106 protein-coding genes and 1 pseudogene (2 of these 107 cut by a window edge) are annotated in these 115343 nt (G+C 44.5%); 42 read left to right on the top strand and 65 right to left on the bottom strand.

The window, feature by feature from the left end; all coding sequences use genetic code 11:
• The 9 genes from PMG71_RS01820 to lspA form a co-directional block, all read left to right on the top strand.
• Positions 1-4080, top strand: the 3' portion of a protein-coding gene (locus PMG71_RS01820; protein WP_283751930.1) for a non-ribosomal peptide synthetase. 3018 nt of this gene lie to the left of the window's left edge; 4080 of the gene's 7098 nt are visible here — the last part of the coding sequence; its start codon lies beyond the left edge, outside the window; it ends in the stop codon at positions 4078-4080.
• 88 nt (positions 4081-4168) lie between these two features.
• Entirely contained in the window at positions 4169-4468 is a 300-nt protein-coding gene (locus PMG71_RS01815; RefSeq protein WP_283751929.1) for a hypothetical protein, read from the top strand.
• Positions 4465-4599, top strand: coding sequence for a PIN domain-containing protein (locus tag PMG71_RS01810; protein WP_283751928.1), 135 nt, complete (start codon positions 4465-4467; stop codon positions 4597-4599). Before PMG71_RS01815 ends, PMG71_RS01810 begins: the two co-directional genes overlap by 4 nt.
• A gap of 83 nt (positions 4600-4682) precedes the next feature.
• Positions 4683-4982: a hypothetical protein gene (locus PMG71_RS01805; RefSeq protein WP_283751927.1), complete on the top strand. Its 300-nt coding sequence runs from the start codon at positions 4683-4685 to the stop codon at positions 4980-4982.
• The gene (locus PMG71_RS01800) at positions 4976-5395 is read left to right on the top strand and encodes a PIN domain-containing protein (RefSeq protein ID WP_283751926.1); all 420 of its coding nucleotides are present in this window, start codon (positions 4976-4978) and stop codon (positions 5393-5395) included. Before PMG71_RS01805 ends, PMG71_RS01800 begins: the two co-directional genes overlap by 7 nt.
• 81 nt (positions 5396-5476) lie before the next feature.
• On the top strand, positions 5477-5986 hold the full coding sequence (locus PMG71_RS01795; RefSeq protein ID WP_283751925.1) for a hypothetical protein: 510 nt from the start codon (positions 5477-5479) through the stop codon (positions 5984-5986).
• 63 nt (positions 5987-6049) lie between these two features.
• Positions 6050-7150 carry a biotin synthase BioB gene (bioB, locus tag PMG71_RS01790; RefSeq protein ID WP_283751924.1) on the top strand — a complete coding sequence of 367 codons (1101 nt, stop codon included), beginning with the start codon at positions 6050-6052 and terminating at the stop codon, positions 7148-7150.
• A gap of 11 nt (positions 7151-7161) precedes the next feature.
• The gene (locus PMG71_RS01785; RefSeq protein ID WP_283751923.1) at positions 7162-7746 is read left to right on the top strand and encodes a biotin transporter BioY; all 585 of its coding nucleotides are present in this window, start codon (positions 7162-7164) and stop codon (positions 7744-7746) included.
• Between the two features lie 29 nt (positions 7747-7775).
• Positions 7776-8252: a signal peptidase II gene (gene lspA, locus PMG71_RS01780; protein WP_283751922.1), complete on the top strand. Its 477-nt coding sequence runs from the start codon at positions 7776-7778 to the stop codon at positions 8250-8252.
• A 20-nt stretch (positions 8253-8272) separates the two neighbouring features.
• Here lspA and PMG71_RS01775 read toward each other — a convergent pair whose 3' ends face one another.
• Together PMG71_RS01775 and PMG71_RS01770 are read right to left on the bottom strand one after the other, a co-directional pair.
• Positions 8273-9355 (bottom strand): Gfo/Idh/MocA family protein, encoded by a 1083-nt coding sequence (locus tag PMG71_RS01775; protein WP_283751921.1) that lies wholly within the window; start codon positions 9353-9355, stop codon positions 8273-8275.
• 138 nt (positions 9356-9493) lie between these two features.
• On the bottom strand, positions 9494-11602 hold the full coding sequence (locus tag PMG71_RS01770) for a hypothetical protein (protein ID WP_283751920.1): 2109 nt from the start codon (positions 11600-11602) through the stop codon (positions 9494-9496).
• A 123-nt stretch (positions 11603-11725) separates the two neighbouring features.
• On the opposite strand from PMG71_RS01770, the gene PMG71_RS01765 reads away from it, so the two are divergent.
• Positions 11726-13069: a proton extrusion protein PcxA gene (locus tag PMG71_RS01765; protein ID WP_283751919.1), complete on the top strand. Its 1344-nt coding sequence runs from the start codon at positions 11726-11728 to the stop codon at positions 13067-13069.
• Positions 13070-13081: 12 nt separating this feature from the next.
• Here the strand turns inward: PMG71_RS01765 and PMG71_RS01760 are convergent, their stop codons facing one another.
• Entirely contained in the window at positions 13082-13990 is a 909-nt protein-coding gene (locus PMG71_RS01760; protein ID WP_283751918.1) for an ion channel, read from the bottom strand.
• A 70-nt stretch (positions 13991-14060) separates the two neighbouring features.
• Between PMG71_RS01760 and PMG71_RS01755 the strand changes: the two genes are divergently transcribed.
• Genes PMG71_RS01755 through PMG71_RS01745 form a run of 3 tightly spaced genes read left to right on the top strand, consistent with a single transcriptional unit; the run spans position 14061 to position 15382 of the window.
• The gene (locus PMG71_RS01755) at positions 14061-14525 is read left to right on the top strand and encodes an MEKHLA domain-containing protein (RefSeq protein WP_283751917.1); all 465 of its coding nucleotides are present in this window, start codon (positions 14061-14063) and stop codon (positions 14523-14525) included.
• A 15-nt stretch (positions 14526-14540) separates the two neighbouring features.
• The gene (locus tag PMG71_RS01750; RefSeq protein WP_283751916.1) at positions 14541-14924 is read left to right on the top strand and encodes a hypothetical protein; all 384 of its coding nucleotides are present in this window, start codon (positions 14541-14543) and stop codon (positions 14922-14924) included.
• The gene (locus PMG71_RS01745) at positions 14921-15382 is read left to right on the top strand and encodes a GNAT family N-acetyltransferase (RefSeq protein ID WP_283751915.1); all 462 of its coding nucleotides are present in this window, start codon (positions 14921-14923) and stop codon (positions 15380-15382) included. The genes PMG71_RS01750 and PMG71_RS01745 overlap by 4 nt, the downstream gene beginning before the upstream one ends.
• Before the next feature lie 205 nt (positions 15383-15587).
• On the opposite strand, the gene PMG71_RS01740 is transcribed toward PMG71_RS01745, so the two are convergent.
• A complete protein-coding gene (locus PMG71_RS01740) occupies positions 15588-16748 on the bottom strand; it encodes a ferrochelatase (RefSeq protein WP_283751914.1) in 1161 nt (386 codons plus the stop codon).
• A gap of 350 nt (positions 16749-17098) precedes the next feature.
• Here PMG71_RS01740 and PMG71_RS01735 point away from each other — a divergent pair, with 350 nt between their 5' ends.
• From PMG71_RS01735 to PMG71_RS01725, 3 genes are all read left to right on the top strand, one after another.
• Complete coding sequence (locus PMG71_RS01735) at positions 17099-17245, top strand: hypothetical protein (RefSeq protein WP_283751913.1); 147 nt, start codon at positions 17099-17101, stop codon at positions 17243-17245.
• A gap of 83 nt (positions 17246-17328) precedes the next feature.
• Positions 17329-20154 (top strand): DNA polymerase I, encoded by a 2826-nt coding sequence (polA, locus tag PMG71_RS01730; protein ID WP_283751912.1) that lies wholly within the window; start codon positions 17329-17331, stop codon positions 20152-20154.
• A gap of 232 nt (positions 20155-20386) precedes the next feature.
• The gene (locus PMG71_RS01725) at positions 20387-20638 is read left to right on the top strand and encodes a DUF4351 domain-containing protein (protein WP_283751911.1); all 252 of its coding nucleotides are present in this window, start codon (positions 20387-20389) and stop codon (positions 20636-20638) included.
• 293 nt (positions 20639-20931) lie between these two features.
• Here the strand turns inward: PMG71_RS01725 and nblB are convergent, their stop codons facing one another.
• The 3 genes from nblB to hemB all read right to left on the bottom strand — a co-directional run bounded on the left by nblB (position 20932) and on the right by hemB (position 23317).
• A complete protein-coding gene (nblB, locus tag PMG71_RS01720; RefSeq protein WP_283751910.1) occupies positions 20932-21600 on the bottom strand; it encodes a phycobilisome degradation protein NblB in 669 nt (222 codons plus the stop codon).
• A gap of 41 nt (positions 21601-21641) precedes the next feature.
• Positions 21642-22103, bottom strand: coding sequence for a CBS domain-containing protein (locus tag PMG71_RS01715; protein WP_283751909.1), 462 nt, complete (start codon positions 22101-22103; stop codon positions 21642-21644).
• Positions 22104-22333: 230 nt separating this feature from the next.
• Positions 22334-23317: a porphobilinogen synthase gene (hemB, locus tag PMG71_RS01710; protein ID WP_283751908.1), complete on the bottom strand. Its 984-nt coding sequence runs from the start codon at positions 23315-23317 to the stop codon at positions 22334-22336.
• Positions 23318-23482: 165 nt separating this feature from the next.
• On the opposite strand from hemB, the gene PMG71_RS01705 reads away from it, so the two are divergent.
• From PMG71_RS01705 to PMG71_RS01690, 4 genes are all read left to right on the top strand, one after another.
• Complete coding sequence (locus PMG71_RS01705) at positions 23483-24724, top strand: flavoprotein (protein ID WP_283751907.1); 1242 nt, start codon at positions 23483-23485, stop codon at positions 24722-24724.
• 184 nt (positions 24725-24908) lie between these two features.
• The gene (locus PMG71_RS01700; RefSeq protein ID WP_283751906.1) at positions 24909-26141 is read left to right on the top strand and encodes a glycosyltransferase family 61 protein; all 1233 of its coding nucleotides are present in this window, start codon (positions 24909-24911) and stop codon (positions 26139-26141) included.
• A 17-nt stretch (positions 26142-26158) separates the two neighbouring features.
• On the top strand, positions 26159-26746 hold the full coding sequence (locus PMG71_RS01695) for a methyltransferase domain-containing protein (protein WP_283751905.1): 588 nt from the start codon (positions 26159-26161) through the stop codon (positions 26744-26746).
• 27 nt (positions 26747-26773) lie between these two features.
• Positions 26774-27640, top strand: coding sequence for an FkbM family methyltransferase (locus tag PMG71_RS01690; RefSeq protein ID WP_283751904.1), 867 nt, complete (start codon positions 26774-26776; stop codon positions 27638-27640).
• On the opposite strand, the gene PMG71_RS01685 is transcribed toward PMG71_RS01690, so the two are convergent.
• From PMG71_RS01685 to PMG71_RS01585, 21 genes are all read right to left on the bottom strand, one after another.
• Positions 27637-28839, bottom strand: coding sequence for a glycosyltransferase (locus PMG71_RS01685; RefSeq protein ID WP_283751903.1), 1203 nt, complete (start codon positions 28837-28839; stop codon positions 27637-27639). The two genes, PMG71_RS01690 and PMG71_RS01685, sit on opposite strands and share 4 nt — an antisense overlap.
• Positions 28836-29999 (bottom strand): glycosyltransferase, encoded by a 1164-nt coding sequence (locus PMG71_RS01680; RefSeq protein WP_283751902.1) that lies wholly within the window; start codon positions 29997-29999, stop codon positions 28836-28838. Before PMG71_RS01680 ends, PMG71_RS01685 begins: the two co-directional genes overlap by 4 nt.
• A 65-nt stretch (positions 30000-30064) precedes the next feature.
• Positions 30065-31342, bottom strand: coding sequence for a glycosyltransferase family 4 protein (locus PMG71_RS01675; RefSeq protein ID WP_283751901.1), 1278 nt, complete (start codon positions 31340-31342; stop codon positions 30065-30067).
• Positions 31296-32717, bottom strand: coding sequence for a hypothetical protein (locus PMG71_RS01670; RefSeq protein WP_283751900.1), 1422 nt, complete (start codon positions 32715-32717; stop codon positions 31296-31298). Before PMG71_RS01670 ends, PMG71_RS01675 begins: the two co-directional genes overlap by 47 nt.
• A complete protein-coding gene (locus PMG71_RS01665) occupies positions 32714-33724 on the bottom strand; it encodes a glycosyltransferase family 4 protein (protein ID WP_283751899.1) in 1011 nt (336 codons plus the stop codon). Before PMG71_RS01665 ends, PMG71_RS01670 begins: the two co-directional genes overlap by 4 nt.
• A gap of 30 nt (positions 33725-33754) precedes the next feature.
• Positions 33755-34690: a class I SAM-dependent methyltransferase gene (locus PMG71_RS01660; protein ID WP_283751898.1), complete on the bottom strand. Its 936-nt coding sequence runs from the start codon at positions 34688-34690 to the stop codon at positions 33755-33757.
• Positions 34691-34719: 29 nt separating this feature from the next.
• The gene (locus tag PMG71_RS01655; RefSeq protein ID WP_283751897.1) at positions 34720-35922 is read right to left on the bottom strand and encodes a glycosyltransferase family 4 protein; all 1203 of its coding nucleotides are present in this window, start codon (positions 35920-35922) and stop codon (positions 34720-34722) included.
• The gene (locus tag PMG71_RS01650) at positions 35919-37034 is read right to left on the bottom strand and encodes a glycosyltransferase (RefSeq protein ID WP_283751896.1); all 1116 of its coding nucleotides are present in this window, start codon (positions 37032-37034) and stop codon (positions 35919-35921) included. Before PMG71_RS01650 ends, PMG71_RS01655 begins: the two co-directional genes overlap by 4 nt.
• A gap of 98 nt (positions 37035-37132) precedes the next feature.
• Positions 37133-38296 carry a glycosyltransferase family 4 protein gene (locus PMG71_RS01645; protein WP_283751895.1) on the bottom strand — a complete coding sequence of 388 codons (1164 nt, stop codon included), beginning with the start codon at positions 38294-38296 and terminating at the stop codon, positions 37133-37135.
• 79 nt (positions 38297-38375) lie between these two features.
• Positions 38376-39374 carry a glycosyltransferase gene (locus tag PMG71_RS01640; protein WP_283751894.1) on the bottom strand — a complete coding sequence of 333 codons (999 nt, stop codon included), beginning with the start codon at positions 39372-39374 and terminating at the stop codon, positions 38376-38378.
• 116 nt (positions 39375-39490) lie between these two features.
• Positions 39491-40312: an FkbM family methyltransferase gene (locus PMG71_RS01635; RefSeq protein WP_283751893.1), complete on the bottom strand. Its 822-nt coding sequence runs from the start codon at positions 40310-40312 to the stop codon at positions 39491-39493.
• 261 nt (positions 40313-40573) lie between these two features.
• A complete protein-coding gene (locus PMG71_RS01630; protein WP_283751892.1) occupies positions 40574-41464 on the bottom strand; it encodes a glycosyltransferase family 2 protein in 891 nt (296 codons plus the stop codon).
• Between the two features lie 21 nt (positions 41465-41485).
• Positions 41486-42229, bottom strand: coding sequence for an FkbM family methyltransferase (locus PMG71_RS01625; protein WP_283751891.1), 744 nt, complete (start codon positions 42227-42229; stop codon positions 41486-41488).
• Positions 42230-42238: 9 nt separating this feature from the next.
• On the bottom strand, positions 42239-43408 hold the full coding sequence (locus PMG71_RS01620; protein ID WP_283751890.1) for a glycosyltransferase family 4 protein: 1170 nt from the start codon (positions 43406-43408) through the stop codon (positions 42239-42241).
• The gene (locus PMG71_RS01615; protein ID WP_283751889.1) at positions 43405-44517 is read right to left on the bottom strand and encodes a glycosyltransferase family 4 protein; all 1113 of its coding nucleotides are present in this window, start codon (positions 44515-44517) and stop codon (positions 43405-43407) included. The genes PMG71_RS01620 and PMG71_RS01615 overlap by 4 nt, the downstream gene beginning before the upstream one ends.
• Before the next feature lie 19 nt (positions 44518-44536).
• Entirely contained in the window at positions 44537-45436 is a 900-nt protein-coding gene (locus PMG71_RS01610) for a class I SAM-dependent methyltransferase (RefSeq protein WP_283751888.1), read from the bottom strand.
• 8 nt (positions 45437-45444) lie between these two features.
• Positions 45445-46482 carry a glycosyltransferase family 2 protein gene (locus PMG71_RS01605; RefSeq protein ID WP_283751887.1) on the bottom strand — a complete coding sequence of 346 codons (1038 nt, stop codon included), beginning with the start codon at positions 46480-46482 and terminating at the stop codon, positions 45445-45447.
• Between the two features lie 93 nt (positions 46483-46575).
• Positions 46576-47547 carry a hypothetical protein gene (locus tag PMG71_RS01600; RefSeq protein ID WP_283751886.1) on the bottom strand — a complete coding sequence of 324 codons (972 nt, stop codon included), beginning with the start codon at positions 47545-47547 and terminating at the stop codon, positions 46576-46578.
• A gap of 38 nt (positions 47548-47585) precedes the next feature.
• Entirely contained in the window at positions 47586-48833 is a 1248-nt protein-coding gene (locus tag PMG71_RS01595; RefSeq protein ID WP_283751885.1) for a protoporphyrinogen/coproporphyrinogen oxidase, read from the bottom strand.
• A 56-nt stretch (positions 48834-48889) separates the two neighbouring features.
• Positions 48890-50176: an ABC transporter ATP-binding protein gene (locus PMG71_RS01590; RefSeq protein WP_283751884.1), complete on the bottom strand. Its 1287-nt coding sequence runs from the start codon at positions 50174-50176 to the stop codon at positions 48890-48892.
• 20 nt (positions 50177-50196) lie between these two features.
• Positions 50197-51027 (bottom strand): ABC transporter permease, encoded by an 831-nt coding sequence (locus PMG71_RS01585; RefSeq protein WP_347179174.1) that lies wholly within the window; start codon positions 51025-51027, stop codon positions 50197-50199.
• A gap of 176 nt (positions 51028-51203) precedes the next feature.
• On the opposite strand from PMG71_RS01585, the gene PMG71_RS01580 reads away from it, so the two are divergent.
• The 7 genes from PMG71_RS01580 (at position 51204) to PMG71_RS01550 (ending at position 56500) form a co-directional block, all read left to right on the top strand.
• Positions 51204-52259, top strand: coding sequence for a dipeptide epimerase (locus PMG71_RS01580; RefSeq protein ID WP_283751882.1), 1056 nt, complete (start codon positions 51204-51206; stop codon positions 52257-52259).
• On the top strand, positions 52249-53301 hold the full coding sequence (locus tag PMG71_RS01575) for an N-acetyltransferase DgcN family protein (protein ID WP_283751881.1): 1053 nt from the start codon (positions 52249-52251) through the stop codon (positions 53299-53301). The genes PMG71_RS01580 and PMG71_RS01575 overlap by 11 nt, the downstream gene beginning before the upstream one ends.
• 12 nt (positions 53302-53313) lie before the next feature.
• Positions 53314-54459 carry a DUF819 family protein gene (locus PMG71_RS01570; protein ID WP_283751880.1) on the top strand — a complete coding sequence of 382 codons (1146 nt, stop codon included), beginning with the start codon at positions 53314-53316 and terminating at the stop codon, positions 54457-54459.
• Between the two features lie 79 nt (positions 54460-54538).
• Positions 54539-55444 (top strand): alpha/beta fold hydrolase, encoded by a 906-nt coding sequence (locus PMG71_RS01565; protein ID WP_283751879.1) that lies wholly within the window; start codon positions 54539-54541, stop codon positions 55442-55444.
• Between the two features lie 79 nt (positions 55445-55523).
• Positions 55524-55667: a high light inducible protein gene (locus PMG71_RS01560; RefSeq protein ID WP_283751878.1), complete on the top strand. Its 144-nt coding sequence runs from the start codon at positions 55524-55526 to the stop codon at positions 55665-55667.
• 109 nt (positions 55668-55776) lie between these two features.
• Positions 55777-56046, top strand: a complete 270-nt coding sequence (locus PMG71_RS01555; protein WP_347179173.1) for a UPF0175 family protein — start codon at positions 55777-55779, stop codon at positions 56044-56046.
• A complete protein-coding gene (locus PMG71_RS01550; protein WP_283751876.1) occupies positions 56030-56500 on the top strand; it encodes a PIN domain-containing protein in 471 nt (156 codons plus the stop codon). Before PMG71_RS01555 ends, PMG71_RS01550 begins: the two co-directional genes overlap by 17 nt.
• Before the next feature lie 257 nt (positions 56501-56757).
• On the opposite strand, the gene PMG71_RS01545 is transcribed toward PMG71_RS01550, so the two are convergent.
• The 11 genes from PMG71_RS01545 to PMG71_RS01495 all read right to left on the bottom strand — a co-directional run bounded on the left by PMG71_RS01545 (position 56758) and on the right by PMG71_RS01495 (position 73927).
• Positions 56758-60708, bottom strand: coding sequence for a magnesium chelatase subunit H (locus PMG71_RS01545; protein WP_347179172.1), 3951 nt, complete (start codon positions 60706-60708; stop codon positions 56758-56760).
• Positions 60709-61368: 660 nt separating this feature from the next.
• Positions 61369-61995: a hypothetical protein gene (locus tag PMG71_RS01540; protein ID WP_283751874.1), complete on the bottom strand. Its 627-nt coding sequence runs from the start codon at positions 61993-61995 to the stop codon at positions 61369-61371.
• A 68-nt stretch (positions 61996-62063) separates the two neighbouring features.
• A complete protein-coding gene (locus PMG71_RS01535; protein ID WP_283751873.1) occupies positions 62064-63140 on the bottom strand; it encodes a protein-glutamate methylesterase/protein-glutamine glutaminase in 1077 nt (358 codons plus the stop codon).
• Between the two features lie 24 nt (positions 63141-63164).
• Complete coding sequence (locus PMG71_RS01530) at positions 63165-64046, bottom strand: CheR family methyltransferase (RefSeq protein ID WP_283751872.1); 882 nt, start codon at positions 64044-64046, stop codon at positions 63165-63167.
• 63 nt (positions 64047-64109) lie between these two features.
• Positions 64110-67313: a HEAT repeat domain-containing protein gene (locus PMG71_RS01525; RefSeq protein WP_283751871.1), complete on the bottom strand. Its 3204-nt coding sequence runs from the start codon at positions 67311-67313 to the stop codon at positions 64110-64112.
• A 22-nt stretch (positions 67314-67335) separates the two neighbouring features.
• On the bottom strand, positions 67336-69327 hold the full coding sequence (locus tag PMG71_RS01520; RefSeq protein WP_283751870.1) for a methyl-accepting chemotaxis protein: 1992 nt from the start codon (positions 69325-69327) through the stop codon (positions 67336-67338).
• A gap of 57 nt (positions 69328-69384) precedes the next feature.
• Positions 69385-69855: a chemotaxis protein CheW gene (locus PMG71_RS01515; RefSeq protein WP_283751869.1), complete on the bottom strand. Its 471-nt coding sequence runs from the start codon at positions 69853-69855 to the stop codon at positions 69385-69387.
• A gap of 66 nt (positions 69856-69921) precedes the next feature.
• Positions 69922-72054 (bottom strand): chemotaxis protein CheA, encoded by a 2133-nt coding sequence (locus PMG71_RS01510; protein ID WP_283751868.1) that lies wholly within the window; start codon positions 72052-72054, stop codon positions 69922-69924.
• 91 nt (positions 72055-72145) lie between these two features.
• Positions 72146-72511 carry a response regulator gene (locus PMG71_RS01505; protein ID WP_283751867.1) on the bottom strand — a complete coding sequence of 122 codons (366 nt, stop codon included), beginning with the start codon at positions 72509-72511 and terminating at the stop codon, positions 72146-72148.
• Between the two features lie 276 nt (positions 72512-72787).
• Positions 72788-73378, bottom strand: a complete 591-nt coding sequence (locus PMG71_RS01500) for a pseudouridine synthase (protein WP_283751866.1) — start codon at positions 73376-73378, stop codon at positions 72788-72790.
• 42 nt (positions 73379-73420) lie between these two features.
• On the bottom strand, positions 73421-73927 hold the full coding sequence (locus PMG71_RS01495) for a DUF4112 domain-containing protein (RefSeq protein WP_283751865.1): 507 nt from the start codon (positions 73925-73927) through the stop codon (positions 73421-73423).
• A 277-nt stretch (positions 73928-74204) separates the two neighbouring features.
• Between PMG71_RS01495 and PMG71_RS01490 the strand changes: the two genes are divergently transcribed.
• Positions 74205-74636: a hypothetical protein gene (locus PMG71_RS01490; RefSeq protein ID WP_283751864.1), complete on the top strand. Its 432-nt coding sequence runs from the start codon at positions 74205-74207 to the stop codon at positions 74634-74636.
• Positions 74637-74647: 11 nt separating this feature from the next.
• Here the strand turns inward: PMG71_RS01490 and PMG71_RS01485 are convergent, their stop codons facing one another.
• The 7 genes from PMG71_RS01485 to PMG71_RS01455 are packed head-to-tail and all read right to left on the bottom strand — an operon-like array spanning position 74648 to position 78539.
• Entirely contained in the window at positions 74648-75310 is a 663-nt protein-coding gene (locus PMG71_RS01485) for a Na(+)/H(+) antiporter subunit B (protein ID WP_283751863.1), read from the bottom strand.
• A gap of 19 nt (positions 75311-75329) precedes the next feature.
• Positions 75330-75872, bottom strand: a complete 543-nt coding sequence (locus PMG71_RS01480; protein ID WP_283751862.1) for a DUF4040 domain-containing protein — start codon at positions 75870-75872, stop codon at positions 75330-75332.
• Entirely contained in the window at positions 75859-76137 is a 279-nt protein-coding gene (locus PMG71_RS01475; RefSeq protein WP_283751861.1) for a monovalent cation/H(+) antiporter subunit G, read from the bottom strand. The genes PMG71_RS01480 and PMG71_RS01475 overlap by 14 nt, the downstream gene beginning before the upstream one ends.
• Positions 76134-76385 carry a hypothetical protein gene (locus tag PMG71_RS01470; RefSeq protein ID WP_283751860.1) on the bottom strand — a complete coding sequence of 84 codons (252 nt, stop codon included), beginning with the start codon at positions 76383-76385 and terminating at the stop codon, positions 76134-76136. The genes PMG71_RS01475 and PMG71_RS01470 overlap by 4 nt, the downstream gene beginning before the upstream one ends.
• A complete protein-coding gene (locus tag PMG71_RS01465) occupies positions 76382-76771 on the bottom strand; it encodes a hypothetical protein (RefSeq protein WP_283751859.1) in 390 nt (129 codons plus the stop codon). Before PMG71_RS01465 ends, PMG71_RS01470 begins: the two co-directional genes overlap by 4 nt.
• A complete protein-coding gene (locus PMG71_RS01460) occupies positions 76768-78207 on the bottom strand; it encodes a cation:proton antiporter (RefSeq protein ID WP_283751858.1) in 1440 nt (479 codons plus the stop codon). The genes PMG71_RS01465 and PMG71_RS01460 overlap by 4 nt, the downstream gene beginning before the upstream one ends.
• Entirely contained in the window at positions 78204-78539 is a 336-nt protein-coding gene (locus tag PMG71_RS01455) for a cation:proton antiporter subunit C (RefSeq protein WP_283751857.1), read from the bottom strand. The genes PMG71_RS01460 and PMG71_RS01455 overlap by 4 nt, the downstream gene beginning before the upstream one ends.
• Before the next feature lie 143 nt (positions 78540-78682).
• Here PMG71_RS01455 and PMG71_RS01450 point away from each other — a divergent pair, with 143 nt between their 5' ends.
• From PMG71_RS01450 to mdh, 3 genes are all read left to right on the top strand, one after another.
• Positions 78683-79459 carry a DALR anticodon-binding domain-containing protein gene (locus PMG71_RS01450; RefSeq protein WP_283751856.1) on the top strand — a complete coding sequence of 259 codons (777 nt, stop codon included), beginning with the start codon at positions 78683-78685 and terminating at the stop codon, positions 79457-79459.
• Positions 79460-79722: 263 nt separating this feature from the next.
• Positions 79723-79944: an NAD(P)H-quinone oxidoreductase subunit O gene (ndhO, locus tag PMG71_RS01445; RefSeq protein WP_283751855.1), complete on the top strand. Its 222-nt coding sequence runs from the start codon at positions 79723-79725 to the stop codon at positions 79942-79944.
• 19 nt (positions 79945-79963) lie between these two features.
• Positions 79964-80926 (top strand): malate dehydrogenase, encoded by a 963-nt coding sequence (gene mdh, locus PMG71_RS01440; RefSeq protein ID WP_283751854.1) that lies wholly within the window; start codon positions 79964-79966, stop codon positions 80924-80926.
• A gap of 112 nt (positions 80927-81038) precedes the next feature.
• Here mdh and PMG71_RS01435 read toward each other — a convergent pair whose 3' ends face one another.
• The 6 genes from PMG71_RS01435 to PMG71_RS01410 form a co-directional block, all read right to left on the bottom strand.
• Complete coding sequence (locus tag PMG71_RS01435) at positions 81039-81764, bottom strand: prepilin-type N-terminal cleavage/methylation domain-containing protein (RefSeq protein WP_283751853.1); 726 nt, start codon at positions 81762-81764, stop codon at positions 81039-81041.
• 40 nt (positions 81765-81804) lie between these two features.
• Positions 81805-82959: a hormogonium polysaccharide secretion pseudopilin HpsC gene (hpsC, locus tag PMG71_RS01430; RefSeq protein WP_283751852.1), complete on the bottom strand. Its 1155-nt coding sequence runs from the start codon at positions 82957-82959 to the stop codon at positions 81805-81807.
• A gap of 80 nt (positions 82960-83039) precedes the next feature.
• Positions 83040-83801, bottom strand: a complete 762-nt coding sequence (gene hpsB, locus PMG71_RS01425; protein ID WP_283751851.1) for a hormogonium polysaccharide secretion pseudopilin HpsB — start codon at positions 83799-83801, stop codon at positions 83040-83042.
• A gap of 40 nt (positions 83802-83841) precedes the next feature.
• The gene (gene hpsA, locus PMG71_RS01420) at positions 83842-89415 is read right to left on the bottom strand and encodes a hormogonium polysaccharide biosynthesis protein HpsA (RefSeq protein ID WP_283751850.1); all 5574 of its coding nucleotides are present in this window, start codon (positions 89413-89415) and stop codon (positions 83842-83844) included.
• Between the two features lie 506 nt (positions 89416-89921).
• Positions 89922-90158, bottom strand: a complete 237-nt coding sequence (gene rpmB / locus PMG71_RS01415; RefSeq protein ID WP_283751849.1) for a 50S ribosomal protein L28 — start codon at positions 90156-90158, stop codon at positions 89922-89924.
• 389 nt (positions 90159-90547) lie between these two features.
• Positions 90548-91351 carry a tetratricopeptide repeat protein gene (locus PMG71_RS01410; protein ID WP_283751848.1) on the bottom strand — a complete coding sequence of 268 codons (804 nt, stop codon included), beginning with the start codon at positions 91349-91351 and terminating at the stop codon, positions 90548-90550.
• Between the two features lie 257 nt (positions 91352-91608).
• On the opposite strand from PMG71_RS01410, the gene PMG71_RS01405 reads away from it, so the two are divergent.
• Both PMG71_RS01405 and PMG71_RS01400 read left to right on the top strand, forming a co-directional pair.
• Positions 91609-92376 (top strand): hypothetical protein, encoded by a 768-nt coding sequence (locus PMG71_RS01405; protein WP_283751847.1) that lies wholly within the window; start codon positions 91609-91611, stop codon positions 92374-92376.
• Between the two features lie 4 nt (positions 92377-92380).
• Positions 92381-92899, top strand: coding sequence for a hypothetical protein (locus PMG71_RS01400; RefSeq protein ID WP_283751846.1), 519 nt, complete (start codon positions 92381-92383; stop codon positions 92897-92899).
• Between the two features lie 48 nt (positions 92900-92947).
• On the opposite strand, the gene PMG71_RS01395 is transcribed toward PMG71_RS01400, so the two are convergent.
• Complete coding sequence (locus PMG71_RS01395) at positions 92948-93322, bottom strand: hypothetical protein (RefSeq protein WP_283751845.1); 375 nt, start codon at positions 93320-93322, stop codon at positions 92948-92950.
• Positions 93323-93442: 120 nt separating this feature from the next.
• On the opposite strand from PMG71_RS01395, the gene PMG71_RS01390 reads away from it, so the two are divergent.
• The gene (locus PMG71_RS01390; RefSeq protein ID WP_283751844.1) at positions 93443-95089 is read left to right on the top strand and encodes an ArnT family glycosyltransferase; all 1647 of its coding nucleotides are present in this window, start codon (positions 93443-93445) and stop codon (positions 95087-95089) included.
• 2 nt (positions 95090-95091) lie between these two features.
• Here PMG71_RS01390 and PMG71_RS01385 read toward each other — a convergent pair whose 3' ends face one another.
• Both PMG71_RS01385 and PMG71_RS01380 read right to left on the bottom strand, forming a co-directional pair.
• Positions 95092-95502 carry a hypothetical protein gene (locus tag PMG71_RS01385; RefSeq protein ID WP_283751843.1) on the bottom strand — a complete coding sequence of 137 codons (411 nt, stop codon included), beginning with the start codon at positions 95500-95502 and terminating at the stop codon, positions 95092-95094.
• A 205-nt stretch (positions 95503-95707) separates the two neighbouring features.
• Entirely contained in the window at positions 95708-96100 is a 393-nt protein-coding gene (locus tag PMG71_RS01380) for an AbrB family transcriptional regulator (protein WP_283751842.1), read from the bottom strand.
• Between the two features lie 229 nt (positions 96101-96329).
• Between PMG71_RS01380 and PMG71_RS01375 the strand changes: the two genes are divergently transcribed.
• The 4 genes from PMG71_RS01375 (at position 96330) to PMG71_RS01360 (ending at position 99713) form a co-directional block, all read left to right on the top strand.
• Entirely contained in the window at positions 96330-96773 is a 444-nt protein-coding gene (locus PMG71_RS01375) for an Rrf2 family transcriptional regulator (protein WP_283751841.1), read from the top strand.
• Between the two features lie 11 nt (positions 96774-96784).
• On the top strand, positions 96785-97762 hold the full coding sequence (gene cbiB / locus PMG71_RS01370) for an adenosylcobinamide-phosphate synthase CbiB (protein ID WP_283751840.1): 978 nt from the start codon (positions 96785-96787) through the stop codon (positions 97760-97762).
• 103 nt (positions 97763-97865) lie between these two features.
• Complete coding sequence (gene pyrR / locus PMG71_RS01365) at positions 97866-98408, top strand: bifunctional pyr operon transcriptional regulator/uracil phosphoribosyltransferase PyrR (RefSeq protein WP_283751839.1); 543 nt, start codon at positions 97866-97868, stop codon at positions 98406-98408.
• A 63-nt stretch (positions 98409-98471) separates the two neighbouring features.
• The gene (locus PMG71_RS01360) at positions 98472-99713 is read left to right on the top strand and encodes a vWA domain-containing protein (protein WP_283751838.1); all 1242 of its coding nucleotides are present in this window, start codon (positions 98472-98474) and stop codon (positions 99711-99713) included.
• 36 nt (positions 99714-99749) lie between these two features.
• On the opposite strand, the gene PMG71_RS01355 is transcribed toward PMG71_RS01360, so the two are convergent.
• From PMG71_RS01355 to PMG71_RS01345, 3 genes are all read right to left on the bottom strand, one after another.
• The gene (locus PMG71_RS01355; RefSeq protein WP_283751837.1) at positions 99750-100556 is read right to left on the bottom strand and encodes an SWIM zinc finger family protein; all 807 of its coding nucleotides are present in this window, start codon (positions 100554-100556) and stop codon (positions 99750-99752) included.
• A 126-nt stretch (positions 100557-100682) separates the two neighbouring features.
• The gene (locus PMG71_RS01350; RefSeq protein WP_283751836.1) at positions 100683-102206 is read right to left on the bottom strand and encodes a phospholipase D-like domain-containing protein; all 1524 of its coding nucleotides are present in this window, start codon (positions 102204-102206) and stop codon (positions 100683-100685) included.
• Positions 102190-105639, bottom strand: coding sequence for a serine/threonine-protein kinase (locus tag PMG71_RS01345; RefSeq protein WP_283751835.1), 3450 nt, complete (start codon positions 105637-105639; stop codon positions 102190-102192). The genes PMG71_RS01350 and PMG71_RS01345 overlap by 17 nt, the downstream gene beginning before the upstream one ends.
• Positions 105640-105870: 231 nt before the next feature.
• Here PMG71_RS01345 and PMG71_RS01340 point away from each other — a divergent pair, with 231 nt between their 5' ends.
• Positions 105871-106428, top strand: coding sequence for a hypothetical protein (locus PMG71_RS01340; RefSeq protein WP_283751834.1), 558 nt, complete (start codon positions 105871-105873; stop codon positions 106426-106428).
• A gap of 235 nt (positions 106429-106663) precedes the next feature.
• On the opposite strand, the gene PMG71_RS01335 is transcribed toward PMG71_RS01340, so the two are convergent.
• Together PMG71_RS01335 and PMG71_RS01330 are read right to left on the bottom strand one after the other, a co-directional pair.
• On the bottom strand, positions 106664-107629 hold the full coding sequence (locus PMG71_RS01335) for a type II secretion system F family protein (protein WP_283751833.1): 966 nt from the start codon (positions 107627-107629) through the stop codon (positions 106664-106666).
• 4 nt (positions 107630-107633) lie between these two features.
• Positions 107634-108527, bottom strand: a complete 894-nt coding sequence (locus PMG71_RS01330) for an AEC family transporter (protein WP_283751832.1) — start codon at positions 108525-108527, stop codon at positions 107634-107636.
• A gap of 92 nt (positions 108528-108619) precedes the next feature.
• Between PMG71_RS01330 and PMG71_RS01325 the strand changes: the two genes are divergently transcribed.
• On the top strand, positions 108620-108949 hold the full coding sequence (locus PMG71_RS01325) for a hypothetical protein (protein WP_283751831.1): 330 nt from the start codon (positions 108620-108622) through the stop codon (positions 108947-108949).
• Positions 108949-109362: pseudogene (locus PMG71_RS23770) on the top strand (PIN domain-containing protein). The gene PMG71_RS01325 and the pseudogene PMG71_RS23770 overlap by 1 nt, the downstream one beginning before the upstream one ends.
• Positions 109363-109392: 30 nt before the next feature.
• On the opposite strand, the gene PMG71_RS01310 reads toward PMG71_RS23770, so the two are convergent.
• The 5 genes from PMG71_RS01310 to purM all read right to left on the bottom strand — a co-directional run bounded on the left by PMG71_RS01310 (position 109393) and on the right by purM (position 114829).
• On the bottom strand, positions 109393-110748 hold the full coding sequence (locus tag PMG71_RS01310) for a MurL-like N-terminal domain-containing (protein WP_488199576.1): 1356 nt from the start codon (positions 110746-110748) through the stop codon (positions 109393-109395).
• A gap of 3 nt (positions 110749-110751) precedes the next feature.
• Entirely contained in the window at positions 110752-111255 is a 504-nt protein-coding gene (locus PMG71_RS01305; RefSeq protein WP_283751827.1) for a DUF427 domain-containing protein, read from the bottom strand.
• Between the two features lie 131 nt (positions 111256-111386).
• Positions 111387-112706 (bottom strand): 5-histidylcysteine sulfoxide synthase, encoded by a 1320-nt coding sequence (gene ovoA, locus PMG71_RS01300; protein ID WP_283751826.1) that lies wholly within the window; start codon positions 112704-112706, stop codon positions 111387-111389.
• A 21-nt stretch (positions 112707-112727) separates the two neighbouring features.
• Positions 112728-113720 carry an L-histidine N(alpha)-methyltransferase gene (gene egtD, locus PMG71_RS01295; RefSeq protein ID WP_283751825.1) on the bottom strand — a complete coding sequence of 331 codons (993 nt, stop codon included), beginning with the start codon at positions 113718-113720 and terminating at the stop codon, positions 112728-112730.
• 86 nt (positions 113721-113806) lie between these two features.
• Positions 113807-114829 carry a phosphoribosylformylglycinamidine cyclo-ligase gene (gene purM, locus PMG71_RS01290; RefSeq protein WP_347179170.1) on the bottom strand — a complete coding sequence of 341 codons (1023 nt, stop codon included), beginning with the start codon at positions 114827-114829 and terminating at the stop codon, positions 113807-113809.
• A 366-nt stretch (positions 114830-115195) separates the two neighbouring features.
• On the opposite strand from purM, the gene PMG71_RS01285 reads away from it, so the two are divergent.
• A protein-coding gene (locus PMG71_RS01285; RefSeq protein WP_283751823.1) for a septal ring lytic transglycosylase RlpA family protein crosses the window boundary here: on the top strand, positions 115196-115343 show its start. It continues 896 nt past the right edge of the window; the window shows 148 of its 1044 coding nt (coding positions 1-148); its start codon is at positions 115196-115198; its stop codon lies off the right edge, out of view.

Here is a 115343-nt window from a genome sequence, read left to right as displayed (position 1 = left end):
GAACTATCTCTGCATCGTTTATTTGAATCGCCGACTGTGGCAGAATTGAGCGAAACCCTCTTAGGGGCTTCTCGGCAACAATTCGCTCCCATCCAACCTGTACCAAGAGATGGAGAATTGCCCCTATCTTTTGCCGAACAACGCCTCTGGTTTCTCGACCAATTACAGGAAGGAAGTGTTGCCTATAACGAGCAAGAAGGGCTACGTTTGAGAGGTTCGCTACAAGTCAACGGGCTAAAGCAAGCCTTGCAAGAAATAGTCCGCCGTCACGAGAGCTTGCGAACTAATTATCAAGCCGTGGATGGTTCTCCAGTCCGAGTAATTCACCCGGAACAAGAACTCAAAATGCCCGTTGTTGATTTACAGAATTTGCCCGTAGAAGAACGGCTCAAAGAAGTGCAGCATTTGGGTGAGCAAGAAATTCAGAAACCTTTTAACCTAGCCAACGCTCCTTTACTGCGAGTCACTTTATTACAGTTAGCAGCCGATGACTATGTACTGTTGTTGACAATGCACCACATTATTACCGATGGTTGGTCAACGGGAGTATTGAGCCACGAGTTAGAAGTTCTTTACGGGGCTTATGTTCAAGGAAAACCCTCACCCTTACCGCCACTGCCAATTCAATATGCTGATTTTGCCGGTTGGCAGCGACAACCCACTACGGCTGAAATCCTAGCCCCACAACTGGATTACTGGAAACAACAGTTAGCTGGAGTACCTCCTTTATTAGAATTGCCCACGGACTATCCTCGTAAAACGGTGCAGACGGCTAACGGAGGCAAAGAGTTTTTTGAACTTGGGGTCGAATTTACGGAACGGCTCAAACGTCTGAGTCAAGAGTTGGGAGTGACTCTGTTTATGACGCTATTTGCTACATTTAGCACGTTACTTTATCGCTATAGCGGTCAAGAAGATATTGTAGTCGGTACGCCCATTGCTAACCGCAACCGCAGCGAAATCGAAGGACTAATCGGCTTTTTTGTGAATACTCTGGTGTTGCGAAGTCAATTGGACGGCGACTTGAGTTTCTCCGAACTCTTGCAACAGGTGCGGCAAACTTGTTTGGATGCTTATGCCCATCAGGATGTGCCGTTTGAGCAGTTGGTGGAGGCGTTGCAACCGGAACGCAGCCTCAGCCACTCGCCCATTTTTCAGGTCATATTTGCCTTGCAAAATGCACCGATGAAACCTCTGGAGTTACCGGAGATTAGTTTTAATTGGTTGCAGATGGAAAGTGCCAAGGCCAAGTTCGATCTAACGCTGTCGATGGAAGAAGCTGAAGCGGGATTAATTGGCTATTGGGAATATAATCGCGATTTGTTTGATGCGGCAACGATTCGTCGGATGATGGGGCATTTTCAGACTTTGCTAGAAGGAATTCTGGCTAATCCAAAAGCGCCAGTTAGCGAACTGCCGTTATTAACAGAACCGGAACGTCATCAATTATTAGTAGAGTGGAACGATACCAAAGTCGAATATCCCCAGGATAAGTGCATTCATCAGTTGTTTGAAGAACAGGTGGAACAGAATCCCGATGCTGTAGCCGTAGTTTTTGAGGAAGAACGGCTAACCTATCGGGAGTTAAATTGTCGGGCGAATCAACTGGCACATTATTTACGCTCTTTAGGAGTCGAACCGGAAGTATTAGTGGGGATATGTGTAGAGCGATCGCTCTCTATGGTAGTAGGAATCTTAGGGATTCTCAAAGCAGGCGGGGCTTATGTTCCGATCGATCCCAATTCTCCAGCAGAGCGCTCAACCTTTATGCTCACCGATGCTGGAATTTCAATTCTGCTGACACAAGAAAAACTCAAATCTACAATTCCTTCCCTGCCTGATGTGGCAATTTGTTTAGATACCGACTGGCATCAGATTGCACAGCAGGCTACAACCAATCTGACAACCCCCGTCACATTTAACTCTCTCGCCTACATCATCTATACTTCCGGTTCCACGGGACAACCGAAGGGCGTATTAATTCAACACGATAATGTAGTGCGCTTGTTTGCCACAACTGAGTCCTGGTTTGGCTTCAATAACAATGATGTTTGGACTCTATTTCATTCCTACGCTTTTGATTTTTCCGTGTGGGAAATATGGGGAGCATTGCTTTACGGAGGATGTTTGGTGGTGGTTCCTTATTGGATTTCGCGATCGCCCCAAGACTTTTATCAACTCCTTTGTCAACATAAAGTCACGGTTCTCAATCAAACTCCTTCAGCCTTTCGGCAGTTAATTCAAATCGAGGAGTTAAGCGAAACCCAAGAACCTCTGAACCTGCGTTTGGTAATTTTTGGGGGAGAAGCTTTGGAAATCAAGAGTCTAGAACCGTGGTTCGATCGACATGGCGATCGCTCTCCTCAACTGATTAATATGTATGGCATTACGGAAACGACAGTCCACGTCACCTATCGTCCATTAACGATCTCGGATCTAAACCGTAATAGTAGCCCAATCGGTTTGCCGATTTCCGATTTACAGGTTTATATCCTAGACAGCCATCTTCAACCAGTTCCCATTGGCATACCAGGAGAACTCCATATTGGCGGTGCGGGATTAGCGCGAGGCTATCTCAACCGTCCCGAATTAACCACCCAAAAATTTATCCCCAATCCCTTTAGCGACGAACCCGGTTCGCGCCTATACAAAACAGGCGATTTAGCCCGCTATCTCCCGGATGGCAACATCGAATTCATTGGACGCATTGACAACCAAGTAAAAATTCGAGGCTTCCGCATCGAACTTGGGGAAATCGAAGCTACGTTAACTCAACACCCAGAAATTAGCTCGGCTGTGGTTATTGTTCGCGAAGACTCTCCAGGGGACAAGCGTCTCGTTGCTTATATCGTTGCCAAAGAAGAAGTGGCATCCTCTGACTGGCGCGGTTTCCTGAAAACCAAGCTACCTGACTACATGATACCGAGTGCTTATGTCTTTTTAGAGGCAATTCCTCTAACTCCCAACGGAAAATGCGATCGCGAAGCGTTGCGGATGCAATATCGCCGCGCCCTTCCTGCACCGGATACAGAACATCAACAAGTAAATGCGATCGCCCCCCGCAGTACCACCGAACTGCAACTTTCTCAAATTTGGTCGGAAGTTCTCAATATTCCCACCGTGGGAGTCCGAGACAATTTCTTTGACTTGGGCGGTCATTCCCTATTAGCGGTGCGGTTGATGGCTCGCATCGAACAGCAGTTGGGCATTCATCTACCTTTGACAACGCTATTTACCGAACCGACGATTGAAAGCCAAGCTCATTTGCTTTCTTCCCAAAGCAATGTTCGCTCCCATGCTCCCTTAGTTCCCATTCAAACCACAGGAGACTTACCCCCATTTTTCTGCGTGCATCCTGTTGGCGGTAATGTTCTCTGTTATGCCGAGTTAGCGCGACATCTGGGCAACAACCAACCCTTTTATGGCTTGCAGTCTCTGGGGTTATCTGGCGAACAGGAACCATTAACAAAAATAGAGGAGATGGCGGCGATTTATATAGAAGCCTTACAACAAATTCAACCCCAAGGCCCTTATTATTTAGGCGGTTGGTCGATGGGTGGAGTCGTGGCTTGGGAAATGGCGCGACAGTTGCAAGCCTTGGGACAAAATGTTGAGCTATTGGCGTTAATTGACAGTTATGCACCCAGCCAGAATAAAAAACCTATCGATGATACTTTTTTGATTAATGCTCTATTGGAGGATCTTGGCGGGATATTTGGCAAAGAGTTCTCGATTTCCGCTCAGGAAATCCAGCCACTTCAACCAGCAGAACAATTAAGTTCCATCCTGAATGAAGCCAAACGCCTGAATATTTTGCCCCCAGAAATATCCCTGGAACAGATGGGTCGATTGTTTGAGGTTTTCAAAGCTAACCTGAAGGCAATATACGATTATCAACCTCAGCCTTATTCGGGTCGAGTGGCTCTGTTTTCAGCCAGTGAGTCAAAAGAAGACCGAGGGTGGAAGGCTTGGGTAACAGGAGCATTGGAAACTTATATGATTCCCGGCGACCATTATGAAATAATGCTGCCACCCCATGTCCAGATTCTCGCCCAAAAGCTGGGAGCTTGCTTGAATTAGGTTAAAGAGCGATCTAACGGATGCGATCGCTAAAATAACTAGAGAAGCTTTATTCTTGAGCATGGCCCATTAACTCCAAGGAAGACTTATGACTCAAAGCACTATAGACAAAGATGCACTCACCGCCAGGATATCCCGGATAGTCGAGGAGCTGATGGAGAAGGAAAGCTGGTTTCGAGAAAAACTAGACCTAGAGGAAATGGTCAACTATGTATCCGGCTTGATAGAAGAATATTTGAGTACCGATGAACTCCAAGAGATTGACGATGAAGATCTGAGCGATCGCATCCATAAAGTCCTAACCCTAGAGGCAGCCTCTGGAATGTTAGACGACTTCACGCCAGAGCAAATGGAAATATTCGACGCTGCTGTAAAAAGAGGGGGATGAGACTCGAAGATGCCGATATTTTTATCGCTGCGATCGCCAGAGTTAGAGAATTAGTCTTGGTTTCTCACGACTCGGATATGCTGCGAGTTCCGGAACTGACGGTAGAAGACTGGCTGGTAACGACCACATAAGGCGATCCGCTTTTTGCCGTGGCGATCGCTAAAATAAATAGAGAAGCTTGAGAATGACAAGGGATTAAACATAAGGAGGCGTTATGAATCAAAGCACTATAGAGAAAGATGCACTCACGGCCAGAATATCCCGGATAGTCGAGGAGCTGATGGAGAAGGAAAGCTGGTTTCGTGAAAAACTAGACCTAGAGGAAATGGTCAACTATATATCCGGCTTGATAGAAGAACACCTGAGTCCCGATGAACTCCAAGAGATTGACGATGAAGATCTGAGCGATCGCATCGATAAAGTCTTAGCGTGGGAGGCAGCCTCTGGAATGTTAGACGACTTCACGCCGGAGCAAATGGAACTATTCGATGCTGCTGTAGAGGGAAGATGGTAAGAAAAGATTACCTACTGGATACCAATGTGGTTTCAGCCATTCTGAGGAAAAATTTGACAGTAAAGCAGAAGCTAGTCCAGCTATCCGTACAAAAGAAAAGAGCCTATATCAGTGGCATAACTTACTACGAAGTCAAACGGGGTTTGATGGCGAGCAATGCTACCAGGAAACTAGCTGAGTTTGAGAGAATTTGTAGGCGAACTCCAATACTATTCTGGAACGATATCGCCATTCTGGAGAAAGCCGCAGAAATCCATGCTTATTTAAAGAAGAGGGGGATGAGGCTCGAAGATGCGGATATTTTTATCGCGGCGATCGCCATAATTAGAGAATTAGTCTTGGTTTCTCATGACTCGGATATGCTGCGAGTTCCGGAACTGACGGTAGAAGACTGGCTGGTAACAGGGGGATAAGGATCTCAATTGCATAAAAATTACGTTAAACTCGGAAATCATCAAGGGGTTCACCTGCCGTTGAATTGAGGAGTGTAGATTATGAAGCATTATTTACAAAAAATTCTAGGTTTAGGGGCGATCGCCCTCGGAACTCTCAGCTTAAATCCCCAACCCGCCCAAGCCCAAGCCGCCTATGGCAGCTACATCGGCGTTGGCCCCGCCTTTGGTTTAGTTGAAGGACAAGGAGGGAGCCGACAAATAGCCGGAGTCATTGCCGTGCGCTACAAATTCCTAGAAGTCCCCCTCTCCATGCGCGTACAAGGGTTTGTCTTGGGGGGTTCAGCCGCAGTGGTTCCGACCCTATCCTACGATTTTCCCCTCAACTGGCAAACCGATGCCTATATCGGTGCAGGCTATTCCTTTGCCAATGGAGATGAAGCTTCCCCTTTAGGCAATCAAAACGGCTTTGCCCTACAACCGGGAATTGATTATATGATTCCGTCGAGTAATGCCGTGATTTTTGGTAATGCGGTGATCGCCTTTGATGCCTATCGCAACACCGGAGAAACAGCAGTTTCCCTACAAGGGGGAATTGGCTTGAGATTTTAGCTGGGCCTAAATGGGGTGATACAATGCATTTGCATTAATGTTACTTAAGAACAGGGGCTGGACGTGGTTCAAGCACCATTATCCAATTCATCTCAGGGGTTAGGCCGATCGCCTAACCCCGCAACCCTCCCTAATGAATCTTCATTAGCCGTACAACTCGATCGCCTCAGCGATCGGATTATTGCCGGAAAACGGCTCACCAGAGCAGAAGCCCTGGCACTCACCCAAATTGAAGGCCAGGATAACATTCTCCTACTCTGTGCCGCCGCCGATCGCGTGCGTCAAGAATGCTGTGGTAACGTCGTCGATCTGTGCAGTATCGGCAACGTTAAATCCGGCAGTTGTTCCGAAAACTGCGGCTTTTGTGCCCAGTCTGCCCACCATCCCGGCAAAGACTCCCCCATTTACGGACTCAAATCCACAGAAGAGATTTTAGCCCAAGCTAAAGCTGCCGCAGCCGCAGGTGCAAAACGGTTCTGTTTGGTGAGTCAGGGACGGGGGCCAAAATATAGCAGCTCTAAATCCCAAGAATTTGCCCAGGTTTTAGAAACGGTTCGTCAAATTATTGACCAAACCGACATTAAGCCCTGTTGCGCCCTCGGTGAAGTCACCCCCGAACAAGCCCAGGCCCTTAAAGAGGCTGGTGTAACCCGCTATAACCATAACCTAGAAGCCTCTGAGGGCTTTTTCCCGTCCATTGTCAGCACCCACCAATGGGGCGATCGCGTGGAAACCATCAAAAACCTCAAAGCCGTGGGCATTCAAGCCTGTGCGGGCGGCATTTTAGGCATGGGAGAAAGCTGGGAAGACCGGGTTGATTTAGCCCTCTCCTTGCGGGAGTTAGAAGTCGAATCTGTACCCTTAAATCTGCTCAATCCCCGCGAAGGAACACCGTTAGGGGAGCGCCCCCGACTCGATCCCTATGAAGCGCTAAAGGCGATCGCCATTTTCCGCCTCATCCTACCCGAACAAATCATCCGCTATGCCGGTGGGCGGGAAGTCGTCATGGGAGAACTCCAAGCCCTAGGGCTACAAGCTGGCATTAACGCCATGCTCATTGGTCACTATCTCACCACCCTAGGACAACCTCCAGAAGCCGACCATCAAATGCTCACTTCTTTAGGACTCGAAGGGGGAGAAGCCCCCATTCCTGGACAACATTGAAATCCAGCAGTGTGATTCGTTTAAATGAACTCTTGTGGGCCTTTATTGGCCTACTGCTCACCATTGGGGGAACCTTTTTAGAAGCCTTTATCGCTTCCCCCAAATTCTCTTTTCAAGACTATCTTTTATCCCTCCATTCCCTAGGGGTAAACTATCAGATTGGAGCCGTTTTATTAGTCGGGTGCATGGGTGGCAAAAAAGCCGGAGTTTTATCCCAAATTGGCTATTTAATCATGGGATTAACCTGGTTTCCCGTCTTTTTCGACGGAGGAGGATTAGGCTATCTTACACAACCCTCCTTTGGCTATTTACTCGGATTTATCCCAGGAGCCTGGATTTGTGGGGTATTAGCCTTTCGCTTTGCCCCGCGCTTAGAATATTTAGCCCTCAGTTGTCTCGGTGGATTAGTCGGCATTCATCTCACCGGAATCTTATATATAAGTTTGACTCAACTCTTGTCCTGGAGTTCAGAAAGCGGCCAACAGCTTTTAGAGGAAATTACCAAATATTCCCTGCTTGCCCTTCCCGGACACCTAGTTGTTGCTTGTGCCGCCACAGTTATTGCTTATTTATTGCGCCATCTGATGTTCTATTAAATAAATCAGGGAAAAGTCCATAAGAGAAGATGAAATTGAACAAAAATTCCCTATTTTGGATACTGGCGTTCATCAGTTTAATCTTGGATCACCTGGCCAAATTTTGGGTGATCCAAAACTTCGCATTACATGAGAGTTTGCCCCTCATATCCGGTGTTTTCCATTTTACCTATGTCCGCAATTATGGCGCAGCCTTTAGCTTATTTAGCGAAAACGGGGAATGGTTGCGTTGGCTCTCGTTAGGAGTGAGTTTGGCACTCATGGGTTTGGCTCTATATGGGCCAAAAATGACACGCTGGGAACAAGCCGGTTATGGCTTTATATTAGGCGGTGCTTTGGGCAATGGAATAGACCGCTTTGTGGCTGGGTATGTGGTTGATTTTCTCGATTTTCGCTTGATTAACTTTCCGGTCTTTAATTTAGCAGATGTGGCCATTAATATCGGTATTATTTGCTTGTTAATCGCTACGGTTTATCCGGAAATAAGGAGAAAGAGACAGGGTTAATCTCATTACTTTTCAGGATGCTAAACCGTAACAATGGAAGAATGGAGGTTATGGGAAGATGGGCTGTCTAAGCCATGCCAAGATTGACCCTCTAGGGCCATGTGTTCAATAGAACTGGCTAACCGCAGCGCTCTCAGGGCTTGCTCACCCCCAACCGAGGGTTGGTCACCTCCCCGTACACAAGTGACAAAATGCTCTAATTCAGCATGAAGGGGTTCGATATTACTGGTATAAACTTTTTCAATTAATCCATCCTGACGATAGAGGACTTGACCGTATTCGGTGCGATAGTTGGCGGTGGTTTGGCGATGGATTAAAATTTCGTTGTTGAGAAAATCAGCTTCGGTGAGGGAATTCTTGCAATGGGCAGCGATGCGGCGAATTTTGCAATGGGTGACTTTACTGGCGGTGAGAGTGGCAATGATGCCATTTTCAAAGCCGAGAGTGGCGGTGACATAATCTAAATATCCAGAATTGGAAGCTCGATTTCCACTAGCAGTGAGCTTTTTGACGGGAGCGGCGGCTAATTCTAGGAGTAGGTCAATATCATGAATCATTAAGTCTAAAACCACGGAGACATCATTGGCGCGGTTAGAGTAGGGACTCATGCGATGGGCTTCTAGGGCGAGAATTTCTTCGGTTTTGAGGACTTTGCTCAGTTCTTGAAAGGCGGGGTTAAAGCGCTCGATATGGCCGACTTGGAGAATGCAGTTACATTCGGCTGCTAGATTGACTAGGTTTTCCGCTTCTTCGATACTAGCAGCGATGGGTTTTTCGATGAGGACATGGACTCCGGCTTCTAAACAGGCTCTGCCGACTTCGTGGTGGAGACGGGTGGGAACGGCGATGCAGACGGCATCGATGTGGGGGAGAAGGTCATGATAGTTCTCGAAGAAGCGGATGCGATATTTTCCAGCAGTGTCGAGTCCCCGTTCGATGTCTACGTCAGAGATGCCAATTAGGTGTACATCTTTGAGCAAACTTAAGACGCGGGTATGATGTTGGCCCATGTGACCGACACCAATGACTCCGATGCGGATAGGTTTAAGGGGATTACGGGGTTCTCGGTCTTCTGTTCTCACATCCTCATTTCCCGATGACATGGTACTTTGCACTCCTGTCTACTCCACCACTGACGGCGATCGCCATTTTTTTAGCTTAATCGAACCACCAAGATAGTAACATAGCTACTGAAATCTGAAGCGTATTTGCTCCAGGCGATCGCTTGGAAAAGCAGGATTTTAATCGATGGAAAGGTTGCTTTGACCTATCAGTTCCTGACTGGCGCTCACTAAAGCCAATAAGGGGCCGGTTTGTTCTGTACCATTGACGGCTAGATCGCTGTGGCACAGATAGAGGCGCTCTTCTACACGACTGAGTAAGTCTAGTAAGATGCGTCTGAGTCGTTCTTCGTCGGATTCTTGCATGTGTTCGACTGTCCAGGGTTTTCCTAAACGGTGCTGTAAAAATAGGGGAGCAGCCCAGAGGTTCGCGGCTCCTCCTTTGAGCCATAGGGGGGAACTGGCATCGAGCCAAAAGTGACATCGGTGGGAGAGGCGACTGGAACGGTATTGGAAGATGGTGGCGAGGGTGACGGCGTTGGCTTTGGGGCCGGTGGGTCGCACGGGGTAGGGGTTGGCGGTGATTGTGCCTTGGCGCAGGAGTTGGATAAATTGGGGTAGGGGGGAGTGGTGGGGATGGAGGCGATGATGGGTTTGCCAGTAGTGATGGGCGGTTTCCATGAGTTCGCGGATGGCGGCGAGTTGGTCGTAGGGGAGGGTATGGCAGAGGTAAAAGCGGGTAATGGCGCGGTCGAGGAAGATGAGGGGGGTGCTGAGGAGGCGTTCTGAGTGTTCTTTTTTTTGGCTTTCGATCCAGGTGCGGATTTGGTTGTAGGCGGTGCTGGGACGATAGCCTAGCCGATCGCGTCGATCGAAGACTTCTAGGGGGAGGAGGTGGGGATGGTCGGGATCGGGGACGTAGCAGCGATCGCCGATTAGTCCGGCTCGTACGGGGTCGATCCAGTAGGGAGGGGGTTGGTTGGGTTGGGGGGTTCCCAGGAGGGGATGGCTGAGGATGATGAGCATTTCGGCGATCGCTTCTCGGTTGATGAGTCGCCCTAAACCGGGATAGACGAGGGCGAGCAGGGTGAGGAGAGCGCGAATCAGGGGGGAGGCGATCAGGGGCCGCTGTTCGTTGAGGGGACGTAGGGGAATGTTGGCTCGATCGAGGAGATGGAGGAGGGTATAGCGGGCGATGTCGTCTAGTCCTGGGGCGATGATGGCGATGTCTTGGGGGGGGATGTGTTGATGGTGAATAGCGTCGATGAGGGTTTCGGCGGTTTCTCGCAGAAGTTGCGATCGCGAAATGGTTTGCAGGGATTGGATCTGTGCTGGGGGTAGGAGAATGGGTTGGGCGAAGAGGGGGTTAATGATTTGTTCGATTTGTTCGAGGTCGAGAGTTCTGGCTAGTCCTGAGTTAGGCTGATTTCCCAGATCTTCAATTTGGCAGCGTTGGGCAATTTGGGCTAGATACTGGGGGTCGGCGCTGAGGCCGAGGCGAATACCGCCCTTGGGGTTGTAGGTGAATAGACAGGGGCGCTGATGCTCTAGAAAGAGTTCAAATAGAGGCCGCATGAGGGCGGGATATTCGTCTACGTCATCGGCGCAGAGGCTCTGATAGCGCTGTAGGAGATAGGTTTGGTAGGGGCGATCGCCAATGAGATGCTGTCCATAGAGGTCTAGGGCTAGTCCATAGGTGAGCCAGCCATGGGTTAAGCACCAACTGCGCCACTGGTTGAGTGCCGCGCCGATATTTTCCCAGAGATCGGGGGTTTTGCTTAGGCTTCCGAGTTGTCCTTGTTCGAGAAGGGTGGGGATATCGGCGATCGCCACCCCACTGGCAGCCGCTAGGGCCCAGGTATCGAGGAGTTGCCGCACCAAGCGCAGGGGGGAAACCCCTTCTAAACTGAGGGCTTCCCGGTCTAGATCGTCTTGCCATAGAGCTTGGGCTAATTCTTGTTCGGTTTCTGGCCGCAGATGTAGGGGAAACTGGGATTCTATCTCCAGTTGCTGCATGAGTTGGGGCCAAAATAAACTGACTTGATTGATGCAGAAGCCTAGGGGGGTGGTTGTTTGGCTGAATAGTCCGCCTTTAGGGGGGTCTAATGTGGTGAGGCGATCGTCTAAATCTAGGCGATTATCTCCCGTTGCGGCAAACACCAAAATCATCGGGTTCGCGATCGCACCGGCATCTGATTGTAGCCCAACTTGCTCGCCAATGTACTCCACCAAACGGCGGGTTTTACCACTGCGGGACGGCCCCACTATCCAAAGAGAATCTAAAGACACGCTACACGAGTTAGAACACATTTGATAAGATACAGTCCATGGCGATCGAGCCTTAGAACTCACAATCCCCTCCCCGGAAAGATTTCACCCTGCTCCCTTTGTCTCTGAACTTCCTAAAATCCTATGGCTAAAGGCTCTCCCTGGCAAAAGCTTCAATCTTCTTTTCGCTTCCTCAACCGTTGGTTTTGGCAAACCCCCGATCGCGCCTTAGATGATGCCTATGAAGCTGTACTCAAAATTCAGGCGATCGAAGATGAATACTTTGGGGGAGAAAAGATCGTTCCTAATTCTCCCCAATATAATACCACAGTTCAGTCCTATTTTAAACGGGAACTAGCCAACAACTTAAACACCGCTCGCATTCGTTTATCCGAATTCAGCACCAGCCGTTTATTGGTCAACTCTTCCTCTCGCAAATTAGCCAATAGTCTCTGGGAATCCACCAACATCAACCTAGACAAAGATGCCATTGAAGACTCCCAAATTGTAGAAAAACTCACCACAATCGATCAAGTCCTCAGTCGATACAACGCTCGACCCGAAAATACCCCAGCATCCTCCAACTCTAAAGCCGTTATTCCCTTCGAGCAATCCCAATCTCTAAGCATACCCAAATCCAAACCTCTACCACCACCCACCGTCGAAGAAATTACCAATGCAGAAACCATTTCCGATCAATCCAGCTTTCTGCCTCGCACGATCTTAGGAACCTTCAAACGAGTTCAAAAAGAACTCGATCCCAAAACCGAAGAAGAATTAATGAATCGGTTTCGGATCTCTAAATTCAAAACCATTATTTCCCTCAGATTCATCTTACTCGCATTTCTGATTCCCCTATTAACCCAACAAATTGCCAACAACTTCATTGTCGGCCCCATTGTCGATAAATTTAAGGAAAAAGATCAAATTTCTGTTTTTCTCAATGAAGACATGGAAGCCGAAGCTTTCATGGAGTTAGAAAAATTTGAAAGCCAGCTTAAATTTGAAATGCTCATTGGCGATCTTCCCGAACTCAGTCCCAAGGAAATCCAAGAAGAGCTTCAGCATAAAGCAGAAGAAATCAAAGAAGAGTTTAGAACCGAAAGTTCAGATGCAGTAAAAAACATCTTCTCTGACTTTTTTGCCTTTGTTGCTTTTGGCTGGGTTATCTATACCAGTAAGCGAGAAATTACCGTTCTTAAATCTTTCATGGATGACCTAGTATATGGCTTAAGTGATAGTGCCAAAGCCTTCATTATTATCCTGTTTACTGATATGTTCGTTGGGTTCCACTCTCCCCATGGTTGGGAAGTGATTCTCGAAGGCTTATCCCGACATTTTGGACTCCCTGAAAGTCGAGAATTTATCTTCCTCTTTATCGCTACTTTTCCGGTTATCCTAGATACGGTCTTTAAGTATTGGATTTTCCGCTACCTCAACCGTATTTCTCCTTCCGCAGTTGCTACTTATAAGGAAATGAATGAGTAAGGACTTATCTTCTTATTCTCCATCCTGCAAGGGTTGGACATCATGGAAATGGGTATAATCAATACAGCGCGTTCCTTTTTTGTTCGTCGAAACCACATTCACAAAAGTCACATCACATCTCAGATCTTCTGGATGATACAAATACCGAGAATGGATAGTTTGGGAAACGGTTTCATCTAATCCTGTTAGGGTGATAATAATTTCCGGTTGCCACTGGTCTATATTCTCTGGAGTAAAGCCATAATGGTAAAATGGACTCTGTTCATCAATCGGATGCATAATCATCCAACTAAGCACTAAAAAAGGATTCTGCGATCTCACTAAATTAATATCAACAATCCGCCGTAAGCTATGACCTTCTAGAGTGGTTTCTTGGGGTAATAAAACACTGACTCTAACCTGGGCTTCCACAATCCAGTTATTGCGTTGATTGGCTAGTCTAAACATCAAAGTTGGTTTTCCCTGATAAGGAGCAATAATTGCCACTTGACTAAATAAAACCCGTGCCGTTGGTTTAGAAAATCTGGCAAATAATAAGCCGGTTGCTACGGCAAATCCTAATAACCCCAATAAGGCTTCAAAGGTGACGATAATATGAGTATATAGGCTGGTCGGATAAAATGATCCATAACCAATAGTGGACATGGTTTGCACGCTAAAGAAAAAGGCATCAGCAAAGGAACCCGGTTGAGCATTAGCAATGCCATTCCCTCCGACTAAATAAGCGAGAGCAAAGAGGATATTGGTGATTAGATATAAGACTAGGATTAAGCAAAAAAACTGCCACCACTCCATGGCGAGTAAAGCATGATATAAATCACTCCAATGGGGATAGCCTTCGACCAACTGAATGAAGTTCACTTTACCAAATTGTTTCTGAAATTGCTTTAAGCTCCGTTTTTTGCGAGATTTATTGATCATGGTGGAAGTTCGGTGGTAAAGTATATGGTATCTATTATAAAAGTAAACATCAAATAAACATAAAACTTTTATGGACTTTCCTTGGCAAGAACAAACCGTTATCGATCAAACTCAATTAATTCTGACGAGTTATCAACACTGGTTCGGTTCGCCTTTGTTGAATCCAGAACAAGCACCCATAGAACTGGCACAAGAGTTGTTTGAAGCTCCGTTTGTTATCTTTTCCCATGGAACTCAATCCGATCCCCTGTACAATTATGGTAACCATCAAGGTTTAATGTTATGGGAATTAAGTTGGGAGGATTTAATCCAAACTCCTTCCCGTAGTACAACTGAACCGATGGGTCAGGAAGATCGAAATAAACTCCTGGCGGATACTTCTAAAAAAGGCTATGCTAAAGGGTATTCTGGAGTGCGAATATCGAGTACGGGTAAGCGAATTTTGATCGAAGATTTCATGCTCTGGAATCTCATTGATCAATACCAGAATTATAAAGGACAAGCGGCGATGTTTTCGGAGTATCACTTTCTTTAGGAGATAGATAAGAGAATGTCGAAACCGGCAGATATTGGTAGCAAGCGTTTGATTGGCTTAAATCCCGATCGCTGGGTAGAATGGGTAACAGAATTGCCCGATCTCCAGTATATCGGCTTAGTTAAACAAATTCTGAGGTGGGATATGGGGGTACTAGAAGCATCACCTTTATATCGAGAATTGCTCGAACAGGCGAGAAAAACGGTTTTACAGCAAGGTATCGAGCAAGAACGCCGAAAAACGGTGGAGAACTTGATGAAATTGCGTTTTGAGACGATCGATCCTGAGTTGGAGGCGATCGCCCCAAAACTGGTAGCTCTGTCAACTGAAGAGGTGATTTCCACGATTATGCAAAAGTCTCGGCAAGAATTGCTAGAGCAATTCGGCGATCGCCGATGAAGATTCGAGTCGCTCAAGAATCTGATGTGCCTGAACTGGCGGAGATTTATGCTCAAACGGTTCGGGTACATGGACTAGAATATTATACCCTAGAGCAGACCCAAACCTGGGCTGCTTTTGCCTTGAATAAACGGCATTTTCGTAAATTTATTCTCGATGTCACCACGTTTGTAGCTGTGGATGAAATGGGAATTTTAGGGTTTGCGGGTATTGATAAGGATGGTCATATTGCTTCACTCTATGTGCGCCATGATTGTCTGCATCAAGGGGTTGGTACTGCTCTGATGAAGAGGGTTTTAGAGTATGGTCAGACTCAGGAGATAACCCGATTTTATGCTGAGGCGAGCCGCTTTAGTTTGGGTCTGTTTAAGAAGTTTGGTTTTCAGGTTTATGATACTGAGATTGTGGAACGTCAAGGGGTAAAGTTTGAGCGAGATTTGGTTGAGTTGAAGTTATAACAATTAACAATTAACAATTAACAATTAACAATTAACAATTAACAATTAACAATTAACAATTAACAATTAACAATTAACAATTAACAATTAACAAATTTTCATGTCCGCTTGCGGAAACCGGACTTGATATAACCCACCATTTTAGAGTTGTCACGGCACTAGGGTGCGTTACGCTGTCGCTAACACACCCTACCTTTGGGTTTAATTAATGATGGTGGTGGTGATGATGGCTGCGATCGGGGTCATGATCGTGATGATGGTGATGATGATGCTCAACACCGAGTTGGGTATTCACGGCTAAGGCTTCTTCTGAGAGTAAATCTTCAATGTGGGGATCTGCCCAATGGGCTGCCATATGCAGGAATTCGGGATGATCGTTGGCGCACTCCATTTGAATATAGTTGATGTCGGAGTATTGGCGCTGCAAGGCTTCGATGATATGCTCGACATCGAGTAGGGTTTCGTGGTTTTCGGTGACGAAACCAATGGGCATGAAAACGATCGCCTTTGCACCAAGCTGAATCAGGTTTTCTGCTGCTAGTTTAGCGTCCGGTTGCGTCCATTCAATCAGGGGGGTATCGTGGTTGAGCCAACCTACGGAAATGAGGGGATATTTGTAAATCAGTTTTTCGCGCACTAATTCATAGAGGGTTTGGCTTTCGGTAATCCCGGAGGTGAATCCTTTGGCTTTATGGGGACAGCCATGGTTCATGAGGACGATGCCAATTTGGGAGGGTAAAATGCGATCGCGCAATTTCTGGGCTATTTTTTCCTCGACTAATTGCGCCATAAGGTTGATATAGTCGGGTTTGTTGTAGAAGGAGGGAATATAGCGCTCTCCGGTTACCCAATGTTGGCTACCCTCTTCTTTGGCTAGAGCTTGGTTGACTTGTTCAACGGCGATACCACTGGTAAAAATGGAATCAACGACGAGCAGGGGATAGATGAGCAGTTTGTCAAAGCCTTCTGCTTTAATTTGCTCTAGGACTTGCGTAGGAAGGAAGGGAGCGCAAAAGTTGAAGGCTTTAAAGACTTTAATGCGATCGCCCCATCTTTCCTGTAAGTGCTGCTCAATTCCGGCTCGCTGACGCTCGAAGATGGCATTATGAGGGGAGATGAAATTACCATGCTGATGACTCCATTCATGGAGATCGAACATCGCTAGGAGTTTGGCTAGGGGGGGATAGATCCAAGTGGGAACCGGTGCAAACTTAGCGGTGAGCAGATTTAGGGCTTGTTCGTTGTAGTTGGCAAAGTCTTCATAACTTTCTACTTCACCATAGCCCATCAACAGAACGGCGACGCGAGACGGTTGGCGATCGCCAATTGGGGTGTGTTCTGAGTATTTTTCTGGAGTTGCAACCACGGGTGTTTCCTCAGTAAGTTTACGATCGGTTTTTTCTAGGGTAGCATCCCCCTAGGGGGGATTGGGAGAATGGGGAAGTAAACAACTATAACGAGATCGAAAGCTAAATATTTTATAAAGATTAGTGGGTTGTGGCAGAAATACGGACACTATCAATGAAGTTCAATTAACTTTACTCATCAAATAATCTGGAAAACCAAACATGAAGTGTGAATAAATCCTAAAAATGGGGTGGTTTCCTCGATGTACCTGGGAGCAATCTTGGATACAGTAATAATGAGGGTGAACAATCCAGCTATTGATTGGGTGATCTATGCAGATGTAATTGGAAAAAGTGTGAGGTAAGGGCAATGAAATCTAAAACGATATCTATGGTAATTGAAGCGATCCTCGTTACGCTGGCGATCGCCATCTGTCAAAGCTCATTCTCGGAAGTTAAAAGCGGGCAGTTATCCCTTGAGGGCGATCGCGTCGTGGTTGTCAGTCAGATCTCCTAGCCGGTTCCCCCCGCACCCCACAAGCCACAATGTTATAATCAAAATAATTTTTAATTTTTAATTTTTAATTTTTAATTGTAATTGTGGCTTCAACTTCCTCTCGCCCCCTCCTACTGCTCATTGACGGACATTCCCTCGCTTTTCGTGCCTATTATGCCTTTGCTAAAGGGCGGGATGGAGGACTGAAAACCCGTAGCGGTATCCCCACCAGTATCTGCTTTGGCTTTCTCAATTCCCTGTTTGAAGTCCTGGAAAAAGAACAGCCTCAAGCCTTAGCCATAGCATTCGATCGCGCTGAACCCACATTTCGCCATGATGCAGATGTAAACTATAAAGCCCATCGTCAGGAAACCCCAGAGGACTTTATCCCGGATCTGCATAACCTACAGCAGATTTTAGCCGCTCTCCAGGTGTGTATTGCTACTTGTGCGGGGTATGAAGCCGATGATGTTTTGGCGACGTTAGCCGAGCGGGGAAGTGAAGCAGGGTATCAGGTGAAGATCTTAACCGGCGATCGCGACTTATTTCAACTCGTCGATACCCAAAAAGCCATCAGCGTCCTGTATCTTGCCGGAGGAAGCCAAAAACGAGATACCGCAACCTCTGAATTCGATCCAGCACAAGTCAAAGCCAAAATGGGCGTTCATCCCCACCAAATTGTAGACTATAAAGCCCTGTGCGGCGATCCGTCCGATAACATTCCTGGAGTTAAAGGCATTGGCGATAAAACCGCCGTCAAATTGTTGCAAGAATATGGCACATTAGATGGAATTTATGCATCCCTGGATCAAATCAAAGGCGCAATCCAAAAGAAACTCAAAGAAGGCAAAGACAATGCCTACCATTCCCAGTTTCTCGCCCAAATTACCGCTCAAGTTCCCCTTAATCATCTCAGCCTAGAAGACTGTCATCTAAAAGGCTTTGCCTCCCAACCCCTAGCAGAATTATTCCAAGCCTTAGAATTAGAAAAATTCAGCCAAAAACTCGATCATTTTCAAACACTGTTAGGAGGAAAAGTAGAAGAAGTTCGAGAAATTGAGCCTGAAAGTACCGATCCAGAACTTGATTTTTGGACAGCCGCAGACACTGAAGCTGCACAAGCCAAAAAGCAGTTACCCTTCACTCCGATTATCATCGACACCAAGCAAAAACTAACCGATTTAATCGAAAAGCTCAAAACCTGCCAAGATCCCCAACTTCCCGTCGCTTGGGATACAGAAACCACCGCACTAGAACCCAGGGATGCCGAATTAGTCGGTTTAGGATGCTGTTTTCAGCAAGATCAAACCCTCACCGTTGCCTATATTCCCCTCAACCACAAACGGGGACAGAATTTAGACAAAAACAATACCCTAGAACTGCTGCGCCCCCTGCTCGAAAATTCTGCCTATCCAAAAGTCTTACAAAATGCCAAATTTGACCGCTTAATCCTCAAAAATCAAGGCATTAACCTTCAAGGCGTTGTTCTCGATACCCTGCTTGCCAGTTATGTTTTAAATCCCGACAGTAATCATAGTTTAAGTGCCTTAGCGCTACAAGAATTAGGGATCATTGCTAAAAATTATGAGGACTTAGTTCCCAAGGGCAAAACCATTGCTGATATCGATATTTCCCTAGTTTCTGAATATTGCGGCATGGATGTTTATGTGACATTTCAGCTTGTCCCAATCTTTGCCAAAAAATTGAGCCAAATTCCCCAACTTCAGAAGCTCCTCAATGAAATTGAACTGCCCTTAGAGCCGATTTTAGCCCAAATGGAATGGACAGGTATTTGTATCGATACCGATTATCTAAAAAATCTCTCTGAGGAATTAACCGATAAACTCAAAATTATTGAAAAAGAAGCCTATGAAGCTGCCGGGAAAGAATTTAATTTGCGTTCCCCCAAGCAAGTCAGCGACCTATTGTTTGATACACTGAAACTGCCCACAGTCCGTAAAACTAAAACCGGATATTCTACGGATGCAGCGACTTTAGAAAAACTGCAAGCCAATCATCCAACGAAAGTGGTTGAGGCGATTTTAGACTATCGTACCTTAGATAAATTAAACTCTACTTATGTGGATGCTCTACCCAAATTAGTCCATCCGCAAACCCAACGAGTACATACGGATTTTAACCAAGCCGTTACCAGTACGGGACGCTTATCTTCTTCTCACCCGAATTTACAAAATATTCCCATTCGCACGGAATTTTCACGCCAAATCAGAAAAGCATTTATTCCTCATTCGGGATGGACATTAGTTTCGGCTGATTATTCACAAATTGAGTTAAGAATTTTAGCCCATTTAAGTGAAGATCCCACCCTGGTTGAGGCTTATAATAATTACCATGATATCCATAAAGTGACGGCTCAATTGCTATTTAATCGCCAGGAAATCACCCCGGAAGAGCGTCGGCTAGGGAAAGTGATCAATTTTGGGGTTGTTTATGGCATGGGGGCGCAACGATTCGCGAGGGAAATGGGGGTAAGTACGGCAGAAGGGAAGGCATTTATTGACCGTTTTTATGACCAATATCCCAAAGTGTTTGAGTATTTGGAAAAGACGAAACAAGGGGCAAGGAAGGAAGGATTTGTGGAAACAATTTGGGGCAGACGGCGCTATTTTGATTTTGGACAAAGTGGGAAAAGGGAGGATGAATTATTACGAGCGGCGGCGAATGCACCGATTCAAGGTTCGAGTGCTGATTTGATTAAGATGGCGATGGTGAAATTGGATGAAGTTTTGCGTCCCTATCAGGCGCGGATGCTGCTACAAGTTCATGATGAGTTAGTGTTGGAAATGCCGCCGGAGGAATGGGAGGAGTTGGCGGGGAAAATCAAGGAGACGATGGAGAATGTAGTTTCTTTAAAAATTCCTTTGGTGGTAGAAATTCATCAAGGGAAGAGTTGGATGGAGGCGAAGTAATGAGTAATGAGTAATGAGTAAGGGATTGCCTTTTGGAGCAAAAGAGGTTATCTTGAAAGATGGATAATACGCGACTTAGTTCAGGATGCTGATACCAGGAAGAATTTAGTTCCTCAACTGTACATGATTCCAGAATGAACTGGGAGTTAAATCAGGAATAGATTATACAGTTGATGATGTACTTCCTCAAGCCAAATTACTTAATATTCAATACCATAAGGGAGATCGAATCATGGCAAGCATGATGCATTGGATGGAAGAAGGCAGAGAAAAGGGCAAGCATGAGCAGGCAGTGACGATGATTCTGCGGCAACTGCCTTGGAAAATTGGTGCGGTTAAGCCCTATTTACAAGAAGAAATTGAGGCGCTTTCTCTGAGTGCCCTAGAGGATCTATCCATTGCATTGCTGAAGTTTTCTGATTCTGATGATCTGGAATTATGGTTAGAGCGAACTGCGAGAAAAAGCCCCCTGATGATCTCTTAATGGCGCTTCGCACAGCAGAAGGGTAATAGGTAATGGGTAATAGGTAAACCATTTTTTACGCTATAATGCCGATTTTCCAGGCTTTTTATTAGGAAGACACTTCATGTCTGGCTATTCATGTCCGCGAAGCGGAAACACCATAATTAAAAATATAGGGAGCGAGACGCTCCCACTCCAGTAATATCAAGGGATTGGAGGAGTGCGGGCATCTTGCCCGCTTCTTCACCCTTTATCCGGACTTGATATGATATCACTATTACCTATTACCAATTACCCATGACTAGCGCGTAGCCCTACGCGCTATAGGTATTTTTAGCGGCGATCGCCACTTGCTCTACTGGATCTTCCCCCAGTCTTTTCAGAGCCGACTCTACCCCTTCCCCTTGTGCCCCCAAACGGTGTAGCGCTTGAGCAACGCGGTGGCGCACTTGCCAGTCGGGATCGTCAACTAAGGCAAATAAATACTCCGCCGCTTCTACATTACCCAACTCTCCCAAAGCGCTGACGGCGGAGGCACGGACTAAATCTGTAGAGGAGTTGAGAGCCTGTTGAAGTAAATTGAGGGCGCGAGGATCGCCCAATTCTCCCAAAGTTGCCACAATACTCATCTGCAACAACCATTCCTGAGTGCTGTGATAAGCCTGTTCTAAATCGGGGTAAGCTTCTCTTAAGTGCAACGCTCCAATGCCATCCGCCGCCGCCGCTTTCACATCAATTTCTGGATCATTTTCCAGGCGATCGCGTAAAATCTTTAAACTTTCCTCTCGGTTTGCCTCTCCCACCGTCGATAACTGACTCACTGCCGCATAGCGTACCCGTACATTACTATCGGTAGCTAAGGCTTGAATTTTCGGAAACGCCACCACCGGATCGAGCAAACGCAACATATTCACCCCTCGCAGGCGATCGCCATAATTTTCCGAATTCAATAATTGCTGAACTGATTCCGGGGTTACACTCATACTTTATAAAACACTCTTAATAAGGTTATCAGGAAAAAAAGTTAAGCCTGAGCATCAAGATCGCGCAAAATATCCCCTCTAGTGAGGATGCCCACCAACTTCTGCGCCCCATCCAAAACCGGCAACCGGCGGATATTATGTTTTTGCATCAACTTCGCTGCATCCCGCAAAGAGCGATCGCCCGTCACCGAAATCGGATGATTGCTCATCACCTCACCCACCGTCAACCCCATCGCCTTCCGCAAATCCTTCTCATAGGTTGACGGATTTTCCAAATAAATCACACTATCCAACAACATAATATAGGGCGGCGGCTCTACCCCTGTCTCTTGCCACATCAAATCCGCCTCCGAGATTACCCCGATCAGCTTACCCTCTGCATCAACAACAGGCAAACCACTAATACGGTGTTCCACCAACAAGTGAATCGCCTCTTTCAAGGATGTATCCGGGCGAACCACCAACGGATCTTTAGTCATGACATCAGCAACGGTTTTCGGCATAGGGGCCTCTTCCAACAATTTGGTATTGAGTGTAACTATTATAGGGGAAATAGGGGCAAGCAACTTTTCGCCCCTACTGGGATAGATTCACTGTGCATTGCTAGTCTAAATGAGTTGTGCAACTGGACATCCCCTCTCCTGTGGGAGAGGGACTTTCCCCCTTCTCCCACGGGAGAAGGGGGTAGGGGGATGAGGGGCAACCGTTACATAACTCATTTAGGTTTGCTCTATTAAGCTTGCAGCCATCGAGCCGCATCTTTAGCATGATAGGTGAGAATCAGATCTGCCCCTGCCCGCTTAAAGCTAGTTAAGGTTTCCATCACCACCCGGCGTTCATCAATCCAATCATTGAGAGCAGCCGCCTTAACCATGGAATATTCGCCGGAAACATTGTAAGCAGCGACGGGCAAATTAGAGGCTTGCTTCACTTGCCAAATCACATCCATATAAGCTAAAGCAGGTTTCACCATCAGCATATCTGCACCTTCAGCCACATCTAAATCAATTTCCTTGATCGCTTCGCGACTATTGGCAGGGTCCATCTGATAGGTGCGGCGATCGCCAAATTGGGGAGAAGACTCCGCCGCATCTCGGAATGGCCCATAATAGGCAGAAGCATACTTAGCCGCATAGGACAAAATCGGGATATCTTCAAACCCCGCTTCATCTAACGCCCCACGAATCGCCTGTACAAATCCATCCATCATCCCCGATGGAGCAATAATATCAGCTCCCGCTTTCGCTTGGGAAACGGCGGTTTTCTTCAATAATTCCAGGGTGGGATCGTTCAATACCCGTCCCGTCAGATCTCCCACTTCCAAATAACCACAATGGCCATGGCTGGTATACTCGCACAGACAAGTATCGGCAATCACCACTAGATCCGGAACCGCTTCTTTAACCGCAGTAGCCGCTTTTTGGATCATCCCACAATCATGCCAAGCGCCCGTTGCTTCAATATCCTTGGTTTCGGGAATTCCAAATAAGATAATCGCTGGAATGCCCAAATCATAGACTTCTTTAGCTTCGTCTACAATTTTATCCACCGAGAGCTGATATACGCCCGGCATAGAGCGTACTTCCTTCGCTACACTTTCACCCGGTACAGCAAACAAGGGATAAATTAAATCATTGGTGGTTAAAACATTCTCTTGCACCATCCGGCGCAAACTGGCAGAGTTACGGAGGCGGCGAGGGCGATGAATGGGAAACATAGTTAGGGATTTACAAACAGTAGTCTAAATCAATAGAGTGTATTTGAGCATTGTATGCGATCGCCGATCCCCCTTTACATCCGAGTCATTTTTCTCAATGTTTTGTAACGTTAGCCAGAGCCAACCTCACGCAAAATATGACCCATTAGCCATTACCCTTCTGATATGGAACCTTGGAATTTTACCCCACCTCCCCCCTCTGAATTAGGCGATCGCCAAGTCCCCCTCCAGGGAACACATCTACAAGGAAAACGCATTGCTCTACTCATTACCGGCAGTATTGCCGCCCTCAAAGCCCCCTTACTAGCGCGGGAACTCCGACGGGAAGGGGCAGAAGTAGTCGCTTTTACCTCCCCTGAAGCCCTACGCTATACCACCCTCGACAGCCTAGAATGGAGTACCACCCATCCGGTGATTACAAAGCTAACGGCTGCGGCTGAACATCTCAGCGATGAAAACCCTTTTGATGCCTATGTTGTCGCGCCCGCTACCTACAATACGATCAATAAAATGCGCTATGGCATCGCCGATGGCGTAATTACCTCTACCCTCGCTTCTGCACTCGGAAAACTCGAACAAGGACAAACCCAAATCTTGATTGTGCCCACCATGCACGGCAGTTTGCACAATCAAATTTTAACCGAATCCCTCCAACAATTACACCAATGGGGCGTAGAAATCATGCCCCCTAAACAAGCCTATGGCAAAGATAATTTACCCGATTTACGCTCAATTGTAGTGGCAGTTTGTCGCTTAATCAGTTCTTCGCCCTTAAAAGGTATTCCTATTCTAGTCACCGGCGGCCCCACTCCCGTTCCTATTGATAATATTCGCCGAATCACCAACCGCTTTCGCGGTACTTTAAGCATCAAAATTACTGAAGAACTCTATTTACGGGGTGCAGAAGTACAGTTAATTTTAGGAACAGGTGGCGATACCCCACCCCCCTATTTACCCTGTGAAATCGCCCAAACCTATGAAGATTATGCCCAATTGGTTTTAGGACAATTGCAGGAAAATCCTTATATTGTTGGGATTTTTTCTGCTGCCGTTGCTGATTATCAACCGGAGCGGGTATTACCGGGAAAAATTCCCAGTGGTAATGCTTTACAGTCTCTGAAATTAGTGCCTACAGGTAAAGTAATTGAACGGGTGAGGACAGAGTTTCCCGACCTGTATATGGTGACGTTTAAGTATCAGGAAAATGTCAGCCATGAAGACTTAATTGAAATTGCCCAAGCACGACTCAAACAAGGGTATGATGCTGTGGTTGCCAATCGTGGAGAAGAGACGGGAGCGCAAGGGGAGCAAGTGGCTTATTGGGTATCAGAGAATCAAGTCCCGGTGAAGATGATGGGTAAAGAGGGAATTGCTAGGGCGATCGCCGATCGTCTAGTTTCTCGGTGATGTCAGCCATATGGCTCCATAGGATCTAATGATCTTCAGAGCTGTTAGCAAGAACTCACATAATTTTAGATATACTTCTATATGGAACCGTTGTTTATCCCAGTGTAGAGATATATAGTTTTCCTGTGGCTGATCTTCATTCACAATTCATCCATACTGTTATCAATACCTAAGCCTGAGCTGAATGAACCCAACTCTCAAAGATCGATTAAGACCCTATTGGTACGCCTATAATCGCGCTCTGATCCCTCTGAAGCAGTGGAGAGTCAAACCCCTAACCTGGATTTCTTCGTCCTCTCTAGAGCTAGGCCCCCCTCAAGGATTTTATCGCACCACTCACGAGTGGTACGATCGATTGAGTCTAGAGGAGAAGGAAAAATCTTCTTACCAAGAAATTCATCCGGCCCATACCAGTCACAGGAAACTACCCAAAACCCTATCTGGAGAGGTTCATTGGAAGTTCAGACAACGAGTCACACACCATGCTGAACCGACATTTGTGGCTCAAATTCCTGGAGGACGGGTGTTTGGGGAGAATGGAGCGATCATAACACCGTGCGATCGCCTCTTAGGGGATGTTTCCCTAGAACATCGCAGCACCATTGAAAAAAATACCCTTTTTACCCTCTGGAAATTCCCTCCAGTCCACCACCTGAAAGGAACCGCAGCCGTTTTATCCACCCAAGGCAGCGATGTTTATTTCCATTGGATGTTTGATGTCCTCCCTCGTCTTGAACTGCTCCGACTTAGCGGGATTAATTTTGAAGATATTGATTATTTTATTTTTTCCAGCTATCATTTACCCTTTCAGATTCAAACCCTATCCCAATTAGGCATCCCTAAACATAAAATTATCACCAATCGTGAATTCACCCATCTTATGGCAGACAACCTCATTGTTCCCTCCTGGGCAAGTCAGCCCGGAGAAATGCCTAAATGGGTTTGTCAATTTCTAAGAAACACTTTTCTACCAACAAATAATTCTCAGCCATCAGATGCTCCCCCAAAGCTCTATATTAGTCGCGCAAAATCCAGACACCGAAAAGTAATTAACGAAGATCAATTAGTAGAGAAATTAGAACCCATTGGCTTTCAATCAGTTATACTAGAAACAAAGTCAATGGAAGAACAAGCCCAGCTTTTTGCTTCGGCTCATCAAATTGTTGCTCCCCACGGAGCCGGACTCAGTAATTTAGTCTTCTGTTCCCCAGGAACACAAGTGATTGAGTTATTTTCTCCCAACTATGTAGAGACTCATTACTGGGTTCTGAGTCAGGAATTGGATCTAGATTATTATTACTTGATGGGAGAAGGGAAACAACCCAAGGAATATCAAGATCCGCACTGGATATGGGATAATGTAGATGTTAATATTGAACAGTTTTTTCAGTTGATAAATCTACCTCAGAAGTTGTAACTAGAGTTCTATAAATTATGATATCTAAAGATTCCAAAGATAAATTAAAAAGAATTGCAAAGTATGACTTAACTTTATGGTCTAAAGTGGTCATGTTGAAAGAATGCTTTAACTTCATTGAATCGCTTGATCCTTCTACATTAAATGCTTTAGAAATATCAGGAAACACCTTAGAAAATATAACATTCAAATCTTATACAAAATTTGACTATCCAGAATATGACATTTGTAAAGATTGTTTAGACCAACGCTTCGATTTAATTATGGCCGATCAAGTATTTGAACATTTACTGTGGCCTTACAGAGCAGGTCAAAATGTCTATAAAATGCTCAATGAAGGAGGATATTTTATTATTAGCACCCCATTTTTAGTTCGTATTCATAACGACCCCATTGATTGTTCTAGATGGACAGAAACGGGTTTGAAGTATCTATTAGCAGAATGTGGTTTTGAACTCGATAAAATTAAAACAGGATCGTGGGGCAATCGTGCTTGCATTAATGCCAATTTCAGAAAATGGTCAGCACGAGGATGGGGCATATTTAGTAAACTCCATAACGAGGAAAATTTTCCAATTACAGTTTGGGCGATCGCCCGTAAATAACTAGCCAACAAAGATGATCTAAAACTTATGAATAGAAACTATGAGTTACTCAAAATGAGACTAGGCTTACTTAAGCATCCACAGTTTTATAGAAATCCTATCATGGCATTGTGGCGAAGGTTAGTTTGGAAACTCTATGCTGAACGTCAGCCTTGGTTGAGATTTGAAACCGAATATGGATTTGAGATAGAAGCTCTACCCGAAGATATAAGTGTCGGCTCACTGTTCTATAGAGGGCAATATGAATGGGCTGAGTTAAAGTGGTGGAAAAAGCTACTTAATAGGGATAATATAGTGATTTTGGATGTTGGAGCAAATATGGGGTTATATAGTCTCTTAAGTGCTGCTTACTCTCGTCAAAACGAATTGTCAGGAGTGGAAATTTTTGCTTTTGAACCTAATCCGATAGAATGTAGTAAACTAAAACACAATAGAGACATTAATAATTATTCGGAAATTTCAGTTGTACCACTAGCTGCCAGCAATAATCAAGGTATTAAGTCTATGGTTCTTCCTCCTAGAGGAAAGGGGATGTTTAGTCATTTATTAAATCGAGGTTCACCGAAAAAAAAATTAGAGAACGCCATTGAAGTGGAGACTGTTGACTTGGATACTTGGTGTAGTATAAATGATGTTGAGAATATTCATTTACTTAAAGTTGATGTGGAAGGTCATGAACTCTCTGTTCTGAAAGGTGCAGAAAATTTATTAGCTGGTAAACTCATTCATAATATATTTATGGAAGTAGGTCATGGCCAATGGCATGAAGCTATATCAGTTTTGAAGAATTTTGGGTATTCAATTAGTTTAATTAATAAACCAGGATATTTAGAACCTTTTAATGAATATAAAATCAAAGGTTGGTCTAATATCCTTGCTGAACTTAGTCATTAAGTATATTTTTGAATTAGAGAATGATCAACGCCAGCCAGCTGTTCTGCAATGGCTGGCCAAGAATAGCATTTTTTAACTAAAGTTTGAGCATTCTGACCGAGTAGTTTGCTATCTGATGCCAGTAACTGAGCAATTGCACTGGCTACAAATTCTCTATTACCCTCTACAATTAACCCAGCGTTTGCCTGCTCAATTTCTGGAGCAATTTGTACTTCTGGGGTAATAATTACGGGTAAACCCGCAGCCATGGCTTCGACGACGGCAATACCGAAGTTTTCAGAAAAGGAAGGAAGGACAAACAGATCTGAGCCTTGAAGGACTAAATCTTTGTCTTGTCCTGTGACAAAGCCGGTAAATCGGGTGCAATGGTGTAAGTCTAACTGATGGAGTAATTGTTTTAATTGTTCGATATATTCAGGATCTCCAGAACCGGCAAGGAGGAGATAAAGATTAGGACGTTTAGATTGAACTTGATGGAGTGCTTCGATTAACAGATCTGGGCGCTTTTTATAATGCAGGCGCGAGAGAAATAAGATAATTGTCGCGTCTAAAGGAATATCATATTTTGCCCGAAGTTTAGCTTTAGCATCGGGTTGTATTTCTGGAAGATCTACACCTAGGGGAATGGTTACAGTAGGGGCAGTAATGCCATAATTGCGGACATCTAGAGCTTCTCCGTTGGAGGTACAGTGGATGGCGGCGGCTTGATTGAGGGTACGGCGTTCGATAAGAAGGCTATAGAGTTGTTTTTTGCGACGACTTTGGGCTAGGGCCCAGGGGGAGAGTTGGCCCATGGTACGGACGGTGTAAGGGACTTTATGCCAACGGGCGATCGCCCCAGCACAGGTAGAAGCGTAGGAAAAAAGATAATGGTTATCGAGAATGTCATAGTTAGGGACATTTTGCCACAGCCATCGAGTGAGGGCAGGAGAGAAGAGAAATCCGCGATCGCGCCCTAAAGAAACACCTTGATTGGGTGGAGAAGCTAGAGACAAAAACCAGACCGGAACCCCACGATAGTCAACTCTTTGGTTGAGGGGAACATCAAGGAGTTGGGCGTTTTCTGCTCCATTGTCATTAGTCGTGGCAATCTCGGCATCCACTCCAGATTGTCTGAGGTACTTAACTAAGTTGAGAGCGACTTCGGTGGGCCCCCCTCGACTGGGGGATAAAGAAGGAATCACATGGAGAACTTTCACGGATGACCTCCTAGGGGAGACGTTTCCATTAGCGCTTCTAGGGTTTGCTGAAACTGTTCAAATCCAAAGGTTTCAATGACTTGTTGTCGTAAGGCTTCCGGTTCATACATCAGTGGATTGGGATATTGTCGTTGTAAAATCTGGATGAGAGTTTGGGCAATTTCTTCGACGCGATCGGGATTGACTAATGCTCCTAGTTTACCGTTACAGAGGGCATCTAGTGCCCCGTCTTGGTTCCCTCCTAATGTGGGTTTACCGCAGGCTAAGGCTTCTAAATAGACGATGCCAAATCCTTCTCCTTTACTGGGCATGGCAAAGAGATCGCAGAGATTGTAGTGGTCGCACAATTCTTCATCGGGAATAAAACCGGCTAGGGTGACGTACTTTTGTAGATTCAGTTGTTGAATTAGGGTTTCCACGCGGGGACGGTCATCCCCTTTGCCGACAATCAGATAATGAAGGTTGGGAACCTGTGGGAGGATGGTGGGCAGGGCTTCTAGAATGCGATCGTAGCCTTTATATTGTTCTTGGCTATCTAAGCGGCAAACGGTTAATAGGATTTTCGTTTCTGGAGAAAAACCATAGCGTTGCAGTAGGTAAGGCGGTTTGGGGGCAATGGTAAAGCGATCGCTATCAAAGGTATTGGGAAGGAGTAAAACCCGTTCTGGATTCAAGTCTTGTTCTTTGAGGAGGCGATCGCGAGTGTACTTACTGACGGCGAGAATGCGATCGGCATGACGTAGTGCAGTTTTAAGGATGGGACTCTCAATGTTCCACGCTTCTACTCCATGGGCGATCGTCCAATAAGGAATACCTCTGAAGCGTTTCAGCCAGTAGGCGACCGGTGTAAAGTTTAAATGACTGGTTATCACTAACTCTGGAGAACGCCATAATCCTGATAGTAAAATCTGAGCCGCAAAAGCCGGTGTGCGCCAGGAGAGAGGAATTTGACCTGTAAAATGGAAATCCGTTTGAGGCCAATAACCTAGATCGGGGGAAGATTGAGTATCGTGCTTAAGGTATACCTGATAGTGGCGATCTCGATACAAATTTTGTAGCGCTTGTAGTAAAAAGGCAGAATAAACCTGAATCCCGCCCTTAAACCCAAACATATTGGGAAACCACAAGTGATAATAATTGATTGTTTTAGAGTTGGACATCAATATGATTTTTAAATATAAATGAGTTCAGTATTACTAATTTTTCTAAAACACTCGTGAGCATCTTAACTGTTGCTTGAATTCAAGCACTTTTGGCTCATGATATCAGACATGGAAGATGTTAATCGTTGCCGATATTGAGACCAAGTGAGTTGTTCTGCTTTTTTCCTGGCTGCTTTTCCCATTTGAGCTAATTCAAGAGGATGATGGTAACACCAATCAAGTTTTTCTTGAATAGCTGCAACATCCCGAATAGGAATGATAAATCCTTCCACGCCATCAGTAATTATATCAGGCCCTGCCGTATTAGGTGTTGTAATCACAGGTATACCACAGGCCATGGCTTCGAGTAGGACTAAGCCAAATCCCTCAACTAACGAGGGAAAGACAAAAACACTAGCAGAACTGTAATATTGATTCAGAGAATAGTGGGGAACGGGGGGAATATATCGAAACAGGTCTTGATATTGATCCAGCCAGCCAGAGGGAAATTCATTGATACCAATCAAGCATAGTTCTGCATCGGAGAAATTTAAGTTTTTCCAAGCTTGTAAAAGATAGTGAATTCCTTTTCGCGGTTCGACACGACCAACATAGAGGGCGCGGAAACAAGTATCTTTTTTGGGTTGGGGATGAAAATAATCTAGGGGAGCGCCATAGGGGATGACAGTAATTTTTTCTGGATTGACACCAAAATTGAGGAGGGATTTACGGGTAATAGAAGAAGCCACAAAAATATGGTCAGCTAGTTCAATTTCTTGTTCTTTACGTCTGAGTTTCCATTCCGGTTCTTTAGCTGCTTGTAAGGAGGGAGCCAGATCGGGAAAGAGTTCGGCTTCTTCTGATTGAATCTGGCGACTCATCTGATAGAAGAGGATCGGCAGATCGTATAAACAGAGAATTCCTTGTGATTTAGCGGCTTGAAATGTGGTAGCTGCTCCGTCTTCATAAGCATAAACTCCATCAAGTCTATTAAGGTGAGATTGGGCAACGTGGCGATCGATGGAGGTGTAAATCCAATCCGTTAATCGTTGATTGTTAATCCCTAGACGACGCGGTAAACCACTGCGAACCAGAGCAACTCGGAGAATTTCCTGCCACAAATGAGTCCGAATTGGAGTTCCCCCTGGCATTACCCAACTGCGTCTCTTCAATTCATCAGTAATTCGGTTTTTAATACCTGTAGGCAGTCCATTTAATAACTTCCAATTTTCGGATTCTGGGTTATAGGCTATAGTCGTTATGACTTCATACAAAAATTCAGCCTCTTCTAATGCTAATGCCGATTGACGAGAATTAGGATTCCCCGTAGGATGAATCAGAGAAATACGAAAATTGGTCATACTGATGTAATAAATGGTGTTGTTTTCGCCAGTTTTCAACCTGTTCTAAATAAGGCAATAAAAAGATAAAACTACTAAGGAACCAATAGTAAACTGAGAAGGTGTTGTGAAAAACTAATTGCCCAGGTAGCCAAATTAAGTGAATCAAGAAAGCTGATAGAGCTAAATCCCGCAGCAATGGGCGTTTTAATTTCCATACTAGGGCTAACAAGGCGATCATAATTCCAATTCTCAATCCATACCAAAAAATAAATCCTATGGGCCCGATTTCTAGAATAATTCTGCCCATTTCTGACTCATAGCCTACCGGAATCACTTCACCAGTTGGTAATCGCAGAACAGATCGTAAAATCCCAGTGGCTTGGTGAGTGGAACCTGGGCCAAAACCATCTAATAGTTTAATTCCTGTATTATGAATGGGTTCTTGAAAAAGTAGGGATAACCTAAGCACTACATCATTAGTTAATAATATCCTGTCCAATATTTGATTGATTCTTTCATAAAATATTATGGATACAATTACCAAGAAAATCAAACCTGGAGGTGCAATCCATTTCAGAAGTCGTAGGATACTTGAAAACTGATTGATTCCTTTTATAAACACATAACCAATAACAAATAAAACTGAACCAAAAATTATGGTACGAGAGCCGGTCATGAAGGAATTTATAACTACCAGAAGCATCTCAATTATTAATATTTTGTACTGTTTTTTTTCTAGTTTTTGCGAGAGTAAAGAAATTAATAAAGAAAAACATACTAATAAATAGGGCACATAGTTATTGATATAGGAAAATGTTCCAGTAATTCTGGCAGTAGAAGAAACCCCAAATGTAGCAATACCTGTTGATGCTTCTTGTCCAGGAGCGTATACATTGATTGGGCTGGAAGCTGGACTAAAAAATTGTGCAATTCCTAAAAGTCCAACTGGAATAACTAGAAGCAGATGAGATCGCAGAAAATTGTATAGTTCTTCTTCAGATGGGAACAAATTGGGCATCATCCATATCAATGGAAGATAATAAAAATAGTTTCTCAAGCCCCACAGTCCTATTATAGGAGACCCTAAACTAGGATTAAACGTATGAAACAGACACCAACTAAATATCAGAAAAAGAAGTATATGAACAAAGGGTTGTTTAATGGTCGGAAATTTATTACTTGATTTGGATAAGGCGTAGTATTGAATGTAAGCTCCAAATAATACAATGTCTTTGAGAAAGTAAATAAGTTCGCTGGCTTGGGGCAATACCCATTTTCGTAATGCTCCTTCAATTACGACTAAGAGCAATACGGTTTTGACAGAACGCCGCCAGTCAAGACAGGATAGATATACAATAACTAAAACAGCAATTGGAGCAATAATGAGTGTCACGTTACTACCCTCTCTAGTATTTCTAAGTATCCTTGTGCTACGGCGGTGCTAGTATGACGAGATAAATGGGATATAGCATTTTCCCGATATTTTGAGAGTAGAGTTTTACCTGTCAAGAGTTCTATCAATATTTCGGTTAAGGCTTGTACATTTCCATTGGGGAAAGTCAAACCGCAAGAACCAATAGCCTCTTTTAATCCTCCTCCATCTGACCCGACAACAACACAACCGCAAGCAATACCTTCTAGTGCTACAATCCCGAATGGTTCCTCCCAACGAGAGGGAACAATAAGAATTTGATGGGCATTCAATGCTTGAGCGAGTTCTTGATCGAATTTGACCCCAGCAAACTCGACTTGATGGTTAATATCTAATCGTTTGACTTGTTGACGTAAGTTTGCTTCTTCAGGGCCGCTACCAATGAGGGTTAATTTAGGAGTGAGTCCCAAGGCTTTAAGGTTGGCTATTGCATCCAGAAGTAAATCTGCTCCTTTGTCGGAGACTAAGCGTCCTAAAAAAACAAGTTCTTTATCTCGTTTAATCTCTGGTATTTCATAAAATATATCTTGGCGATAAGGATTGGGAATAACGGTTGAAGGGCTTGTTATTCGCTCTGCTAAGGCATGACTAGCACAAATGTTGGTGGAAAAGCGAGTTACCAGGTTTTTCAAATGATCTTGCCAGCTTAAGGTTCCATTCAAACGCTGATACCAACTTTGGTGAGTAACCACTAAAGGTTTGTGTACGAGTAACAAGGGCCAAATTCCCTTAAGGCTAATATTTCCTTGAAAAAATACATCGCACCAATGAGTTAACTGTAATAATTGATAGAGTGATGGTCGTCTAATTACTTCAAATGGGAATTTTTTTTCGTCGTTAGCAGGTGTAGATGATATAACTTTGAGGCTGTACCCACACTCGACAAATTCTCGAGCGAGAATCAATACAACAGTTTCTAGTCCTCCAATTTTAGGGTAAAATGATGGAGAATACATCAAGATTTTCATTGCTAATTAATTATCACAATAATCAACTTTTTAAGAGTCTTTGACTTTGTATAAACAAATTAACTGGTCAGAAAAATTACGCCCGAGCTTTCGGGGAAGTAAATCTAGTAATGATTGCAACAGGAAGTGAATTCCTAAAATAAATTCATTATCATAAAAATATGTTCCTCCATAAGTTAAAGCCCCTCGTCCATTATCCACAACCTGAAAACCAATTTTGCTGAGGATTTCATCCCATTCCTGATTGTTTTTCAGAGATATATGTCCATATATACAAATTTCTTCTCCTCCGGGTTGATGGAGCTTTTCTGGTTGTACTTTCATCGCTTGCATTGTTTCCTGCATCTTTTGACGACGACTGTTAATCCAGTACGACCTTTGAAACACATTAGGTTGATTGGGGGTCGTGAGCAACAGATACCCCCCTGGTTTTAAAACTCGCTTTATTTCTTGAAACAATGCTTCTGGTTCCAAAATATGCTCAATCACTTCGGAGCAATAGACCAGATTTACCTCGCCATCTGAAAAAGGAAGTTTTGAAATAGCATTGCTAAACATGAAGTCAACCCCACTTGCTTTGTAGTATTCCTGCTTCATCTTGCAGATTTGCACTAAATCTGTATTGGCTTCTAAACCGATAAACTTCCAGGCAGATGAGTGCTTTACAAACAAGTTATGGATTAAAAATAGATCAGTACCGTCTCCACATCCAATATCCACAAATAGGCTAGGATTTTCTGATGTATCTGTTGATTTCAATAAATCATAGAGATTGCGAGTACATATTTTTATTACTTCTTGGCGCTTACGATACCAAAAGTAGTTTGCTGAAGGGCTAGCACAGGTAGTAGATGCTTCGTAGCCAAATTTTCCTTCAGCCATTTTATTTAAAGCTTTTGATATGTTTCCTTGTGATTGTTCTTCAACTTCAGGGTATTTGCTCTGTGCAGATTCGGAAAAATTCATAAGTTATTTTCATCCTATATACTATAAGTTTAATGAAGATTTGAGAGTTTTTCAAGGGCTTGCACTAATCCTTCTACATTCTTATGCGGAGACCATGTTTCCATTCGCTCTCGCGCAGCTTCCCCCATTTGCTTGAGAGTGTCTCGGTTGTTTAGTGCATCTTTTAGAATAGCTGCTAAGGCATCTACATTGCCACAGGGGTAAACTAAGCCTGTTACGTTAGATTCTACCAGATCGTAACGAGCGCCGATACGATCGCTGACTACAACGGGTATACCACAAATCATGGCTTCGTTGACGGGTAAACCATAGGGTTCGTGTTCTGAGGGAAATACTAGCAAGTCACTAGCTGCATACACTTCTGGTAAGTAGGAATATTTAACCATGCCAATAAATCGGACTTTTTCATCGATTCCTAACTGTTTAACTTGGTTTCTTAAGGATTCGCTTAGAGGCCCGTCCCCGACCATGACTAAGTAACTGTTGGGAACATTGGCAGCAGCAAAGGCTTGAATAGCGTCTTGGGGACGTTTGCGAGGTAGAAATTTGGCACAAAAGACGGCAACAAGTGCTTCTGGGGGAATTTTCCACGTTTCTCGGAGTTTCAGGCGATCGCTCTTTTGCGCGATTTCGGCAATATAATGATTATCGACCACATACGGTGTGATCGTAATCTGTTCTTCTGGAACACCTAGGGAATGAAGAAACCGTTTTGATGCCGTAGAGGGGACTAATACCTGATCAGCTATTTTATTGTATAAGTAAGGAAGAACTCTTTTTTTAAACGGGTGTTTCCAATTTCCCCCTTCTGGAGTTTCCAGATAAGTGGCATCAGTGGTTAACAGCAGTGGCTTGCGAGCGGTTTTAGCCGCTAGGATTGCCATCCAAAAGCTCACGTAATTATGACCGTAAACCACACAACAGTCAAATTCCCTCACCAATTGAGTTAATCCTGGGTTAATGAGACCAAAAGGATTATTTAAATTAGGTCGAGGAGACTTGTTCGGCACGTACACCCAGGGATAGCCTTCTAACAAGGGAAGATCAAAAACATCTTTGGTCAGGTATTCAGGATTTTGAGCCAGAGAACTCGCGTGTAATTTGTCTTCTGGTAAACTACAGTAGGCGACTAGAATTTCTAACTGGGGATGTACGGCCATCAATCGCAGGGATGCTGGATTTTGGATGGGTTGTGAAGATACAAGCAGGACGCGGTATTTGGATGGAGTCATAGGTTTAATTCTTCTATAAAACGTTTGGCAATAGCATCCCAAGCAAAGTGTTTTTTATAGACCTCTAAACTCCGTTGCTGAAGTTCTAAGCGCAGTTTTTCATCTTTAAGAACTTGTATTAAAGCACTGGCTAAAGCCTCTTTATCGCCTTCAGGTACGAGCAAAACTCCTGCTTCTGGGATGGGATGTCCTGTTTCTGTCCCTGCATAAGCAACGATTGGCAGTCCACAAGCTAGTCCGGCGATCGCTGTTCCTCGGCGAGTCGATATATCTCCTCTAACATAGAGTTGTACGTCTGATGCAGCTAAAGTTTGAGAAACTTGCTCTGGCTCCAGTAATCCTAGCACTGAAATCTCCACATTAGCCTCCTTTAGTGCTTTTCTCAGTTCGGGTTCAGCTTCCTTTGAGCCTCGCCCTAAAGTCACCAGATGTAAGAAATCAATGTTTTTAGCAGTTTGGCCAATCGTAGCCGAGAGCGCCTCTACTTCGTCTCTTGTAATGTCTACACTGGTCATCCCAAATACTACCACGGTCTTTGTCTTGCTCTGAGAATAGTCTCCCTTAGACTTCACTGCCATTAAGTCCGGTTCCGGCATATTGGAACCCACAGGGATAAATGTTGCCTGACATGAGGCAATGGGGAGCCAGGTTAATTGCTCTAGATCGACATTAAAAACTGAGCGATCGGCTAATTTCATGGCTGTGCGAATTGTCCACAGTTGTATCCAGCGCCGGATTTTGTATTTTAGCCGTTCTCCTGAATACCCTTGAACTTCATGGAACATGATGGCGGTTTTGACTCCTCTGATTTTGAGCAATCCCACCACGACAACAAACATCACGGGTAACGCTAACTTTGACCAAGCGGATGCTGTAAATTGGGCAATCACCCAGCGATCGCGCCATTGTCCACTTTCTACCCACAGCCATTGGAGTGCTTTTAACCATCCCCATTCTCGCCACTGCATGGAGAGGCGATCGCACTCAACCCCTTTCTGAGCTAAACTTTGCTCTAGCTTTTCCGTATAGTCAAACACGCCATCAGCAAAGGCTTGTTGCTGGCCAAGTAGTGTAATAATTTGGCTATTGCGGCGATCGCTATAATGATCCATTTCTGCTCTGATTCTCTCGTGTGGGTTCCGTCCGATCAATACACTATCAGTATAACCACGTATATTGCAGCATAAATAAGTAAATGATACAAAGATTTTTAGATAGCTTTTTGAATTAGATTAATCGCTCTACTTACCGAAACTTTCCAATTCAATCTTGCTTGATATTCCGCAAAAGAAGACTTTGCTAGTTTAATATAATCATCATAGTTAGAAAAGACTCTAGCTAAAATATCAGCATAATCAGAAGCTGGATCGTTGGTCGAGAGTAAGTAGCCATTTTTTTCTGGTTTGATAATTGTCGGTATCCCTCCCACTGTTGTAGAGATACAAGGTACTCCAAAAGAACAGGCTTCACTTAAAACACAACCGTAGGCTTCAGCTTTAGCAGGATGAATTAAAAAGTGAGCTTGCTGTAAGAGATGACGAATGATTTGCCGTCCTTCTGGAGTACCTTTACTAACAAATCCATGCATCGTGACATAGCTGCGATCGCCAGTGTTGATTTCAAATCGACTACCAACAATATCCAGATGAGTGGCAATTCCTCGCTGATTTAAAATTCGACAAACCTCTACTGCAATATCTCCACCCTTACGTTCCCAATCAACACCAATAAACAACAAACGTAATTGTTCTTGGGAACGCTTACCAATAAATTGTTCAATGTCCTCTTGGGTAAAAATATAGTCATGATTAGCACCATAAGGGATGACTTTAACTTTAGAATCAGGGATTCCATAAATTGAGGTTGATGTCCGATAGGAACATTCGGAGGAAAAAATGTTGAGAACTGCTGTATTCATAGCTCTTATTTCATGATTGTTTGCCCACTCAATACTAATCGGATTCATATTGGCATACCCGGAATAGGTCTCATTTAGATCGGCAAAATTTGCGTCTCGCCAATATATAACTGGAAAATCCAACCCAAAATGGGACATCACCATTGTACTTTGGGTTAAAATCGCATCTAACTTTTTATGCTTAACTAATTTCTCTACTTTACGTGCCATTCTGTTTAGAATTAAAGGATAGTAATAGTACATCAGTGGCGGTTGCAGTCTCAAAACCTTATTGATTAACCCAATGATTTTGGCGATACTCTTGTCAATGATATCCTCTTGAATAGGGCCAAAGTATTCAATTTCTACACCTTGAGACTCAAACTCTTGCAACATATGCCAAAAAATGCCGGAAAACGCATGACGAAATTCATCTTCATTATTGGCATCAAAAGTTGTGATAAATCCTAATTTCATAAAACCTCTAAACTACAATCTTCTACTCAATTGCAAATCGAACTTGACGATTGTGGCAATCTCTATAATCATACATTAATTATATATCACGTAAACATCTAGATTTCAGACTTCTCATTGTATTAATCATCGGAGTGGGTAAAGTCCGATTCAGAACATTATAAGTCTGAATCAGTTTCAACAGATCGGGATCTTGGCTAAAGTTTTTCCATAAATATTTCCAAATATCTATAATATCATTAACCGTCTTTTCTCCAAGCTGCTCTTTAATAGAAGCGATAGACACTTTCGTTTTCAAGGTATACAGAGCAAGAATTTCTGGATCAAATGCTTCTGCTTCTAATGTCTGTAACACTGCTACCATACTAGATTGACTGCGTTTGAGCTTGGCGATCGCTTTTTTTGATTGAGATTCACCCACAGAAAAATTATTTCCATGAATCCGCCAAATAGATAGAGGTTCATCAATGAAATAGCAATATTTATCCTGGAGAGCAAACAAAACCAAATGCTCATCAATGTACATATCTACAGCTTGAGGAATTAACATTTGTTTCGCTATTTCAGTACGAGTTGAAAATGTCGATCCTCCACCAAACAAAATTTGATGACGATAGAAATATCTGAGTAACTCTTTTCCTCTCAGTTTAGTATTCTTGATCCAATCTGGAATCGGCTCATTTTTTTTTGTATCATTATTGACATCCCAGTAAATAGCGGGATGGGATACATGAACCAGATCGGGATCAGATTCAAAGCAATCTACTACTTTTTCCAGTTTTTTGGGTAAAAACAAATCATCAGCATCTAAATTAAATAAATATTTTCCTCTAGCCCGATCAATGCCTACTTTCGTTGCTTGCGCTTTGCCACTATTAGCTTGTTTAATATAGATAACATCATCTTCGTAAGCTCTAATTTTATATGCTGTATTATCAGTTGAACCATCATCAACTACAATGATTTCCAACTCATCTTTAGACAAGCTAGATGAGAAAATACTATCAATAGCTTCAGTAATAAACCGTCCATAGTTATAGGTTGGAATAACCACACTAACTAATAAAGATTTTTTCATTTTTTTTCACTTTGACATTTATATCTTAGAATGAAATTATAGAAGTTTATTTATCTGCTTTTCATTTCAATATTACGTGAATAATATTCATGATTTCTTTTTGAAATTTAATTAGATCAAATAACTCCTTGAATAAGAGAATTTAACATCGGCATACATTGAGGAGCAACAGCAATGAAATTAGAATAACTAAAATACTCACCATAAATATCATAACTCATTGTGTATAATCCTGTTCCTTTCAATAAGAAGACTTGGTATCCACAACTATTTAATAGACTAATCGCGCTAAATAATGTACTTTCAGCATGTTTCCATGGTAAGTTATATTCAAATTGTACTACTCCTATTTTCTGAGCATGTAAGAACTTATAAGCACCTCGAATAACCTTTAAGTCATAGCCTTCAGCATCAATTTTCAAAAAATCCACGTATTCCCAATTTAATCTTTCTAATTCAATATCTATCGTTGTAACTTCTATAGTTTTTTCAATAGCATTTGAATTAGAAGCACCTTTAACTAACGAGGACGTTTCACCAGCTTCTGGTTCCTCATAGAATTTCATACTTCCAGGTTCATCTGCTACACAGGCTTGAACAATATTTAAATTTTTGTTTTCACAGAAACGACTATTAAGCTTTTCAATTGCATAATTTGAAGGCTCAAATAATAGTCCGCGAACATCATTTGATGATCCTTCCAAAAAAGCACTAGACCAATTTCCGATATTAGCTCCAACATCAATAAAAGCTGAAGAGTTTTTTGCTATGATGTTAGCAACAATACTTTCTCCATTTTTAACTGGATCTATTCCATCACTTAAATGATACCGAAGAATGAGATTACACTGATTCCTTACTTTAATTACTAGATAAAATAAAGGATTCGAGCGGGCTATAAATCGGTGACAGCTATCCAGTAGTTCAAAAAACGACATATTATATAATTCCTCGGTTTTAGGTGATATAACTTTACTGAAGCAATCCTTGCGGGTGATAGAGATCGAGTCGCGGGAGTCAGACAAAAATAAGACCTGATATATGACTCAAAACCATATAAGACAAGGGTTTCAGATTTTTTAGTCTTTGAACTGATTTCCTTTCCCTGACTAGATTCCAGGTGATTTGAGCTGAAACATTTGTCTGAGTCCCGTTAACCTGATTGAAAAATTCAACAACTAGTATAACGGAATTTCAATCTAAATTATCTTCTCGTACTCACCTTGCTTAAATAAGCTACCATACTCAATCCCCAATTTCCAGGTTTGCCAAAAATCTGATAACCCAAAGTTACGATCTTTAATATGTAGTGATGTTAGCATAGCTAAATAGAAAAAATAGCTTAAGCATTCTATTTGGCCTGCAATCCGAGGCCGGTAACAAGTATAGGCTAAATAAGATAGAAGAAAAGACCCTTTTAGGGAAACAGCTTTACGCTTTTCTATTCGTTCCTCAACTGTACCATGACTTAAGTGAATCACATAAGTATCTGGACAGTATTGGATACGATATCCCAATGCATTTAATCTAGGGCCAAATTCTAAGTCGCAAACATATCCAAAGGCTTCTAAAAAACGATGCTTATTAAAAACTTTCCTAGGTATAATAGCTGAACCTCCACTGATAGCAAAACAATCATCAAAATTAGTAATTGCTTTGTGAAACCCTCGCGGTTGAACTTCCCCTGGGAGATATAAATGAGATTGGGGATTGGGATATTCATAATACTCACCTAAAATCCAAACACTTTCTGGTTCCTGTTTAACTGCATCATAAATAACTTTAAAGTGATCTTCTGGAAAGATATGATCGTCATTAACGATCCGGACATGAGTTCCTTGACAGGCTAAAGCCACATTATTTAAATTAGCTTGTAAACCTCGACGTGGCCCTTTAATATACCGGCAGCTCCACTTGAGAGCTATCTGTTCATTTTGGGGAGCAATTCCTGGAGTTGAATCATCTGAAACAATGATTTCATACGGCTGAACGCTTTGAGAGCGAATACTTTCCAAGCATCGGTTCAAATAATTTGGAAGATTGCAAGTCACGAGAGCAACGCTAATAGTAACTTCTTGAGAGCTATTCATGAATGGTTATTAGTCTCCTTATTAATTCTGACCATTTTTTGCCCAAAACTCGCCTGCTTTACCATCTGGAAATGGCAACCATTGTTCTACTGTGAATCCCTTTTGTTGTAGTAACTCCAGTCCATACTCAGGATTGCCTTGTTCGCAAGTATGAAATTCTCCAACAACATACTCAACAGAGTTAAAGCTAGGAGATTGAATGATTTCATATTCAGAGCCTTCACAATCAAGTTTTAGTAATTGTATCTTCCCATTCATGTAGTCAACAATCTCCTGAAAAGAGAGCATATCACATACTTGAGATGAACTGAGGGAACTGTTATCATTTTTAGCAACATAACATGCTGTTAAATCTCCTTGAACACTTAAATTCACTTTATCCGTATATTGACCAACAGCATAAGGATAGGCTTGAACATTGAACGGATTAACATTCTTCTTCAAGTTGTCAAATGTTTCACTGCAAGGTTCATAGGCTAGAATTTTAGCTTGTGGAAATAAGGTAGCAGCATGGATCGAAAAAATGCCAATATTCGCTCCGATATCTACAATATTCTCTAGATTCTGAAATCGCCTCAATCCGTAAGTATCATTAAGAACTATACCGATGAGCATTACTAAAGCGTCTGGCCCAGAGATATTAACTTTATAGCCATTAACATAGTAATCACAAGTATAAGGTATTTGGTTAGATCTATAGTAACGTCTAGTTAATCGATTAACCGCATAGGCAGTTTTGACTCTTTGAAGTATTGAAGCGCCCATAGTATCCTCCTAATTTAAATGAGTATAGCATTCAGAATAAAGTTTTATTTGATCGGCAGCAATTTTTGGCCAAGAAAACATTTTGGTGATTTTTAAGCATTGTTGAGATAATTTCTCGTAATTATCTCTCTCAAGTGTCAGTATGCTAACTAGCTTTTCCACAAAAGCATTAACATCACCGACTGGAACCATGAGAGAAGACTCTACATGCTTAAGCATTTCGCGAGGCCCAGGAATATCATAAGTGACTGTAGGTAAACCGCAAGCTATTTTTTCTAACACGGCAAATCCAAATCCTTCCATGTAACTAGGAAATGCACCAACTGTAGCCCCAGACAAAAGCGATGGCAGTTCATCACTATCATATTTAGGAATAACTTCTATCCAATCAGAAGGGGGGAGATTCAGATCTTGAAAAACTTCTTCAGCACTTAAACCTGTTCCCAGAAACTTAAATTTTACATCTGGTATTTGCGTTTTTGTAAGGTGTAATATTTCCGACCAATCTCTAGATCCTTTTCGTTTTCCCCAATACCCAATAAACACGACTTGTTTATTATTTAGATGAAGGCTTGTTGATTGTAAAGCTTGACTAAATAACTGTTGTCGTTTTTCTGATAATCCGAAGGGAAAGACGGCACATTTATCACCGAGATCCCAATGTTCTTGGATATAAATCTTTTCATCTTCATTGGGAAGATTGATTAAGTCACAAGTTTCTAAGCTGCGAAGGTAGTGAGGATGTTCTCTCACTTGTCGCCAAGAGCGCAGAGTATTGGCAATCAAATTTCCTTTTTTTGTCTGGGGCCACTTCTCTTGTTCTAGTCTAGAATATTCTTTACAAAAGGCATACAATCCTACTGATCGCGCAACCAGTAATCCATTAAAGTTTAATTCTTCTTTAGTAAAGGGTAAATTTCCTTGATGTGCATCGATAATATCAAAACGATGACTATTAGCTAGAACAAATCCCTTAGCTTTACTTGAGAAACTAGGACGAGTGAATTGAGACAATCGCGAGGATTTATCATTAGGAAAAGCATCATCGATATCAAATTTTTCAACTCTATGCCCCATTTTACGGAACTCATCAGCCAACTCCAACTGGACTCTAGATCCACCCAAATTGCGATCCCAAGGCATATGAAGTATCATTAATATTCTCAAGGATGGCTTCATAGTGAATTGGTAATACCTTCGTAAAGTGCTAAGTGTTTTTTCACAACTATTGACCAACTAAAGTTATTTTCAATCCATTCTAAACAGTTGTCTTGATATTCTTGATAGCACTGGGGGGATAATTGGATAAACTCCTGTATAGCATCAGCGATTGCCTGACCAGAATTTTGCTCTACGATTAATCCTGTCTTACCATTATTAACAAATTCATGCATAGCTCCCGCATCAGTGCATATAACCGGTGTACCACAGGCTTGAGATTCCAATAGTGTTAATCCCATCAATTCTGGAAATCGACCGTATTCACCATACCAGGTTTTATGCACTGAGGGCAATACAGTTGCAATCGCACTTTGATATTCATGAAGTAAGCGTTGGTCGTCTGCATCCTCAATAAATTCTACTGGCATACCTTCCGCTAGTTCTTTAAGGTCATTATAAAAGCTTTGACTAGAATCCCCCTTTACTCGACCAACAATAGTCAGTTTATAATCTGAAAATCCCAAGAGTTTGAACCCATCAATTAAATAGTTAATTCCTTTATGGGGAAGAATTCTGCCAACAAATAAAATCTTTTTTTCTTTCTCAACTGTAGAGGTGGGATAAAACAAGTTAGTATCAACCCCACCTTTAATTACAACTGCTTTTTGACTGAGTTGGTCAGGAATAAACCCAAGAGCATACTCAGATTGCGCGACAAGGTTGGTATAGCAGTGGAACACCGGTAGCTTATGATTAATAATCAGAGAACCTCCTCCAGCATGTTCAGTGACAAAAACTCTTTTACCAAAAAGATACCCGATCAAAGAACTTATGTCAGAAGCTAGAGTATAAATGTTATGAACATGGATAATAGTTGGACTGAGTAACCAAGTGATATAGCGAATGTTAATGGCATTCATAATATTTCCGTGGATGGGCGCTTTGACCGGAAATATTTCAATGTTCAGGTTATCTTCTTGATAACTTTGGCGCTCCGGGCCGAAACTGACCAAGGTTGTATCGACTTGCTCGGCCATCAGGGAAGCTAGGGCACTAGCATATCGCTCTGCTCCACCAATGAGAGAGCGATCGCTAAAATAAGTAGGAGTAATATAAAGTACCTTCATATCTGCAACTTTTTCATATCTATGGAATAATAGTTTGCACTAAAACTACCACATCTGCACCGAAAGAACGAAGTCGCTCTTGGGGATCGCGATCGGTATTTATTTCTTCCACACTGGTTTCTTTCCATCCCATAACACTTTTCTTCATCAAAGTGATCTTAACCTCGCGATCAAACTGAGCAGCAAGGGTCTGAAATTCTTCTAACTCCTCTATTCCCAAGCGATATTCTCCCTTTTGCCATACCCCTTGTTGTTCAAATCCACAAGGCATCGTAACTAACAGTAGTCCACCAGGTTTTATAAGTTTGAGTAAAGCGGTAAAAGCCGGTTTCCACAACCCTTGCTGATTCTCTAAACCGCTATCTAAAGTGAGTTCTGCCGATCCATTTTCTGAAAAGTCGTTGTATTGATTGTCTCCTCCCACATGCTCTAGAGTAGAAATACAAGTAATGCAGTCAAATGAGCCATGAGGTAAGTCACATGACCGGACATCTTGAGAGTGAAAAGAAATTCGTCCCTGCATCGCTAATGGTTCGCTCACTAAATTCAATAAATGAATGTCCATGAACTGATTTATCAATTTTCTCAAAGTATATGGGGTATTCATCACACACCCCACATCCAGAAAGCGATCGCTCTTACCCAGTGGAGTAATCTGTTTGATTGCCCAAGAATATTCAACTAATCGCTCATCATAAAACTGAAAATGTGGCTGATAAATGAGATTGTGCCAATTTTCAGGATTTAATAAAGTCGATTCACAAAGTTGAAAAACTACTTCTTGTCTTGTCCACCAATATCTAGGGGAATAAGGATCAACTTCATATTTGTAGATTTTGTTCTTAAGTTTCCACCAAGCTATATGGGATGAAGTTAGAGTATGTTCTAGCAAATTAATACTTCTTCTAATTAAACTCATAATATATCTCAAATATTATACACAGAAGGAGGAATTTTAAGGATTCTTTTTGTCTTTTGTAATGTCGCACCTAAACCGAGGTAAGATACCAAATATTTAAGATAAAGATCTATATCTATGAACTTCCACCCAGAAATAGTAATAATTTGTCGAACTTGATTACGGAAAATAGAATCTCTGGATTTGGCGAAATTGTCTAGGCAGACGCTTTTCATCGCTTTCAACAATTTTTTCTTAAACTCTATAGGAATTACGTTCTTTTCATCATCTAGGTAAGGTGTTTTATAAGTCTCAAACAATTCTTTACTTGCTTTATCTATTTGATTAGTACCCTTGGTTTTGTCATGTATTCTTAAATAGCCATGACTTTGTGCAACAAAGCAAAAAATATACTCGTTGATAATCAATCTCCAAAAAAAATCGAAATCCATAAAATGATCGAATTTTTCACTAATATACAATCCATCTTCAAATATCTTAGATCTAAAAAACATTGATTGATTTCCAAGATTGAACAAAGGTAGCATTTTTTCTAACTCAAAATCTTGAACACCCAAAGTTAGCATAACATTCCGATCATTATTTATAACATCAACCGTACCATAAAAAACATCAGCATCACATATTTGAGAAACTTCAGCAATATATTGAAATACCCCTGGAGCATAGTAATCATCAGAATTTTGCCAACCAATTAAATCTCCTGTAGCTTTTTGAAAGCCTTTATTAAGAGCATGAGATTGACCTCCGTCAGGTTCACTAACCCAGTAACTTATATAGTCTTCATACTTTTTAAGTATATCAACTGTATTATCTGTGCTACCACCATCAATAATAATATACTCTAGGTTGGGATAGCCTTGGAGTAAAACTGAACGTATAGTTTCTTCTATAAATTCTCCTTGATTATAGCTAGGAGTCACAATGCTTATTTTTGGCCAATCTGATCCATTAGCCATTGTTTTTAGTAAAATGGGATTAGGTTTATTCCAAGGCCATCCAGACTTATTACTTGGAGGAGTTGGTAGGTTTTCTATTGTTCTCATAGTTATTCTAGTGATTCTATAACCTTAGTAGCAAATTGATTATGATGAGTATTACTTTCAACTTTGACTGAATATTATAACATTAGTGTTTATTTAACTACCTTGCTCTTTTATGATTTTCTCTATAAAATTATCATTTTTTTTATCATCATAAATGTTAAATGAGTATTGATATTCATATATTTTCGGATTATCAAAACCTATTTTTTTTAAGCTATACATATCGAGCATAGAACAAGAATTATAAGAGTTTATTTGATCTTTATACAACACAGTCATTTTAACATTTGCGGAGCCAATTAAATCACATAAACCACTACGAGATGCTATTATCCAACCAGCTAGCTCCACTAGAGGAATTGCTTCGAGTAAAGAAAAAGTTAAAGGCACTGTTCCAGGAATACAATTTTCAGCTTTTACAGTATTCGTGCATACTTTCCACCCACGAATCTCTAATATTTTAGCTAACTTAACCCAGAAATTAAAGTCTACTGGATTTAATGCATTTGATTGAGGAGCTAATATTACAGTTTTCCCTATTGGTAAATTCATTAATTTTATTTTTTGTTCTGCTTTTTCAAAGCTACACTCATCTACTTGTGGACTTAAAACTGGAGTATCGAGGGTCAATCCAAAAATTATTTTATATAAGTCTAGAAGCGTAATTCCTTTATAACCCATTTGTTTAAGCAATTGACCATTCATATAAAACTCTGGATGACCTATAATCATAGACCCTGGTTGAAATTTATTAAATCTCTTGATTGCACGGGTATTGTGATAATCCAAGGTAATAACTCTTGATATATGCTTTTCAAACAATTTCGGGATATCTTGATGACAAGACTTGACTACCACAGAAAAGCGATCTCCACCATTACGTTTCAAAAATTCATCGGCTAGTGAACAGACAAAATAGGTATCTCCTATACCATAAGGACATAATACCATCCATTCATTATTCTTGAATGCGATTTTTAGACTAAGTTTTTGCCAATATAGAAAGTCTTTACAATAATCCTTAAAAGATTGCAACTTATTCCATTTGGATAAAAAGAAAGACATTATAACTCCATATCATATAGTTGTATTTTTTTATTAAACTAAACACTGAAAGAAGAGCCAGTGAGAAAATCAACAAACTTCATCGCTTCCCAAATACAAACATCAGAATTAAAGTATTGCCATTGACCCCATCGACCTACTCCAAACATATTTTGACTTTTATATACAGAAAGTATTTTCTGAATAGCTTTAGAATGTCCGAGAACAGGAATAGGGTAAGCTAGTTCATTGTTATATTCATAAATAGGTTGTTTTCCATTATTCCAGGACTTCCCTATACCTGGCCATCTTTTGAGATTAGTTTCAGTATACATACCATTATTTTGACTATGTGGGGCAAAATTATTAATATAAAATTCTCGGTGAAATTCCTTTTCCAGACTTGGGTCATAACACCAATGCCAATCATGATTATACTCTTGCTCCCACAAAGAAACTACTATCGAGTTATATTGAAGCCGATCAAATGCATCAATTAGTTCGCTTGGACAATCTAAGGCTTGGTAAAGCAACGGCCAAGGAGCTGTATTAATAACCACCTTTGCTTTATATTCGTTATTTATAACCCAATAATTATCAAGGAAATCGAGTTTATTAACAGGTTGGGTTAATAAAACTTTTTCTGATATGAACTTGTAAATGCTATTAAAAATTTCTTGGAAACCTCCTTTTTTAGGGTAGTAGAACCCCTGATGACTGGGCATAAAGCTTTTATTCGAGTTTTTGATTAAGCAAGATTTAAGAATTTCTTTCGTGTTTATCCTAGGGATTTTATGGAGCCAATCAATATCCATCTCTTCAGGCATTACTCCCCATATTTTTTGATTATAGGGAAGCATATAATTTTCCGCAATCATATCACCTAGTTTCCAATGTATCCATTCTTCATAATTATGAGGTTCAATGTTGCCACTAGCTTCTCCTGAAGAAATTACTGAGATTACATAATCAATTTGCTTTTCTATAGAGAGTTGCCATAAGTTTGATTCTATAGGATAATCTAAGATTTCTTTATGAATTCTCACCTTAGATACTCTTGGGTAATAATTAAATTGGTCTTTACCGATATGCGAAAAAATGAAATCATATACTTGAGGGTATTTGGTACATAAAAAATGACCACCACCAATATCAAGATAATGGTTTTTGACTTTATGAGTTCTGCATAACCCTCCTGGTTCACTTTCAGCTTCTAAGACTAAAAAACTTTTCTCACCCTGAAGTTGTAATAAGCGTGCTATTGTTACGCCTGTAATTCCACCACCTATAATTAAGTAATCTAACATTTCCAAATCCTCATCAAAGTAATCTTAACTCATCAATTTTATGAAAACTATTATGATTAACAAAAATGCCAATCAAGCAGTAAAGAGATTAGTCCAGGTCTTCTATCTTGTAAAGATCCTCCACTCGCTTTTACTTGAAAACCAATTACCTCTTCTACATATTCTATAGTATTCCAAGAAGCATCAGTTATTCCCAAGTTTATAGTATAGTCTCCAGGCAACAAAATATTAGGATTGATTTCACAAATAGCATTGATCCTTTTTTCTATAGGTACAGATATCAGATTAGCTGTATCATGGTTATGAGAAGTAAATATTGTATCGCCTCTTATGTTTTTTATCGAAAATGCTATAGAAATTGGAATGGAACAACTAACATTATATAATTTTATTTTTATGGAAAAAGTCTCTCTCATTAAAACAATAGGAAACTGATGTTCTCTCTCTTTAGTTATTATTTCAACCTCTTCAATCAACATTTGAAATTTGTTATCACTAATTCTCTTAAGATGCTTGGATTGATTTAAATCTCTTTTCCAGGTAAAAAGATCCTGCTGTCTAGCATTAAGATAAAAAGTTATTGCTTGATCAATTTCACCTTCTAAAGCTATTTTACCTTTTTCTAGTACCAACGACCAATCACATAACTGTTCTAAAAGTTTAGTATTATGACTCACAAACAATACTGTTTTTCCTAAATTATTTGAAATATCATCCATTTTACTTAAGCATTTTTCTTGAAAAGCTACGTCTCCAACAGCTAGAACTTCATCAACTATCAAGATTTCTGTTTCCAGATGTGCAGCTACTGCAAATGCTAATCTAACGTACATCCCAGATGAATATCTTTTAATAGGTGTATCTAAAAACTTCTCTACCTCGGCAAAGGCTACAATTTCATCAAACTTTTTCTTGATTTCTACCTTACTCATTCCTAAGATTGCACCATTGAGGTAGATATTTTCTCTGCCTGTAAGTTCTGGATGAAATCCAGTACCGACTTCTAATAAACTAGCAACTCTACCTTTAATATTAATTTTACCTGTTGTGGGTTCTGTGATCCGACTTAAAATTTTTAGTAAAGTTGATTTTCCTGCACCATTACGACCAATTATGCCAACTCGATCGCCTCTATTGATCTCAAATGACACATCTTTCAAAGCCCAGAACTCCTCTCGTGAGGGGCTTTCCAGCTTTTTTCTTCCTCCTTTTACTAGAGTACCTCCCAAAGATTTAACGCCGTTGGTAATTACATCTCTCAGAGCAGTATAGGGTTCTTGTTGCTGATGGCGGATCAAGTATTTTTTACCTAAGTTTTCAACTCGGATGATTGGTTCAGACACTCTTATAAATCCCTCCCTCATCAAATGACATCAGCGAAAGTACGTTCCATCTTGCGGAAATACCAGACACCGCCTATACACAGATATCCTACTAGAATTACGGACAATACGAAACCGGGCAGGTAAAGTTGAGCATTTCCTAAGATAGCCCAGCGAAACCCATCAATGACTCCCACCATTGGATTTAATGAATAGATTAAACGCCATTGATCGGGTACAACGTTACTACTAAAACCAACCGGAGAAATGTATAACCCGAATTGGACAAGGAAGGGAACTATATAACGAAAATCTCTGTACTGAACGTTTAATGAGGCTAACCACAAACCTGTACCCATCGCCGCAGCAAAGGCAATAAATATGAAGAAGGGTAATAATAAAATTTTCCAGGTAGGAATGAAGTTGTACCATGCCATGAGTCCTAGCAAAATCATTCCAGAAATCAAGAAATCCACGAAGCTGACAATCACTGCACTGGTGGGAACAATGAGGCGGGGAAAATAAATTTTGGAGATCAAATTAGCATTCCCAATAAGGCTGTTACTGCATTCAGACAGGGCGCTGGCGAAGAATTGCCAGGGGAGCATGGCTGAAAAGACGAGTATGGGGTAAGGCGCTCCATCTGAAGGGAGTCCGGCTAATTTACCAAAGACGATGGTAAACACAACCATAGTTAAGAAGGGTCGAATTAATGCCCAAGAAACTCCGATCGCCGTTTGCTTGTACCGAACCAGGATATCCCGCCATGCCAAGAAGTAGAATAACTCACGGTAGCGCCACAGGTCTTTCCAATATTCCCGCTCTGTCCTTCCGGCTTCTATTACAATTTCCGTTTGACTGGAATAACTCATGCGATCGCCTATGGCTCTAGAAAAGTTTAACCTTGGAAGATAAACGAAGTAATCAACCGTAGACAGTAGCACAACTTGGAAAATTTTTCCAAACTGTTTAACCCTGTCCTCCCTGTATACAGTGGTGAAATCTCCATTTCCAGATTACGCTCAAAAAAACTTGAGTGTACCCACTGATGCAGATCCGGATTACCCCTTTTACTGTCCATAAGCGCTTTGCCCTGAAAATTAGTCGCGGGAGCAATACCCATAACACTAATCTCTGGGTGAGCGTGGAACACCGTGGAATCACGGGATGGGGAGAAGCCACACCCTTTTCCACGGGAGGCAAAAGCCAGACAACTGGAGAGATTGTAGCAGCTTTGGAGCAAATTGTACCGGTTCTCCAACCCTTTAGTCCCCTAGAGCGGCAGAAGATCCAACTGACTCTAGCTAAATCTGGTACTGTACTGCCTTCTGCGGTGCAAGCGGCTCTAGATATGGCGTTTTATGATTGGTTGGGAAAATCGGTTAATCTTCCCTTGTGGCAACTGTGGGGATTAGACCATCAGCAAACCCCGCCAACCTCCGTTACCATTGGCATTAGTACGCCAGAAGCGGCTCAAGAACGGCTCCGTCATTGGCTGGAGGTTACCCCGGTTCACTACCTGAAGGTGAAACTGGGGAGTCCGGAAGGGATTGAGGCCGATCGCGCCATGCTGAATGCCCTTTTACAGGTTGCTCCTGAAGGCTGTAAGGTCTATGTGGACGCGAATGGGGGATGGAACTTAAATCAAGCCATCACCATGGCTCAAACCCTGAAAAAATGGGGGATTGAGTATATCGAACAACCCCTAGCTCCTGGGGAAGAAAAAGATTTAGCTCAACTGTATGACAAATCCCCATTACCCATCTTCGTAGATGAAAGCTGCTACACCCGCGCTGATATTCCCCTCTTGGCGAATTCCATTCACGGAATTAACATCAAACTGATGAAAGCTGGGGGACTCAGTGAAGCCATGGCCATGATTCACACGGCTCGCGCTTGTGGTTTACAAGTGATGTTAGGGTGTTACTCTGACAGCAGTTTGGCCAATACAGCCGCCGCTCATTTGGGCCCCTTGGTCGATTATCTGGACTTGGATAGTCATCTGAATTTGATCGATGACCCCTTTATGGGAGCTACCCTAGAAAACTCTCGGCTGATGCTCAATACTCAACCTGGTTTAGGAGTAAGGCGACATGACGGTTGATTTCTCTCATTTACTGACTCGTAACCGTCGGGTGGCGATTTTGCTCCATGGGGGACTTCAGGGAGGGACGGGAAAAACGGGACTGTCTTTGATTCGCTACAGTGAAGCGGATATGGTGGTTTTGATTGATGAAGAGAGTGGGGGACGATCGCTCGAAGCATTAACCGGCATCAGTCGTAATATCCCCATTGTCGCTAACATAAGCGAAGCCTTGACCTATGAACCAGACGTATTAGCGATCGGTATCGCTCCATCCGGTGGCGCTCTACCCGAACCTTGGGTTAAGGAAATTCAGCAAGCAGTGGAAGCGGGACTTTCTGTGGTGAATGGACTCCATACCCCCCTTGCGCCTCAATTTCAATCGTTTCTGAAACCGGGGCAAATCATTTGGGATATTCGCCAAGAACCGAACAATCTAACCATTGGCAAAGCTCAAGCGCGAAATTTAAACAATATCCGGGTGCTAACGGTGGGTACAGATATGTCTATTGGCAAGATGTCCACCAGTTTAGAATTGCATCGAGCCTCCCAAAAGCGGGGCTTAAAGTCCCATTTTATCGGCACGGGACAAGCGGGAATTATGATTTCTGGTAGGGGAGTCCCCCTAGATGCCGTGCGGGTAGATTTTGCTGCGGGAGCCATAGAACAGCAGGTGTTAACCTATGGCCCGGAGGCTGATATTCTCCATATTGAGGGCCAAGGGTCGCTGCTTCATCCGGGTTCTACGGCTACCTTACCCTTGATTCGGGGGTCTCAACCGACGGCTTTAATTTTGGTGCATCGTTGGGGACAAACCCATATCCGTCATGCTCCCCAGGTGGCTATTCCACCACTTCCGGAGGTGATTGAGCTGTATGAGCGGGTGGCTAGTGTAGCGGGCGCTACTGAACCCATACGAGTGAAGGCGATCGCCCTCAACACCTACGAATGTACTCCAGAAGAAGCCGATGGCGCGATCGCCCATATCCAAACCCTCACCGGACTTCCCTGCACCGACCCCATCCGCTATAATGCCAATCGCCTCCTAGATGCCGTTCTCTAAACCAACCACTGGATGATTGATACCTTCATTGTTCCCAACGCCAATCTGATTCTAGGAGCTATCCTGCTCACCCTCTGTGCCTTCAGCTATTGGACAGAACAAACCCGCCGAGGAACGCCCCCCCTAGCTGCCCTCCTGGTTCTTTGTCTCGCCAGTCTCTTTAGCCATCTGGGACTCATTCCCAGTAGCGCCCCCCTCTACCCAGCGATCGCCACCTACGGCATCACCTTCGCCATTCCCCTGATTCTCTCCCAAATTGACTTACGGGAACTGCCCACCCATGCTAAAGCCACCACCCTCCTCTTAGCCTGTGGCATCGGCGGCACAGTTTTAGGCGCAATTCTTGGCTTCATCCTCCTACCCTTGGGAGCAGAAGAGGGAAAACTGGCTGCTATTTTTGTCGCTCAATATATCGGTAATTCCCTTAATGCCGCCGATGTTGCCTCTGCCCTCGACTTTCAAGGAGCGATCGCCCTAGAAACCATTAACGCCATTGATCGCCTCCTCACCAGTCTCTTTATCCTCTTTTGGCTCCTGATCTCCATTCTTCCCGGTATCCGCAGTTTCTTTAGTCCCCATCAAGAAGACTGGGGCATTCGCTTTGGGAGCGCTCCCGTTCCCACCATCCTCAAACAAACCGCTCCCACCCGCTTTGATTTAGCCCTCGCCCTCGCCGTTAGCGCGATCTCGGCACTCCTCGGTTACGCGATCGCTAGCGCCATCCGCTTACCCGGCAGCGAACTGTTCTTCACCACCATCATTGTCATAATTCTCACTCAAGTTTTTTCCACGACGAGCGATCGCCTAGCCGGAATTGAAGAATTTGGCGCACTCCTGATCCTCCTCTTCTTCTCCACCCTTGGAGCCACCACCAACATCCCCGAACTTCTAGCCCTCAACCCCCTACTGCTAAAATTCGCAGCTATTATCCTCCTCTCTCACGTAGCGGTGATCCTGATTGCCGGTAAACTCCTTAACATTGAATGGGCTGACATCCTCATTGCCTCCAACTCTAGTATCGGCAGCGCCACCCTAGGAGTCGCCATGGCCGTTGCTCAACGCTGGGAAACCCTCATCATCCCCGCCATTATTTGTGGCACAGTTGGCTCCATTGTCGCTAACCCCATTAGCCTGATTCTGGGAAATTTGCTCTCTTAACCAGAATGGAGGAGTGGGGAATGAAGATAACGCTACGTTACAATAATTAATATTTCTTCATTATTTCCCCACTCAACCCATGGAAGTCAGCGTTTTATCTCAGACCCAACCTAACCCGACTGGCCAATACTGGAATTGGCGCGGCTACTCCATTTACTACACCCAAGCCGGACAACCCCATCCCCAACGACCGCCCTTACTCCTGGTTCATGGATTTGGGGCATCTACGGATCACTGGCGTAAAAATATCGCCGAACTTCAACAAGACTTTCAGGTATGGGCCATTGATTTGCTAGGATTTGGGCGATCGCAAAAACCCAAATTAACCTACAGTGGCGACCTCTGGCGCGACCAACTCCATGACTTTATCACCCAAGTCATCGGTCAACCCACCGTCTTAGCCGGAAATTCCCTCGGCGGTTATGCCTCCCTCTGTGTCGCCGCTCAATGTCCCCAGTCCGCCCTCGGTTTAGTCCTCATTAACAGTGCTGGCCCCTTTTCCGACACTCAACCCAAGACCCCACCCAACCCCATCAAAGTCACTCTGGGCAACATCACGCGCTGGCTATTTCTGCAACCAGGAATTAACTTTTGGCTCTTTCAATATGCTCGTCGTCGTGCCACCATCCGTAAAACCCTCCTCAAGGTCTACCTGGATAAAACCGCCGTCACTGACCAACTGGTAGAAGACATTTATCGCCCTTCCTGCGATGTCGGGGCCCCCGATGTTTTTGCCGCCGTCTTCAAAACTCCTCCCGGCGCAAAAGTCGATCATCTCTTAGAACAGCTCACCTGTCCCCTCTTAGTTCTCTGGGGAGAAGCCGACCCCTGGATGAATGCTAAGGAAAGAAGTCCCAAATTCCATCAACATTATCCCAATCTGACAGAACATTTCCTCGAAGCGGGCCATTGTCCCCATGATGAAGTACCCACTCAGGTCAACAAGCTAATCCGGGATTGGATATATAGCACCTCTGTCAGCTAACGTTAACAAATGTTGCGAACTGTAATTTATTGTGTTAAGTTTAATTACAGATACTTGAAATCTAACCGGAGTTCTGAAGATGGAAAATCAAAACAATAAATTCGGTTTCACCGCCTTCGCTGAAACTTGGAACGGCCGCCTCGCTATGTTAGGCATTATTATCGGTTTAGCTACGGAATTCATGACTGGCCACGGTATCCTTTCTCAGCTTGGCTTAATGTAATCGCCTTAGCATTCATCTGTTAATGCCATGATCTCTTGTAGGGGTGGGTTTCAAACCCACCCCTACAAGAGCGAATACAATAACCCCTAGATTCTAAGGATCTGAAATGGTGCAAATTACCCTTGATATTCCTGATGAACTCATTGACCATTTCAACCCAAACCATTTGGCTCGTGAGATTTTGGAAGCTTTAGTCGTACAAGCTTATCAGGCCGAAAAAATTACCAGTGCAGAAGTCGGTCGGATTTTAGGTTTACCTTCTCGTTGGGATGTTGATGCTTTTTTGAAGGAGCATAAGGCTGATTTGCATTATGACGAGGCAGATTTGCAGCAGGATCGGGAAACTCTTCGCCAGCTCCGTTATGATCGTCGTTTCTGATACTTCGCCGATCCACTATTTACTGCTGATTGGCCAGATTGACCTCCTCCCTAGCTTATTTGAGCAAATTATCATTCCTGATGTGGTTCAGGATGAAATGCAGGATTCTTGCGCACCAGAAGTTGTACGTCAATGGAGTGCCAATCCTCCTTCCTGGCTTACTATTGAAGTCGTTTCCAGACTTGATGAAACCCTTAATTCTCTCGATCGCGGTGAACAGGCCGCCATTAGCATAGCCCAAGCCTTACCAGCAGACCTACTGATTATCGATGAACGCTTGGGGAGACGCATGGCCAGTGATCGCTCAATTCCTATTATCGGCACTCTGGGAATCTTGGATGAAGCTGCATATCAAGGTTTAGTCGAGCTTTCAGAGGCGATCGCTCTATTGCAACAGACGAATTTCCGTATATCCCAAAGCATCATTCAGACCTTGCTAAAAAATAGAGGATAAGTTGTAGGGTAGGCAAGCCTATCGGGACAAATCATCTTAATCATTAAATTGTTCAATAGCAACAGCGATCGCCGAACTAGAGGGTAAGGTGGGCAGGAGCATAAGCGATATCATTCAAATTCTACAACTGTCCTCCTGCCCACCCTACGATGATTGGCTCGATCCCCCTTTCATGTCCGCTTGCGGAAAATTCCCCTTTTCAAGGGGGACTTTCTTGATTTCCCCCCTTAAAAAGGGGGGATAGGGGGGATCAAAATCTAATCATCAATCCCTTCAATGCGGTCTTCTGCCTCTTGATACAACTGGCGCAGACGGTCGAGGTTTTCCTCGCTGGTTTCCCAGTATCCGCGACCATTCACCTCTAGGAGGGTGCTAACCACTTTGCGGAAGGAATGGGGATTGAGGTTGAGCAACCGTTGACACATAGCTTCATCCTTGATGAATGTGTCGTTGGTTTCCTCATACACCCAGTTATCCACGGCTCCCGCAGTAGCACTCCATCCCGAAGTATTCACCAGACGCTTGGACAACTCCCGCACCCCTTCATAGCCGTGGGAGAGCATTCCCTCGTACCATTTGGGATTGAGCAGTTTTGTCCGCGCATCCAGGCGCACGGTTTCGGATAAGGAGCGCACCTGACCTTTAGCGGTGGTGGTATCGGCAATGTAGGCCGCCGGTTGTTTGCCATCTTTTCGCAGGGAACTCACCACTTTGGTGGGGTCGCTGTCGAAATAGTGGGAAACATCGGTCAAACTAATTTCAGACGAGTCTAAGTTCTGGAACGTGACCTCAGCACTCTTGAGGGAAGACTCGAACACCTGACGGCTTTCCTTCATAATGCCAGGGTTATCGGCATCAAAGGCGAAGGATTTCCGGTTAAGATACATTTCCTGAAGTTCGGACTCTTCTTCCCAAGAGGAGTTTTCTACCGCCAAATTCACATTAGAGGAATAGGAACCACTGGCATTAGAATAAATCCGACTCGCCGCTTGCCGTAGGTTAATGCCTAACTCTTCCGCTTGCTGCATGGCATGTTTGCGGACAAAATTCATCTCTACCGGTTCATCTGCTTCGGCAGCCATTTTTACTGCTTTATCCATCAGTGCCATCTGATTGACAAACAGATCTCGGAACACTCCAGAGCAGTTGACCACCACATCAATCCGGGGCCGTCCCAATTCTTCTAGGGAAAGTAACTCTAGCTTATTCACCCGTCCAAGAGCATCGGGAACGGGTTTCGCCCCCACAAACCAGAGAATTTGCGCTAAAGATTCACCAAAAGTCTTGATATTATCCGTTCCCCAGAGAACGGTGGCAATGGTTTCGGGAAGTTGGCCGTTGTTGGTGGCTTTATGGCGCTCTAGGAGTTGGTCTACTACCCGTTTAGCGGACTTAATGGCGGCTTCCGTGGGAATGGACTGGGGATCGAGGGCGTGAATATTTTTACCCGTGGGCAATACGTCGGGGTTGCGGATGGGGTCACCACCGGGCCCGGGGAGGATATATTGACCTTCAAGAGCAGCAAGTAGACCACCCAGTTCGTTATCGGCACAGACCTGTTCGAGACAGAATTCTAGGTATTCCATCAGGGTCTTGAGGCTGTCTTCATCGACGTTGGTGTAGCCCAACTCATGGAGTTTAGCCACCCAAGGTGCTTTTTTACCCATGTTGAAGAAGTTCAACTTGGAGACGAGGGATACTCGACCTTCGGCGTTGGTTTGTTCTTCCACGAGGGCAGTGACGGCGGCGCGGGTGGCTTGAACAATGTTGTTATAGAGTTCTACGTCTTCAAGTACGCCTAAATCGCTGCTTTCATAGATTTGGTCGATGTCGCGGTCGATGCTGCGGGCAATAATCCGGGGCAGGCTTTCGATGCCGTCTTCGGGGCGATCGATGTTGGAGATATTGACCAGGGTGGCGATCGCCTCGGTCGCTGTCGGTGGTTTCCCGACGACATGCAAGCCACAGGGTAACAACCGCGACTCAATCTCCATCAGTTTGTTGTACACCTGACCCACAAGATTATCCCGTTCGTCAGCCGATAACGTCGTCCCCTCATCAGGTAGAGCAATATCCTGCTCCAGATTCACCTGGCGGCATTTCTCGATAATTGTCAGTACAATTTGTTCGCCCCTGGGGGTCTCCTTGAGCTGTTGATAGGAGCCAATTAACTCGCTCAGTTCAGCTAAACCTCTATACAAGCCTGCATTTTCGGCTGGGGGAGTCAGATAGGAAATGGTGGCTGCATAACCTCTGCGTTTGGCGATCGTCGCCTCCGAGGGATTATTGGCTGCGTAGTAGTAGAGGTTAGGAATCGAACCAATCAGATTATCCGGGTAACACTCGCCCGACATTCCCATCTGTTTCCCTGGCATAAACTCCAGGGAGCCATGGGTTCCGAAGTGCAGCACCGCATCCGCGCCCCAGATTTGCTCCAGGTAGGTGTAGTAAGCGGCAAAGCCATGGTGGGGAGACGCAGACCGGGAGAACAGCAGCCGCATGGGGTCACCTTCATAACCAAACGTGGGCTGTACGCCAATAAACAGGTTGCCGAAATGTTTCCCATACACCAGCAGGTTTTGACCGTCGCTGTTCAAGTGTCCCGGAGGCGGCCCCCAGTTTTCCTCTAGGCGCTCGGAGTAGGGGGTCAGTTTCTCGTATTCCGGTACACCCATACGATAGGCAATGTTTAACTCTGGGGAAGCATACTGAGCGCTGGCATCGTGGATCACCGCTTCCATCAGGTCTTTGGGAGATTCAGGCAGTTCGCCAATATCGTAACCATTGTCTCGGAGGGCGCGAACCACCTCGTAGATGCTGCCAAATACATCTAAATAAGCTGCCGTTCCCACATTCCCTTTATCGGGGGGGAAACTAAAGACAGTGATGGCGACTTTCTTCTCTAGCTTGGGTTTGCGGCGCAGGTTAGCCCATTTGAGGGCGCGAGCAGCAACGGACTCGATCCGGTCTTGGAGGGCGATCGCCTTTCCAGTGGCTCCATCTCTTCCCGAAAGGATGATCGGCTCAATGGCTCCATCCAATTCCGGAATTGCAATTTGCAGCGCCACCTGTACCGGGTGCAGTCCCAGTTCTGAAGCTTCCCATTCCTCCGTCGTTTGGAAGACCAAAGGAAGAGCCACCATGTACGGCCGGTTCAGGCGTTTGAGGCTTTCTATCGCTTTGGGATGGTCTTGACGAGCGGGCCCACCCACCAGGGCAAACCCAGTTAAAGAAATGACTGTATCGACGATGGGTTTCTGGGTGCGTTGATTCCAGAAATAAGCATCCACGGGTTTAGAGAAGTCCAAGCCCCCGGCAAATGTACCGATCACCCTGGCTCCTCGACATTCGAGTTCCTGAACAATGGCCACATAATGGGCATCATCACCGGTAACCAGGTGAGAGCGCTGCAACACCAGACCCACACAGGGAGCGAGGGGGTCTTTGAGGTCATCATCGATATCATCCCGGCTGTTGTACCACTGCCAATATTCCTGTTGGTCTTCAAACATTTTCGGAGCCATGGGATGCCAGATGCCCATGTCTGGATAAACTACGGGGTCTTCGTAGCTTAATTTCCGATCGCCTTCAAGGATATATTTATCAGCCAACATCAGCAGGAAGTTGGTTAGATTTTCGGGAGAGCCACCCAGCCAATATTGGAACGAGAGCATGAAGTTGCGAGCGTCCTGAGCCTTTTCGATGGGCATGTATTTCAGGACTTTGGGCAGGGTACGCAGGAGTTTGAGCATTCCGTCTTGGAAGGAGGAACCGCTCGACTCTTTGCGTTTTTTCATGAATGAGGCGATCGCACTCTTCGACTGTCCCAACTGAGCCATACTAAAGCTACCCAGCTTATTCAGGCGCATCACTTGAGGCATAGAAGGGAAGATCACCGCCGCATCCAGGCGATCGCGATGGGGGGCAACTGTGGCGACAATGCGATCGGCCAGATCCTCAATGAAAATCAAGGAGCCAATAAAAATATTGGCCGTTTCCATATCCCGCTCAAACTCCGCATAGTTTTCCGGGTTGCGTAGCTCTTCAATCAAGTACCCACTTAACTCGATGCCCACTTGATTTTTATGTTTAGCCGCGCTGCGGTTAATGGTTTGAGCCGCTTGGGTGAGGGCACTTTGGTATTGTGCCTCCATGACGATGTACACAATTTTGATAATTTTGCGCCCATTGGCGGCAGCTTTATCCATGGCTGGGGGTACGGACTCAAGCTCAGGTGAGCGGTCTAGAGTCTCTTGGGCGATCAGTTCTTCGGCGATCGCCTTTAGGGTTTCCCCATCCATGCCATTAGCTGGCTCTGTTTCTGGTACGGTTACCCGACGAATGTTTGATTTAACCTGGGTGTACATATTGGAGGTTCCTCTATGATCCTTATTCCCTTTGTATGTATTTCGGCTCGCTGCCGACATGAATATGATTCCGACTAGGGGGGAGTTTCCGAGCCACTATAAGAGACTCGAAACAGCAAATAAATAGTTAAGATACCCCTACTCATTACCCCAGAATATGGGGTCTGGGTCGTCTTTTTTGCCCACAACCTGTCAGGGTAACGTGGATCGGACGCTTTCAGCAATTTTAACCCGTCTGGAGGGCCAAACAGTCCGGCGCTCTCCATCGACAGAGTTCTAACCCATAGGATGGGTGTTACCCCTGGCCCTCTGGCGAACTCCCTGAATTTAATAAGTATTTTTGCGTCTATCTAACCTAATTTTATAAGCAATTTGACAATTTCTTAATATTTATTGATATATCTTACCCCAAATTCAGGGGACTCTCCTTTTAGTCTATTGACAAACAGGATCAATCATGATAAATGCCCTAACTAAAACCCGTGAATGATCCATGATTCACTATCTAGGCATGAGCATTTCATAGGATGCCTCAATACCTTTAATTAGGCAGACTAAAGACGTTACCCCAGTCACTAAAATCAGATAACTAAAAACAGATTGACGGGCAATCGTAAAGTTGGCTTTAAGAACCAATGCATACCTCAATTCATTGCGGCTGGCAATTAAGGTATTCAGTAATTTCGATACTTCTTCAATATTAAAAGAAGGAATCGAAAAACAAAGTTGTCCTCCTCGCAGATGACTTAACATCGCCAAATAAGTATTGAGCATCACATTGCCAATTTCTGTTAATACTTCACAGCCAGAAACCGTCAAATTAGGACTCAAGGATTTCCCATTAGGGTTTCCTAAATCAGCCAACTGAATCGCTGAGGCATAATCGAGAACAAATAATGCATCTCCAGCCATAGAATTTTCAAATTTTTGATGCACACAGACCACTGGATGCTCAAAAGTTTCCGACCACTCCTGAGAAAGAAGAACTAAAGAATTCAGGCAAACATCAGAAACATCCAAACTGACTGGAAAATCCATCAAATCTGACAGCAAAAAAGCACTTTTGTCTGAGAGAGCCAGAGTCATAAACTCCATTAAGGCATATTTTTGATGTTCAGTTAATAGCATATGATTCCCCTGTTAATCTGTATTGGTGCTAAGAGAGTCCCCGGATAACTGGTAATAATTTTATCATTTTATGGACGACTAAAGAGCAGTTGATAGATGGTCTCTGGAATAGATTTTAGAGCAACACTGCGATCGCTCAGACCCGCTTCAACTACGGAACGAGGCATTCCATATACCACACAGCTTGACTCAGATTCGGTGATAATCATCCCCCCATGGGATTTGATTTCGGCCGCACCTTGTTTCCCATCCGATCCCATACCCGTCATCACAACCCCCAAAGTGCGATCGCCATAAATTTCAGCACCCGACTGAAATAAGACATCAACGGAAGGACGATGGGGTAAATCAAAGGGCTTAGATTGCAGTTTGGCCACTACTATGCCTTCCCGGTTACGCTCAAAGCCTAAATGATATCCAGCAGTAGCAATCATAACCCGTCCAGGTATAACCGCATCCCCATTATGGGCTTCGATGACCTCTAGAGAAGAATAATTATTCAACCGTTCAGCATAGAGTTTGGTATAGCCTTTGGGCATATGCAAAACAACGGCGATCGGCACAGGAAAATCTTCAGAAAACTGGGGAATGAGATAGGTTAGGGCTTGGGGGCCACCAGTAGAAATGCCAATTAAAACGATATCAAATCGGGGAATTGTTGAAGGAATGAGTTCCCTAGAATGGGGTAACTTTGGAGTCGCATGACTCAGGGCTGGGGGATAGGGATTCAAGGGTAATTTAGCCGCTTTTTTGACCTTCTGAATCAGATCATCTTGAATTTCATAGATTTTATCCGTGGCTAAGGCGGTGGGTTTATGAATAAAGTCCACGGCTCCGGCATCCAAGGCATCTAAAACCTTTTGCCCTCCTTCATCAGCAATACTAACAATCACGATCGGAATCACTTTACGCAGCATTTGTTGGCGAATAAAATCAATTCCATCGATGCCGGGCATAATTAAGTCTAAGGTGACAACATCGGGATCGTGTTTAGCAACTTGTTCTAAAGCATCTTCACCATCATGGGCAATGCCAACGACTTCAATAAATGGGCTACTCGATAGCATTTTTTTGATGACCTTACGAACATAGGCTGAATCATCGACTACTAAGACCTTAATTAAGTGGGTTGTTTGTTCTGGCATAATTTTCATGGCGATCGCTAAATTTTAACCGTTTTCTTGTTTTTGATTTTTCACATAAATGAATGATTTATTGATTTCACAAATTTTAAATGGAGTATTGAGTTTCAGGATAGACTCTGAAGATCCCAAGAATAAATATCCATTTTCAGGCATTTTTTCAAAAAACATCATCACGGTTTTTTGAATGGATTCTGGAGAAAAATAAATGAACACATTGCGGCAAAAGATAAAAGGAATGTTGCTAAATAAGACCAATTCATCAGGATTTAATAAATTGGCAGTTTTCCAGCGAATTCTACTGTGAAGATCGGGATCGATACGCCATTGTTGCTCTTCGGATACAAAATATTTTTGTTTCAAGGTTGGAGATAAAGCTCGAAACGAATGCTCGCGATATAATCCCTTCTTCGCTTTAGCGATCGCCCGTGATGAGATATCCGTAGCATAAATTTCAATGGGTAGCCGATTGAACCATCCTGCTTCCTCTAACGCCATAGCAATTGTTAATGGCTCTTCACCTGTAGAGCAGGCCGCACTCCAGATTTTCAGGGGATAGCCATAACTATAAGATAATCCCGTCTTTTTCTGTTGCTCTAAATACCGATCGATAAGGCGTTGGAGCAACACCTCAATTTGATCGAATTCGCGCCAAAAAAATGTTTCCGGTACAGTAATTGTATTCACCAACTCTTGCCATTCTTGACGGGCGCTTGTGTCATATTTCAAGAGGTAATAGTAATCGAGAAATGAATGAAGCCCTTGTTCTAAGAGTCTAGGGGATAATTTATCAGCTAACAAGTCTTGTTTGCACTGATCGTAATAAATGCCGGTACGTTCGTGAATTAAATTTCTTAAAATCACAAAGGTACTGTCAGGCATTTCAAAAACATGAGTTGAAAAGATCATGGTTTCCAATCACAAAGCCAAATTTTTCCCATCCATAAGATGCTATCAATCGGGCGTTCTCCTTTACTGGTGAATGGCTTTTTGAGCTGCCCGACGAACCGCCACAGAGGGATCGGTACGAGCCAACACGAAGAGCTGAGGCTGACAAGTCTGATTACCCAGATAGCTTAAGGCTTCGACTGCTGCCAAACGCACTGACTCATCGGAGTCACCCAAAGCCACAATCAAAAATTCTGAGGCATAGGGATGTTGAAGACGTTTGAGGACTTCCACGGCACTACACCGGACTTGACTATGGGCATGATGAAGGCCAGCAGCGATCGCGTCAATATAATCTTCCTTGAGCGTCCCCTGACGACTGAGGACTTGAATACAGAAGTGGCGATTGCCCGGATCGAGGGTAAGTTCGAGTAAGGAGGCGATCGCCTCTTGGCCCCCCAAACGTCCCAAGGTCTCAATCGCTGCTAAGGTCACCCGCTCTTCCGGATCGGCGGCGGCCATCCATTGCAGGGCCACCCCAGCTTCTTGGCCGCCTCGCTCTCGAAAAGCTTGTAAGGCATCTAAGCGACGTTCGGGATCGGGAGAATTAAGAGCATTCAGTAAGGGGGTAATTGCCTCGCTGGTGTCTAAACGCCCTAAAGCAATCAAAGCCGCTCGCGCCACATCCGTATGTTCAGATTGAGCTAACTCAGTTAATGCTCCAATACTCGATGGGGCAACCTGACCCAAGCATTCTGTGGCTGCTGCGCGGACACTAATACAGGGATCGTTTCGGGCTAAATCAATCAAAAGGGTGTCGAGATCTAACCGGTCTCCATCCCTGGCTAACTTGCCGATCGATCGCAGGGCACTATACCGAACCCATTCTTCTGGGTCTACCAGGGACTTTTGTAGGGCCACTAGGGGGTCTTTTGCATCTGTACCTTGATGTCCATTGGAGTGGCTCGCCATGTCCACCTCTCCTAAAGCGCGAGCTGCGGCAGCACGACAAGCGGGGGTTTCCTCGGCTAAGGCTTGGATCAAGTATTCGGTGGCTTGGGGATGATCCAGATAGGGCAAATGTTCGATCGCCGAGCGCCTGACCTTTTCCTCTGGGTCTTTAAGGCACTCAATGAGTACATCAATGGCTTCAGGAAAGGCAAAATAACCGGCAATTTTCACGGCACATTCGCGAACCGTAGGATTGGGATCGGTGAGCCGGATTTGGATCTGCTCGGCTAGATGGGGAGGCCGACAGGAGTTGAGGGCGGCGATCGCCCCTAGGCGCACGGCTCCATCCTCATGACCCAATAGAGATAATAGGGATTCGGTGGCCCCGCGATCGCCAATTTGGGCTAGGGCAGCCGTAGCCGCCCTCACCAGCTCTACATCGGTTTCTTCGAGCATTTGCTGTAGTTTAGCACTCGCTAAGGGATCGCCAATGCGACCCAGAGCCACTACCGCCGCTTTTTGTCCTTCTAAATCCAGTTGGGGCAATGTCTCTAAAAGCAGTTCACTTCCTAGGGAACCATACCCCACCAAGATTTGAATACAGGTATCGCGCACCCGTTCATTGGAGAGCAGGGAGGTGAAGGCGGGCGCAACAAGGGCGCGATAGGCGGGAGGGACAGCCCCTAAACAGAGGAGCAGGGCGGGCAAACTTTCTGCCTCTGCCTGTAGAGCCTCTTTCATCAGAGCCTGGGCCCCTTCTTCATTGAGGGTTTGTCGGATCTCATCACTGATGGTGGTCATTTGATGGGTTTGGTCATAGCGATGGGCAATACTGGCGATCGCCGTCGCTAAACTCGATACACTCGCTCCCGGTTCGCAGAGGTGTTGTACTAGGGGGGTCACCACATCCACATCTCCGAGAACGCCCAAGGTTTCCGCCGCTTGGGGAGCCAGTAGGGGGTCATCGAGCAGGGGAACCAAACGATAGGCGATCGCTCGCTCTCCAATTTGAGTCAGGCTGCACAGAGCCGGAAAGGCCAGGAAAAAGTCCTCTTGGGTAGCGATCTCTAGCAACGGGTCTACCGCTTCATTGGCTTTAAGCCGTCCCAAGGCTTCAATGGCATGATATTGGACATTGGGGTGGGGGTCTTTCAAGGCTACCATCAAGGGGGCGATCGCTCTAGGATCGGCGCGATCGCCCAATGCACCGGCCGCATAGGTACGCAAATCCGCATCATGGGGATCTTGTAGGCATTCCACCAAGGGGGGAATCGGGTCAACATCACCCAGGATTAAGACCTGAAGCACGCTGTTAAGAACATTCGGATTCCGGTGTTGTTGCCGGAGTAGATTCAGTAAGGAATTCGTCAGATCGCTGCTACCCTGGAGAGCTATTTTATCCACTGCTTCCCGCCTGACTCGCCAGTTGAGGGTACGAACCAGCAGGGGAATTAATCGGGGAGTGACCTCCGGATCGTCCATTTGCATTAGAGCATCAAAGGCTCCAAAGGCAAGGAAAAAATCCTCCGACTGGGCAATTTCGACTAATTTATCTATGGCGGCACTGGCTTTGAGTTTACCCAAGGACTCAATGGCTTGATAAACCACATTTTTGTCTGGATCATCTAAGGCCTCGATCAGGGGAGCCACGGAACCGGGATGATGGCGATTGCCAAGAGCCAGAGCCGCATAAATTCGCAGTTCGGGATCGGGATCTTTTAGACATTCCCACAACACTGGGGAAGGATCGATCTGGCTCTTGCTCAAGACCGATAATACACTATTTAAGAGGGTGGGATTGCGGTGTTCCTGACGCAAGACATCCACCACCTGACGGGTAATTTCTGGAGACCTTTGGCATTGCTCGATCGCCTTTCTTCGCTCGGCCAGCACTTCCCAAGAGGAGGTTCCCCGCTCCTGAGACAGCAAGGTAGAGAAGGGGTTAACCAGCTCGGAAGATTCGGCACTCATTTGTTTTTCTTCGATCAGTCGAGCGGTTACATCTTCTAAGGTTACCAATGTACCCACGATTTTCTCTCCTTCTCGTAGGGGGACAATGGTGACTCGCTGCTGCATCCGATCGAAATACTGGGAAGGGATGGGGGAATCACAAGGAATAAGATAATGGTGTAAGGCAGGGGCTAGGGTTTCAATCACTCCATGTTTGAGTACCCTCAAGAAGTGCTTATCTAGTCCTCTGGTTTCTAAGTCGGGAATAATTTCTACCAGAGGCCGGTTCAGGGCTTCACTGGCAGTTAACCCAGTCATATCCGTTAATTGGTTATCCCAAGAACGAATTTTTAATTCGGTATCGGTGGTGAATATACTGATAGTCATAGGTCAATGGGGGAGGAGAGGACTAGCGACCGAGTTGTTGGGCGGTTATCGTTTGTAGTTGTTGCAGGGAATCTGAGGTGCGATCGCCAGAGTCTCCCATGGTATCTAGAATTTGGGCTAATTGTTTGGAAACATTCGAGTGTTCTTGATTGGCTTTGGCAATCCAGTTCACTTGCTTGGCAATTCGTTCTGTGGTCTGGCTCATATCCCGCACGGCTCTGGCTTGTTCGGTCATGGCTTTGGCCACCTGATCGGATTGCGATCGCATACTGTCAATGGCATTAGTAATCTGTTGGACATTTTGGGATTGTCCTCCCATGGAGTCACTAATGCTATTAATTAAACGCGATAACCTCTCCATTTCTTTCTGAATTTGATCGGCTCCTTGGGATTGCTCGGCCAAGACTTTATAGGTATTAGACATCCCGCGCCGCATACTTTCTACGGCTTGCATCACCTGGGAGGCTCCACGGGCCTGTTCTGAGGTGGCTTTTCTCACTTGTCCGGCCAGATGGCTGGTATTTTGAGCCGCTTTAATTACATCCCTGGCTGCCTTAGCCTGTTCATTCATCGCCTTAGTGACCTGTTGGGTAATTTGCCGCATATGTTCAGTCGATTGCACGATCGCGGACGCGGCTTTCGACTGGTCACTGGTGGCCACCGCCACTTCTTTGGCTTGCAAAGCGGTCGTATTGATGGAATCAACCACCTGTTTCCCTAAATGGCTTTGTTCTTGAGATGAGTTAGCAATTTGACTGACTAAATGAGTGGTTTCTTCTACTCCAGAGAGGATTTTACCCAAGGCGGTGACTCCTTCTTCCGCTAAACGGCTGCTATCTTCGGTCACCCTTAAGCCCTCTTCTGAGGTTTTGACGGCATCTTGAACCACAGATTGCAAAGCTTTGATAATGGCAGCAATATCTGAGGTGGCGGTAGCGGCGCGATCGGCTAAATTGCGGATTTCTTCAGCAACGACGGCGAACCCTCGCCCCGCTTCTCCAGCTCTGGCGGCTTCAATAGAGGCATTCAGGGATAAGAGATTAGTCCGCTCGGCAATTAAGTTAATGGTATCGACAATAGAACTAATTTCAGTGGTGCGATCGCCCATATCCCGAATCACATTAGCCGTGTTGACCATGGACTGTCGCACCCGCGTTAACCCCTGAATCGCTTTTTCTACCGTTGTTCCGCCTTCTTCGGCATCTTGACGCACTCGCCGGGTAATACCATCGGCTTTTTGGCTCAAGTCCGTCACTGAACGAATAGACTGCTCCAAATCTTCAGAATTGCGCTGGGCTGTATTCGCCGCTTGGGTAATTCGTTGGCTATTTTGGGCAACTCCTTCAATGGAGGCAGCCATCTCTTGAATGGCTCCAGAAACCTCTTCAACGGTGGCGCTAACATTCTCTGTGGTGGCTGACACTTGCTCAATGGAAGCAGCCATCTCATTGATGGAGGCTGTGGTTTGTTCGGCAGCAGCCGTGAGGTCGTCAGAGTTTTCAGCCACCCCTTGAATGGAACCTCCCATTTCTTCAATGGAGGCGGCGGTTTGATTGACGGAAGCGGCTAGATTTTCGGTATCGGCGGTTAATCCTTTGATATTGCTAACCACTTGGGTCATGGAGGCGCTCACCTGGGTTGCAGATGTGGCCATATCCTGGGTATTGACAGCTACGGATTGGGTGGATTGATTACTTTCTTTGATCGAGGCTGTAATTTGATTTAATCCCGTGGCGACTTCACTACTACTGGCAGTGACTTCTTCAATGGAGGCAGCCATTTCATTAATCCCGGATACCACTTCTTCTGTAGATTGGGCTACCTCGTTGGTTTGCCCAGCACTTTCTTCGAGGGATTTTACCATTTGGGCGATCGCAGTAGTGCTTTCTAGAAATCGCTGGTTATGGTGCTGCATTCCTAGGGCAATGTCCTGGGCCAGTCTTTGGATTTGAGTGGCGGCTTCTAGGGAGATAGAGGAAGGGGTCTTTTTCGGGTTGGGTTTGCTCTTGGCCATGTTTACCTCCGGTGAGTCATTAATAATCAAAAGGGTAAGGGGAATCAGAATTGAGGGTTAAGTTTCAATAATTTTTTCGAGATCTAATATGAGAATTACTCGGTTTTCTAAGGTGATGATGCTGGATAAATATTGGCTAGGGGTGTTGGATAAACCTTCTGGAGGGGGCCCGATTAAGGTTTGGGGAATCGCGATAAATTCTCTGGCGCTGTCTACAATGAGACCGACACGGCGATCGCTCTCTTCTGTTTGGTTCGTTTGAATCTGGATCACAATGAGCCGTGTGAGCAGATCGTAGTTTTTTTTCTCAAAGCCTAAGCGGGTACGCAAATTGAGGGCGGGAATCACCTGGGAGCGACAAAAGACTACTCCTTCAACGAAGGGGAGAGCATTGGGAACGGGAGTGATTTTATCAATCATCTCGATCTGTTGGACTTGGTGGGAGAGGATGCCATAGGTGGTTCCCGCTAGTTCAAACAGGATAAAGGGTAGGGTGGTTTGGCCATGGGTTGGGGATGGGTTAATCATAGGTTCGGAACTGGAGAAATGGCTGAAAGAACAACCGGGTTAACTGCATGGTTAATGGTTTTAACGTCAGGGGCTGTGACTGCGGTCGTCTTCTAGGGCTTTAGCTAGAGCGCTAATTAATCCGAAGATATCCAGAATGAGGACAATGCGACCATCGCCGAGTTCGGTGGCTCCACTAATGCCATGAACCCGCACTAGGGGGTCGGTAAGGGGACGAATGACGATTTCTCGTAATCCGAGGAGGCGATCGACCTTGAGGGCGATCGGGCTGCCCGTGGCGTTTAAGGGGTCTCCTCGGTCTCCCCGACCGACGATGACGACTTTGAGGGTTTCTGAGGGGGTTGAAGGTGGGGTTAAATGAAACGTTGAGTGGAGATTGAGGAGGGGGATGGCTTGATTGCGGTAATTGAGGAGTTGATGGTTAAGGTCGATTTTGCTGGTGCTAACTTCGATCGCCTCTCGGATGGCGTTTTGGGGAATGGCAAAGATTTGATCGCTCACTTGGATAATGAGGGCGTTGGCGATCGCCAGGGTGAGGGGCAGTTGAATCATAAATCGGGTTCCTTTGCCCAGTTCGCTACTGACTTCGAGGACTCCCCCCAATTCTTGCAGGGTATTCTTGACCACTGCCATCCCCACTCCCCGTCCACTGGTTAAGTCGGCTTCCTCTTTGGTGGAAAATCCGGGGGCGCATAATAAATCGAGCAGGACGCGATTGCGGTAACTTGAGGGGGTGGAGTCGGTGTATAGGGGGTCATCTTCAGCCAGGGTGAAGAGTCCTTTGGCTTTTCCCTGTTCCTTGATCTGTTGCCAATCTATTCCCCGCCCATCGTCTTCGATGATCACGGTGACCATTTCTCCAGAGGTTCTGGCTTGTAAGGTGATTGTACCTTGGGGGGGTTTGCCTTGGGCAATCCGTTCGGCTTCGGGTTCAATGCCATGGCTGATGGCGTTGCGAACCATATGTAATAGGGGGTCCATCATCCGCTCGACTACCAGTTTGTCGATTTCGGTGTCTGCGCCGATGATTTCTAAGGTGGTGAGTTTACCGCCTTCCCGTGCCAAATCCCGGACGACAAATTGCATTCGGGCGAAGATTTCCCCGATGGGGACAAGACGCACTCGCATGACATCTTCCCGTAAATCTCGCAGTTGTCGCTCTAGGGTGAGGTTCAGGTGTTGGAGCGATCGTGCGATAATGCTCCCCATCGCTGTCGCGATCAGAGATTTGCTATTTTCCCTCTCTGTTTTAGAGTCAGTGGCGATCGATTTGATCAGCTCTTCCAACCGAGCGCGGGTAATGACTAAATCTCCTACTCTAGCGATCAGATCGTCGAGTTTCGATAACTCTACTCGCACCACTGATGGAGGAGTATATGGGGTAGCCGGAGAGGATGGGGAGGATGGGGGAGATGGGGGGGATAAATATAGCTCCCAAGTTAAACCTTCTGTTTCTTCAACCCAGGCTTGGGGATCGTCTTGACTAGCCACCAAAAAATCAAAGCAAATATCTTGTCCGTCGATCATCCGGGGAGAAGAATGAATCACTTGTGCTTTGTCATTTAAATGCCCACGGATACTATTTACATTAATCCCTTGGGCCGCCAGATGAGCATCGGGGGAAAAAACAAAGCGCCACACGGAAAACCCTTTGCCGATCCAGTTTTGGACTTCTTGAGATTTGGCTGGCGGAATCTCTAAAGTAGAACCAATAATATTGCCTCCAGAAGGTGAGATAACTCCTGGCTTTTTCGTCACTCCAGAGTCTGATGGTTCTTCCAAGTCATTCAGCCGATCCAGAAGGGCAGTAATATCAGGGATTTCTTGCTTTTTACGATAGGCGTTAATCACTTCTTCTAAAGTTTTCGTTCCGATCATTAAAGCATCAAACCCAGACTCACCTAGATGGGTTTCTCGATCTCGAAGCAGTCGCAAATAGTTTTCCAAATGATGAGCCAATTCTTCTGCTTGTTCTACTCCCACCATACCGGATAACCCTTTAAGGGTATGAAAACTCCGAAATAATTGATGCAGTAGTTCCATGTCTACTGCTTTTTTAGAAGTAGATTTTTCTGAAGAAATATAGGATTCTAAGGACAATAATCCTTGGCGAACGGATGTCAAATGCTCTTCACATTCAGCAAAGTAGTCCTCTAGAAATTCACTAAATAGGTTGTCATCATCAAGGGAATTAGACACAATCGCTGAATATCCTTGTTTACACTGGGTTCTACTTTTTAGGAGTGTTTTTCTTCCAGAGGATAAAACGACTCAGTAAGAGGGGAAGGGTTTATTGTAATAAATCTTGAATTTGATCCGACAAGGGTTTAGGCTGGAAGGGTTTAGTGAGATAGCATTTTGCACCTGCTTCTAAGGCTTCTTTGCGGCTTTCATCATCTCCTTTTGTTGTTAAGATGACAATAGGGGTAGACTTATATTGATGATTGTCCAAAACAAATTTGAGAACATCTAAGCCATGCATATCGGGCATATTGAGATCTAAAATCATTAAGTCAAACGGACTGACTTTCATTTTTTCAATGGCTTCGTAGCCATTAACCGCCTCATCAAAATTCACATCTTGTAAATCCCGTAAAGAGGCTTTTACCATTTTACGCATGGTTTGGGAATCATCAACGATTAAGATCTGTTTCATAACCATAACTCCTGTTCTTGATCTCAGGGATGAGTCGAGAGATGCTTTAGACGATGCTCTATAACTTCACTGGATGAAGCCCTCTGGTTTAGGGATACTCGATCGTAAGAGGGTTAAAAGCATACATGCTAATCATTGTGTCATGAAAATGTGAGGATTTTGTGAAGAGTATTCAACCGGATTTTGCTGTTAATTTTTATAAATATTTTTCAAGTTTTACCAAAAAATGTTTCCATTTTGATACTCTAAACTGGCTTTCATTCGATCCGTCTATGTTCAAAGAGTAAGAATATGACTGAGTTCTTCCGGGGTGAGATCTCGCCACTCACCCGGTTTTAAGTCTCCTAAACCTAAGCCTGCTAATGAGACTCGCACTAATCGTAATGTGGGATATCCTACTGCTGCTGTCATCCGCCGGACTTGACGGTTACGCCCTTCGGTAAGTATGATTTCTAACCAAGTAGTAGGAACGGTTTTACGGTAGCGAATGGGGGGGTTACGCTCTGGAAGGTCGGGTTCTGGGATGATGTGTACTTGAGCTGGTCGGGTTTTGCCGTCTTTAAGTTTGATTCCTTGGCGCAAGGGAGTTATATCGTTGGGGCTAGGAACCCCTTCTACTTGCACCCAGTAGGTGCGAGGATGACGATAGCGGGGGTCAGAGAGGCGATGCTGGAGAAGACCATCATTGGTTAATAGTAGAAGTCCTTCACTATCTCGGTCTAATCTGCCCACCGGATAAATACTAGGAATGGGGATATACTTTTTTAAGGTTTCTCTGGGGGATTTGCCCTGGGTATGGGGATTATCGTCAGTGAATTGACAGAGAACGTTATAGGGTTTGTAAAACAGAAGATAAGTATTAGACATTTTTTGTACTTCTTACGGTTCTGCGATCGCCAAGTAGTAGGATTAAAATAAGGAATTCATGAGGGCGGTCAGTCCCCAGAGCAGAAATAAGCCAAAGCTAGTAATGCCAAAGACAATTAGGGCTAAAATTATAATCATGATGATGATAAACCCGCGATCGGCTGCTTGACTAGATTGAGGAGCTTGTAAATGATCTTCTAGTAATTGCATGTTCATGGCGTTGGCTTTCCAGGTTAGGTCAAAAATATCGCCTAAAATGGGGACAATGCCTGTCAAGGTATCAATGAGGATATTAATCACCATGCGCCCTAGGGTTTCTTTGGGTAATCCAAACCGGGTGGCTTCTAGAACAATATAAGCGGATAAAATAGCACTGACTACATCTCCACCCCCAGGAATTAAACCTATAATGGGATCGAGTCCGATGCGGTAGTTTAAGCCAGGAATGCCTAGAGCATTATCGAGGAGTTGACTTAAACGCCGCAGTCTTTGAAGGCGATAACGTTGGCTTCCGTGCTTTTTTTGGGGTTCGTGGTTTTGGTCTTCCATGATCTGATGATGATTGATCTTTTTTAGTCTAAAGCCAAGAAAGGTATACTTCTTATTTGAACAATAGCTAAAATAGCTCAAAGCCCTACCCAACCTGTTATTTTTTCCTCATCTCCCCATCCCCTCATCTCCCCATCTCCCCATCTCCCCATCTCCCCATCCCAGCGCAAAGCGCTGTAAAGCCTGTATAATTGTCACAGAATCAGGGACATCGATGGATTTTTTAGATCTATCTTATACCTATAGATAGAGTAATCGTTGTTTGACCTCTAGTGCTATGAAGCCATTCTCCTCTATCGATCCGGTTTTAAGTCGTTTTTTAGCTAAAATACCGACCCATATTGCAGTCACTTTTAGTGAGGAGCAACTGGAGGAAATTAAGAAACAATTGGGCGATCGCCAATGGGAGGTGCATCCGGTTGATTTACGGCTCTCTTTTCCGGTTTTGAATCGCTGGTTTTACTTGGTGATTTTGGCGGGACGGGAGCGCCGACACCCTAAACGGTCAAAGTTACATTTAGGAGAATGGGGGGTTACCAATTTCCAGTATATTGGTAATTTATTAGCTTGTGTCACATTTATTTTAATTTTGATTCCCGCCCTCTTAGGACTCTCCTATCTCTATGCTTCGGTTGAATCGGAACAAAACCAATCTCCGAGTGCGATCGAAGAAAGTATCGATCGCCTTCTCAGTGATTGGGGACTCTAAGATTATTGATCCTACAATAGACCCCGATAGCGGATAAACACTAAAATAACTGCCCATGAGCCTAAAGCGACTTTTAGAGCGACTAAGAGATTGAGGAAGGGAATAATGCCACCGCTCACCAGTGTCCCTAACTCTCCCTGGGGTAGCTCTATACCGACTAAAGTGATGGCGGCTAAGACAATAAAGACTAGAACGGAAATTTTTTCCCAGGTGGATGCCTTCCAACGTTCATAAACCTGTTCCATCCATTCGGAAGGGGAGGTAATAGCAATCAAACCGATCGCTGTTCCTCCAGCAACTCCAGCCGCAAAGCCTCCTCCGGGACTCAGATGTCCTCGGATGGCTAATTCGATACAGACTAAAGCGGAGATCGTTGCGCCTAAACGGGCTAAAACGATGGAGGGTTGATCGGTAAATTGGCGAACCAGGGTGGAAGGTTGCTCATTGGCTAATAGGAATTTTGCGCCCATAATGGCGATCGTAAATACGACTACTTCAAATATGGTGTCATAGAGCCGATTTCTAAAAATAATGCCCGAAACTGCATTGGGTACGCCACTATCTTGAACCACTAACTCCACTATGGAAACGTCTAAACTCTCTAGTGTGGGATTTTTCATCACCAACATTTTGACTAAAAAGGCAATTCCAGCTATCAAATAGAGCCATTTCATCCCTGTTTTTCCCCTCTCACTAAACATCCTTGGGCATGGATACACTGGTTACCCCACTGAGTAACTCAGTCTGCATGATCTCATAAAGTCGCTCGACGCGAATGGTCGTATGATAAGGCTTGGCTTCTTGATTGGCTGAAGTAGGAAGACAAGTGGCGTGAATTTCTTTATCCTTGAGGGCTTGATGTAAAGTGGCATCATCGTCATAGGGAACCACATCTAGCCGTACATAGTATTGATCTAAGGTCTGGCGCAACCCCTCCATTAAGGCTACAAATTGGGGATTTTCGCGATCGCCAGCTTCAGAAAGGATACCCAAACGCATCACCAAAGACGATCGCACGGCTACTGCATATAAGGTAATCGCCAACATTGTCCCCACCAAAGCCTCGGTTAAGGCCACATCTGCCCCTCCCAAAACGGCATAAACTAGGGCTGCGACTGCTCCCAAGATCCCCCGAATCACCAGAGCATGATAGGGATTTTTCTGAAGGACAACCAAACCTGCGGCTAAGGGCAATAGAGCGACAATTAAGAGTAAAGAGATATCACTCGTCATCATTCCCCCCACTGGAACAATAGGCTAAGACATATCCCAAAACCGTATTCCAAATGGCTAGAGAAATTATGCCCAATACCAGTAAGGGCCATTCTCTGGGAATTTTCAGCAGCAAACCGACAATCATACTCATGGAACCGAGGGTATCAGCGACGGAGAGACTATGGAGTTTAAAGAGAACGGAGCGATCGCCCAGTAAAGGCCAAGTGCCCCAAAACCAGAATACAATCCCCACGCCCATACAGATATAGCTCAAGGTGCTAATCATGCTTCCCCCACTCGTTTAATCACATGCGCTAATAACATTAAGGCCGCATTCCCTACACTTAAAATCAGCACGCCGACTACGCCAATCATCCAATCATCCCGTAATACAGAGACAATTAAGATCATCATCGACGTTTTGGTGGCGATACTGGCAAAGGCTAACATTTTCTGCCAAATATCCTCATCTTGGCAAGCTTCATATAAGGGGATTAATAGGGCAAAAATCATCAAAATCAAAATTATAGTCATCTACTTTTCCTCCGTCTTACCCAGTGAACTTCATACCATCCCCTAGCGTGATATTTAACCACAATGGTTTTAGGGGTAAAGGTAATTAAGAAAATATCTAAAAAGATTAGTCCCGGAGTCCGGTTGGGTTTGACTTGCTCTAGGGTGGTCTCTTCTTCATTATGGGGACTCACCATTAATTCGATCGCCTCTTTGTAAGCGATAGGAATAGCCACCAGAATCTCCCAGAGCGCATGTAACCAGTCTTTTAACACGGCTGGTGCAGTGGCCGATCGCGGTAAGATCAACGCCACCGCTATACCAATAATGATGTTGGGCAGGCTCAAATCGGAGGTGAGCAAAAACCAGATGGTCAGTCGTAGTATCAGATCGAGATATCCAATCATGCCCACACCATCCAGAAGAGTAACAGCAACATTAAGCTCATCATCCCCATGAGATGGTCAAACTGTTCTAGCATTCGAGGGAGTTTGACCGTTGAGTTGCGGAAGATCAGGAAGTAGGCGAGCCAACCGAGGGCGATGGTGGCCAGAGGTTTGACAATATTCCCTAGGGTATAGGCTTCATAGTAAACGACGTTTGCGCCTACGAGTCCCCCAATTAACACCACTATGGCTAACCAGAAGCCCATCGATTGTTTTTTATCCCCCTCTTTTGCGGGTTCATGGGGCAAAAAGATCAGTTTGGCAAAGGAAACGGCAGTTCCCAAAGCCGCAATATTCATGCCAATCACTTGCCAGGGCACGAGGTTTTTCATGGTTAGGACTTTTGCGCCAAACCCGGAGAGTAGGGGAAAACCGGAGATGGAGAAGCTCGCTAGAGCTAGGGCAATCCACAGGGAATTAGGAATGGGTTTATGGTGCAATTCTTTGAGATTTCGACTTGGCAAGTTTCCGCCAATCAGGAAGAGGGCTGATTTTACCAGTCCGTGGGTGAGGGCGTAGAAGCCTCCCACTTCAGGGGCTGCGAGGACAAAGCCCAATTGGGAAATGGTATGAAAGGCTAACATGCGTTTGATGTCTTTTTCAAAGACGGCATAGCCCACACCGAGCAGGGCAGTGCCCACGCCAAAGAAGCGCACAATGGGGTCAATGTCTTCTAACATGAGGGCGCAGCGTACTAGGGGAAAGACTCCGGTTTTGACTACGACTCCGGAGAGGAGGGCGGAAACGGGGGTTTCGGATTCGGAGTGGGTGAGGGGTAACCAGAGTCCGGAGACGAAGATGCCGCCTTTGGCGAGCAGTCCGAGGAAGATCAGGGCGATCGCCTCTGTGGGAGCATTGGTTAGGCCGGCAAAGGAAAAGGAGTTGTTAGCTTTATAGACGAGTATTGCTCCTACTAAGTAGAAGAGCATGGCTACATTGCTGACAAAGAGATAGCGTAATCCTACCCAGATGACGCGATCGCTTCTTGGATAAGCAATCAGCAGAAATGAGGCAATGCTAATCACTTCTAATGCCACATACACACTCATAAAGTCGGCACAGATAAAGACTGAGTTTACACTGCCTTGGAGAAGGGTAAGCTGGGTATAAAAGAAGGGACTTTTATTACTGCGCCAACAGTAGAGCAACACGGCCGCACAAACCAGGGCATTGGTTAAAATAAAGAACCCACTTTGCCGATCGGCCATCAGGGTAATGCCAAAACTATCTAATAGTTCTAGGTTGATGGGTTCGGGTTGCCGAAATAAAAATGTAACATAGGCTAATGAGACTAGGGTTACCCCAAAGGCTAAAAACCAATCAAGCCTCGGTAGGAGGTAAATCCCTAGTCCGACGATAAAGAAAAGAGCAAGCCAGGCGATCGTGAGAATGGTCATGGTGTATAGTTCTTTTCTATCGCCTTCGTTTCTAATGTGGGGTTATCTCGCGCCAGTTTCATCACTCCCACGAGCATCAGTGCCTGAATGGAGAAGCCAATAACAATGGCGGTTAAAATCACGGCTTGGGGAACTGGATCGGCATAATCAACGGTTTGGGTTGGATCGAGAATGGGGGTAAACAGCCCTTCTCGTGAGGCGATTAAGATGTAGTAGGCGATCACTCCGGTACTCATCACGTCCATGGAGATGATCTTCATGACTAGGTTCTTTTTCAGGATAATGCCGAAAAATCCCAGGATTAGGGTGATTAGGATACAGGCTTCTAACATCGACAGGGTTTAGGGGGTCATGGGGATGGATTATGCTCTGGAAAGCTTTTTAAAAGAATACACAATTTCGGGCGGTTGAAAACCATTAGTCTCTTAAAGGATCGCTAAGGAAAACCATTGGTTATCATCAATAGGTCTGGGGAATGAAAAAGAGTTTGCAAGAAGCAATCCATCGGGCGATCGCATTAGGCAGTTTGAGTGTCGATCAGATCCCGGTGGAGTTGTTGCCCGAAAATCAGCCTTTGGGCTATCAATCGCCGATCGCCCTTAAATTATCCACCTATAGCGATCGCCCCCCTCTAGATCGGGCACAGCAATGGCTGGATCTGCTCTCGCTGCAAGAAAACTTATCTGGGTTTTCCCTATCCCTGCGCTCTCCCGGTTGGATTCAATTTCATTACCGCGATCTGAGTTTAACCGAGCAACTGCAAACTCTGCTGGCAAGTCCCTTAAAACTCCCTCATCATCCCTGCTCCCTCGATCGCCATTCCCCAGAAGTGTTCACCTGGCAAGCTACCCACGCTCGCTGTTGTGCCCTCTTACGTCTAGGACAAAATCAGGGATTAATTCGTCTGGAGTCGTCTACATTCGAGATCCTAGAACCCGATCCGATTCCTTGGTTAGGGGGCGATCGCCACTTTTGCCTTTCTCACCCCAGCGAACATACCCTAATCCGCTCCCTCTTATACATTTGGGATAGCCTCAATGACGATCCGACTCCCTCCCGCTTCCTCTCCTTAACCCGAACCTTGAGTCAAGAGATCCTGAGATTTGACCAAAATTGCCGCATTTGGGGATCGACTTTAAAGGAAAATCCCTCCCTAGCTTTGAGTCGTTTAGCCTTAGTATCCCTGAGCCAAAAAACCCTAAAATCCTTACTAGAACAAGGATTAAGCCTGACTGCACCCCCAGAATTGTAATCCATTTGAGAGCCTGTCCCTATTCATCCGATCAAAAAAAATTCTTCAAGGGATGACAAACCCAAGGGAGTAGGTTATATTGGCTATCGTGTGAGGAGCGAACCAGTAAGGACACCGAGACGAAACACGGCCAGTCGTCGGTGTCCTTTCTGATTTAAATCTAAAATTAAATCGCTTCAAGGGAATAACCGGTAAAATTAACCCATAAATCCAGATCGCTCCTTGGTATCATGAGGGAAGTTTTGAAACGGAATTCCTGAATTATGGCAGCAGCAATTAAAAAAGGTTCAATGGTACGGGCTATCCAAGAACAGTTGGACAATTCCCTAGAAGCTTGTGCAAGCGATACCCGGTTTCCTCCCTACATTTTTGAAACCCAAGGCGAAATCATGGACATCAAAGGTGACTACGCTTTAGTCAAATTTGGCCAGGTTCCCACCCCCAACATTTGGCTGCGTTTGGATCAACTTGAGTTGTTCAACTAGCAAAAAAAGAGAATTGCCCATGTTAGAGCTACATCAATCGATCGCTCCCCGTGTCGGTATTATTGGGGCCGGAAAAGTTGGCAGCACTCTGGCGCAACGAATAGCAGAGAAAGACTTAGCTGACGTGGTTCTATTAGATGTGATCGAAGGAATGCCCCAGGCGATCGCCTTAGATCTGATGGAAGCACGGGGAGTAGAACGCCACGATCGCCAATTGATCGGCAGCAATGATTATGCTGATTTGGTCGATTGCGATATCGTGGTGATTACTGCCGGGAGACCGCGCACCCCCGGCATGACTCGCGAAGATTTAGTACAAGTTAATGCCAAAATAGTCAAATCTGCTGTGAAATCGGCGATCGCCCACTGTCCCCAAGCCATCTTTATCCTAGTCACCAATCCCCTAGATGTGATGACCTACTTGGCTTGGAAAGCCAGTGGACTCGATCCCAGTCGGGTGATGGGAATGGCAGGAGTCCTCGATTCTGCTAGATTCCAGACCTTTATCGCCTTTGAGTTAGGATGCTCCATCGCCGATATTCAGACCCTCGTACTCGGAGGCCATGGAGATTTGATGGTTCCCTTACCCCGCTTTTCCACCGTTCGCGGCATTCCCATTACCGAACTCATGGACACAGAAACCATCGATCGCCTCGTAGATCGTACCCGCAAAGGAGGAGCAGAAATCGTACAACTAATGAAAACCGGTGGCGCTTATTATGCTCCTGCCTCCTCCGTCTGTCTGATGGTCGAAGCCATGCTACACAATCAATCCCGCTTTATGCCCGTTGCCGGATATCTCCAAGGGCAATATGGCTTAAATGATATTTATATGGGCGTTCCCTGTCAATTAGGATACCAAGGAATCCAGCGTATCTTAGAATTGCCCCTAGAAGAAGCCGAAATCACCGCCCTCCATGAGTCCGCCAAAGCTGTCCGTAAGGGCTTAGAAATGGCAGAAAGCTTAGTTGGCTTTGATTAATCCAAAACCCCGTACCGTAGGGTGTGTTAGCGCCAGCGTAACGCACCCCAAACCCAACCCCCAAAACCCCGTAGGGTGTGTTAGCGCCAGCGTAACGCACCCAAACCCAACCCTACCAAGGATTACAATTATCCTCAGACTCCAACTCCATCGACCCCAACAACGTCCTCACAATCACACAACGCTGCGTATTCGCCACCGGTTTCGTCGGGTCATTCCCAAGAGGTACAGCCGCACCAATAATTAAATTGGTGTCAGGATCGGTTAAAGGATCTAAATTTCCATCTTGATCAAACACAATCGTTACCGGCCCTTGATCGCCCTTGGGTTGAGGGTAAGTATCTTGGGTAATGTTTTCATCTAGTTTATTCTTAGAACCATCATTGTCGTCTGCACTACTTGGCTCATTAACTAACAGATTCGTAAATAACAAGATCTGGTCTCCAGAAACTCCCTGATCTGACCCCAAATTTTCCCACTCTTGATCCGTTAAATCATCCGCCCTACGATCCTTTTTATGAACCGCTACTTGGGGAATCCCTTCATCAGTCACTCGCACACTCACGCTCTGGGCCAGTTTTGTACTCCTGGCCTTTTGTTGTGCCTCCCGTAGCGCCAAAGATACACCATCGTTGACCGCAGCGACCCGTTGTTGGCGCACAAAACCCAACCAACTGGGAGTGGCGATCGCACTTAAAATGGCAATCATGGCCACAACAACAATTAACTCCAGTAGCGTGAACCCCTGTTCACCTTTACAATCATTTTGTCCAGCCTGGAGCCGATAGAGCCAAGTTCTACCCCATTGCTTTTGATGTTGTCCAACTTTCCGATTCATATCCACTTCCCCTAAAATACCTCTATCATTGTTATAATGGTTAGTTTACTCTTCCCCTGATTTTGGTTTGAATACTTGTCGTCGGGAAAAAGAAGGAAATGCGATCGTTGTTAGGAACATACTTATCTGGATCAGTCGGACTAATTCTAGCTAAAGCATTTCCTCGAATATAAATCTGAGCCACTCCTGCCTCGGAATCTACACAGGCAAAAAAGCTATCCGTCTTAAACGCAGCCGGAAAACCCGCCGCACCGTAATTCGGACTTTGCCAAGGTTCATCAGTACCTGTAGGAGCAGGAGTAGGCTCTTTTTTGTTTGGAAAAGCATCCTGACAATTCACAGCATTCGGAAAAGTCTCAGGAGTAATATCAGCTAATGTTGTATGGTCAATATGATCGACTAAAACTTGTATCGGCGTTTTACTCAAGTCAAATGCTGTAGCTGTTTTCTGCCATTTATTCATCTTCTCATGTATGCTATCCCCAGATATCGAGAGGTCGAAATTGGCATATCCAGGACTAGGATTAAGATCATAAGCCACGCCATTAATTGTCCCATCTTGAGGATTTCCACCGGTATCCACAATCCCATCCCGAAGCTCAACCCGACTAATCCGCATTGCATTCGACCAAGTATTACTAGGATTAGCCTTACTCAGATAATAGACCACTAGAGCATAGACTTGATAATCTTGCTCATTCGGATTGCCATTAGGTAAATTGACTAATTGTCCAACTCTTCTACTCGTTGGGTTTGCTGTAACCGTAACATTCAAATCTTTATCTAAAAACTTGCGTTTCCAAAAGGCTAGTATCGGCAGTCCTTCCCCATTATCGATGACGGGAATTTGGCTACAACTAGCTGGAGGTGTATAAGAACCTGGTGACACAGGACTACTACACTCGGTTGTACTATAATTACCCGAAATCGCCCTTAATCCCTCGCCATCATAGATATAAACTGCCGTCTCTAAATCTCGGCGGATATAATCGGCCGCCCCTTGAATATCTTGCTGAGTTGCTGACTGCGCTTGCTCATTGCGGTCTTTGGTGAGGATATCCACCATAAACCCCAGCAAGCTACTAATCATAATCGAGGCAACCACCAAAGCCACCAACAGCTCAATCAAGGTAAACCCTTGATTTCTGCGCCCCTTACGACGGCTTTTTAATAAAGCATTCAGTAACATAAACATCAGTATTGCCCCTAAACCTATTGAACCCTTGCCATTGCATTGGGTAGGGGCGAAAAATTTTTCGCCCCTACTTGATATGATTAACCCCCTCCTCCATAGCGAGTAGTAAAGCTATCGATACTATCGCTATCGCCTTGAATTTCTGTGGTCATTTCCAACAACGGTGCTTTCACATTCAAGCTTGTTCCAGAAGCACGCTGTTGAACTCCATCTGTAGCCATAGTTAAGAGTTGACCATTATCCTTTAAGGCATCTGCTCGGTATACCCGAATTCCTAAGAGATAACCTTGCTCCAATTGTTTTGAATCAGTTGCTAGAACTGCCGGAGCATCTGTTTTTATTTTGACACTACGATAGGCTTGGACAATGAAATCATTGGGACTGCTGGCTTGACATCCTGCTGTTTCATCACCATTGAAGCAGTACAAACTGACATTAGTAGTAGACACGGCTTTAGCACTACCAAGTGCTTCATTTTTACAGTATCCCCCTGTTGGGGTATCACAGGCCGGTAAAGTAATAGCTGGAGCAGCAGCTTGGGAAAAAGCTGCTCGTCGCGACTGAAATTGTCCTCCGTTATTTTCTTGCAAATCTACAAAGGTATGGGGGGGGTCAATGCTGCCCGCTCGCACACCATCAATATAGAAGCGAGCCGCTTGTGTTGCCAGCTCTACCCGCCGTGCTTGAATCCGGGTAGCCGTTGCCAGGACAATCACCGGGGCGATTCCCACTAACATAATCGTCAGGATGACGACGGCAACCAAGGATTCAATCAGTGTAAAGCCAGACTCACCCTTGGGCGGGGAGGAATGGGGGTGGGGTTTTCGGAGTATAGGTTTCATCGGTTCACCTCGTAAGGGTTAGGGTTCATTAATTATGGGCTTATTGGCAGGCAGGAGGCCGTTGATCTTCAGAGATGGCATATTTATAAGAGACGGCAGCATTATTAGCGATCGTCACGTCCTTATCATAGGCATCAGGAGCATCCTCGTACCCACCGCCTTGAGTGACTGTTTTAGTTGCATCTGTGGGGTCAACGCGCTTGTCGGGTTGAGCAGCACAGAGGAGGGTTTGTACCCATTTATCATCCCGTTTCACTTCCCGATAGAATTCATTGGGAGGAGTATCATCCTTGATGGCAAACCGTTGGGCAAACAAGTCAGGTGCTTGGGTTAACAGAGCCACATCAAACCCCCAAGAACGGTTAGGTGGATCATAGTAGGGAAGTAATCCACTGTTGTTGTCAGCTCGGTAGGCTTGAACTTCATCAAATGGGCCAGTTCGTTCGTCGTACGTGAACTCTAGAGGATCGTCCTTCAACAATACCCAAAAAGGAGCTGTTCCATAAGTGCTGCGTCCATTTTGAATAAATGAACCACTGATCTTGGCATTCACCTCTTTCCAACTTTCTAGAAATCGGGGGAAGTTTGCCAAAGCCCCATTTACTTCACCCGGTCTTCCTGGAGAGTCTCCTGCTACAAACACCAAGTTGAATTGAGTCTCTTGTGCATGTTGTACCCAACTGGTTGTATTGGACATTATGTCATCATTAGTGGGGTTAAAACTTCCAGGATTTCTGTCAGTCCAACGAAGTTGCACGACAGGAATGAGCAAGGGTTGCTCATCAGTGGCTGTGAGTGAGTTTAAGTAGGCTAAGGGCTTATTGCTCTCATATTCCCAAGATCCTGTTGGGTCACTTGAGTTGTCTGTGGTTCGGAACCACAGAGCATCACTTGCAGCCGTTGGCAGTCCAGTTACTGGGGTGATGTTTGATCCAGTTACAATTCCTTGGTCTATGAAAGCGGTAAGAATTGTATTGGCGAGTCCTGTAGAAAGAAAAAGTTCAATTTCACCATCATCATCTTGGATAGCACTGGCAGAAGTATTTGTATAGGAAAAGTATTTAATGAAACCATTGCTGTCAACACCTAAAGCAATAGGGGTTTGAGTGGTTTCATCTAAAATTAGCTCATTTTTGTCATTTCTCAAAAAGGCAATACGGCGAGGGTAGCGCTGTATCTCAGCTTCTGTTTTTCCTAGTAGAGTACTTAACGTAGTTTTATCCAATTGAGCGGATGTTGATAACGGAGTCTTACCTTGTAAGTTCATATAGCTATGCAGCTTGCTAAGGGAAGATTCCTCGATAGAATTAGGATCGGATATGATTAAATCTGATTCACTGATGTCATTATCATTGGTGTCACCATCATCATTTAAGTCTAGTACGATCGCTGATTCACTGATGTCAGTATCATTGGTGTCACCATCACCATTTAAGTCTATCCCTGATTCACTGATGTCAGTATCATCTGTGTCACCATCACCATTCCAGTCTAGTACGATCGCTGATTCACTGATGTCAGTATCATTGGTGTCACCATTACCATTTAAGTCTATTCCGAAAGTAAAAGTATCATCAGTATCACCATCGCCATTCAGGTCATACTGATCTCCGGCTGGTCTATCGATAGGAATATGCCAATCCTGCGGTTCGCACTCAGAGACGGGAAGTTTTTCGCAAATTTCCATCACATACTCTGGGAATGTGGCTCGGCGCTGGATGGGAGTGACAAAATTGTTGAAGTAGGAGCTAAAGGGTTTAGTCCCAGTAGAGCTGGTGTAATCTCCATCACTGGGATAGTCACGGTTGGTGACGAAGCCATTGGTAAAGAAGCCATTTTTGCGACGTTTAGCGATGGAACGACCATCTCCTTGGTTGTTATTGAGGTCATAGTCTGCATCACTGCGATTTCCAAACTCAAAGTTGTCGGAGAGCAGCGTTAAGGAATCGGAAAAAACAGTGGCGCTGCGCCAAGTATCTCCATCACCAGTACAACCTGGTTGATCTTTGCGACAAGCAAAGCTGCCATTCAAACCGGTACGGCTATAGAAGTTACTATAGTTTGCTGTCAAATCATCTGTAAACTCTTCCCCAGCACTATGTAAGTTGAAGTCTCCTTTGATGTAGACGGGCAAGTTGGTGGCGAGGATAAACCCTTTTTCTTCAGGTCGGTAGTCGTTTGTTGTTCCCCGGTTCAGTTGACTACCGTTGATCAGAACAATACCATTGGGACGGCGGGTGGGGTCGAGCTTGTAGTCTGTGCCACTTTGATCTAAGTCGGGTTCCGAACCGTTATCCACGTTATGATCGAATGTGGCAGTCCCATCTTTGACCCAAGTGGTTTGATCGGGAAGGGCATCTTCGCGTGTGGCATAGATGAGTCCACTATTGGGAAGGAGATACTCTTGAGGATCGTTAAAGGTTCCTCTTCTTTTTTGCCTCAATAGATCGAGATCGATTTGAGTGGCACGAATTTCTAAGGGATACCGTTCTTCGATGGGAAGATCGTAGCGACCACTTAATGATTCTGTAATCCATCCTGTTTCTGTTGTCTCAATACCAGCACCACCTGAGTTTACATAAACAGATTGACTAGCGTCTGTCGAAACTTTAATTTGTGTCGAGGTGGCATCCTCGGTTACAATTCCCCGCACAATTTTGGGGACATTTTTCCCTGTCGTCTGATCATAGGCTTCTATGGTGACAATATCATCCTTCTTGAAGTAAGGTTCATCCATAGCCTGTTTCAGGGTATAAGTTACTGGATTTGTTCCAGTGCTACTTTCAATTTCTAAGCTATGAACATCATTGGCTTTAATCTGCCGGGCATCGAGGAAGGTGACTTCTTTGATAGCATCCTCTGGGATATCGCTACTGACTGAGCCACCATTATTCATAATCAGGGTCGCACAAATGGCAGCATCAACGGCAGTTTGTTCGGCAAGGGTGCGATCCGTTGAAGATGCGGAGGTGCTTTTGTCTAAAGCAGAAGCAAGTAAGGGATTGACGAGGCGATCGCCTAATACCTTACTCCCATCCTGATACACAACTCCGGGATAGCGCAGTGCCGCTTGATATTGTAAGAGACTTATATTAAACGCATTATCATTCCAACTGTAAACTGTGCCGTTGTTTGAGTTGGCTGTATCGGTTGGATCGTAATAGTTGGCTACGCAAGCAAGGGGGGTTTGATTTGTTGGGTTCCCACTGTCATCTTCTGGGTAGTCGTTATCTGCGAAAGCGCTATTACTGTGGTGATAAACGACTGATGCTCGCATCCTTAGATAAGGGCGAGTGGTATTATTTGCTGAATCTACGGAAACAGAAGCGGTTGTGGGGTCATTATCATGGTCAAACACAACCTCCGGATGGTTCTTAGCCACTGGGAAATAATCGGGCCAGATAATGATATTTTTACCTGGCTCTTCGTCGTCTGCAGTAGGTGCAGTTGTATTGCTATTGGCTCCCGGCAAATAAATCCCCGCACCGGTAATGACTCTTAAGCCACCCACGTTATCAAATTTATCATTGGGAGTAGTGGCTGCATCAATTTCCCACTGTCCATCGCGGGCAGTGTCTCCTAAATCGGGTAAGCTGACTACTTGTGAATCTCTGGTGCGTTGAACCGTTGAATTTCCAGGAGTCTCATTGATGGGTTGAGATGCTGTTGACCACTTTTTACCGGTCACTTCTTGATCGATTAATTCACCGGAGATAAAGACACCTTCAGTCCCATCCCTGTAGATGGTTAAGGGTAAGTTATTGCCGACGTTAACGCGATCGCCAATTTGCAACTCTTTCCCCTCTCGCTCTCGTGGATTCGTTGCAGGAATTTGATCGAGATCTAAAGTGAGTGTTCTACTACCATCTTTATTCTTGACATAAGTTGTTGCATTGTTCGATGGGTCAACCGGAAACATCCATTGGTGGGGGGGACGCAAGGGTTTAAGTCCGGTTTTATCTGCTGTCTCTGAATCATGGGAAAGAGCAAAAAAGGTTTTAGCATCCGTGTTATTTCCAATCGAATCCAAATACCCATCTTGAGGATTATCATCTAGTTGTACAGGAATGGTGACGGTGGCATCTGGAATGAATTTGGCATTATCTCCTGGTTGGACTTCCAAAAAGGGCACGTAGCGAGTCCGTTCCCTGAAGTAGTTTCTAAAGAATTGTTTTTTTTCATTAGTGGTGAGGCCATCTATCTCTTCTTTCAGGTCGTCTGAAAGATCGTTTGATTGCAGTTGCATGGCTGCATTCACCAGATAAGCAATGCGCTGGTTATAGGCATTGTTGTTATAGGTGACATCTTGTCCCCCAGAGGATGTTGTTGTTTTAGTGTTTTTCCCAAATTGGTTTTTCACCTTATTTGGGTCATTTCCTTCTCCATTAAACAGGTGGATCTCGTCTACTGGCGGTTTATCTGATGTCTCATTATACTGAGCTGCTCCGACATTCCCTCCGACATTGATTTTGCTACTTTCTTCATCGTAAAAGCAAGAATTTTTACCACTAACCAAATAGAAGTAGGTATTACCCTTGTTGTTTTGCTTACCTACCATTAAATTACTATTAGTAATCATTCGTCCATTGAAGCGTTGTTCCGTCCCTGACAATAGTAATAAGTCATCTTGGTAGACTACGGCATTGTTCGCTAAAGGAATTCGGCTCCAGTCTTGTTGATATTCCAGAGCAGAAAATCCTTTAGTTCCCCCAGGAAAGAGTTCATAGTCATTGGCATTATTAGCATTTAGACCGGTGGGTAGTCCGCCATTTGCATCTGGGCCAATGGGTACGGTGGCTGCATACACAAAGAAGGCTTTTTTGATTTTTTGCTCGTTGGGTAACTTAAACCAGTCCGAGTCACCAACTAAGCTGGCTCCCCCTCCTGTGTTATTGGCACATGCAGAGCTACTCGCCCCTTCCATGGGCAGATTCCGCGCTTCTAGGGGGTTGCGAGCGCGGGTAAATCCTCCCCCTGAAGTGGTGGGGTTGCGGAAGAGAATGGTATAGAGGGTGTAACTGTCGAATTTCCCGTTATTGTCTGTATCAACTGGGAATTTCCAGGCAGTGTTTACGGTTTCTCGACATTTATAATCCCGTGCTGTTTTTGCCTGTTCATCTTCTTCTCCTGTTTTACTGTCATCATTTGGGCAAGAATCGCTATCACTCTTGATGTTATAGGCTAACTTCAGAGGCACTTCATCCCCAAAGGTATAGTTTTCAATGCGACTGCCTAGATCTCCAAATTCAGTTGTAAAGGCGCTATCTGATGGAGTTCCCCTAGGTAGCGTGTCACCTTCAAAAACAGCAACTATCTTGGCTTTGGCTCTATCCAAGGCTGGCGCTGTGGCATTTAAGGTGGCTTCATTCACCCGGAAGTTTTGGGCGTTTTTGGCGCGGTCGGTGGAGCGCAGCAACATGGCTAGGGTGAGCAGGGAGACGACGAGCATCACCATGGTGACGGTGGGGAGGACGAAGCCTGCTTGTTGCCCCCGACCGACACGGAAGAGGCCACCTAATCCTCGTTTGAGGAAACGGGAGAGCGATCCAATTAGGGTTCGCCCTAGGTTGAGGAAACTATTCCGGAGATGTCTGAGTAGGCGTTGGATAGACATAGAAACTGTCCTAGATGTGGAAGATAGATGCGATACAAGCCCTGATTGGGGTGACCACTAGGGTGGGTTGAAGTTGAGAAGAAGGGGAGATTCTTGCGAGGTGATAGCGAGCAAGATGCTCGCACTCCTCGGTTGGGTTAAGAAGGATGAAGAATCGGTATTTAGGGATTCTCTTTTCTGTCTTAACAAATTTTTCGGTTGACTATCAACTGTGAATTTACTGTTGATGTGGGGTTTGCTGCTGGAATGGTTAGTTAGCAGCAAGGTGGGCACTGCCCACCCTACCCCTACTACCCTAAGTTTAGGTTACCCAGGGGGGAAGGAGAAATTAATAGCTAGAAATTAAAAGCGTTGGGGGGGCGGGTTTCGCTACGCGACATGAATACAGAGTTAATGTTGGGTGTCCTATATTTGGGTAAAACCCGCCCCTACAGGATGTTAGGTCTGTTGCTAAGGTTAATTATTTTAGGGGGTTTGGAGACCAAACCCCTATGGGTTCGACTGAATTAATAGTGGTTGAGGTTGATTCCGGCTTCTTTGGCCATGGCTTGGATGCCTTTGGTTTCTAGGGTTTTGATGGCTTTGGTGGAGAGTTTGAGTTTGACCCACCGGTTGCCTTCGGGCCACCAGACGCGCTTGCTCTGAAGGTTGACTTCTTGGCGTTTTTTGGTGCGTCTGTGGGAGTGGGAGATGGCGAAGCCGTTGTTGGCTTTTTTCTTGGTGAGTTGACAGGTACGGGACATGGGTTACCTCTTTTTTTTGCTGCAATCTCCTATTGTACCGCGATGGGCTGGGGAATGAGTAATGAGTGGTGAGTGGTGAGTGGTGAGTTATGGGTTATGAGTGGTCAGTGGTAAGTTATGAGTGGTGAGTAATGAGTGGTGAGTAATGAGTGGTGAGTAATGAGTGGTGAGTGGTGAGTTATGAGTAATGAGTGGTGAGTAATGAGTGGTGAGTAATGAGTGGTGAGTGGTGAGTTATGAGTAATGAGTGGTGAGTTATGAGTGGTGAGTGGTGAGTTATGAGTAATGAGTGGTGAGTGGTGAGTTATGAGTAATGAGTGGTGAGTAAATAAGCGAGCAAGATGCTCGCACTCCTCCCCATCTCCCCATCCCCCCACCTCCCCATTCTCCTATTCCTCCTGGTTCATGAGGCGATCGATTTCGTCTTGGTATTCGGGGGGGGCGAGGGTGGTGGCGCTGGCGAAGAGGGGTTTGGCTTGGTCGGGTTTGCCTTGGCGTTGGAGAACGATCGCCTTTCCTAAAAGGGGACGAAAGTCGGTATCATTGTCTTCGATGGCTTGGTCGTAGACGGCGATCGCCTCTTCATACCGTTCTAAGTCGGCATACACGCGCCCTAACAGGAGTTTAACGGAGGCGGTATCGATGGTTCCGGCTTTAATTTCATTGGCTGCGGTGGCTTTTTTGAGGGTTTCTTCTAATACCCCGATCGCCGCTTGGGGATTCTTTTGTTGCAGTTGTAGATCTACTAAGCCTTGTAAAACGGTCATTTCTCCGGGTTTTTCCGTTAAGATTTGGCGATAGATTTGTGCAGCGCTGTCGGGGTCTCCGGTGTAATTCTTGGCTTCGGCTAAGAGAATACGATATTGGAGATCTTGGGGGTTAAGTTGGACTAATTTTTCTAAGGGGGCGATCGCGCCAGCAATATCCCGTAATTCTAAGCGCACATCCAACAATCCTCGCAACACACTTTGATTTTCCGGTTCTCGCTCTAAGACGAGCTGATATCCCCGTTCCTGAGCTTCTAACTTTGCCTGTCGCGATTCAACTGCTGGAGTGGGAGCAGGGTTAGAACCCACGGAAGTAGAAGCGCGGAAAGCTTCAGTTAAGGGAGGAATGGTGGAAACCCCTAACAGAGCGACCACCGCTAAAATCAAAATGGCATTGATTACCCAACTACTACGCTTAATCGTCACTCCAGATCCCTCAAACTCTTCTAAATTATTGTAGGGGAATGGGGGATGGGGGTGTAAGGAGATGGGGAGATGGGGAGATGGGGAGATGGGGAAATATGGAAATAGTGCGGATTTAGTCGGTCGGGGCTTGCATAGAGGAATGGGAAATCCAACCCTTGTTATAATAGGCTTTTCGTAAAAGATCTCCCTCAGCTTTATGCTGGGCTTCTTGAGTGAAAAGATCTATCTCCTATCCAGCCCTCACCCCTTGATCGAGCATGTATTCTTCTATCTCTGCATCTTCTTCCTTATACTCAGAGCAGTCATTTCAACCGATTCCTGCTCCCTCTGAACCCTTACAATATCGAGCGATTGGTTTAATTCGAGGCCGGTATTATGCCGGAGATCATTTAACTCAGGGGACGCTTGTGGCCTCAGATGGCACGGAAATTGATGCGGTTTTACTGGGTCGGATGATGAGTTTACTGAAAAAACATTTAGATTTGGATGTGGAACATCTTTGGGTGGTTTATCCTCGCACGCGGGAAAAAGAGGAAAATTTACATATGCAGATTGTGGGCGTTTGGGAACCGGAAACCCTGGATTCACCACAATTGGCTGACCAGAGTTTGCACCCGCTAATGGGGGATAATTACTTTTCTATTCGTGGAGAAGTGATATTTCATTCTTCAGAAACAGGCGTAGTGAAAGTGAAAATTAATCAAGCCCCGCGCAAGAAAGGGGAAAAACCGCGATCGTTTAAGCTGACGCTGAAAGGGACTTTAATGGGTAAAGCCCTACACCATTTTTGGGAATTTCATGTGGTGAGAGAGGGATCGGATTTGGTGATTCAGGAGGCTCTATGTATTGCACCCGTGCCTAGAGACCCCAGATCGCGATCGCCTCGGTCTATGAGTCGTCCGCGAAGATCGGGTCATTTTAAGCCCCGGAGTGTGGGCACTCCTAAACCGATTTTGTCGAGTTCTGGATCGCCGCGTCCCCAGATTCAGAAAAATATTCACCGCAAACCGACCCCAGAAGGTTAAGGGGATGGCGATCGCCATTTGTCCGGGATTTCATCCATCTTCTTTAACGGATGAGTTTCTGAAAGCAGTCGATCTACCGCTTCCTCCGGTTATATCTACGGGAAAACCCGTAGATAGTAGAAGTTTGTTTGAGAATTGGGTGGAAGCCTGGGGAAATCCCGGAGGTCTGGATCGTAAAATTACGGTCATTAGCTATAGTGCGGGAGGCGTGGGGGCGATCGCCGCTTGTTGGCTTTGGCATCAAGCCGGGGGCGAAATTCAAGCCTTGATTGCTCTGGATGCTTGGGGAGTGGTGTTAACGGGGCCCTTTCCCATTTATCGCGTCAGTCATGATTATTTTACCCATTGCAGTTCTAGCCTATTGGGAACAGGAAATGGGGGATTTTATGCCGATCCAGGGGTCGATCACTGGGAATTATGGCGATCGCCGGATCGGGCGATCGGTTACGGTCAAATCTACGGTCAAACCTTGTGGCAAAAGATGACAGCCAGTGAATTTGTGCGATCGTTGTGTGTGGGGTAGGCAAGTAGGAAAACAAGCGCAGACAAGGGAAGAAAGAGCAGAGATCGATTACCAAAGGGGCAAAATGGGGGTAATACTTTCCTGATTAGATGACGATACCTTACTCCAATTTTCAGAACTCACATCTTCAGAATCAAGGGTTTTGACCAAAGTCATCTGTTCAGGATCAATAATTTCAGAGGAACCATCCCATTCATTTTCTTGCTTTCCAGAGGCGATCGCCGGACTAAACCAAACCAAAGCCGTACTCCCACTAGCCCCTAAAATAACCGCTAAGGGAACAAACTCACTTTTGACCACTTTTACAATCGGAATACAAATCGCTAACATCGCCACCGCACAGGGCCAAATGATCGCAGTAGCAGCAATTTTTGCCCCTCGACCTCCTGAATGGCGTTCCACTCGATGAACTTGCTTAACCATGGACTGAATCTCCAATTAAGGGAATAGATAAACGACTTGCTTGCTCAACAGAAAATCGCTCTACTCAAAGGGTATACTATAGCAGTTTCCTCTCGAAGAGATCCCCCTACTTCATCTTCCATGACCCGTGATTTTCCCTCTCTTCGCTCCCCCAACCGTTTACTGACAGTCGAGCGCCGGATCGATCGCTTCGTAGCTCTAGGGTTCCTGGTCGCTGCTCTCATACTATTTATGATTAATTTAGGAGGAGTCCCCTTAAGAGATTGGGATGAAGGAACCATTGCCCAAGTTGCCCGCAATATCAGCCGCTCTCCCAGTTGGGAAGGTTGGTTATTTCCCACCTTATCCGGATTACCCTATTTTAATAAACCGCCCCTAGTCCATTGGTTGATTGCCCTAATGTATCAATCCGTAGGAGTCAGTGAATGGGCGACTCGTTTACCTTCGGCGCTGCTGAGTGCGATCGCCGTTCCCCTCTTTTATAGTCTCAGTTTAGAATTATTTCGCCAACGACTCCCCGCCCTTTTTTCCACCCTGATTTATTTAACCTTACTACCCGTAGTTCGCCATGGCCGGTTAGCCATGTTAGATGGGCCGGTTCTATGTTTTTTACTGCTCACGATCCTCTTTACTCTCAAAGCAAGGCGCAATGTCCGCTATAGTCTGGGTGTGGGCTTAGGGTTAGGTTTAATTGCTTTGACTAAAAGTATTTTAGCTCTGTTGTTGGGCGCGATCGCCCTCCTTTTTTTAGCCTGGGATACTCCCCGTTTACTCAAGTCTAGCTATTTGTGGCTAGGCATCATCTTCGGTCTCATTCCAGTAACCCTTTGGTATAGCCTACAACTACTCCATTATGGCAATCCCTTTTTAGAAACCGGATTAGTTCATCAATCCTTAAGTCGTATTTGGCAATCCGTAGAAAACCGTTCGGGCCCCCCATGGTATTATCTACTAGAAATTCTCAAACTATCCCTTCCCTGGCTATTGATGTTTATTCCCGGTCTAAGATTAGCCTGGCAACATCAAAGCTTGAGTTGGGGAAAATTGGTTTTAGTCTGGGGAGGACTTTATTTTACCGCCATTTCTATGATGAGTACCAAGTTACCTTGGTATGTTCTCCCTTTATATCCCGCCTTAGCTTTAGCCGGTGGAGCGCAACTGAGTCAATTTTGGCAGGCCTATTCCCAAGGCATTCCCCGATTAAAAGGGCAGTGGATTAAAGCCTTAACCTGGAGTTTTTACACTTTAGCTCTCGTGGCTTGGGGCGCTACTCTATATGTTATGGCTGCTCAACGGGTTTCCAGTTGGATGATTCCCGCACTTTTTGCCTCAATTGCTGTTACCTTGACCGTCGTTAGCCTTTTATTTCAACAAAGAGATTATCAGTTTATTGGCATTTTGGCATGGGGATCTTATGTCTCTTTGCTGCTCTTGATGGCTTCCCCGGTTTGGGTTTGGGAGCTTCAGGAAGGATTTGCAGTTAAACCTGTGGCTGAAGTCCTGATTGCCCATACTCCCCTTCAACAACCCATTATGACAAACTATCCGTATGGCCGTCCTTCTCTAGATTTTTATAGCGATCGCCGCCTAATTCCCGCTAACTTCGACCAAATTTTACAAACTTGGTCTCAATATCCCCAACCCTATCTCCTTTTAGATCGACAGGGATTAGAAGCACTCGAAGCTCGCTTTCCCCAACAAGTCCAACGGTTAGGAGAGGCAGAAGGCTGGACATTAGTGACCAAACTTTCAGGCGTTTCTCTTTAAAATTAAAGTTCTAATTCCCGATGTAGCGATCGCATCATCTCACTGCCCTCTTCCATCCAATGGGGTATGGTATTCTCTGCCGGTTTCAGCCGTTCCATAGCAGCTAGAGCAAAACTAAACAGAACAATACTAACCATTACTGTAATCCAATACGGAGGAGCCGCACTGCCAAAATCTCTCATTACCCTAGCTAAGGGATGACTTTGGCGGCGCAATAACTGACTGGAAATAAAGGGTTTCAATATGAATGGATCGCGCACATAATGGCCGCTCTTACTCACCACTAATCGCTGATGACAATGGGGACAGATATACAATCCACTCTTAAACTGTCCTAACGGTAAGACCTGGACTCGATGACAGATGGGGCAAGTCGGGGAATGACTCTCAAAATTAAATGTATCTGCATTCATTGCACTTATGCGTTGAAAACCCTTTTTATTCTACCCCAGACTTAGGGAGAAATCAGGTTAAGAATCCTTACTCTTTTGAAGCGGTCTCCAGATTAGCTGTGTTCTGGAGTCTTTTTCCTGTATTTCTCCCTTGAACCCCAATTCACGGGCGTGGATTCAGGATGTGTGATTGCCCATTGGTCGATCCGGAACGAGGTGCAAAGGTCTATTCTGGGGCGTTATCTTCCCCTCCAATTTGCTTCAGATGAATATGTTTGCGACCCAAAGAAATTTCAAACTCATCACCGGGTTTCAGGGACATCTGCTTGGTATAGGCTGCACCAATGAGTAAGTTCCCATTGGATTGCACACTAATTCGATAGCTGGCACTGCGTCCACCCCGACCATTGGATGAGTTTTTCCCATCCAGCTCAATTCCTTCTGCATCGATCAATGCATTGAGGAATTTCATCATATTCACCCGCTCTACCCCACTCTTGGTGAAGGTACAGTAGCCACATTCTTTTGCTTTCTCCTCTTTGCTCAGGTGTTCTAGCTCTTTAACCTTGCTGACTAACTCTTGACCGACTAGAGGCTTCATTTTTTCTTTTTTACTCATCACTTAACGACTCAATTTAGAACTGTTTTCAGTTTAACTGATATTTGCCGAAAAAAAAACGGGTTTTCTTTCTACCGGCTAGTAACAATATATTACAACACCTTGAACAAAAGTTCACCCATGTCACAATACAATCGTGACCTTTAGCCAGCCCCTCCTAACTGAGGTATGGTTAGTGATTCGATCCAGGTCATAACCGACCGAATACCCTTGATAGATTGCCCTGACGATGAAGTTGACAACCCGTGGCCATTATAGTGTTAAGGCGCTCTTAGATTTAACCTTACAACCGGGCTATGGCCCATCATCTGTACAGGCGATCGCCACTCGTCAAGATATCTCGGCTGCCTATTTAGAAAAACTGCTGATCCAACTGCGAGAAGCCGGTCTAGTTTATTCGGTTCGAGGGGCCCAAGGAGGCTATGGTTTAGCCCATAAACCCGCCTATATTTCTTTGGGGCAAATTCTCGAAGCGGTTGGTGAAAGCTTGCCCTCTCTGGCTGATTCTCCTCCCGATAGCAATCAAGTGGAAGACTGGGTAACCTATAGTTTATGGAATCGCCTGCATCAAAAACTTAAAGAATCCCTGTATACTATTTCTCTACAAGATCTGTATTTTGATGCTCGCAGTTGGCAAGCGAGCCAAGGAGAAGCCAGTAATTTTGTGGTTTAGTTGAAAAAGTTATGCTCTTCTTCTGGCCCCAGATGAGTTTAGCGATCGCCTCAATTCTGGATTTTATCATCGGCGATCCTTGGGATTGGCCCCATCCCGTTCAACTCATGGGAAAATTGATCCATCAGGGAACAGAGTTTATCTTCAAATTCTGCCACTCTCCCCAAAGCCAACGGTGGGCAGGAGTTATCTTAGGTCTTACCGTGATAGGCCTGACTGCCCTAGTTAGTGATAGAATCATCCGGTTGGCTATGGCTCTCCATCCGCTCCTAGGAATAGGGATCGAAAGCATCCTTTTAGCCAGTTGTTTTGCCGGAAGAAGCTTACACAATGCTGCCCTAGATGTCCTCAAGCCTCTACAAGCCGGAGATCTCGACACCGCTCGTCAAAAGCTGAGTTTGTATGTGGGTCGAGATACGGACAACCTAGATGAAGCAGAAATCCTCCGGGCCCTCTTGGAAACGATCGCTGAAAATGCCATTGATGGTGTGACAGCGCCCCTATTTTATGCTATTTTAGGCAGTCTAATTCCTGGTTTAGGGCCACTCCCTCTGGCCATGGGCTATAAAGCCGCCAGTACCTTAGATTCTATGATTGGCTATCGAGAACTCCCCTACTTATATATGGGTTGGTTTAGTGCCAAATTGGAAGACTTGCTCACCTGGTTACCCTGTCGCTTAACGGCGATCGCTCTGGGCCTATTATCCGGTCAATTTAAAAAAGTTTGGGCCCTATGTCAACGGGATGCAATCCATGACCCTAGTCCCAATTCTGGATGGAGTGAATGTGTCTATGCCGCCATTCTAGGGGTTCAATTAGGGGGAGTCAATACTTATCGAGGAAGGATCAAAATCAAACCTCCTTTAGGCGATCCGATCTACCCCATTACCCCCAGTTCGATTCACCAAGCCCTAACCCTAACCCGCTCTTGTTTTTTAGTCTGGTTAGCAGTAGGGATTGCTTTAGGATTACTCTTATCCCAATTCTAGGATTAGGCCGTTGATGCTCCTGGCTTTTTTCAGGCAGATCCTTGATAATCAAAACATCCCTCTGACTCAACTTACTCCCATTCTTTCGTCTCTCGGTGCAATCATGACGGCTCAAATTGTTGAAATTCTGGATGCTGACGAAATTCGTCGCACTTTAACCCGGTTAGCTTGCCAAATTATTGAAAAATCCGGGGAATTATCTCAAATTGTACTCCTGGGTATCCACACCCGTGGAGTGCCCTTAGCCTATTTAATTGCTGAACAAATTACCTTGCTTGAACAAACCCCTATTGCGGTGGGTGCATTGGATGTGACGTTTTATCGAGATGACTTGGATCAAATTGGGGTGAGAACGCCAGCAAAGACAGAAATTCCCCTGGATTTATCGGGGAAAACGGTGGTTTTAGTGGATGATGTGATCTACAAAGGGCGAACGATTCGAGCAGCCCTGAATGCGGTGAGTGATTATGGGAGACCAGCAGAAATTTGGTTGGTGGTGTTGGTGGATAGGGGCCATCGAGAGTTACCGATTCACCCGGATTTTACGGGGAAACAGTTGCCGACTTCTAGGGAGGAACAGGTGAAGGTTTATTTAAAAGAGGTGGATGGCCGGGATGCTGTGGAGTTACAGCGCTTTGTTCTGTAAACCAGGGGCGAAAAATAGTTGACTCCACTAAAATAAATGGTAGGTAGTCTATGGTAAAGGGTTATGGAAGTTGGTTTAGAGGCTCTGTTAAGCGATCGCCACTTAGAAGCAACACAAACGAGTCAGCAACGGCAGTTATCGATGTCGATATCGGCGATCGCACCAGAAACGGGAGTGCAGAATCTACGGTTAAATTTATGCTTAATTCTCGATCGCAGTGGCTCGATGGCGGGTCAACCGTTGAAAACGGTGAAACAGGCCGCCATTAAGGTGATTGAACGTTTGCAGGAGGGCGATCACCTGTCGGTCATTGCTTTTAATCATCATGCAGAAGTCTTAATTGCTAATCAAGAGATCGACGATCGCAAGCCATTGACGAAGCTCATTGAGCGCCTCGAAGCTGATGGAGGAACCTCTATTGATGAAGGGATGCGTTTAGGGATTGAAGAAATTGCGAAAGGGAAACAGGATGCGGTGTCTCAGGTTTTCTTGCTGACGGATGGGGAAAATGAACATGGGGATAACGATCGCTGTTTGAAATTGGCTAACTTAGCGACAGAGTATAAATTAACGATTAATACTCTGGGATTTGGGGCCCATTGGAATCAGGATATCTTGGAAAAATTAGCGGATGCTGGGGGCGGAACTCTGTCCTATATCGAACACCCAGAAGAGGCGATTAGTGCCTTTTCTCGACTGTTTGACCGGGTGCAGTCTGTGGGCTTAACCAACGCTTTCCTGAAGTTATCTTTTAATCCGGCCGTGCGTTTGGCGGAACTGAAACCTGTTGCCCAAGTCTCTCCTGATACTATAGAGTTGTCCGTACAAACGGAGGCGGATGGGGTGAGGGTCAGGTTAGGGGATTTGATGAAGGATCAGCCTAGGGTAGTGTTGGCAAATTTATATATCGGTCAGGTGTCGATTGGGGAACAGGCGATCGCCACCGTGCAAGTGATTTATGATAACCCATCATTAGGTGCAGAGGGGCTAGAGTCTTCCCCCGTGGAAGTCACCGCTACCGTGACCGAGGAATATCAACCGCGAACCGATCCTCAAGTGCAGTCCCATATGCTCACCCTAGCTAAATATCGGCAAACCCAAATTGCGGAAACGAAATTAAAAGCAGGCGATCGCCAAGGAGCAGCAACATTGTTACAAACGGCCGCAAAAACGGCCTTGCAAATGGGCGATCGTAATGCTGCTACTATCCTCCAAGAAAGTGCCACCCGTCTCCAAGCTGGGGATGAACTCTCCGAGCAAGAGCGCAAAAAAACTCGTATTGCCTCAAAAACTCGTTTGGGTTAAACAGCACTTGCGTCCCTACTGATATTGTTTTTAAGCTTAGGCTGACAAATCATCTCCCCGCAAAGCAGCTTGTGTGGCCCTTTGACTCACTTCCTGATATAGGCTGTTCAAGTAAGTCATTAACTGTTTAGATTCGCTGATTTTGGTGCGCTCACTGATAATTGGCCCTAGGAGATCTAACACGGTTTCTGAAGTTCCTAGGGGAGCAATGACGACTAGGGACGACTCTAACTGGCGATCGTAGTGCCAGAACTGGTCTAGAGCAACCTGGGGATAGGTCAAGGGTGGGGGTTCATTGCTGGCGTTTTCTGCCGAAATCCCCCGCTTTTCCCGCAGGGCAGAGATGATGTCATCCTTGCTTTTGCCGCGCAATTGAAACAGAACAAAGGGATCGGCTCCGAAGCGATCGCCCAATAAATAATACACAGCCGCAATATGCTTACAAGGATTGGCCTTATCGGGACAACTACAGCGAGAATGAACTTCACCTAGAGTAAATGGAAATAAACTTAACCCATTAGCCGCAAATACCGATTCAATATTATCCGGCATTTCTCCCGCTAACAATTTGGCGACATAAATCGCTTTTTCCGATAAAGTCTCAATTACATGATCCCAATCTTCCGAGGTAAACGCATCTAACCAAATGGAAAGATGATAGGGTTCAGTATCACTACCTTGCACTTCTGCCACCACTTTTTGCTCTCGAAACTGAATGGATAACACATTCCCTTCCCGCGCATAGTTTCGCCCCCGCTCCAGTCGTTTTTTAAACCGATAAGAATTGAGCAAATCTAACCATTGCTGCGTCCACCATTCCCGCTCTATACCATATGAATTCATGTTTTCCTCCTGATTTTTTGAACATGATGATTGCATGATTGTCAACCCAGAAACCGAGTTTCTCAGCTACCCTACCTGCTATTATATATAATGGGTTCTAAATTTCCTCAATATAACTGGAAGCTTCTATCTCATTTTCGCTTCATAACAGTCGAATAACTCGTCGATTTTCTCAGGATCAGAAACTAATGTCCCGCGTTCATCACGAAATGTCCGATCTCGTTCGCCCTTGAATGATAGCCAATTAAAACTGGTAGTTACCGCAAACTTAGTATCTGAAATCAGGATCTTAGCATGAGTATCTCCTAAACGTTTAAGGATAAATGATTTAGGATATTGATCTGCCAACTTTTGTAGAGTTTTTTCAGCCTTAATATCTCTCGAATAACGATTTTCGTCTTTCTCCCCCAAGCCATATCCGATAAAAACTTGGACTCCTCGTTTCAGTAGATTCTGAAGTTGCTGGAGAAACCATGAGTTGACAGAATTAGCTCGAATCCAGGGAGAAACGATCATCAAACGTTCTTGTGTATCTTTCAAGGCTTGTTCCAAAAGAGGACGATGATCGTACATCTCTAACCATCGCATAGGACAAGAAGAAATTACAGACTGTAGTTGATCTTTAAGTCCTGCTATCTCGTTTTCTTGCTCCTTGAGTTTTTTCCTAAAATCATTTTGTTCACTTGGGTCATCTGTCTGCTCTAATTGTTTTTGGGTTAATTCTATTTCAGATTCTATTTTCGATGTCGCTTCAGAGACTTGTTCGACTATAGGATCTAAATCAATTAAGTTATTGGCTACAAAGTCGTTTCCTAAAATCTCTGTTGCAAGTTTAAGAGGCTCATTTTCCTGTAAAGCATTAAGAATCTGGCTGGTAATTTTCTTGGCTCCATTTGAACGAGCGAAGGCTGCCTCATGGTCACTTGACAGAAGACCATCAACAATAAACGCAACCTGAATTTCATCACTATCTTTTGCCTTATACACAAGGGCAGTAGATGGCTGAAAAAATCTTTGCCTACGTTCAATTTCCTTTAATGCTAATATATCTAACTCATTGTCATTCTTAGACTTCAGTCCTTTGCCATTCCCAAGAACTTCACGAATGACTTTATCAATATCCTTAATACTCAAGTCAGATAATTCTGGAGGATTCTTAGGTGAAGGTTCAATTTCTAAAATTCCTTTATCTCGTAAATCTTTTGGCTTTAGTAAAGCCTTCTCAAATCGACCATACCAACGTGGGATTCGTAGCAGTCCATCAAAATTAATATCAAAAGTCCGTTCTTCTGGAACAATGATTTTAGCTTCTTTTAAAGTCCTCTCACCCTTCTTAGTTAGTTTCCATGTTGGAATCTGTGAAGGATCAGGAGCAATTAAATCAATATCTTCACTCAGTCGAAGATTCACCATTGCCTCGCTCGTTGTCGAGAGTTCTAAACCTAAAAATCCTGCGATTTCCTCTTCAGAAGATAACCCAGCATCAATCGATCTTAGAACAAACTCCTCAATTGGCGGAATCGACTTGCGAATCTGAGTCAGAACATCAACGGTAATTTTATAAACAGGCAAACCAACTTCTTGGCAACTCACTAAGTCAAAGCCAGGACGGTTATCATAACAGCGTAGATCTTCATAAGAGACATTCATCGCTTACCTCCTTACAAACGCACTCTTTTGGGTGTTGTTCAATGTAGTGTAAAACGTTACTCAAAGGGCTATGATTCAGCGATCGGCAAAACTGATGATCGCCTACAATTAAAAGACCAACTCGCCCTCTAGATAAGGCAACATTCAACCTAGCTTCATCACGTAAAAAGCCGATTTTTCCATCTTTGTTGGAGCGAGTAACTGAATAAATTAGGATATCAGCTTCACGTCCCTGAAAAGCATCAACGGTATTGCACTCAATTGCTAATGCCTGCAAGCTACGTTGTTTTGCATCTAACCTACGCTTCAGCAATTTCAACTGTGCCGCATAACCACTTAAAACTGCTACTTTATAGTTCCTCTGAGCTTCCGTTGCTGCTTGGTTGAGTTGCTTCAACCATTGAAAGATGACAGTCACTTCACAGGAATTATCAAAGCTAGAATTAGCACTTTGCTCGCGACTGTTAGGAATCTTTGATGTCGTAAGCCACGTAACAGGTTTGGGTAAAACTCTACTTAAAACCTTATTGATTTCAGGGCCGCTACTTTCTAATTTTTCATCATAAAAACAGCTACTAATGAGTTTACCAATTGGTTCTACCATTCGATGTTGAGTAGCCAGCAGTTGCTGGCATTCATCCGGTAATATTCTTAAAAGGCGATCGAACAAAGTTTCCCGAACATCCTCTAGAGTTAATTCGTATTGCTCAAGAAAACCAGTATTTCGACTGGCTTCATCTTGAAAGGGTGGAAGTTGTTTTGGATCTCCTACCAACAGCCACTTTTTGGAACGCGACATTGGTACTAAGACTTCTGTCGCAGTTGCTTTTGAAGCCTCATCTACAATGCAAAGGTCGAATTCAGAATCGTTAATTGCCCTTGAAATGCCGATACAAGTTCCAGCAACAAGTTGCGATCGCTTAATTAATGGATCGTTAAAACGTTCATTACGACCAAACTGATCGAACCATTCTGTTTGCAGGTTTATAAGTTTCTGAAGTAATTTAGCGTTGGGTGCATTTGGGTCAATCAAATTATTGCTCTCATGCTCTAGCTCTACACTGGTCGATTTTAATAACTCATTAGCTTTGAGTTTAGTTATTTGCTGAAGACGCTTGACTTTTTGCTTTTGTTTATCTCGTAAAAATTTTGCCTTTTTCTGTAATTCTTCGATTTCTTCTTTTAATTGGCTAAACTCTTCTTCTTGTGCCGCTAAAATCCTTCGTTTTTGTTTCCCTTGAAAACTTTCTGAATTAGGGTGATTCTCTTCTTTTTCTTGCTTGGCACGCTCTAGTTCCACCCTCACATTTTCCATCTCTAGCACAATATTTTTGAGTTCTTGGAATAAAATTGCTTTCTCCAACTGTTTTTTAGATATTCCATGATTCACCGACCAAGCAGCTAGAAAATCTTGACTTTTGGCTAGTGCATCCTCGCGCCATTTCTCCATTTGCTCCTCTAAAAGTAAAGAGTGAACACCTTCTGAAACTCTTTCGGAACTGCCAATTCGGATGAGTTTCAAGTGTGCATTCTTAGCTTGAATCCGTTCTAATACATTATCTAGCGCAACATGAGTTTGAGAGCTAAGTAAAATTCGTGCTTCAGGATTTTGTTGAAGTGTTTGTAGTATAACTTCCGTGATAAAAGTGGTTTTTCCCGTACCTGGTGGTCCCTGTACCAACAAAAAGTCTTGCATTGAGAGGGCAGATCTAACAACTTCCTGCTGTGATGCATTCAAATCCTGGATAAACTGAACTTCAGACTCTAAAGTAGGACTTTTAATTTGATCGGGGTTGATTAATAGATTTCGCAAATCAGAACGAACAGCGCGATCGTATCGAATGGCATCTAAAGCTCTTTTCTGTCGATTAATCGCAATTTCAGCTAATCGAGTATCGAAAGAAAGTTCACCCTGTTGAGGTAGTCGATCTGTTTGTCCGTATCTAACATATAGATGTAATTCATCACTTTCTACCTCTATAACATCTCCACCTAATAGGCTGAAACCCTTAGAATTTTTGACATGACGAGATTGCCCAATGATGTCATCTTCAGGCAATTCTGCTAATTGAAAAATGACTCGATTACGATCGGTTTTGAAGGTAAGATACTTAAGCGCTTTCTCTCGCTGCTGTTCCCAGTCAGTCTTAGCTCTCAGGATATCCCACCAAACTTGAAATACCTTCTGTTTTTCTTTTTCGATAACCTGCTCTTTGACAGTTGCTTCATGCTCAACAACTGCATCTTGTAACTCCTGAATAATCTCTACAGCTTCGTATGAATAGGTGGGAGTGCCAAACTTAAATTGATAGGGCAAACTCCATGCTAGATCTCGTCTCTGTTCCAGTTGAGAATGGGGTGTATTCCAAGCAGTAAAGATAACAAGATGATCCTTCCGCCTATCGTCTACTGTTACATGATATCGATAAGAGCTACCGTAAATTTCGTAGTGATCTCGCTCAGAGTAACTATCATTATTTTTGAATTTATAAGGTCGAATTCCACAATTTACTTCACCATTTAGGTCATCAAGAATGACCTGCTGGATTTCATTTTCAGATGAGATGCCTAGTGTATCTCGAAGACTATTTAAACACTTTGGAGTCAATTTTAAGTAGCAAGATTTAACCAGAGTTGTCTGAGTTCTAAGTCGCTTCTGCTGAATAGCATCTATTTCTGCTAACAAGACTTCTGCATTGAGTTGCCGTTTAGAAGGATCGGTTGCAACTGAATGTTCAATAATCTCGATAATTTCGGGTGGTGCGTCAAGATTAGCGATCGCCGTTTGAATACTAGCGTAGTCAACCAGATCAACATTTGTCAGGCATTTTAGTGTCACTACCCCAAAACTAAATACATCACGGGTATATGGGTACGATCCATCATCTTCTTCTGGTGGCGTGAAGGGACGGGAAACAAATTCTCGTAATGTGACAGTTGGGTGAAAATAACTTCTAAGTTTTGAGATGCCAAAATCAGCTAACTTGATTCTGCCATCTTGCCCGACTAGAATGTTGCTGGGTTTGATATCTCGATGGACACATTGACGCTCATGTGCAAAGGCAAGGGCTTTTAGTATTGGCAGAGCAAGCCTTTCCCAGTAAGAGTCCCATCCGTCTAAGGGTGATTCCTTAAGAAGCTCTTCTAAATTCTTCTCCATCCATGCCAAAACAAGGAATTGTTCTTTGGTTTCTTTATCTTTCCCTGAGTCAAGAAGCTCAATAATGCTAGGGTGTTTGAGTTGTGCAAGAATTTGCTTTTCACGTCTGAAGGATTCTGATTGAATTCCTGGCTCAATTTGCCCATGTTTAAAGACTTTGACTGCTACTTGCTGACCTTCTTTTTGGGAGTCAATGGCCTTATATACGTCTGCCATTCCACCTGAACGGGGGTTAGGCAGGAGGACGTAGCGATCGTTAATAATGCGAGGCATGGTTGCGTGTTTAACTGGTTAAGCTAAGTATTCCCTCTACCTTAGCCCAACCCTGTATTACTGGGGAGATTTTCCTGTGAAGAGGTTAGTTCAATTTTAAGGGAGAGCAGCACTGGGGGATTTTACGGCGATCGCCGCCAGCATCTACAGCAAGATTCAAAAGCAACTTAACCCATGGGTAATGGGGACATGGTAGATTAAACCCATGCTCTCTAACCATCAGGAAAAAAGATGAAACTTCGCAACGTACTCATTGGTGCTGGTGTTGCTGCCATCGGCGGAATTGGCACAAAAATGGCCGTTGATTACTTACGCAACCGAGACCAAGAGGAACCCGCAGAAGGAGACCTCAATGATGATGCAGCAGCAGAGGCAGCAGAAGAAGCGGCTGCGGCTCAGATGGCTACATTTTCTGCATCAGAGGCAGTGATTAAATATGTCAGCGTCGAACCCAGTTCGGTACAAGGCTTTTTAGATGCCAGTTTTGGTTCTCCAGGGCGCTATGTGCCCACCCGTCCCCCCAAACTGTTTGAATATCAAGAGACCCAATATATGGTGATTTGGGCTTACGATAACCAACAAGAAAAGAATCAAATGTTGGCGTTTGTCTATACCGATGAAGGGCGGAAGATGATCGCCAGTGTGGGCTATACGGCTGACGCGACTGACTATAATATTACCCTTGACAATACCCCTTTAGCCGTCGAAGTCAACGGCGAACAAATTACGTCTGGTCAAGGATCTACTAATGGCTCAGATGAAGTGGATCTAGTCCTAGCGGGTTCTTAAAGGTCTCTATTGAGGGGTTTGTCTCTGGTCAAACCCCTTGCATAAAGGGAAGACCTAAGAGGTTTAGGAGGTTTGGGAATGGTTGGAGATCCAACTTAAGCCGCCATAGATGAGGGCTAAGTAGAGAATGGCGATCGCTAAAATTAAGGTAACCATGGTTTTGCCTCCCTGATGCGGTGAATGGGTGTTTTCCTATACTTTTATCATACCCAATTTAGTCCATAAGATATCTAAACTAGGAATTAGTGGCATTCAACAGGACAAACATTCCTCGAATGCAAACAATCACCACTAAGTTACTTAAGGCCAAAATACTAATTAAGCGTAAACTGCTGGCCATAAACTTTAGACCTTTCTCCAATTCTCTCTGGTAATATTGGCCGATCTGTTGCCAAGCTTGGTCGAGTTCCCCCGTTTCTTCCCCCGTGCGAAGAAAGCCAATCGCCACGGGAGGAAATCGTCCTTGTAGGCTATCACTTAAGGTTTGACCTCGCCGCATTTGCCGGGCAATTTGGGCTAACTCTTTTTTGATGCCAACATGAGGGGTTTGTTGCTGTACCCATTCTAGGGCAGTGAGGATGGGCATTCCGCAGCTTAAGGGTAGGCGCAGTTGAGATAAATACCAGAGGGTATAAGCTTCTATAAAAGGACGCACTAGGGGGATATATCTACCGATTTTCAAGAGGGTGGGGCCGAAATATCGAGGGAGAGAAAAAGCCAGTATCCACAGTAAAATGGCGATCGCCGCACTCTGAAGCCAAAACATCGGATGCAGTAAGGCTTCCATACTCTGATTCAAAATACCGGCTACTAAGGTTAACAGACTCCAGAGCGCCAACAAGCTACTGGTACGAATAGATTGAGAATAGGTCTTCCATTTCCCTTGGGTTTCGGTAATTTCGGCTAAAATCAGGCAAGTTTCGACTAAGGTTCCCTGGTTTTCAGCTAACCGAATGACGGATATTGTCCAAGGGTCAAAGTAGGTTTGCCGTTTGCCTTCAGCAGTAGTGCGAACCGTGAGCGCAGAAGCGAGATCCTGGCCATTGCGTAGGGCGCGACTGGCTCCTTGAAGATAGCATTGAAAATGGCGATCGCTCTCCCGTCCCGCTAAAGTCAACCCTTGTCTCAGGCTAATCCCTGACTGGAGCAGCTCCGCTAAATTCGTAAAAAATAAGACTTTTTCCTGGGTCTTCAATGCCATACTCCTAAAGCATCAAGGTTGCCCATAGGACTAACGGGAGAGTGACCAAAGACAGAGCTGTAGACAGCACCACCGTGCGAGCAGCCCAAGACGCATCCCCCCCAAATTGAGTCACTAACACCACCGTATTCACCGCCGTTGGCATTGCACTTTGCAAGATCAACACTTGCACATCCAGCACCTCTAGTCCTAAACTTCGACCCACACTATACGCAATTGCTGGGGACACTAGCAAACGAATGATTGCAGTAACCCCCTCATAGAGTCCTATTTTAAATGCAGTGGTGCTTAATTGAATGCCCAGAACAATTAAAGCAATAGGGATCGCTGCTCCCCCTAACAGATGCAACCCATCATCTAATCGTAAGGGCAAATCAATAGAAAAAAACCGTAATGTTAACCCAACTACCATAGCCCAAATCAGGGGTAATCTGATAATCAGACGCAGACTCTCTCCGAAACTCCCCCCCTGTAACAAAGCTGGGCCCGTAGAAAAAATAATTAAGGTAGACACAATTAGGCAAACAATCGCCCGATCTAAACCCCCTTCTCCTAACGCAAAGGTCGCAAATGGCAAGCCCATATTTCCCGTATTCGCAAACATGGAAGTGGCGATAAAACTTTTTTGTACTCCAGACTTGAGTTTCAGTAAGGTGCTAATTCCCAGGGATACCCCATAAACCAGGACACAAGTGATCAGATATCCCACAATCAAGCCCAGGGCACTGTCAGTCGATAACTGGGTTTTATACAAACTACTGGCAATTAAAGCGGGAGTCAAAATATAGACCGCCAATTGAGAAAGAGTCGAGCGATCCAGAGTCAGCGTGCGACCCGCAATAATGCCAATGGAAATGATAAAAGTAACGGGGACTAAGGCCGATAAAATAACATTCATTACGAAAAGACAGGAGGGAAAACACTAAGGGGTTTAGGGGATCTTGTTATACTATCTGTAGCTACCCTCAACTCACCAGGAAGGAGAAAATCATGACTCAGAGCGCTATCAATAACCATGGCATTACCCCTCAAACCCAGGAAACCCTTACACAGCGAATCCGCCCCATTGTAGAGCATTTCCTGAAAACGGATGAGGTGTTTGCGGGTTTAGAGGGCGATCGCACCCTCAATGAAGTTTTAGAGGTTTTCATCAGAAACGGCAACGAGCAAGAGCTGCAACAGATGAGCGATGAAGTGATGACCGAGAAAGTCAGGAGGATTTTGGGCACAAATCGGTTGTTTGGACTCTTGAGTGACTTAACACCAGAAGAAATACAAGAATTTGATGCCGCTCTGCTTGATTTAAGGAAAGGTCGCTAATGGACTATTTACTCGATACCAATATTCTGAGCGCCATTCTCAAAGCCGATCCCAGACTATTCTCTAAATTCAATCAGGTTCAGCAAAAAGAGGATCGGCTTTTTATTAGTTGTATTACCTACTTTGAAGTAGAAGGAGGATTATTAGCCATTCAATCTCGAAAAAAAATGGCTATTCTAGACAACTTATGCCAAAACGAAATTGAGGTTTTGTTTTTAGACTAGATGAACATCATTCACACAGCATCTCGCATCTATGCCAATCTCAGACGTAAAGGCACACCCATCCAATTTGCTGATATTTTAATCGCCGCAACTGCTCTAGAGCAGGATTTAACCCTAGTCTCCCATGACTCCGATATGCTCAGAATTGAGGGATTAAAATTAGAAGATTGGTTGCAGACCGGAGTCTAAATTTACAATCAATCTTCTACAACTTGCACTCTAAAACTTATCGACAATCTTCTCGAAAACTTCATCCGGAATCGAATGCTCTTCAATGTAGACTTTATCATACTTTTCCTCAAGCTTCTCCCAATCAATGGAAGAATCTGATAAAACTTCTCTTTCAAACACCTCTAACGCCTTTCCAGACAAGCCTTTAGCCAAACATTGCTTCATCGCCAATCGACTTTCATCGATCTCACCAATACACTCAAATGGAGTATGTTCTTCTAATCCTATCATTTGCCTAAAAATATGCAATAAGTCAGGATCATCAAATAAATTGACCCCAAAAACCTTATCGACCGCCACCGGATCAAATGTAGACATTAACCCTAGCCATACATAAGCACATTTCGGACATTTCTTACACCAGGGTTTTTTAATATTACAAGAATGAATTTTAGGCAGAACTTCCGGATAGTGACTCAGTTTCTTGAAGATGCGGAAATCATAGACAGGCTGTAAAATTCCGAAATAAGTAAAATTCGATAACAGATGACTTTGAATAAAGGTATTTAACGCCTGTTCTGCCTCAAATCCTTTTCCCCATTGATGATTGACCTCTTTCCCCAATTCCTCCCAGAATAAATTACCCGTGTTAGCACTTTTTTCATGAGCTAAACTTAAGAACTTATAGCCTTCATGAAGCATAAGCGGCAAGGATTCAAAGATAGAAACCGGAGTTTCAGGAGCAGTAATGCCTGAATTTTCTGGAAAATACAAGGGAAACAGAGGGAAATCTAGAAAATCATCAATGATAGAAATTCTATGGGTTTTCACCGGATGGGTTTCTTTAACGACTTCATTAATAAGATCGTGTTGTAGCTCCGCTTTGCCATACACACTATGAGAATATTGCATGGTAGCAAAGGGAAGATTTGCCTCTTCCAAGATTTTGATCGCTACAATACTATCTTTTCCACCTCCACAACCGGTAAGAATGGTCGAATGATCCCCAAATATTTTCCCTGGGGTTGATTCTCCTAATGGTTGTGAATAAATAATTTCAGGTTGGGGATAATCTGTTACTTGATTTTCGTACCAATGTTGACCAAAAACCCCTTGGTAAATTTTCACAAACAGGTCTAAGGTAGGTTGTTCTAAATCTCTCGCTATTGTAGAAATATCGTAATATTTAGGGAATAAGGAACATAACTTCATTCCTTCAAAAAGAGCAATATAAGCGCAGACTTTGCGGATCAAATTTTCTGAATATTTTTCCTGGAGAGATGAAAATGAAACTCCTTCATAAAAAACTTTCGTTGAAAACTCAAATTCATCCACACTATAGCGCACGCTTAAATGATGTTCGTGGATTTTTAAAGTATCGATTTTCAGGCGCTCTATTCTCATGATTTACCATCCCCTTGTCCCTGGCCCACCCTTAAAAGGGCCAACAACATCCGCAGTAATCCATCCGGCATAAAAATCACCCTCTTGAGGGGTAACTTGCTCATCATCCACATAACAAGCATCCATTACATTAGCCCAAAAACTATAGTAATTTTGCAATTCGGTAAAATTGGGAGTAGTTTCAACACATCGCCAAGCGGCCTGTTTGATATATTTATCTCCAATCTGAACATCATAGTATTGATAGATCCCTTTCCACTCGCAAAATCCTTTTTTGGGAGTTTCGATAATATACTCAGTTTTCACATCTTCAATGGGAAAATAGTAGGTCGGGGGATGACTGGTTTCTAAAACTCGTTTACCTTGGGTTGTTTCGGCTAAAACAATGCCATTGCAAATGACTTTAAGATGTTTGTTGGTATCTTGCCAAATCGCTGGTCTGGGATAATCCCAAACGGATTCTTGACCGGGTTTTGGGGGAATGGGTTCGGGTCTGGGTAAGTACATGAGAACTGTTTTGGTATGCTTGGATATTGATAATAATTTGAGATTAACTCAACACTCAAAAGAGACAATGTTCTTTTGCCTTAAAGTAATGAAGTTCGGCTAATCCAATTTTCATTAATTTGACCTCTTGATTAATCTTGAGCCATCCGGAAACCGGCATGTTGATAAAAATTACGGCGGAACCAATTCCGACAAGAAGGGGATGCATAAGCGCCTGTACTGGCCCAAGATCCGCCTAACATAATTTTATGATCGTTATCGAAAAATGGGGCGGAATAATTTTCGTATAGGGGATGGGGGGCAAATCCTGGTAAGGGATGAAACTCGTCACTGAGCCATTCCCAAACATTACCGCGAAGATCATAGAGTCCGGAGGATGCTTCAGCATTTCTTAAGCTTCCTACGGGAGAAGGAGAACCAAATCTTACATTGAGGTTAAATTCTTGATTCTCTTCAGAATTTCCAACTGCAATTTTCCATTCTGCTTCGCTCATTAAGCGGGTTCCTTCGCCTTTCCAGCGACAATAGGCCATGGCTTCATAATGGTTGACTTCAACGGGCCAATCTAGGGGTAAATCTATCTCATCAAAGAGGGTGCGATATTGGTAATTGCCATTTTTGTCAATCCAGAATTTGGGATGTTTAATGTTGTTGTCTAGCTTCCAATTCCAGGATTCATGATCCCAAAATTCTGAGTTTTCATATCCCTGATCTTGGACAAATTGCAGAAATTCTCCGTTGGTAATCAGGTGTTGGCTGGCGAAAAAAGGATGCACTTCTAGGGTGCGAGTTCCATATTCGCTATCCCAACCATAAGTCGGAGAAGTTTGAGGTTTACCTAGATTGATGTTTCCTCCAGAAATGGCAATCATTTTATTTTCAGGATTAGTCTGGTTTGAGGGAGCATATTGCCAATTTTCGGGACGTTTAAGATGTTCGATGGAGAATTGTCTCAACAACATGGAGGAGGTTTCAAAGTGAATCCGGTTATGCTCCATTCCCATGATTAAGGCCCAAAGGGGATGGGTTTGGGTAATGGGAAGATTTAGGGAGCAAGTTTTAAGGACTTGGGTAATGGTTTCTTTGGATTTTTCCCGATAGTCCCAAACGTTTTCTACGTCCGGCCAATTGATGTTTTTTGTGGCTTCTTTTAGCTCTTCGGGAGTGCTGGGATCGACTCCGATTTCAAAGAGGATTTCGTAGTCGGGGTTAATGCGTTCTTCTAATAATCCGACTCGAATGAGTTTGTTGATGTAGAAGACGGGAGAGTGGCCGAGGTAGAAGATGATGGGGTTTCTCAGAGGATCGGGGTTGAGGTAAAAGCTGTCATTATGGACTAGGCTTTTCATGAGAATTTCTTCTAATTCCCAGGAGTTTTGGAAGTAGTCGAGGAGGGTTTGGCGATCGCACTGATCAAGCTGTAGATGCGGTAGAGATGTCAGCATGTTCATATTCTTTTAAGTATACAAAATTTATGCCTTTTGCGAGAGAATTAATCCAAACCACCGTTTGGAATCCGTCCAAGCAGTGATTGGTTTTAGACCTTTTGCGGCTAGTTCGTCTTGCACTGTCTGTACATTAAATTTACGGGATATCTCGGTTCTAATGGTTTCTCCAGTCTCAAATTTAACTTGAAAATCGAGAGCAGCTAAGTCAACAGAATGAGCGCTCAAACAGCGCAAATGCATCTCAATTTGGTTCAATTCCTGGTTATAAAAAGCCCAATGTTCAAAGTTTTGCCGCTTAAAATTGCCCCCAAAACGCTGGTTGAGATGATCCAGCATGTTGAGATTAAATTCAGCAGTAACGCCTTGAGCGTCATTGTAAGCTGCTTCTAGGATATCTTTGGGCTTTTGTAAGTCTACACCGAGGAGGAAATATTCGCCCATGTGTAGAGCGTCTAGAATATGGTCGAAGAAGCGATCGCACTCTTGAGGATTCAGATTCCCCAAACTGCTACCCAAAAAGAATACCATCCGAGAGGGTGCAGGAGTTCTTTCTAGTTCGACTAAAGCTTCTTCATAGGTTCCCACCAACCCTTGAATCTGTAGATTAGGATATTCCTGTAGTAACTGCTGGGCACTTTCCGTGAGAATACTACCACTAACATCAATAGGGATATAGTGCAGGAAGTCGGTCAAAGTTTGATACGCATCTAACAAGCGACGGGTTTTAGTCGAGCTTCCGCTTCCTAGCTCCACCAACTCACAAGCACCAGTGATTTGAGCAATTTCTGAAGCATATTGATTCAGAATTGCATCTTCTGTACGGGTGGGATAATATTCGGGGAGTTCGCAAATTTTCTCAAATAATTGGGAACCATACCGATCGTAGAAATACTTGGGGGGCAAAGTCTTCCGATCTTGACTTAATCCCTGAATAATATCTTCTCCCTCTACCCCAGAACTGAGGAGGGGAGAATGAAGCAATTCTTTAATCTGTAAACGCTCTTGAGTTACTGGCACAATACCCACTATAGATGCCCCCTACTGTTTATTCAGACGATCCCAATCTAGAGTATCAGCTTTTAGGATTCTGCACGAAGAAAAATTTACAAATCGCCAATTAACTCCCCTTTTCCTGAAATCACTTTACCCAGTGTGAAGGCTTCAATCCCTTGAGCATTAAAGGTATTGAGGGCAAACTCCGCTTGTTCGGGATCGATCAACACTACAAAGCCAATCCCCATATTAAAGGTATTAAACATCTCTTCTTGTGCCACCGATCCCGCTTGAGCCAACCACTGGAAAATGGGAGGAATTTCCCAGGCACTCCAATTGATGGCAATAGATTGATTTTGACCTAAACAACGGGGTAAATTTTCGGGTAATCCTCCCCCGGTAATATGGGCCATTCCATGGATATCCAAACCTTCAGCTATGGCGGTTAAAATTGGTTTAACATAAAGCTTTGTTGGGGTGAGTAAAACTTCACCCAAGGGTTTATCTAATCCCTTGGGGATCGCCTGCCAACTTAAGCCTTGAGTTTCAACAATTTTGCGAACCAAGCTAAATCCATTACTATGAACTCCCTGACTCGCTAAGGCGATCGCCACATCCCCCAAACGGACTTGCGAGCCATCTAACAGATTCTGTTTTTCCACAATACCTACACAAAATCCAGCTAAATCATACTCACCAACTGAATAAAATCCTGGCATTTCCGCCGTTTCTCCCCCCAACAAAGCGCATCCAGCCTCCTTGCATCCCTGGGCAATCCCAAAAACGACTTGCTCTAACTGTTCTGGATTTAACTGACCCGTAGCGAGATAATCCAGAAAAAACAAAGGTTCAGCGCCAGAAGTTAGCACATCATTGACACACATGGCCACTAAATCAATACCGATGGTATCGTGGCGATCGCAGGCTTGGGCAATCTTCAACTTCGTTCCCACCCCATCCGTTCCCGAAACCAAAACCGGTTGTGAATACCCTCCCGGCAACTGAAAGCAGCCCCCAAATCCACCTAAACCCCCCAACACTTCCGGGCGATAGGTACTCTCCACCCAACGACGAATTTGACCAACAAACGCACGACCGGCCTCAATATTCACTCCTGACTCTTGATAATCCATGATTTTCGCTTCCTCTTTACCTCTCAATTGAGGCATCTATCAAATATTCTTATCCATCGCGGGATCGCAGGGTGAATCTTAGTCTGGGCAATCCATACAGCGTATTTCTACTGATTTTTTTGGGGATCAAGGCCTTCCCCAATCCCAAAAAATTGTGATAGCCTATCGCTGTTCAACTTAAAAACCAAATTCATAACGATTTCGATTTCTAGACCAAGAAACTTACAACCCTCCACAACTGAAGGTTATTCTACCCTCTGTTGGAGGGAAAAAAGTAGGGAAAGGTCAATCCAATGGCAACTGTGAATGCAGATGACATCTAGGGTTTCAGACTCTCCCCATCTTGTCCTCCCAACCTAAGAGTTTATGAACCAACACCTTTGGAAAAGCTTAACCATTTCTGCCCTACTCCTAACCCTAGGATCGGGTTCTTCCGGTCACGCAGAACCCAGTAACACTACTTCTAATTCCATACAATCTGAATTAGAAGCCAGAACAGAATCAGAACAAGAGA

It is taken from the genome of Roseofilum acuticapitatum BLCC-M154 (genome assembly GCF_030068475.1).
GTDB classification, from domain to species: Bacteria; Cyanobacteriota; Cyanobacteriia; order Cyanobacteriales; family Desertifilaceae; genus Roseofilum; species Roseofilum acuticapitatum.
This window is presented reverse-complemented; position numbering and strand designations above follow the sequence as displayed.

Bases quoted from the DNA above. Each gene is read 5' to 3' on its own strand.
- PMG71_RS01615 (WP_283751889.1), bottom strand. From the start codon at position 44,517: ATGAAGGTACTTTATATTACTCCTACTTATTTTAGCGATCGCTCTCTC.
- PMG71_RS01390 (WP_283751844.1), top strand. From the start codon at position 93,443: ATGACCCGTGATTTTCCCTCTCTTCGCTCCCCCAACCGTTTACTGACA.
- PMG71_RS01515 (WP_283751869.1), bottom strand. From the start codon at position 69,855: ATGATTAACCCATCCCCAACCCATGGCCAAACCACCCTACCCTTTATC.
- PMG71_RS01435 (WP_283751853.1), bottom strand. From the start codon at position 81,764: ATGAATCGGAAAGTTGGACAACATCAAAAGCAATGGGGTAGAACTTGG.
- PMG71_RS01690 (WP_283751904.1), top strand. From the start codon at position 26,774: ATGAATAGAAACTATGAGTTACTCAAAATGAGACTAGGCTTACTTAAG.
- PMG71_RS01630 (WP_283751892.1), bottom strand. From the start codon at position 41,464: ATGAATAGCTCTCAAGAAGTTACTATTAGCGTTGCTCTCGTGACTTGC.
- PMG71_RS01760 (WP_283751918.1), bottom strand. From the start codon at position 13,990: ATGATCAATAAATCTCGCAAAAAACGGAGCTTAAAGCAATTTCAGAAA.
- PMG71_RS01625 (WP_283751891.1), bottom strand. From the start codon at position 42,229: ATGGGCGCTTCAATACTTCAAAGAGTCAAAACTGCCTATGCGGTTAAT.
- PMG71_RS01330 (WP_283751832.1), bottom strand. From the start codon at position 108,527: ATGAATGTTATTTTATCGGCCTTAGTCCCCGTTACTTTTATCATTTCC.
- purM (WP_347179170.1), bottom strand. From the start codon at position 114,829: ATGGATTATCAAGAGTCAGGAGTGAATATTGAGGCCGGTCGTGCGTTT.
- PMG71_RS01405 (WP_283751847.1), top strand. From the start codon at position 91,609: ATGTATTCTTCTATCTCTGCATCTTCTTCCTTATACTCAGAGCAGTCA.
- hpsB (WP_283751851.1), bottom strand. From the start codon at position 83,801: ATGAAACCTATACTCCGAAAACCCCACCCCCATTCCTCCCCGCCCAAG.
- PMG71_RS01525 (WP_283751871.1), bottom strand. From the start codon at position 67,313: ATGACTATCAGTATATTCACCACCGATACCGAATTAAAAATTCGTTCT.
- PMG71_RS01610 (WP_283751888.1), bottom strand. From the start codon at position 45,436: ATGAGTTTAATTAGAAGAAGTATTAATTTGCTAGAACATACTCTAACT.
- PMG71_RS01400 (WP_283751846.1), top strand. From the start codon at position 92,381: ATGGCGATCGCCATTTGTCCGGGATTTCATCCATCTTCTTTAACGGAT.
- PMG71_RS01655 (WP_283751897.1), bottom strand. From the start codon at position 35,922: ATGACTCCATCCAAATACCGCGTCCTGCTTGTATCTTCACAACCCATC.
- PMG71_RS01575 (WP_283751881.1), top strand. From the start codon at position 52,249: ATGACGGTTGATTTCTCTCATTTACTGACTCGTAACCGTCGGGTGGCG.
- PMG71_RS01380 (WP_283751842.1), bottom strand. From the start codon at position 96,100: ATGAGTAAAAAAGAAAAAATGAAGCCTCTAGTCGGTCAAGAGTTAGTC.
- PMG71_RS01640 (WP_283751894.1), bottom strand. From the start codon at position 39,374: ATGAAAAAATCTTTATTAGTTAGTGTGGTTATTCCAACCTATAACTAT.
- PMG71_RS01395 (WP_283751845.1), bottom strand. From the start codon at position 93,322: ATGGTTAAGCAAGTTCATCGAGTGGAACGCCATTCAGGAGGTCGAGGG.
- PMG71_RS01340 (WP_283751834.1), top strand. From the start codon at position 105,871: ATGAAACTTCGCAACGTACTCATTGGTGCTGGTGTTGCTGCCATCGGC.
- cbiB (WP_283751840.1), top strand. From the start codon at position 96,785: ATGCTCTTCTTCTGGCCCCAGATGAGTTTAGCGATCGCCTCAATTCTG.
- nblB (WP_283751910.1), bottom strand. From the start codon at position 21,600: ATGAGTGTAACCCCGGAATCAGTTCAGCAATTATTGAATTCGGAAAAT.
- PMG71_RS01805 (WP_283751927.1), top strand. From the start codon at position 4,683: ATGAATCAAAGCACTATAGAGAAAGATGCACTCACGGCCAGAATATCC.
- PMG71_RS01565 (WP_283751879.1), top strand. From the start codon at position 54,539: ATGGAAGTCAGCGTTTTATCTCAGACCCAACCTAACCCGACTGGCCAA.
- PMG71_RS01705 (WP_283751907.1), top strand. From the start codon at position 23,483: ATGGAACCTTGGAATTTTACCCCACCTCCCCCCTCTGAATTAGGCGAT.
- PMG71_RS01650 (WP_283751896.1), bottom strand. From the start codon at position 37,034: ATGGATCATTATAGCGATCGCCGCAATAGCCAAATTATTACACTACTT.
- PMG71_RS01815 (WP_283751929.1), top strand. From the start codon at position 4,169: ATGACTCAAAGCACTATAGACAAAGATGCACTCACCGCCAGGATATCC.
- pyrR (WP_283751839.1), top strand. From the start codon at position 97,866: ATGACGGCTCAAATTGTTGAAATTCTGGATGCTGACGAAATTCGTCGC.
- lspA (WP_283751922.1), top strand. From the start codon at position 7,776: ATGAAATTGAACAAAAATTCCCTATTTTGGATACTGGCGTTCATCAGT.
- PMG71_RS01675 (WP_283751901.1), bottom strand. From the start codon at position 31,342: ATGACCAATTTTCGTATTTCTCTGATTCATCCTACGGGGAATCCTAAT.
- PMG71_RS01305 (WP_283751827.1), bottom strand. From the start codon at position 111,255: ATGTACTTACCCAGACCCGAACCCATTCCCCCAAAACCCGGTCAAGAA.
- PMG71_RS01480 (WP_283751862.1), bottom strand. From the start codon at position 75,872: ATGATGACGAGTGATATCTCTTTACTCTTAATTGTCGCTCTATTGCCC.
- ndhO (WP_283751855.1), top strand. From the start codon at position 79,723: ATGGCAGCAGCAATTAAAAAAGGTTCAATGGTACGGGCTATCCAAGAA.
- PMG71_RS01725 (WP_283751911.1), top strand. From the start codon at position 20,387: ATGGCAAGCATGATGCATTGGATGGAAGAAGGCAGAGAAAAGGGCAAG.
- rpmB (WP_283751849.1), bottom strand. From the start codon at position 90,158: ATGTCCCGTACCTGTCAACTCACCAAGAAAAAAGCCAACAACGGCTTC.
- PMG71_RS01455 (WP_283751857.1), bottom strand. From the start codon at position 78,539: ATGTTAGAAGCCTGTATCCTAATCACCCTAATCCTGGGATTTTTCGGC.
- PMG71_RS01310 (WP_488199576.1), bottom strand. From the start codon at position 110,748: ATGAGAATAGAGCGCCTGAAAATCGATACTTTAAAAATCCACGAACAT.
- PMG71_RS01530 (WP_283751872.1), bottom strand. From the start codon at position 64,046: ATGATCTTTTCAACTCATGTTTTTGAAATGCCTGACAGTACCTTTGTG.
- PMG71_RS01765 (WP_283751919.1), top strand. From the start codon at position 11,726: ATGGCTAAAGGCTCTCCCTGGCAAAAGCTTCAATCTTCTTTTCGCTTC.
- PMG71_RS01755 (WP_283751917.1), top strand. From the start codon at position 14,061: ATGGACTTTCCTTGGCAAGAACAAACCGTTATCGATCAAACTCAATTA.
- PMG71_RS01800 (WP_283751926.1), top strand. From the start codon at position 4,976: ATGGTAAGAAAAGATTACCTACTGGATACCAATGTGGTTTCAGCCATT.
- PMG71_RS01540 (WP_283751874.1), bottom strand. From the start codon at position 61,995: ATGCTATTAACTGAACATCAAAAATATGCCTTAATGGAGTTTATGACT.
- PMG71_RS01585 (WP_347179174.1), bottom strand. From the start codon at position 51,027: ATGAGTTATTCCAGTCAAACGGAAATTGTAATAGAAGCCGGAAGGACA.
- PMG71_RS01750 (WP_283751916.1), top strand. From the start codon at position 14,541: ATGTCGAAACCGGCAGATATTGGTAGCAAGCGTTTGATTGGCTTAAAT.
- PMG71_RS01500 (WP_283751866.1), bottom strand. From the start codon at position 73,378: ATGTCTAATACTTATCTTCTGTTTTACAAACCCTATAACGTTCTCTGT.
- PMG71_RS01570 (WP_283751880.1), top strand. From the start codon at position 53,314: ATGATTGATACCTTCATTGTTCCCAACGCCAATCTGATTCTAGGAGCT.
- PMG71_RS01620 (WP_283751890.1), bottom strand. From the start codon at position 43,408: ATGAAGCCATCCTTGAGAATATTAATGATACTTCATATGCCTTGGGAT.
- PMG71_RS01375 (WP_283751841.1), top strand. From the start codon at position 96,330: ATGAAGTTGACAACCCGTGGCCATTATAGTGTTAAGGCGCTCTTAGAT.
- mdh (WP_283751854.1), top strand. From the start codon at position 79,964: ATGTTAGAGCTACATCAATCGATCGCTCCCCGTGTCGGTATTATTGGG.
- hemB (WP_283751908.1), bottom strand. From the start codon at position 23,317: ATGTTTCCCATTCATCGCCCTCGCCGCCTCCGTAACTCTGCCAGTTTG.
- PMG71_RS01735 (WP_283751913.1), top strand. From the start codon at position 17,099: ATGAAATCTAAAACGATATCTATGGTAATTGAAGCGATCCTCGTTACG.
- PMG71_RS01715 (WP_283751909.1), bottom strand. From the start codon at position 22,103: ATGCCGAAAACCGTTGCTGATGTCATGACTAAAGATCCGTTGGTGGTT.
- PMG71_RS01360 (WP_283751838.1), top strand. From the start codon at position 98,472: ATGGAAGTTGGTTTAGAGGCTCTGTTAAGCGATCGCCACTTAGAAGCA.
- PMG71_RS01810 (WP_283751928.1), top strand. From the start codon at position 4,465: ATGAGACTCGAAGATGCCGATATTTTTATCGCTGCGATCGCCAGAGTT.
- PMG71_RS01560 (WP_283751878.1), top strand. From the start codon at position 55,524: ATGGAAAATCAAAACAATAAATTCGGTTTCACCGCCTTCGCTGAAACT.
- PMG71_RS01475 (WP_283751861.1), bottom strand. From the start codon at position 76,137: ATGATTAGCACCTTGAGCTATATCTGTATGGGCGTGGGGATTGTATTC.
- PMG71_RS01490 (WP_283751864.1), top strand. From the start codon at position 74,205: ATGAAGCCATTCTCCTCTATCGATCCGGTTTTAAGTCGTTTTTTAGCT.
- PMG71_RS01385 (WP_283751843.1), bottom strand. From the start codon at position 95,502: ATGAATGCAGATACATTTAATTTTGAGAGTCATTCCCCGACTTGCCCC.
- PMG71_RS01595 (WP_283751885.1), bottom strand. From the start codon at position 48,833: ATGTTAGATTACTTAATTATAGGTGGTGGAATTACAGGCGTAACAATA.
- PMG71_RS01355 (WP_283751837.1), bottom strand. From the start codon at position 100,556: ATGAATTCATATGGTATAGAGCGGGAATGGTGGACGCAGCAATGGTTA.
- PMG71_RS01460 (WP_283751858.1), bottom strand. From the start codon at position 78,207: ATGACCATTCTCACGATCGCCTGGCTTGCTCTTTTCTTTATCGTCGGA.
- PMG71_RS01350 (WP_283751836.1), bottom strand. From the start codon at position 102,206: ATGAATGTCTCTTATGAAGATCTACGCTGTTATGATAACCGTCCTGGC.
- PMG71_RS01450 (WP_283751856.1), top strand. From the start codon at position 78,683: ATGAAAAAGAGTTTGCAAGAAGCAATCCATCGGGCGATCGCATTAGGC.
- PMG71_RS01345 (WP_283751835.1), bottom strand. From the start codon at position 105,639: ATGCCTCGCATTATTAACGATCGCTACGTCCTCCTGCCTAACCCCCGT.
- PMG71_RS01695 (WP_283751905.1), top strand. From the start codon at position 26,159: ATGATATCTAAAGATTCCAAAGATAAATTAAAAAGAATTGCAAAGTAT.
- PMG71_RS01335 (WP_283751833.1), bottom strand. From the start codon at position 107,629: ATGGCATTGAAGACCCAGGAAAAAGTCTTATTTTTTACGAATTTAGCG.
- PMG71_RS01505 (WP_283751867.1), bottom strand. From the start codon at position 72,511: ATGAAACAGATCTTAATCGTTGATGATTCCCAAACCATGCGTAAAATG.
- PMG71_RS01605 (WP_283751887.1), bottom strand. From the start codon at position 46,482: ATGAGAACAATAGAAAACCTACCAACTCCTCCAAGTAATAAGTCTGGA.
- PMG71_RS01745 (WP_283751915.1), top strand. From the start codon at position 14,921: ATGAAGATTCGAGTCGCTCAAGAATCTGATGTGCCTGAACTGGCGGAG.
- ovoA (WP_283751826.1), bottom strand. From the start codon at position 112,706: ATGAACATGCTGACATCTCTACCGCATCTACAGCTTGATCAGTGCGAT.
- PMG71_RS01325 (WP_283751831.1), top strand. From the start codon at position 108,620: ATGACTCAGAGCGCTATCAATAACCATGGCATTACCCCTCAAACCCAG.
- PMG71_RS01600 (WP_283751886.1), bottom strand. From the start codon at position 47,547: ATGTCTTTCTTTTTATCCAAATGGAATAAGTTGCAATCTTTTAAGGAT.
- PMG71_RS01665 (WP_283751899.1), bottom strand. From the start codon at position 33,724: ATGAAAATCTTGATGTATTCTCCATCATTTTACCCTAAAATTGGAGGA.
- hpsA (WP_283751850.1), bottom strand. From the start codon at position 89,415: ATGTCTATCCAACGCCTACTCAGACATCTCCGGAATAGTTTCCTCAAC.
- PMG71_RS01680 (WP_283751902.1), bottom strand. From the start codon at position 29,999: ATGTCCAACTCTAAAACAATCAATTATTATCACTTGTGGTTTCCCAAT.
- PMG71_RS01635 (WP_283751893.1), bottom strand. From the start codon at position 40,312: ATGTCGTTTTTTGAACTACTGGATAGCTGTCACCGATTTATAGCCCGC.
- PMG71_RS01495 (WP_283751865.1), bottom strand. From the start codon at position 73,927: ATGGAAGACCAAAACCACGAACCCCAAAAAAAGCACGGAAGCCAACGT.
- PMG71_RS01550 (WP_283751876.1), top strand. From the start codon at position 56,030: ATGATCGTCGTTTCTGATACTTCGCCGATCCACTATTTACTGCTGATT.
- PMG71_RS01545 (WP_347179172.1), bottom strand. From the start codon at position 60,708: ATGGATAAAGCTGCCGCCAATGGGCGCAAAATTATCAAAATTGTGTAC.
- PMG71_RS01795 (WP_283751925.1), top strand. From the start codon at position 5,477: ATGAAGCATTATTTACAAAAAATTCTAGGTTTAGGGGCGATCGCCCTC.
- PMG71_RS01520 (WP_283751870.1), bottom strand. From the start codon at position 69,327: ATGGCCAAGAGCAAACCCAACCCGAAAAAGACCCCTTCCTCTATCTCC.
- PMG71_RS01660 (WP_283751898.1), bottom strand. From the start codon at position 34,690: ATGAATTTTTCCGAATCTGCACAGAGCAAATACCCTGAAGTTGAAGAA.
- PMG71_RS01485 (WP_283751863.1), bottom strand. From the start codon at position 75,310: ATGAAATGGCTCTATTTGATAGCTGGAATTGCCTTTTTAGTCAAAATG.
- PMG71_RS01775 (WP_283751921.1), bottom strand. From the start codon at position 9,355: ATGTCATCGGGAAATGAGGATGTGAGAACAGAAGACCGAGAACCCCGT.
- PMG71_RS01535 (WP_283751873.1), bottom strand. From the start codon at position 63,140: ATGCCAGAACAAACAACCCACTTAATTAAGGTCTTAGTAGTCGATGAT.
- PMG71_RS01645 (WP_283751895.1), bottom strand. From the start codon at position 38,296: ATGAAATTAGGATTTATCACAACTTTTGATGCCAATAATGAAGATGAA.
- PMG71_RS01700 (WP_283751906.1), top strand. From the start codon at position 24,909: ATGAACCCAACTCTCAAAGATCGATTAAGACCCTATTGGTACGCCTAT.
- hpsC (WP_283751852.1), bottom strand. From the start codon at position 82,959: ATGTTTATGTTACTGAATGCTTTATTAAAAAGCCGTCGTAAGGGGCGC.
- PMG71_RS01580 (WP_283751882.1), top strand. From the start codon at position 51,204: ATGCAGATCCGGATTACCCCTTTTACTGTCCATAAGCGCTTTGCCCTG.
- PMG71_RS01465 (WP_283751859.1), bottom strand. From the start codon at position 76,771: ATGATTGGATATCTCGATCTGATACTACGACTGACCATCTGGTTTTTG.
- PMG71_RS01470 (WP_283751860.1), bottom strand. From the start codon at position 76,385: ATGACTATAATTTTGATTTTGATGATTTTTGCCCTATTAATCCCCTTA.